Below are 112,751 nucleotides of genomic sequence, written 5' to 3'. Positions count from 1 at the left end.
CGACCACCTTCGTGCCGATCGCCATGGGCGCGCCGAGCTTCTCCTTCAGATAGGCGGCCGCCATCATGTGATCGGCGTGCGGATGCGTGTCGAGGATCCACTCGACGGTCAGCCCCTGCTGTTCGACATGGGCGAGGATCTCGTCGGCACTTTCCGTCGAGACACGCGCCTCGGCCGGATTGAAGTTCAGGACGATGTCGATCAGGGCAGCCTTGCGGGTTGCGGGATCGGCGCAGACATACTGGATGGAACCGGTATCTTCCTCGTAGAAGCCCCAGATATCAGGCGATCCCCTTCCGCGGGACGGGCTGTGGCGGGTCAACATGAGCAACTCTCCTCTGTCTCGGCATGGGCAAACACTGGGGTATGCCGGCGCTGCCGGTCTCCGCGCGCATCGGCGCTCGCACTATTGCGGCAGCCCTTGGCCTGACCACCGTTCCGGCCTATATATGTGCCATGGCTAAATTAGACAAGTCTAATATTACGAATGCAGCCCTTCCGTTGTCCGATGCGCGGGCGTTGGAAGCGCGGGCGGGAGAAGTGGCGGACATCCTGGCCCTGATGGCCAATCCCTATCGGCTGCGCATTCTCTGCCGACTGGCTGAAGGAGAGGCGTCGGTAGGCATGCTGGTCGAGGAGGTGGGCCTCAGCCAGTCGGCGCTGTCGCAGCATCTGGCGCGGTTGCGGGCCGGTGGCCTCGTCACGACGCGGCGGGCGGCCCAGACGATCCACTATTCGCTCGCTGGCGCGGAGACCCAGGCGATCATGACTGCGCTCTACGAGGTGTTCTGCGGACCCAAGCGGGCGGCGGCGTCCCTTGATCGGACGGAGCAGGCGAGCGAGTGATCGCCCGATCGTGTCGAGACGTGCGCGATCGTCGCTGGGTGCTGCGTCTGGCGACGTGGTAGGAACCGCTATACTCGTCGGCGAAGAGGAAGCCTGATTGACGTCATCCCCGATATGGAAATTCATCTTCCTGGCAGCTGTCTCGGGCTTCGCTGCGACAGCGGCCCACGCACAGCAACCGGTCGTCAGCATCGAGGCGCAGGTGATGCGCTGCTGGACGTCGCCATCGGCCGACCCGGCCGCGTCGGTCAGACCGATCACCTTCACGCTGCATCTGGACCCGGACGGAAATCTTCTGGAGGCCAGAACGGACTACGTGCCGGCGAACGCCGTGGAGCGGACGCTTCGTGATGCGGCGGTGAGGGCAATGCGGCGCTGCCGCCCGCTCCGCCCGCCTGCAGCGCCCTACGAAGAGTGGAGAGAGACCACCGTGACCTTCGACATGGTCAGGGCTACCCGGTCGCCGGATTTCCTCATGCCGGACTGAGCGCTCGACAGCTGCCGGCCTCCAGGGGCGAAGCCCTCCCGCGGGCCTCCGCCGCAGGGCTTCGGCGGACTGCCCGGTCGCAGATGGGCGTCAGTGCGCAGTCGGCCTTCGGCAGGTGCTGGCACCGAAGAGCGCATAGGCGGGGCAGAAGCGGACGACCGCGGTCAGCAGCAGGATCAGCGCCACGGCGTACGCGACATAGGACCATGGCGCCGCCAGATAGGCATAGGCCGCGATCGCGGCGATGGCCGCGAGGACGATGCGTACGACGCGATCCTCGGTGCCGACATTTGCGGTGCGGAAGAGGGCCATGTGAGACTCCCGTAAGTTGCCCATTCCCCGAGGATTGTTCGCTCGGGAATGGTTGCACCGGAAGCATGGCCCAGGCCCGGCAAGCCGCATTGATCTCGATCAACGGCGTGCCGGCCGGCACGGCGCCGAAAGCTGCCGCTAGGCTTGCTACCAGGCCAGAGCCGCGCTGTCGGCGCGGGGGTCGCCAGCTGCCTGCACTCCGCCATCGGCGCTGCGTACGATCGCCCCGGCGTGGCCTGCGAGGTCGCTGTATGGGTCGATCATCTCGATCTCATGGCCGGCGGCGCGGAGGGCCTCGACCAGGGCCGGATCGAAACGCGACTCCAGCTTGAGGCTGGTGGTGGCGTCTCCCCAGGTCTTGCCGAGCAGCCAGCGTGGCGCGGTGATCGCCGCCTGCAGATCCTGTCCGAAGCAGACATGGCGGGTGTACACCGCCGCCTGGGTCTGCGGCTGGCCTTCGCCGCCCATGTTGCCGTAGGCCATCACGCGGCCGTCTTTGAGGACAGCCAGCGCCGGGTTCAGCGTGTGGAATGGCCGGCGGCCGGGCGCCAGCTGGTTTGGCCCCGGCTGCAGCGAGAAGCCGGAGCCGCGGTTCTGCAGCATCACGCCGGTGCCGGGGTCGGTGAGGCCCGAGCCGAATTCGAAGTAGACGCTCTGGATGAACGAGACCACGGTGCCGTCGGCGTCGCAGGCGCCCATCCAGACCGTGTCGCCGGGCTTGGCGACATGCGGCCAGGGCAGGGCCTTCTCGCGGTCGATGCGGGCTGCGAGATCGTCGAGCAGCGACGCCTCGAGCATGTCCTGCGCCGGCCGAACCATAGTGTCCGGATCGCCGAGCTCGCCGTTGCGCAGGATGAACGCCTGCTTGGTCGCCTCGACGAGGCCGTGGATGTGGTCGAAGCCTTCGCCGGTCTTCACGCCGAGCCGGTCGAAGAGCGCGAGGATCATCAGCGAAAAGGCACCCTGGGTCGGCGCCATCATGTTGTAGAGCGCCCCGTGGCTCGTCTGCACATGCAGCGGCACTTCGCGTATCGCCTGGTAGCTTGCCAGGTCGCTCGTCCGCAGCGGGCTGCCGTTCGCCTCGGCGAAGGCGGCGATGGAGCGGGCCGGCGCGCCCTCGTAATAGCTGCGCAGGCCGTTGTCCCGCAGGTGCCGGAACGTCCCCGCGAGCGCCTTCTGCTCCAGCCGCGCGCCGGGCGCCGGCACCTTGCCGCCGTCGAGATAATGCTCGGCAAAGCCCGGCACGTGCTCGAGCTCGGCGAGTTTGGCGGCGGTAAGGCGCGACTGGCCGGTGCTGACGGCGATGCCGTTCTCGGCGAAGTCGATGGCGGATTCGAGCAATGCGGCGAGCGGCAGGCGGCGTTCCGCCGACACCTCCTCGAGCGCCAGGCGCCAGCTGTCGATTGCGCCGGGTACGGTGAGCGCAGCAAGGCCGCCGCGGCTCGGGATCGCGTCCGGATGGCCGTTCTCTGCGTAGAAGGCGGGCGTCGCCAGCGCCGCTGCGCGGCCGGCACCGGAGATCGCAACCGGTGCCTGGCCGGGTTTAGCGATCAGCCAGAAGGCGTCGCCGCCAATGCCGTTCATGTGCGGATAGACGGCGGCGATCGTGGCGGCCGCCGCGACCATGGCCTCGATGGCGGTGCCGCCCGCCTTCATCACGTCGCGCCCCGCCAGGGCGGCGAGGCGATGGGGCGCGGTGAAGGCCGCATTCAGTCCGTAGGCAGTGTGTTGCATGAGATTACCAGCCGATTGCGTCGGGCAGCCAAAGAGCCAGCTGCGGGAAGAGATAGACGAGGAACACCGCGAAAAGCTGAATCGCGATGAACGGGACGACGCCCCGGTATATCTCGATCGTACGCAATCGTGGTGGTGCGACGCCTTTCAGAAAGAACAGCGCCCAGCCGAAGGGCGGCGTCAGGAAGGAGGTCTGCAGGTTGATGGCGACGAGGATCGCGATCCAGGCCATGTCCGCGCCCGCCGCGTGGAAGATCGGCAGGAACAGCGGCAGGGCGATGTAGGAAATCTCGATCCATTCGAGGAAGAAGCCGAGGATGAAGATCAGCGCCAGCAGGAACAGGATCTGCCCGTCGAGGCCGCCCGGCACCATCGCGAAGGCGTCCTGAACCAGCCGCTCCCCGCCCAGGCCGCGGAAGGCGAGGCCGAAGGGTTGGGCGAAAATCAGGATCAGGAACACCATGGCGCTGGTGACGAAGGCCGAGCGCGTGACGTCGCGTAGCATCGTCAGGTTGAGGCGGCCGGTGCCGAGGGCGAGCAGGATCGAGCCGAGCGCGCCCATGGAGGCGGCTTCCGTCGGGGCCGCGACGCCGCCGATGATCGAGCCCAGCACCAGGAAGATCAGCGCGAGCGGCGGCAGCACCACCTTCACGACCTGGCCGGCGAGCTGCCGGCCGGTTAGCGCCTCGCGTTCGGCAAGGGCGATCGGCGGCATCGACTCGGGCCGCAGCACGCCGAGCACCAGGATGTAGACGATGAACATTCCCGACAGGATCAGGCTGGGGATCAATGCCGCGGCAAAGAGGGTGCCGACGCTTTCGCCCATGATGTCGGCGAGGAGGATGAGCACCAGGCTCGGCGGGATGATCTGGCCGAGCGTTCCCGAGGCGCAGATGACGCCAGCGGCGACGCCGTGGTCGTAACCGCGATTGAGGATCGGGCCGAGCGCGATCAGGCCGAGCGTGACGACCGTCGCGCCGACGACGCCGGAGGCAGCGCCCATCAGGATGCCGACGAGGATGATCGCCAGCGCCATGCCGCCGCGCAGGCCGCCCATGGCAAGGCCGATCACTTCCAGCAATCGCTCGGCGATACGGCTCTTCTCCAGCATGATGCCCATGAAGATGAAGAGCGGCAGCGCCAGCAGCGTGTAGTTGGTCACTGTGCCGTAGATGCGCGCCGGCAGGAGGTTGAACAGCATCGGGCCGAAGCCGATCCAGCCGAAGAACAGACCTGTCGCGCCGAGGCAGACGGCGACCGGCACGCCGAGCAGCAGCAGGGCGAAGAAGGCGCCGATCATGCCGAGCGCCAGGATTTCGGTAAAGGGCATGGTTTATTCCGGGCGCAGGTCGGCGGGAGCGACCAGACGGGCGATGTTGACGAGCGTCATGCCGGCGGCCTGGATCGCAAGGAGGAGGAAGGCAATCGGAAGCAGGCCCTTCAGCAGATAGCGCCGGGTCAGGCCGCCGGGGTCGGGCGATCCCTCGTTCATGGCGTAGCTCTGCATGACGTAGCGTGTCGCGAACCAGGCGAGCGCCAGGCTGACGATCAGCAGGCCGATCGTGCCGAGCAGATCGACCAGGAGCCGCGTGCGCGGCCCGAAGCGCTCGTAAAGCACGTCGACCCGCACCTCGGCGCCCTGGTTGATGCCGTAGGCCATCCCGAACAAGGCGCCGAAGGCCATCACATGCCATTCGAGTTCCTGCGCCGCCACGCTGCTGAGGCCGAGGAGGTAGCGGCCGAGGACGTTACCGGCGACCAGCAGCACGAGCAGGACGGCCGACCACGCCGCGACATGGCCGATGACGCGGACCAGGCGTTCGGCCTGGCCCGCGATCTTGATCAGGCTTTCCGCCATTTCGTCAGGACTTCAGACCGAAGAGCGGCTCCTCGGAGCGGCCACCCCAGGCGTCGTGCTCGGTCTTGAAGGCCATGTAGGCGTCGTGAACCTTCTTGAGCGCCGGGTCGCTGGCCCCGGCGTCGGCAAGCGCCGTGTCGGTCGCCTCGCGAAGTGCCTCGATGATGCCGGCCGGCAGCACCTGCGCGGTGACGCCCTCGTTGTCGACGAGGTCCTTCAGGGCTTCGGCGTTGACCGCCTCGCACCAGGTATAGCTCTCGACCGTGCAGGCCTTGGCCGCGACCTCGACGATCGCCTTCAGATCATCGGGCAGGCTGTCCCAGGCCGCCTTGTTGACCAGAAGCTCCGTCACGTTGTTCGGCTCGTGCCAGCCGGTGGTGTAGTAGTACTTGGCCGCGTTCTGCAGGCCGAGCCGCCGGTCCTGGTAAGGGCCGACGAACTCGGCGGCATCGATGACGCCGCGCTCCAGCGCCGGGAAGATCTCCCCGCCCGGCAGGAGGCGGACGTCGACGCCGAGCGTCGCGTAGACCTTTCCGGCCAGACCCGGCACGCGCATCTTCAGGCCGTTGAGGTCCTCGACGGTCTCCAGCGGCTCGCGGAACCAGCCGGTCATCTGCACGCCGGTATTTCCCATCGGCATCGCCTTCAGGCCGATCGGCTCGTAGAGCTCGTCCCAGAGCGCCTGGCCGCCGCCGTGGTAGATCCATGCCGTCTGGCCGGCGAAGTTCATGCCGAACGGGACGGTGGTGAAATACTGCGCGGCCGGAATCCTGCCCGCCCAGAAATAGGCGTTGGCGGCGTTCATCTCGACCGTGCCGCTCTGCACCGCGTCGAAGCCTTCCAGCGCGGGGATCAGTTCACCGGCCGCGAAGTGCTGGATGTTCAGGCGTCCGCCGCTCATCGCCGCGACCTTCGCGCAGAAATCGGTCGGGCTGCCGGGACCGTCCACGTAGAAGGGCGAGCCGGGCCCGTAGGCGTTGGTCATCTTCCAGTTGAAGCTTTCCTGCGCCCGCACGATCGAGGGTGCGGCGAGCGGCAACGTTGCCGCGGCGACGGCGGTCCCGGTGATGAATTGGCGACGCTTCATGCAAGGCTCCTTTGCTTCATGTCGAGATCCGGTCTCGACAAGGAAGCGAGCAAGCAGCGTGCCAAGCGGTTGATCAGCGGAGCGCGGGGAAGCGCGTGCAGGACCCGAAGAAAGCCGTATACAATCGCGGCAGTCTGACCAGGAAGATGACCGCGAAGGGTGCATTTCGTTTCAAACGTCACCGACCGCGAGACGCCGAAATCGGCTCGCGCCTTCCCTCAACGTCATCCGCGCCGTCCGCGGGCAGTCCGTTCGCGCGAGACCTGCGCGCTCAGAGCAACGGGCTGAGGAGTCGGGCGAGGTTTTCGGCAAAACGCCTTGGCCGGGAACGGCGTTTCCAGTCTTCCAGCAGCAGCTGCCGGCTGCCGTCGATCGCCCGATCCTGGGTCGCGTCGAGCATCATCGTCGTCGTCTCGTCAGGGATCAGCAGGCTGACTTCCTCGTTCAGCTGGAACGAGCGCAGGTCGACATTGCTCGAGCCGATGATCGACAGGCGCCCGTCGATGCTAACATTCTTGGCGTGCAGCAGAAAATTCTCGAAGAGGTAGATCGAGACCCCGGCCGCCAGGAGATCCTCGTAATAGGATTCCTGCGCAAGCCGCACGAGCCGCTGGTCGGTGACGGCCGAGACGATGATGCTGACCCGGACGCCGCGCAGCACCGCGGTGCGCATCGCGCCCATCAGCTCTTCCTCGGGGATGAGGTAGGGCGTCGTCACCACGACCGAGTGTTGCGCCGTGTGGATCAGCCAGACGAGCAGGGTGGCGAAGCCCTCCAGCGGGTAGTTGGCGCCGCTCGGCAGGATCTGCGCGACGACGGCTCCGGCCGGCGGCGGGACGTCGACGGCATCGCAGAGCATGGTCTCGGTCTCGAGGAACCAGTCGGCAACGAACACTGCCGTCATCGCCGCGACGACCGGCCCGACGACGCGCACGACAAGCTCGCGGTTGGTGACGCCCGGCCGGAAGTCCTTGTCGACGATGTTCTGCGAGCCGGCATAGCCGATCTCGCCGTCGATCACGAAGAGCTTGCGGTGGTTGCGCATGTCGCCGCGGGTGCGACGATGCAGTAGCCGGTAGGGCAAGGCCTCGCGGACCTCGACACCGGCCGAGCGCAGGCGCGAGACGGTGCCGCGGCGCCAGCGATGCGAGCCGACGGGATCGAGCAGGACATGGCATTTCACGCCCCGGGCGACCGCACGCGCGAGCGCGTCGATGACCCTCGTCCCCGTCGCATCGTCGGCGAAGATGTAGACCAGCAGCCGCACGTGATGCCGCGCGGCGTCGATATCGGCAACCAGCCGGTCGATGGTCTCGTCATATCCGTCCATCAGCTCGATGGCGTTGCCGCCGATCGGCGGGAACCCGCCGACGCTGTCGGCAAGCTCCACCGCCTTGCGATTCTGGTCGTCGGGCATCGCCGTCCGCATTCCGCCCATGCTTGCATTGGTCTCGGCGAAGAACGGGTCGAGCCGCCGGAAGCGCTCGGCGCGCCATCGGGCAAAGGCCGGACGGCCGATCGCGGCATAAATGATGATGCCCGGTATCGGCAGGAAGAAGATGAAGAGCAGCCAGCTCCGCGCCGACGGCGAGTTGCGCCGGCGCGGCACCACTGCCAGCATCGCCAGCCGGATGATCCATTCGCAGATCAGATAGATGAGACCCAGATGGGCATAGAGGGCAGCGATCATGCCCGCACCATAACCGCGCCGCGGGGGCCGAGACAGTGCCGTCCGATAATGGCTGCACCATCGCTGACGGTCAGCCGCCAGTCCACCAGAGCGTCGCGGCGGCGACGCCGGCATAGCGCAGCACCTTGCCGACGGTGACAAGTGCGAGGAATGGCACGAGCGGCGTCCGCAGGGCTCCCGCGACGACCGTCAGCGGGTCGCCGATGATCGGCACCCATGCGAACAGCAGCGTCCAGAGACCGTAGCGCTCGAACCAGGACGCTGCCTGCCCGTAGGCTTTCTCCGACACCGGAAACCAGCGCCTTCCCATGAAACGGGCGAGGAAGCGCCCGCAAAGCCAGTTGGCGAGCGAGCCGGTGACGTTGCCGAAGGAGGCGGCGGCGACGAGCAGGGTGGGCTCGCCGTAGCCCTGTGCCAGCAGCCCGGAGAGCAGCGCTTCCGACGATCCCGGCAGCAGCGTCGCTGCCAGGAACGAGGCGAGCACCAGCCCGCCATAGAGCCCCGGATCACCCATGGTGGCAGGCAATCCTTTGGCTGGGCGCCGCTATTCCGCCGCTTCCTGATAGTCTTCCATCGGCGGGCAGGAGCAGACGAGGTTGCGGTCGCCATACACGTTGTCGACGCGGTTGACCGGCGCCCAGTACTTGTCGACGCGGAAGGCGCCGGGCGGGAAGCAGGCCTGCTCGCGGCTGTAGCTGCGGTTCCACTCGCCGACGAGGTCTTCCACCGTGTGCGGCGCGTTCTTCAGCGGGTTGTCGAGCGGGTCTGAGCGGCCCTCCTCGATGGCGCGCGCCTCCTCGCGGATCGCCAGCATGGCGTCGCAGAAGCGGTCGAGTTCCGCCTTGGTCTCGCTCTCGGTCGGCTCGATCATCAGCGTGCCCGGCACCGGAAAGCTCATGGTCGGCGCGTGGAAGCCGCAATCGATCAGGCGCTTGGCGATGTCGTCGACGCTGACCCCGGCCTTCTCCTGCAGGATGCGTGTGTCGAGGATGCACTCATGCGCGACCCGGCCGTTTTCCGCCGCGTAGAGCACCGGGTATGCGTCGCGCAGGCGGCGGGCGATGTAGTTGGCGTTGAGGATCGCGACCTTGGTCGCCTGGGTGAGGCCAGCGCCGCCCATCATCAGGCAGTAGCTCCAGGAGATCGGCAGGATCGACGGCGAGCCGTAGGGCGCCGCCGACACCGGCCCGGCCTCGCCGCCGGTCGCCGGGTGGCCGGGCAGATGCGGCGCCAGATGCGCCTTCACGGCGATCGGCCCCATGCCCGGGCCGCCGCCGCCATGCGGGATGCAGAAGGTCTTGTGCAGGTTGAGATGGCAGACGTCGGCGCCGAAGTCGCCCGGCCGCGCCAGCCCGACCAGGGCGTTCATGTTGGCGCCGTCGAGATAGACCTGGCCGCCATGCTCGTGGACGATGTCGCAGAGCTCGGCGACCCGTCTCTCGAACACGCCGTGGGTCGAGGGATAGGTGATCATGCAGGCGGCGAGCCGCTCGCCGTACTGCTCGGCCTTGGCGCGGAAATCGTCGACGTCGATGTCGCCGTTTTCGGCCGTGCGGACCGGCACGACCTTCATGCCGGCCATCTGCGCCGAGGCGGGGTTGGTGCCATGGGCGGAGGTGGGGATCAGGCAGACGTCGCGCTCGGCGCCGCCATTCTCGCGGTGATAGGCCCGGATGGTGAGGAGCCCGGCATATTCGCCCTGAGCACCCGAATTGGGCTGCATCGAGACCGCGTCGAAGCCGGTGATCTGGCAGAGCTTGGCGCAGAGATCGTCGATCAGCGCCTTGTAGCCGAGCGCCTGGTCGGCCGGCACGAACGGGTGCAGCTCGGCGAATTCCGGCCAGGTGATCGGCAGCATCTCGGCCGTGGCGTTCAGCTTCATCGTGCAGGAGCCGAGCGGGATCATCGAGCGGTCGAGGGCGAGGTCGCGGTCGGAGAGCCGGCGCATGTAGCGCGTCATCTCGCTTTCGGCCCGGTTCATGTGGAAGACCGGGTGGGTCATGTAGGCGCTGCTCCGCAGCAGCTTCTCCGGCAGCCGGTAAGTCAGCGGGAAGTCTGCGACCTTCATGTCGCCGCCGAAGGCCCGCCAGACCGTCTCGATATTGCCGGGCCGGGTGCGCTCGTCGACGCTGATGCCGATCCGGTCGGTGCCGATCTTGCGCAAATTCACCCCGCCGGCGACGGCGGCGTCGAGGATCACGCGCTGCAGCCGGCCGACCTCGACCGTCACCGTGTCGAAGAAGGCGTCGGGCTCGACCGTATAGCCGAGCTTCTCGAGGCCGGCGGCCAGCAGCACGGCGCGCTGGTGGACGCGCTGGGCGATCGCCTTGATGCCGAACGGGCCATGGAACACGCCGTACATCGCCGCCATGACCGCTAGCAGCACCTGCGCGGTGCAGATGTTGGACGTCGCCTTCTCGCGGCGAATGTGCTGCTCGCGGGTCTGCAGCGCCAGCCGGTAGGCGCGGTTGCCGCGCGAATCCACAGAGACGCCGACGAGGCGGCCGGGCATCGAGCGCTTATGCGCATCCTTGACCGCCATGAAGGCGGCGTGCGGTCCGCCGTAGCCCATCGGGACGCCGAAGCGCTGGGCCGAGCCGATGGCGATGTCGGCGCCCATCTCGCCGGGCGTGCGCAGCAGCGCCAGCGCCAGCGGGTCGGCCGCCATGATGGCGATCGCCTGCTCGCCATGCAGCGCGGCGATGATGTCGCCGAAATCGCGTACGTGGCCGTATGTACCGGGATACTGGACGATGGCACCGAAGACGGCGGTTGCGTCGAGATCGGCGAAGGGGTCGCCGACGACGACCGACCAGCCGAGCGGCTCGGCGCGGGTGCGGATCACCGCGATGGTCTGCGGATGGCAATTCTCGTCGACGAAGAACACGTCCCGCTTGGCCTTGGCGACGCGGTGCGCCATGGCCATCGCCTCGGCGGCGGCAGTCGCTTCGTCGAGCAGCGAGGCGCTGGCGACGTCGAGGCCGGTGAGATCGGCGATCATCGTCTGGAAGTTGAGCAGGGCCTCGAGCCGGCCCTGGCTGATCTCCGGCTGGTAGGGCGTGTAGGCCGTGTACCAGGCGGGGTTCTCGAGGATGTTGCGCTGGATGACCGGCGGGGTGATCGTGCCGTGGTAGCCCTGGCCGATCAGCGACACGAGATTGCGGTTCATGTCGGCCGTCTCGCGCAGCGCGTCGAGCGCCTGGCGCTCCGTCATCGCCGGGCCCCATTCGAGCGGCGCCTTCTGGCGGATCGAGGCCGGCACGGTGGCATCGATGAAGGCGTCGAGGCTCTCGGCGCCGACGACCTTCAGCATCGCCTCCATCTCGGCGGGCGAGGGGCCGATATGCCGGCGGTTGGCGAAGTCGTAGGGCTCGTAGTCGGTATATTCGAAGCTCATCGGATCAGGCCTGCCCGACCATCGCGTTGTAGGCGTCCTCGTCCATCAGCTCGGCCGCGGCACTGGCATCGGCGAGCTTCATCTTGAAGAACCAGCCGGCTTCGCCCGGATCGCTGTTGACGATCGACGGGTCGTCGACGATCGCCTGGTTGACCTCGAGGATCTCGCCGTCGAGCGGCGCGTAGATTTCCGAGGCGGCTTTCACCGACTCGACCACGGCCGCGTCGTCGCCCTTGGCAAAGTTCGTGCCGACGGCCGGCAGCTCGACGAAGACCAGGTCGCCGAGCTGCACCGAGGCGTGCGGGGTGATGCCCACCGTCGCCATGTCGCCTTCGATCCGCAGCCACTCGTGGTCCTTGGTGTATTTCAGCATCGGAAAATTCCTTCAGTGTCTACCGGCGCTTGTAGCCGGGCGTGACGAAGGGCAGGGAGGTGACGACGACGGGAAGCCGCTTGCCGCGCACCTCCGCAAAGAGACGGGTGCCCACTCCCGCCTGTTTCGTCGGAACGTAGCCCATGGCGACGGGCGTCTCCAGAGAGGGCGCGAAGCCGCCGGAGGTGACGCCGCCGATCGGCTCGCCACCTTCCTCCTCGGCAAAAAGCGGCGTGCCGGCACGGATCGGTGCCTTGGTCTCGGGCTGCAGCCCGACACGGCGGCGCGCAGCGCCCGCGCACAGCTGCTTCAGGATCAAGTCGGCGCCGGGAAAGCCGCCTGCGCGTTCGCCGCCGGCGCGCCGGATCTTCTGGATGGCCCATTCGAGCGAGGCTTCCACGGGGGTCGTGGTGGTGTCGATGTCGCTGCCATGCAGGCAAAGGCCCGCCTCCAGCCGAAGCGAGTCGCGGGCCCCGAGACCGACGGGCGCCACGCCGTCGATGGCGAGCAACGCTTGCGCAAGCCGCGCCGCATCGGCTGCCGGCACGGAGATCTCGTAGCCATCCTCGCCGGTGTAGCCGGACCGCGAGACGATACAGCCGGCGCCGACAAGCTCGACCGTCCGAACGTCCATAAAGCGCATGCCGGCAACGTCCGGGGCAAGCGTTGCGAGCGCTGCCTCCGCCGCCGGCCCCTGCAGTGCCAGCAGCGCCCGATGCGGCAGGTTCTCAACGACGCAGGTGGCGGCGAGGCCGGCCTCCAGATGCGCCAGGTCCTGCTCCTTGCAGGCGGCGTTGACGACGAGGAACAGATGGTCGCCGCGGTTGGCGATCATCAGATCGTCGAGTATGCCGCCCGACCCATCGGTGAAGAGGCCGTAGCGCTGACGGCCCTCGGGAAGGCCCGCGACGTCGACCGGAACCAGCGTCTCCAGCGCCAGCGCCGCGTCGCGCAGGTTGCCGGATCGCGGGCGGATCGCGATCTGCCCCATGTGCGAGACGTCGAACAGCCCGGCAGCGCTGCGGGTGTGAAGGTGTTCCTTCATGATGCCGGCCGGGTACTGGACCGGCATCTCGTAGCCCGCGAACGGCACCAGCCGCGCACCCAGCGAGACGTGGAGGTCGTAAAGCGGGGTCCGCTTGAGGGTCGTCATGCGCGCCAGCTCCTTGTGAAAGTCGCGATTCGTCCGGGCGGACGATAGGCAGGATGTTGGGTAGTCGCAGTCTGTCGGCGCGTCTACCCCGGTGAAGCTGATGCCAGGGCCGCCGATACCGCATGCCGGCAGGCGAGTACCGCTTCGTGTTCCTCCGCCGGTGGCTGGCCCTGCTCGTTCGTCGCGCGCAGCAGGGCGGCCACCGCTGCGGCGACCGCCGTCAGGCTGTCCGGGGCAATGCCGATGCGGGCGGCGAGCTGGCTGCCGAAGCGCAGCCCGTGCCTTCCCGGCTCGCCCGGAACCGGGCAACGGCCGACGAGCAGATGGCCCCGCTCCAGCGCCGCCATCGCCGCCTTGGTCGCGTCGAGACCGCCGATCGGCACGACCACCTGATGGCTCTGGGCCGGTGCGGCAGGAAGGAGGACTGGCAGGTCCGCTGCCGCGAGCGCCGTCTTGAGCGTCGTGGCGAGGTCGATCGTCCGGCGGGCGTAGGTGCCGCCGCCACGGAACTCGGCGAGGGCGCCCGCCAAGGCCGGCAAGCGGGCGGCATCCTGATTGGCCAAAAGCGTCGAGTCGGCGAAGTCGGCGAAACGCGCGCCGATTTCGGGATCGGTGCCGGCGACGATCGCGCCGGTCGGTCCGGCCAACGTCTTGTAGGTCGACATCGTGAGGAGATCGACGCCGTCGCGCAGCGGGTTCGGGAAGACGCCGCCCGCCGCCAGTCCGGCGACGTGGGAAAGATCGTAGACCGTGATCGCGCCCACACCGCGGGCGGCGGTGACCACCGGTTCCAGGGCGTCGGGACCCAGCATGACGCTGCGGCCCAGCATGACCAGGCGGGGCCGGTGGGCGCGCACCAGCGCGGCGGCAGCGAGCGAGTCGAGGCGCTGCCGCGCGGCATCGAAGGGCAGTTCGACGATGTCGAGGCCGAACAGGGACGGCGTACCGCCGCGCCGCTGGCTGAGATGGCCGCCATCGGTCGCTGCCGGGGCGAGGATCGTATCGCCCGGCGAGGTGAAGCACGCGAAGACGGCGAGATTGGCGATGGTGCAGCTGGGCAGCCGGCAGTCGGCCCAGGCGGCGTCGAAGACCTCGCAGGCCAGCCGGCTGGTCAGCACCTCCAGCGAGGCGGCGAAGTCGCTGCCCGGCTGCTCCTTGTCGCGCGGCGGGCCCATGAACGGCATCAGGCTGAGCGTCGGATCGAAGCCGGCGGCAAGCGCCGGCGTCAGGATGTTGGCGCCGGCGTAGAGGTTCAGCCGCTCGTGCCTGAGACGATGCGCCTCGCCGCGCACCCGCTCGGCGAGCTCGGCCTGCAACGCGTCTGCCGACACGCCGGCAAGGTCGTCGAAGCGGTCGGTACGGGTCACGCGCCCTGCGCCATCAGCGGCCGGCCGCGCTCTCGCGGACCGCGCCGGAGGCCAGGAAGGCGTCGACGGCGTCGTCATCCCAACCGTATTCCGCCAGCACCTCGCGGCTGTGCTGGCCGAGCAGCGGCGCCGGCCGGATCACGCCGCCGGGGGTCTCCGAAAACTTGATGGGCAGGCCGATCGCCTTCACCGGTCCAGCGGTCGGGTGCGTGGTCTCGACCACCATCTCGCGATGGAGCGTCTGAGGGTCGCGGTGCATCTCGCCGACGTCCAGCACCGGCCCAGCGGGCACGCCCGCGGCTTCAAGCCGTTCCAGCCATTCGGCCGACGTGCGGGTCGAGAAATGATCGTCGAGAATCGCGGCGAGGGCGGGCAGGTTCTGCATGCGGTCGTGATTATTGGCGAAGCGCGGGTCGGATGCCAGTTCCTCGGCGCCGATCACCGCCAGCATGCGCTCCCAGTTCTTCTGGTTGGCGGCGCCGAGATTGATCCATCCGTCTTCGGTGCGGAAGGCCTGGTAGGGGGCGTTCAGCGGGTGGGCGGAGCCGAGCGGGCCCGGCGCCACGCCGGTGGCGAAGGCAATGGCCGACTGCCAGTAGGTGTGGGTGATGCCTGCCTCGAAGAGCGAGGTGTCGACCTTCTGGCCTTCGCCGGTCTGCAGCTTGCGTGCATAGGCGGCGGCGCAGCCAAGCGCGCCGAGGATGCCGGCGGTGATGTCGGTGACCGGCGCGCCGGACTTCACCGGCGGGCGCCCGGCGCCCTCGCCGGTGATCGACATCAGCCCGCTCATCCCCTGCGCAATCAGGTCGAAGCCGCCGCGGCCGGCATAGGGACCGGTGCGGCCGAAGCCGGAGATCTCGCAGTAGATCAGCCCGGGATTGGCCTCGCGCAGCTTCTCGTAGCCGAGGCCGAGCTTCTCCATCGTGCCCATGCGGTAGTTCTCGATGACGACGTCGGCGGTCTCCAGCATGCGCCGCAGCACCGCCTTGCCGTCTTCGCTCTTCAGGTCGAGCACGATGCCGCGCTTGTTGCGGTTCATCATCATGTAGGCGGCGGATTCGCCGTTGATGTCCGGCGGCAGGAAGCGGCGGGTGTCGTCGCCCTCCGGCTTCTCGACCTTGATGACGTCGGCGCCCATGTCGGCGAGCATCATGCCGCAGACCGGCCCGGCCATGATATGCGCCAGCTCGACGACCTTCATGCCCTCGAGCGGGCCCTTGGCGGCAGCCATCAGCGGCCCTTCCATTCGGGTTTGCGCTTGCCGAGGAAGGCTTCGATGCCCTCCTTGAAGTCGACGCTCATATAGGCCTTGACGACGAGGTCGCGGTCGTCGGCGCCGGCGCCCTCGACGCGCAGGCGGCGCAACGCCTCCTTGGTGGTGGCCAGCGTGATCGGCGCGTGCCCGGCGAGCAGCGAGGCCAGTTCCTCGGCGCGGGCGATCAGGGCCGCGTGGTCGGCGATGATCTCGGACACCAGGCCGCAGGAGAGTGCTTCCTCGGCGCCGAGGAGGCGCGCGGTGAAGATGATCTCCTTGGTGCGGCCGGGCCCCATCAGGCTGGAAAGGCGCGAAAGGTTGGTGATCGACAGGCAGTTGCCGAGGGTCCGCGCGATCGGGAAGCCGAAGCGAAGATCCGTCGTGGCGATGCGGATGTCGCAAGCTGCAGCGATGGCGGCGCCGCCGCCGGTGCAGGCCCCCGAGATCGCCGCGATGATCGGCAGCTTGCAGGCCTCCACCGCTCCGAGCACGACATCCATCTTGTGCTCATAGTCGAGCGCGTCCTGGTCGGCAGAGAAGCCGCGAAACTGCGCCATGTCGGTGCCGGCGGCAAACGCCTTCTCGCCGGCGCCGGTGACGACGAGGCATTTCACCGAGCCGTCGGTCGGCACGGTCCGGCATATCTCCGCCAGGCCTTCGTACATGGCGAAAGTCAGCGCGTTGCGGGCCTGCGGCCGGTTCAGCGTGATCCAGCCCGTCCTACCGCGGACCTCGTAGAGGAGTTCGTCTTGGCTCATCGGGCTACCTGTAGAAATACTCGACCAGGAACATCGGGACTGCCGGCACATACGTGCAAAGCAGCAGGACGAACAGCAGGACCCCGATAAAGGGCAGGTTTGCCTTCGACACGTCCCAGATATTCGCCTTGGCGATCGAGCATGCGACGATCAGCACCGAGGCCACCGGCGGTGTCTGCTGGCCGATGGCAAGGTTCAGCGTCACCACCAGGCCAAAATGCACCGGGTCGATGCCGGCCTGCTGGATCAGCGGCACGATCACCGGCACGACCAGGATGATCGCCGCGGCCGAATGCAGGAAGAACCCGATGATCAGGAAGAAGACATTGAGGATCAGCAGGATCAGGTACTGGTTGGTGGTGATGTCGAGAATGCCGGCGGCCAGCTCCTGCGGCACGCGCGCCTGCGTCAGATAGCTGCCCATCAGGATCGAGGCGGCAACGAGGAGCATGACGACGGCGGTCTGGATGCCGCCTTCCAGCATCGCCTGCTTGAGCTGCCGCCAGTCGACCTCGCGGTACCAGACGCCGACCAGGATAGAAGCGACGACGGCGACGCCGGCACCTTCGGTCGCGGTCACGTAGCCGCCGAAGATGCCGCCGAGGATGATCACCGGCAGGGCGAAGGTCGGCAGCGCGTCGATGAAGGTCGTGCGCAGATGGCGCAGGTTGAAGGCTTCCTCGATCGGCAGATTGTATTTCACCGCGTAGTAGTAGGCGACGCCCATCAGGCCGGCTGCGCCGATCAGTCCCGGCACGACGCCCGCGACGAAGAGCTGCTCGATGCTGGTGCCCGAGGCGACGGCATAGAGGATCATCGGGATCGAGGGCGGGATGATGATCGCGAGCGACGCCGACGAGGAGGTGATGGCCGCGGCGAAGGGCGCCGAATAGCCGCGCTTCTTCATCTCCGGAATGATGATCGATCCCATGGCGGCCACGTCGGCGACGGCCGAGCCGGAGATCTCTGCGAAGAACAGCGACACGCCGACATTGACCATCGCCAGGCCGCCGCGCACGAAGCCGATCAGCGCCGAGACGAAGGCGATCAACCGCCTGGTGATGCCCGTGGCGTTCATGATGGCGCCGGCCAGCACGAACATCGGGATGGCGATCAGCGAGAACGAGCGGGCGCCGTTGTACATGTCGAGGGCGATGGTCACGAGGGCGCCGGCGCCGTCGGTCAGGAAGATCGCCAGCACGGCGGAGAGCGCCAAGGCTACTGCGATCGGCACGTTGATGCAGACCATCGCGACCAGCGCGACGAACATCGCCAGGATCATCATGGCCGGGTTCCCTCATCGACGGTCTCGTGCGCCAGCGGCGGGTGGACCAGCGAGCGGCCGGCCATCACGTCGCGCCAGTAGTCGGGAAAGCTCAGCAGTTCGGCGACGATGAACAGGATGGCGCCGATCGGGATGATCGACTGGGTGAGCGCGACCGGCACCCAGGTGAGGCTGACGAGCGACTCGCCCTGGAGGATGCTGAGCACCTCGAGCCCCGACCAAGCGAGCAGCACGAAGAACAGGATCACCAACGCCTCGGCAAAGAGGACGGCGATCTTTCGCGCCTGCAGCGGCAGCGAGAGGAGCACGTCGTCGAAGCCGATATGGCTGCGCTTCAGCGCGGCCAGCGCGGCGCCGTAATAGGTGATCCAGGCGAGCAGCACACCGGCGATCTCGTCGTACCAGGAGAGCGAAGCGCCCATCTTACGGTAGATGACGGCCGAGACCACGACGACGGTCAGACCGATCATCAAGGCGATGACCACCCAGGTCAGGAATTCGCCGAGGATTCTTGCCAGCTGGCGCAATTTCGCCTCCCGCGTCCGTCGGACGCCGATTTATCGTCGATGCAAGGGAAGAGGGTGCCAGCCGAGCGATCGGCCGGCACCCGGAGAAGGAACACGGACGCCCGGCCCCTCAGGAGCCGGCGGCGAGCGCCTGAATGTCCTCGACCAGCTTCTGGCCGCCTTCGACCTGCGAGCCGAATTCCTCGTATATCGGCGCCGACGCTTCGATGAAGGCGTCCTTGTCGGCTTCGTTGACCGCGACGCCCGCCTCCTCGATCTTGCCGACGAGTTCGTCGTCCATCTGCTGCGAGCGCTCATAGGCGAAGTCGCTGGACTTGGTGGCGCAATCCTGGATGACGGTCTTCAGCTCGTCGTCCCAGCCATCCCAGTTGCGCGAGGAGGTCGTGAGGAACGCGGGCGAATAGACGTGCCCGGTCATCGACATGAACTTCTGCACTTCCTGGAAGCGGCCGGAATAGATCTGCGCGAGCGGGTTTTCCTGGCCGTCGATGACGCCGGTCTGCAGCGCCGTGAAGACCTCGGAGAAAGCCATCGGCGTCGGGTTGGCGCCGTAGCTCTGGAACATCTTTACCCGCCATTCGCCCTTCGGCACGCGCAGCTTGATGCCCTGAAGGTCGGCCGGGACGTTGACCGGCTTGACGTTGCTGGTCACGTGGCGAAAGCCGTTTTCCCAGAAGCCGAGGATCTGGTAGCCGCGGCCGGCAGCAGCCTCGACGAAGGTGTCGCGCTTCTCGTCGCGCACCTTCTTCATGTGGTCGCGACTCTTGATCAGATAGGGCATCTCGAAGACGCCGAAGACCGGCGACACGGAGCTCATCACGGAAGAGGGGATGGAAAAGTCGATCTGTCCGAGCTTCAGCTTCTGCAGCATTTCCTCGTCGCTGCCGAGCTGCGAGGAGCCGTACACCTGCACGGTAGCCTTGCCGCTGGCGGCGACGCATTCGGCGAAATTCTCCGCCGTCGCCTCGTAGAGCGAGCCGGGGTCGCCGACATGGCCGAGGTCGAGGGTTTCCTGCGCCCCGGCGCCCGCGGTCGGAGCGAGCAGCGCCGCCGCGGCGACGCCGAGCATCAATCTGCGTATCGTCATTGGTCTTCCTCCCGTTATTGTCGTTGGCGGACGGCTCCTCAACCGCCCGGTCGTCTTCTCCGCCTATTCCGCCGCCTGTCGCGCCTCCGCCGGCGCTGCCGCGGCGAGTATCGCCATCGCGGCGTCGACACCGCCGGAACGGTGCTTCACCCCGGCCAGCTTCAGCCCCATCTCGACGCCTCCCAGCGTCCCGACGAGGGTGAGATCGTTGTAGTCTCCCAGATGGCCGATCCGGAAGATCCTGTCGGCAAGCTTCGACAGGCCGGCGCCGAGCGACATGTCGAAATTCTCCAGGATCGTCTTGCGAAGCGCGTCCGCGCCCTTGCCGTCCGGCATCAGCACGGCGGTCAGGGCGCCCGAGTGCTGCGCCGGGTCGGCGCACAGCACTTCCAGGCCCCACGCTTCGACCGCGGCGCGCGTGGCCGCCGCATGGCGCTGGTGGCGGGCAAAGACGTTCTCGAGGCCTTCCTCGTCGAGCATCTCCAGTGCTGCGTCGAGCCCGTAGAGCAGGTTGGTGGCCGGGGTCGAGGGGAAGAACCCGTTCGGGTTCATCGCCAGCATCTCGTCCCACGCCCAATAGGACCGCGGCATCTTTGCGCCGGCCTGGGCGGCGATCGCCTTGTCGGAAAGGGCGTTGAAGGAAAGCCCCGGCGGCAGCATCAGGCCCTTCTGCGAGCCGGCGACGGTGACGTCGACGCCCCATTCGTCGTGGCGGTAGTCGATCGAGGCGAGCGAGGAGATCGTGTCGACGAGGAACAGGGCGGGATGACCCGCCGCGTCGATCGCCTTGCGGATGTCGCTGATCGGCGAGACGCAGCCGGTCGAGGTCTCGTTGTGGACGACGCAGACGGCCTTGATCTCGTGTGCGGCATCGGCCTTGAGCCGCTCGCCGATCGCCGCGGCATCGGCCCCGTGGCGCCAGTCGCCGGCGATGAACTCGGTCCGCAGCCCCAGCCGCTCGGCCAGCTTCTTCCACAGCGAGGCGAAGTGGCCGCTCTCGTACATCAGCACGAGATCGCCCGGCGACAGCGTGTTGACGAGTGCCGCTTCCCACGCGCCGGTGCCCGACCCCGGGTAGATCACCACCGGATTGGTCGTCTTGAAGACCCTGCGGATCCCGGTCAGGACGCGCTTTGCCATGGCCTGGAAGTCCGGCCCGCGATGGTCGATCGTCGGCATGTCCATCGCCCGCAGCACGCGGTCGGGGACGTTGGTGGGCCCGGGTATCTGCAGAAAATGCCGGCCGGCTCGATAGGTCACGATGGCGTCTCCCCAGGATCGGCGCTTACGCGCAAGTGATCCGCTTGGTCTCCAGCGCTCTTGCCGGGCTGGCGAATTTTTGCAATCCAATTGGATTATGAATTCATTATGCGTGTCAAGCGGGCGGCGCGATAATCGCTGCAAAGGGAGCTGGTCGAAATGGGGGAGATGATCCGCCCGGGGCTGGCACGCCGGCTGTCGCGAGAGATTGCCGGGGAGGTGCATCTCGACCGCTTCACCCGCGGCCGCTACGCCACGGATGCCTCGATCTACCAGATCATGCCGGCGGGCGTGGTCGTGGCCAGAACGAGCGAGGACGTGGCGGCGGCGCTCGATGCGGCGCGCGAGGAGGGGCTGGCCCTCACCATGCGGGGCGGCGGTACCTCGCAATGCGGTCAGACGGTTAATTCCGGGCTCATCGTCGATACCTCGAAATACCTGAACCGCCTGCTGGAGCTCGACGTCGCGGGACGCCGCGCGCTGGTCGAGCCCGGCATCGTCCTCGACGACCTCAACCGACTGCTGAAGCCGCACGGGCTGTGGTTTCCCGTCGATGTCTCGACCGCCTCGCGGGCGACGATCGGCGGCATGGTCGGCAACAATTCATGCGGTGCGCGATCGCTGCGCTACGGTACGACGCGCGACAACGTCATCGCGATCGACGCGATCCTCGCCGACGGCACGACGGGCCATTTCAGCGAGCTCGGCGAGAACGCCGCGGGCGAGCCGCCGCGCGACCTCGTCGCCGCCATGCTGGCGCTGGGCCGGCGCGAGGCGGACGAGATCGCCCGGCGCTTCCCGACGGTGCAGCGGCGGGTCGGCGGCTACAATATCGACGCGCTGACGCCGGCCTTCGAGCCGGTGAACCTTGCGCATCTGCTGGTGGGTTCGGAAGGAACGCTTGCCATCTCGACCGCCATCGAGATCGCCCTGTCGCCGCTGCCGAAGCCGACCAGGGTGCTCGGCGCCTGCCATTTCCCGACCTTCCGCGCCGCGATGGAGGCGGCCCAGCATCTCGTCGCGTTGAAGCCGACCTCGGTCGAACTCGTCGACGCGACGATGATCGGGCTCGCCCGCCGCATCGACATGTTCGTGCCGACGCTGGAGGCCTTCGTCGAAGGCGATCCGGCGGCGCTGCTCCTGGTCGAGTTCGCCGACGAGCCGGATGAGAACGCCGCCAGCATGGCGGCGCTCGAGGAGGTGATGGCGGGCCTTGGTTACGGCTTCGGGCGCGGCGGGCGGCATGAGGGCGGCGTCGTCGCGGTGTCCGACCTGAAGCTGCAGACCGCCATCGCCGAACTGCGCGCCGCCGGCCTCAACATCATGATGTCGATGAAGGAGGAGGGTAAGCCGGTCTCCTTCGTCGAGGATTGCGCCGTGCCGCTGGAGCACCTCGCCGACTACACCGACCGGCTGACGGCGATCTTCGAGAAGCACGGCACCCGCGGCACCTGGTATGCGCATGCCTCGGAAGGCTGCCTGCACGTGCGGCCGGTCCTCAACATCAAGCTCGACAAGGACGTCAAGGCGATGCGCGCAATCGCCGAGGAAGCCTTTGCGATGGTCCGCGAGTACAAGGGCTCGCATTCCGGCGAGCATGGCGACGGCATCGTACGCTCGGAATTCCACGCGCAGATGTTCGGGAGCCGGATCGTCGCCGGCTTCGAGGAGGTCAAGGCGGCCTTCGATCCCGGGAACAGGCTCAATCCCGGCAAGATCGTTTCGGCGCCGAAGATGGATGACCGCAGCCTGATGCGCTACCCGCCCGGCTATGCGGTAGCGGACCTGCCCACCGGCTTCGACTGGTCGGCCTGGCCTGGATCGGCGGGCGGGCTGCAGGGCGCCGTCGAGATGTGCAACAACAACGGCGCCTGCCGCAAATCCGCCGGCGCCGTGATGTGCCCGAGCTATCGCGTCACCCGCAACGAGCGCGACGTGACGCGCGGCCGCGCCAACACGCTGCGCCTGGCGCTGTCCGGCCAGCTCGGGAAGGACGCGCTATTCTCCGACGAGATGGCCGCGACGCTGCAGCTGTGCGTCTCCTGCAAGGCCTGCCGGCGCGAATGCCCCACCGGCGTCGACATGGCGAAAATGAAGAGCGAGGTGCTCTACCAGCGCGGCAAGGCAAAGGGGTACTCGCTGAAGGACCGGCTGATCGCCGGCCTGCCGCGCTACGCCCCGGTGGCGGCCCGGCTCTCCGGCGTGGTTGGCCTGCGCGACCGCATTCCCGCGCTCGCGCGGTTGTGGGAGCGGCTGTTCGGCCTGTCCCGCCGCCGCTCGCTGCCGGGCTTCCGGCGTGACTGGTTCCGCGACAGCGAAGGCACGGTGGCGGGCCTTCAGCCAGAGACGAAGGGCGTCGTGTTGTTTGCCGACACGTTCGGGCGCTGGTTCGACCCCGAGACGCTGCGGGCCGCCGTGCGCGTGCTGGAGGCGGCCGGCTATGCCGTGAAGACCGCCGCGGTGCCGGAAGGCGGGCGGGCGCTCTGCTGCGGGCGGACCTATCTCGCGGCCGGCATGCTCGACCGGGCAAAGCTCGAGGCCGAGCGCACGATAGCCGCGCTGCTTCCGGAGATCGATCGGGGCTGGAGTGTCGTCGGGCTGGAGCCTTCGTGCATCTTCACGCTGCGGGACGAGTTCCTGGCGCTGGTGCCGGGCGAGGCGGCGCAGCGCGTCGCCGAGCATTCGCTGCTCTTCGAGGAATTCCTGATGCGCGAGAAGAAGGCCGGGCGCCTTGTGCTGCCGCTGGGGCCACTTGGCCGGCCGGCGCTGCTGCACGGCCACTGCCACCAGAAGGCGTTCGGCGCCATGTCGGCAGTGGAGGGAGCGCTGCGGCTGATTCCGGAACTCGATCTGTCGGTCGTGGAGTCGTCTTGTTGCGGCATGGCGGGTGCGTTCGGCTACGACGCGGCGACGATCGACGTCTCGATGGCCATGGGCGAGCTGTCGCTTCTGCCGGCGGTGCGGGCGGCACCCGCCGATGCGATCATCGTCGCCGACGGCACGTCGTGCCGCCACCAGATCGACGACGGCGCCCAGCGCCAGGCGGTGCACGTCGCACAGGTCCTGGCTGCGGCGCTCGATCATGGCCGGCCGTCCCTGTCGCAACCTGGTGAGATGGGAGTCAGCCGATGAGCCTCGCCGACCCTCGCCTCGACGGTCCGCTTGCCCGGCCGGCGCTCGCGGTTGAGCTGACCGACAGGCTGCGCCGGATGATCATGGAGGGCGAGCTGACGCCGGGCGAGAAGGTGCCGGAAAAGCTTCTGACGGAGCGGTTCGGCGTCTCGCGCACGCCGATCCGCGAGGCGATCAAGGTGCTCGCCCATGAGGGCTTCGTCACGCTCCTTCCCAACCGCGGCGCGGTGGTCGCAGCGCAGAGCCTGGCAGAGCTCGCCGAGCTGTTCCCGCTGGTTGCGGTGCTGGAGGGGCTGGCCGGGGAACTGGCCGCGACCCGCGCCACCGACGCGGAGATCGCGGCCATCGCGGGTGATACGCTCCGCCTGCGAGCGGCCTATGAAGATCGGGACCGTCCCGCTTATTTCGCAATCAACCAGGCGATCCACACGGCCATCCTGGCAGCGGCGCGCAGCCCGACGCTCGTCCAGCATCATTCCATCCTGGCGCGCCGCGTCTACCGGGCGCGCTACCAGGCCAACCTCACCCCGGAGCGCTGGCTGGCTGCCACGATTGAGCACGAGGGTATCGCGGCGGCGCTCGAAGAACGCGAAGGCGAGCGTCTCGGTCGGCTGCTGCGCGAGCATCTGACGCACAAGCTGCAGGCATTGGCGGCGAGCCACCTCGAATAACCTGCGGGAGGCCGATCCGAACGTTACCCGGCCGGCAGGGATCATTCAGCGCGCGATGCGCTTCGCTCTTCCTTGGCCAGCTTTGCAGCCTTGGCAGAACCGCCGCGGCCGGCCGGCTGCTTTTCCGCGCGCCGGGCGAAAGCGCGCAGGATCGCCTGCAGTTCGGGCTCCTCGACCAGTTCGCTCGCCTCCGCCGCCGTATGCCAGCAGCGGCGCCGCTCCGCACTCTCCGGCCATTCGTCGAGAAGGTGCGAAACCGGCAGAGGAAACACCGCGACCCGGCAGGCGATGCCGCCGGTCTCGGTCCGCTTCTCGTAGTCGAAGGTGCCGAGCGAGGTCTTGTCCGCCTTGCCGACGACGCCCGCCTCCTCATAGGCCTCGATGGCCGCGGCGCGGTGCGGCCGGCGGTTCTTCATCGGCCAGCCCTTGGGTATTACCCACCGACCGGTATCCCGCGACGTGACCAGCAATACCTCGACGCCGTCCGCACCGGCCCGGAAGGGCAGAGCGGCGAATTGTTTGCGGCGCTTCGTCTTGGGCATGGCGGCATCCGGCTCCGTCGGCAGACTGTCCGAATCGGGAGCGTCACCCAACTTTACAGGGCGATGCAGCAATCGGGAACGATAAGAAGTCAGAAAGACTTAGGTAGTGTCTGCCTGATCCACAACTCTCTGGGGTTGCGTAGCGTCAGAATCCTGCCGGCGTGGCCGGGAGGATCGAAAATCAGCGCCACAGGCTTGTGCACGACGATAGCGCCATCCATCTACCATCCACATGGATGTAGATCATGCGGCATGGCGACGGAAATCATGGCGGCGAAAAGCGCTGCCGACAGCGAGAAGATCACGATCAATCTCGGCTTCGTCGATCTCGGGCAGATCGAGCTGCTCGTGAAGGAGGGGTTTTATTCGAACCGCACCGACTTCATCCGCACTGCCATCCGCAACCAGCTGGAACGCCACGAGCATGCGGTCCGCCAGTCCGCGGCCCGGCGCTCGCTGGACCTCGGACTGCGGCGGGTGACGCGGCAGGATCTGGAGGGCTTCCGGGAGCGGGGGGAAACTCTCGCCCTCAACGTCCTCGGTCTTGCGATCATCGATCCGGACGTCTCCGTCGAACTCGCGCTCGACACCATCGCCTCGCTGCACGTGCTCGGCTCGCTGCAGGCGAGCCCCGCCCTCAAGACCGCGCTTCGCGGCCGTATCGGCTGACCCGGTTCGGCCGGGATCAAGTTCACCCCAGGAAGGGGATTAGCATGAAGCCATTTTCCGGATTCGACATGATCAAGGTCATGCGGCTCACCAGCAAAGGCCGTCTGCACGACGCCATGGCCGTTCTCGGCGGCACAAGCGGCGGCCATGGGCACCCGGCGGAGACAGCCGGCAAGGGCGCTGCCGCGCCCCGTGCCCGAGCCGCCCCATCGGCGTTTCCGGCAGGGCTCACCGAACGGTGGCGCCGCATGGCCGATGCCGGCGCCGTCAGGCGGACCGGTGCCGAGCCGGCGGCGAAGAACGCGGTGCCGGTACCGGACGGGGCACAATTCCTGACGCGGCTGTTTGCCAATACCGCCGGCACGCGCGACTACAAGCTCTATGTCCCGAGCAGGCTCGCCGAGCGGGAGCTGGCGCTGATCGTCATGCTGCATGGCTGCACCCAGTCGCCGGATGATTTCGCCGCCGGCACGCGGATGAACGAACTGGCCGAGGAAACCGGCTTTCTCGTCGTCTATCCGGCGCAGTCGAAGGCTGCCAACAGTTCCAAGTGCTGGAACTGGTTTTCCGCCGCCGACCAGGAGCGGGAGCGTGGCGAGCCGTCGCTGATCGCCGGCATCACCCGCGAGATCGTCGCCGAGTTCGGCGTCGACCCGAAGCGGGTCTATGTTGCCGGCCTATCCGCCGGCGGCGCCCAGGCGGCGATCATGGGCGCGACCTATCCCGATCTCTTCGCGGCCGTTGGCGTTCATTCTGGTCTCGCCTGCGGCGCGGCGCGCGACGTCGCTTCGGCCTTCAAGGCGATGAGCAAGGGCGGCGCCCCTTCGGGGTCACGGGGGGCCGGCGTGCCGACGATCGCCTTCCACGGCGACGGCGACGCGACGGTCAACAAGGTCAATGGCGACCATGTCATCGCGCAGGCCAAGGCGGGCGATGATTTCACCGCCGAGCGCGACAAGGGCCAGTCGCCGGGTGGCGTCGCCTATACCCGCACGCGCTATCGCGACGAGCGGGGCAGGGCACTGCACGAGCACTGGCTGCTCCACGGCGCCGGCCACGCCTGGGCGGGCGGCAGCAGCGCGGGCACCTACACCGACCCGCGCGGTCCGGACGCGAGCCGCGAGATGCTGCGCTTTTTCCTCGATCAGGAGGGGCCCTCGAGCTGACCCCCGGCTTGTCGTCGCGCGGCGCTGGCGTGATGATGCCAGGCGCGGAGCGAGCCGGCGTCATGGCAGGAGGGGGTCCGATGGGTGGCGAGGGCCAGGACGAGACGATCGACTTTCTCCGCCACGCGGCGTTCGAGGGGGTCGACCCGGGGGCGGTCGAAACCGTCACGACGCATATCTCGGCCGTCCTCATCGGCGGCGACCGGGCGGTCAAGCTGAAACGGGCGGTCAGGCTGGGATATGTCGACTTCTCGACACCGGAACGCCGGCTGGCCGCCTGCGAACGCGAACTCGAACTCAACCGGCGCACCGCGCCGGCGCTTTATCGGCGGGCTCGCCGGATCGTACGAGGGCCGACGGGGGCGCTGGCGCTGGACAGCGAAGGGCCCCTCGTCGATGCGGTCGTCGAGATGGCGCGCTTCGAAGGCGAGGGGCTGTTCGACCAGATGGCGATCGATGGCACGCTGACCGCTTCGCTGATGACACGGCTTGCCCGCCATATCGCCGCCTTCCACGTCCGTCTGCCGGCTGATCATGGGGCAAAGGGCGCGGCTGTGATGGCAGCGGTCCTCGACATCAACGAGGGCGCCCTCTCAACCACCACGGTCTTTCCGGCCGACGAAGTCGCGGCGTTCAACCGGCGCTTCCGCGCCGCGCTGGCGGCTCATGGGCCTCTCCTCGATCGGCGCGGCGAAGCCGGCAAGGTCCGCCGCTGCCATGGGGATTTGCATCTCCGCAACATCTGCCTGGTGGACGGCGAGCCGACGCTGTTCGACTGTCTCGAATTCGACGAGGCGATGGCGACCACCGACATCCTCTACGACCTCGCCTTCCTGCTGATGGATCTCTGGCACCGGGGCCTCGAGGAAGCGGCCAACCTGGTGCTCAACCGCTATCTCGACGAGATCGACGAAAGCGACGGGCTGCCGCTACTGCCCTTCCTGATGGCGGTAAGAGCCGCGGTCCGGGCGCATGTCAGCGCCACGCGAGCGGCTGAAGGAGGCGCCGGCGCGGCGGGCGCGATCGGCGAGGCGCGCGCCTATTTCGATCTCGCCCTCGACCTCCTCGAGCCGCGTGCGCCGCGACTGGTCGCGGTCGGCGGCCTCTCCGGCTCCGGCAAGTCGACCGTCGCGGCGGCGATCTCGCCCGAGATAGGCCCGCCGCCGGGGGCCCGCATCGTCTCCAGCGATCGGCTCCGCAAGCGGCTCTTCGCCGTCCCGGTGGAAACGCGGTTGCCGGTCGAATGCTACACGGCCGACGTCTCGCAGCGGGTCTACGACGAGATGATCGGTTCGGCAGAACGGATCGCCCGGCTGGGGCACGGTGTCGTGGCAGACGGAGTTTTCGACCGCGCGTCCGAGCGTAGGCGCATCGCTGCCGCTGCCGCGGTGGCCGGAGTGCCCTTCACCGGACTATGGCTCACGGCGCCGACCGAGCGCCTGCTGGAGCGGGTCGCCCGGCGGACCGGGGACGCATCCGATGCCACGACCGATGTCGTTCGTGAGCAGGTGGCGCGTGCGCGCGAACCGGTGGAATGGCGGGTGCTGCCGAGCGAGGCCTCGATCGAGATTGTCGCCGAGCGGGCCCGCCGGCTGATCGACGGGCTGTGACAACCTCCCGATGTCAGCTCCGGGTTTCTGCAGCCGTCTCGACGAGAGCTTCTTCGGCGGAACGCGGCAGGGGCCGACCGTCGTAGGCTTCGTAGCCGAGTGACAGCGCCATGCAGGCCAGTTCGACGCTCTTCGGGATTTCGACCTTCTTTCCGTCCCGGTCGCCCTTCTCGTAGTACTGGATGACGCGCTTCTTCAGCCCGAGCTTTTCGGCCGCATCCTTCTGCTTGAGGCCGAGGGATTTTCGCCAGGTCTTGAAGGTCTCGGGGGTCATTCACTCTCCATCTGCCCGCATATGGCCAGGATTCAGTTTCGAGAAAGCTTTCGTCCTGCACAATCGCTTGCATCGTCGCGTCTGCAGCGCGACGGCGTTCTAAGCCGGCTTCGTCGTGTCGGCAAACGAAAATATGCACCGCGTGCGCTAAATCGCCATTGACTTAGCGCACCGAGTGCGCATCTTTAGTTCAATGCCAAAGGGCGGACGTCCTGAAGCTGTCAAGAGGAGCCAGCGGGTTCCCTTGGGGCGGCAGGCCCGGGTCTTTGGTTCCTGATAAAAAGAGGAGCGGTAGAATGCTTGCTGATATCATCGTCGGTCGCTCTTCCTATGGCGGCGACCGAGACCGCGACGACCTGCATCGCCACGCGACCTTCAATTGCGGCGTGCGGGCCTGGTTCAAGCGCCTGATGGCCCGGATGGGCTGGGCGTAAACCGCCAGCGGACATGACCTGAAACGACAACGGCGCCGGAGATCATCCGGCGCCGTTGTCGTTTTCGCAGGAGAGAGGCCTCCGCCGTCAGGCGGCGGCAGCCTCTGCCCGGTGGGCGTCGATCATCCTGAAAAAGCGCTGGAAGAGGTAGTGCGAGTCCTGCGGGCCGGGCGAAGCCTCCGGATGGTGCTGTACCGAGAAGACCGGCCGGTCGGACAGGCGCAGGCCACAATTGGTACCGTCGAACAGCGAACGATGGGTTTCCTCCACGCCCTGCGGCAGCGAGCCGGCGGACACTGCGAAACCGTGATTCATCGAGACGATCTCGACCTTGCCGGTGGTGAAGTCCTTCACCGGATGGTTGGCGCCGTGATGGCCCTGGTGCATCTTCTCGGTCTTGCCGCCGAGCGCCAGCGCCATCAGCTGGTGGCCGAGGCAGATGCCGAAGACCGGCACGTCCTTCTCGATCAGCGCCTGGATCGTCGGCACGGCATATTCGCCGGTCGCGGCGGGGTCGCCCGGGCCATTCGACAGAAACACGCCGTCCGGCTGATGCGCCATGATCTCGTCGGCGGTCGCCGTCGGCGGGACGAGCACGACGCGCGCGCCTTCGCCGGCCATCAGCCGCAGGATGTTGCGCTTCGTGCCGTAGTCGACGGCGACGATCGTGTAGCGCGGCTCGCCGCCCTTGGCGTAGCCGCTGCCCCAGACCCACGGCCGCTCGTCCCAGACCAGCGTCTCGGTGGTGGCGACGTCCCTGGCGAGGTCGAGCCCGACGAGCCCGCTCCAGGCGGCCGCGCGGCGCTGCAGGGCAGGAATGTCGAAATTGCCCTCCGGATCATGGGCGATCACCGCATTGGGCATGCCCTTCTCGCGGATCAAAGCGGTCAGTGCCCTGGTGTCGATGCCCGACAGAGCGACGACGCCGCGCGCCTTCAGCCAGGCGTCGAGATGGCCGGAGGAGCGGTAGTTCGACGGTTCGGAGACTTCGGCACGGAAGATCGCGCCGACGGCGCCGGCGCCGTTCAGCGGCACCATGTCCTCCTGGTCCTCGTCATTGGCGCCGACATTGCCAATATGGGGGAAGGTGAAGGTGACGATCTGGCGCGCATAGGAAGGATCGGTCAGGATCTCCTGATAGCCGGTAAGCGCGGTGTTGAAGCAGACCTCGCCCTCGATCGCCCCGGGGGCGCCAAGGCCGAATCCCTCGATCACCGTCCCGTCGGCGAGAACCAGCAATCCGGTCGCCTTCCGCTTCGTCCAACCTTCGGTCATGATGTCTCCAAGCTCGTTCGTCCGCAGGGGTCCGCCCGTCGCGCGTCGCTCTTCCGCAGCCCCGATATCGGCGCAGGGCAGCTATGAGACAAGGGACTTGTGGACCGGTGGGGAAATCTCTACATCCGCCTTCGGTTGCACCGCAAGAGGCTGACGCGACCCGAGGACGTCCCGCGGCCGATCGGCCCGAGCGGCAACGCCCGATGCATTCGAGAGACACGATAGAGTCACATTGAGCCGAAGCTGCGGCATTGCGCCCAATTCGGCTTTACCTTCTTCTGCAACAAGTATGCATTACGCTGACGCGGCCCCGTTCACCGGGACGCGGGCGTCGATGCGAACAAAAAACGAAAGCCTGACCATGCGCGAGCAACTCGCGGAAGCCCTGACCGCCGCTACCAAGAACCAGGAGCGCCGCCGCGTCTGTACGCTGCGGCTCATCAACGCCGCGATCAAGGATCGCGACGTGGCCCAGCGTTCGGCGGGAAGGGACCCGGTGGGCGACGAGGACATCCAGCTGATTCTCGCCAAGATGATCAAGCAGCGGATCGAATCGGCAAAGGCCTACGACGACAGCGGGCAGCCCGAACTCGCCGCGCAGGAGCGCGAGGAGATCGGCGTCATCAAGGAATTCCTGCCGCCGCAGCTTGGTACCGGGGAGATCGAGCAGGCCTGCAAGAAAGTCGTCGAGGATACGGACGCCAGGGGTCTGCGCGACGTCGGCCGCTGCATGAACGCGCTGAAAGAGCGCTATCCGGGCCAGATGGACTTCAACCAGGCCTCGACCCTGGTCAAGGGCATGCTGCGCTAGCATTCGCCCAGCGTCCCGGTGAGGCCATGCCCCGGGACGATCAGAAGAACAGCACCCAGACCAGTGGCAGGAGCAGCGCCGTCGCCAGCGCGTTCAGCCCCATGGCGAGGCCCGAGAAGGCGCCCGCCACCTCGCTCTCCTGCAGGGCCCGCGCCGTGCCGATGCCGTGCGAGGCGGTGCCCATGGCGAATCCCCGCGCCGCCTCGTCGCGGATGCCGAGCAAGTTGAGCACCACCGGGCCCAGGGCCGCACCGAGAATTCCCGTCAGGATCACGAAGACCGCCGTCAGCGAGGGCAGGCCGCCGAGCTTCTCGGCGATGCCCATCGCCACCGGCGCGGTCGCCGATTTCGGCGCCAGCGAGGCGAGGCTGACCGCGTCGAGCTGCGTCAGCGCGCCGACGGCGAGGGCCGAGGCAATGGCGGTGAGCGAACCGGTCAGGAGGCTCGCCGCGATGGCCAGCGCGCTGCGCCGGACCCGGTCGAACTGCCGGTAGAGCGGGATCGCCAGCGCCACGGTCGCCGGGCCGAGCAGAAAATGGATGAACTGCGCCCCCTCGAAATAGGTCTGGTAGCTCGTGCCCGTCGCCGTCAGCACCGCGACGACCAGCGCCACCGTGACCAGCACCGGGTTGAGCAGCGCCGTCGAGCCGGCCTTGTGGTACAGCCACACCGCCCCCTGATAGGCGATCAGCGTCATGGTCAGCGCCAGAAGCGGGCTCGCCGCCAGGTAGACCCAGACATCGACCAGCGTCTCACCCATCGGAACGCTCCCTGCGACCGGGGCCGAGCCGGTTCATCACCAGCGCCGTCACCGCGATGGTCGCCAGGGTCGAGACCACCAGCGTCAGGCCGATCGACAGTGCCTCGCCCTCGAGCCGGCCCGCATGCATCATGATGCCGGCGCCCGCCGGCACGAAAAGCAGCGAGAGATTGGCGAGCAGCCCGTCGCCGACCTTGCCGAGGCTGGCCGGCACGCTTTTGCGCAGCAGCAGGAACGAGAACAGAAGCGCCATGCCGATCACCGGGCCGGGCAGCGGCAGGCCGAGCGCGACGGTGATCGCCTCGCCGGCGAGCTGGCACGCGAAGATGGCAGTCAGAGCCTGGAGCATCGGGCACCCGTGTCGAAAAACGTCGCAAGAGAGTTAGCCGAGCGGAGGCCGCGGCGGAATGGGCGAACCATCTTGTAGCGTGGGGCCTGCCACAATGCGGCTATGGTGGCGACATCGGTTTGCCGCGGTTGATCTCGCACTTGCGAAGTGGCATGAACGCCTGATGCAAGGACCCATTGAATTGGGTGGCTACGCCGGGCGCCCATCCCTCGGCTAACTTCAGACCGATCTGTCGCCAGCCGGCCGACGCCTCGCTCTCCCCGCGCAAGTCAAAGAACCCAATGTTTTCCCTGGAAACACTCCGCCGCGAGTGGTTCGGCAATGTCCGCGGCGACCTGCTCGCCGGGCTCGTCGTCGCACTCGCGCTGATTCCCGAAGCCATCGCCTTTTCCATCATCGCCGGCGTCGACCCGCGGGTCGGACTCTACGCGTCCTTTTCCATAGCGGTGCTGATCGCCTTTACCGGCGGGCGCCCGGGGATGATCTCCGCCGCGACGGCCGCGACCGCGGTCCTGATGGTCACGCTGGTGCGCGACCACGGGCTGGAATATCTGCTCGCCACCACGGTGCTGGCGGGCCTCCTGCAGATCGCGGCGGGATTCCTCAGGCTGGGCAACGCCATGCGCTTCGTCTCGAAGTCGGTGATGACGGGCTTCGTCAACGCGCTGGCGATCCTGATCTTCATGGCGCAGATTCCCGAGCTGATCGACGTTCCCAGCCTGACCTACGTGATGGTCGCCGCAGGCCTTGCGATCATCTATCTGTTTCCCCGCCTGACCACGGCGATCCCGTCGCCGCTGGTGACGATCGTCGTCCTGACCGCCGTGTCGCTGTTCTTCGGCCTCGACCTGCGCGTCGTCGGCGACATGGGGGAGCTGCCCTCGACGATACCGTTCTTTCTGCTTCCCGACGTGCCGCTGACGCTCGAAACGCTGATGATCATCCTGCCCTATGCGGCGGCGGTGGCGGTCGTCGGCCTGCTCGAATCGCTGATGACGGCGCAGATCGTCGACGAGCTGACCGACACAGGCTCCGACAAGAACCGCGAATGCGTCGGGCAGGGCATCGCCAACACGGTGACCGGCTTCTTCGGCGGCATGGCCGGCTGCGCGATGATCGGCCAGTCGGTCATCAACGTGAAGTCCGGCGGTCGTGGCCGGCTCTCCTGCTTTGCGGCCGGCGTGTTCCTGCTGTTTCTGATCGTCGTCCTCGGCGACTGGGTGGCGGTGATCCCGATGGCCGCGCTGGTGGCGATCATGATCATGGTGTCGATCGGCACGTTCTCCTGGGAATCGCTGAAGAACCTGCGCGAGCACCCGCGGCGCTCCTCGGTGGTCATGCTGGCGACCGTCGTCACCGTCGTGTGGACCCACAATCTGGCCATCGGAGTGCTCGTCGGCGTCATGCTGTCCGGCGTGTTCTTCGCCTGGAAGGTGGCGCAGATCTTCCGCGTCACGTCTGATCTGTCGGAGGATGGCCGCACCCGGACCTACCGCGTCGAGGGACAGGTGTTCTTCGCCTCGACCGACCAGTTCGCCGCCGCCTTCGACTTCAGGGAATCACTCGAGAAGGTCGTCATCGACGTCGGCGCGGCACATATCTGGGACCTTTCGGGCGTTGCAGCGCTCGACCGTGTGGTGCTGAAGTTCCGGCGGGAAGGCGCCGAGGTGGAAATCCTCGGCCTCAACGAAGCGAGCGCGACGATCGTCGACAAGCTCGCCATCCATGACAGGCCCGGGGCGATGGACAGAATCACGGCGCACTAGGGAGGATTGCCATGAACAAGATCATCGCCTGCATCGACGGGTCGAACTACGCGACGAGCGTCTGCGACCATGCAGCCTGGGCCGCACGGCGGCTCGACGTGCCGGTGGAGATCGTCCATGCGCTCGGCCGTCGCGAAACGTCGAGCCGGCCGTTCGACCTCAGCGGCAGCCTCGAGCTTGGCGGCCGCGAGGCGCTCCTTGCCGAACTCGCCGAGTTCGATGCGCAGAAGGCCAAGCTCGCCAACCGGCGCGGCCGGCTGATCCTGGAGCAAGCAGCGGCGCGCGTGAAGGCCGACGGCGTCTTGCAGGTGACGGAGCGCCTGCGTAACGGCGAGGTCACCGAGGCGATCAAGGAGATCGAGCCGGAGGCCCGGCTTGTGGTCATCGGCAAGCGCGGCGAGGCCGCCGACATGGCCAAGGGCCATCTCGGCTCCAATCTCGAGCGCGTGGTTCGTTCGATGACCAAGCCGCTGCTGGTCGCCTCGCGGGCCTTCCAGCCCATCGAGCGCTTCCTGGTGGCCTTCGACGGCGGCCGCAGCTCGCCGATGATCGTCGAGCGGCTGCTGGCCAGCCCGCTGCTCAAGGACGTCGCGTGCCATCTGTTCATGGTCGGCGACGGCAGCGGCGAGCCCGGCCAGCGGCTGCACGCGGCCCGCGAGCAGCTCGCCGCGGCGGGCTACAAGGTCACCGTCGGCGTCGAGAGCGGCGATCCGGAGACGGTGATCGCCGAGAAGGTGAGGCGCGACGGCATCGGGCTTCTCGTCATGGGCGCCTACGGCCATTCGCGGATCCGCAACCTCATCGTCGGCTCGACGACGACGGCGCTGATTCAGGCCTGCACCGTGCCGGTGCTGGTCATCCGCTAATCCTGCCCGAGACAAGGTGGGGGTTGCGCCGCTGCCGGTGCGATCCCCATCCCATTCCTGGCCCGAACGCGCTATCACCGCGCCATGCGCTTTCCGCCCGCCTTTCTCGACGACATCCGTGCTCGCGTCCCGATCTCGGACGTGATCGGCCGGCGCGTTGCGTGGGACCGGCGCAAGTCGCAGCCGGGGCGAGGGGACTACTGGGCCTGCTGCCCGTTCCACGGCGAAAAGACCCCGTCCTTTCACTGCGAGGATTCCAAGGGCCGCTACCATTGCTTCGGCTGCGGAGTCTCGGGCGACCATTTCCGCTTCCTGACCGAACTCGAGGGCCTGTCCTTTCCCGAAGCGGTCGAGCGGCTGGCCGGGGAGGCGGGGCTCGCCATGCCGGCGCGCGACCCGGAGGCCGAGCGGCGCGAGGAGACCCGCGCCACGCTGGTCGACGCGCTGGAGCACGCGGCGCGCTACTTCCAGGCGATGCTGCAGGAAGCGGATGGCGCCAAGGCGCGGGCCTATCTGCGCGACCGCGGCCTCCACCCGCAGACCCAGAAGGCCTTCGGGCTTGGCTACGCCCCCGATTCGCGCAACCGCCTGAAGGAGTATCTGGCGCAGAAGAATGTCGGCAAGTCGGAGATCGAGGCGGCCGGCCTCGTCGTCCACGGCGAGGGCATTGCCGTCTCCTACGACCGATTCCGCGACCGGATCATGTTCCCGATCCTCGACCTGCGCGAGCGGCCGATCGCCTTCGGCGGCCGGGCGCTGTCCTCGGACGTCTCGGCGAAATACCTCAACTCGCCGGAATCGGAGGTCTTCCACAAGGGCCAGGTGCTGTTCAACCTCGCGCGCGCCCGGCGCGCCGCCAAGGCTGCCGGCACGCTGGTGGTGGTCGAGGGGTACATGGACGCGATCATGCTCGCCCAGGCCGGGATCGAGCATGCCGTGGCGCCGCTCGGCACGGCGCTCACCGACCGCCAGCTCGACCTTCTCTGGCGCGTCACCAGCGAGCCGATCCTCTGCTTCGACGGCGACCAGGCCGGCGTCAAGGCGGCGCACCGGGCGGCGGAGACAGCGCTGCCGGCGCTGAAGCCCGGCCGCTCGCTGCGCTTCGCGCTGCTGCCAGAAGGCAAGGATCCCGACGATCTCATCCGCGAGGGCGGTGCCGAGGCGATGCAGGGAGTCCTGTCGGCGGCGCGGCCGCTCGCCGACATGCTCTGGTCGCGCGAAACCGCCGGCGGCGACTACGACACGCCGGAGCGGCGGGCGGACCTCGAGCACCGGCTCAAGGCGACGCTGCGCCAGATCGGCGACGAGAGCGTGCGCCGGCATTATCTTGCGGACGCCGACGAGCGGCTGCGCAGCTTCTTCGGCGCGGCGCGTGAGGCCCGAGGGGGCGGCAGCGGACGGCGGCAGGGCGGCGATCGTGACCGGGGCGGGCGAACCGGGGCGCGGGGTGGCGGGGCGGGAGCTCAGGGCGCGAGGCGTTCGGCGATATCGGAGCGTCTTGCCCGTTCCAGCCTCACCAGACCGGGCAAGGCGCCCGAGGCGGCCTTGCGCGAGGTCGCGATCGTGCTCGGTTTCGTCAACCACCCGGTGCTGATCAACGAGGCCTTCGACTATTTCGCCGACCTCGCGCTGCCGGACGGCGAGCTCGCCAGGCTGCGTACGGCGGTGCTCGATGCGTATGCGGAAGAGCAGACGACGTCGCGCGATACACTGTTGATGGCAATCGACGCGCGCGGCCTGCGTCCGGTCTACGATCGGCTGCTGCAGCGGCTGCGCGATCTGCGGCTCTGGCCGTTCCTGTCGGACGCGGCGCCCGAGGACGCGATGGAGGCGGTGCGCCAGGCGCTTTATCTCTCCCATCGCTCGCTGGCGCTGCGGCAGGAACTGCGCGACGCCGAGGCGGCGCTCGGCCGCGACCCGACCGAAGCTGCCTTCGCCCATCTGATGGAGGTCAAGCGCGAAGTCGACCAGGTCGACGGCACGGAAGCGCTGATTGAAGGCTTCGGCCTCTTGTCTGGGCGCCCTGCCACCTCGATATAGGGAAAACGGAACCCTGTGCGGGCCTGACCGGCGGGGCGTCCATTGCCTTCAAGCCGTTGACACATCATATGTGGCCGGTCGACAGGGTGGTTCGATCCAACCTGACCTTGATTTATTGCCCACTCGCCCCTTCTTGAGGGCGCTGCCGCATTCGGGACCGGTCCCGGAAGGCGAGCGCATCATGGTTAGGCGAGTGTTAACGGCTGCCGCCGTAGACTCTCCCGCACGGTGCGCCGCTGGATGAGCGGTCCGGGACGGCGGAACGTTCACGGCGCGCGAACTGGAGAATAGAATACATGGCAACAAAGGCCAAAGAGAGCGAGGCCCCGATCGAGGAGCGCGCCGACGCGACACCTGACGGTCCGCTGCTCGACCTGTCCGATGATGCCGTCAAAAAGATGATCAAGGCCGCGAAGAAACGCGGCTTCGTGACGATGGACAAGCTGAACTCGATGCTCTCGGCGGACGACGTCACGTCCGAGCAGATCGAGGACATGATGGCAATGCTCAACGACATGGGCATCAACGTCGTCGAGGACGACGAGGAAGCCGAAGGCGAGGAGACCGCCGAGGCGGCGGAGACCACCGAGGTCGCCGAGACCGGCCCGACGCAGGTCGCCACCACCCCCAAGAAGGAAGCCGGCGACCGCACCGACGACCCGGTGCGCATGTATCTGCGCGAGATGGGCTCGGTGGAACTGCTCAGCCGCGAGGGCGAGATCGCCATCGCCAAGCGCATCGAGGCCGGCCGCGAGACGATGATCGCGGGGCTCTGCGAGAGCCCGTTGACCTTCCAGGCGATCATCATCTGGCGTGACGAGCTCAACGAGGGCAACATCATGCTCCGCGAGATCGTCGATCTCGAGGCGACCTATGCCGGGCCCGAGGCCAAGCAGCCGACCGCGCCGACGCCGGGCGAGGCTGCCCCCGTCGCCGAGGCACCGGCTGCCGCTGCCGCGCCGGGCAGCGACGACGACGACGACGAAGACGACATGGAGAATTCGCTGTCGCTGGCGGCGATGGAAGCCGAGATTCGGCCGCAGGTCATGGAGACCTTCGACCAGATCGCCGACGGCTACCGCCGGCTGCGCAAGCTGCAGGACCAGCAGGTCGAGAACCGCCTAGCGGCCCAGGGCACGCTTTCGCCGAGCCAGGAGCGCTCCTACCGCAAGCTGAAGGAAGACCTGATCGCGGCGGTGAAGAGCCTGTCGCTGAACCAGAACCGCATCGACGCGCTGGTCACCCAGCTCTACGACATCAACAAGCGCCTCGTCGGAAACGAAGGCCGGCTGCTGCGGCTCGCCGAATCGCACAGCGTCAAGCGCGACGAGTTCCTGCACGAGTACCAGGGCTCCGAGCTCGATCCGAACTGGACGCGCCACATCGCCAATCTCTCCGGCAAGGGCTGGCTGAAATTCGTCCAGGCCGAGAAGGAGAACATCAAGGCGCTGCGCCAGGAGATCCAGAATCTCGCCACCGAGACGGGCCTGGAGATCACCGAGTTCCGCCGCATCGTCCACATGGTGCAGAAGGGCGAGCGCGAGGCCCGGCAGGCGAAGAAGGAAATGGTCGAGGCGAACCTGCGCCTGGTCATCTCCATCGCCAAGAAGTACACGAACCGCGGCCTGCAATTCCTTGATCTCATTCAGGAAGGCAATATCGGCTTGATGAAGGCCGTGGACAAGTTCGAGTACCGCCGCGGCTACAAGTTCTCGACCTACGCCACGTGGTGGATCCGGCAGGCGATCACCCGCTCGATCGCCGACCAGGCCCGCACGATCCGCATTCCGGTGCACATGATCGAGACGATCAACAAGATCGTCCGCACCTCGCGCCAGATGCTGCACGAGATCGGCCGCGAGCCGACCCCGGAGGAACTGGCCGAGAAGCTGGCGATGCCGCTGGAGAAGGTCCGCAAGGTCCTGAAGATCGCCAAGGAGCCGATCTCCCTCGAGACCCCGGTGGGTGACGAGGAGGATTCGCATCTCGGCGACTTCATTGAGGACAAGAACGCCATCCTGCCGATCGACGCGGCGATCCAGGGCAATCTGCGCGAGACGACGACGCGGGTGCTGGCATCGCTCACGCCGCGCGAGGAACGTGTCCTGCGGATGCGCTTCGGCATCGGCATGAACACCGACCACACGCTGGAAGAGGTCGGCCAGCAGTTCTCGGTGACGAGAGAGCGCATCCGGCAGATCGAGGCGAAGGCGCTGCGCAAGCTCAAGCACCCGTCGCGGTCGCGCAAGCTGCGCTCGTTCCTCGACAGCTGATGTCGTTCCTCAAGAAGCTCTTCGGCGGTGGCGGCGGCTCACGCGAGCCCGCCGCCCCGCGCATCGCGGCGACCGAGACCTACGAGGGTTTCGCGCTGGCCGCGACGCCGATGCCGGAAGGCGGCCAGTTCCGGCTGGCGGCCACCATCACCAAGACGGTCGCCGGCGAGGAAAAGGTCCACCGGCTGATCCGCGCCGACATGTTTGCCTCCCAGGACGAAGCCGCGCAGGCGGGCCTGCGCAAGGCGCGGCAGGTCGTCGACGAACAGGGCGAGGCGATGTTCGGCTGACGCCGGCATCAGGGCCCCGGCGCTTTCCCCCGCGGCCCGCCTCGGCTAGGTCTCTCCCGACGAATTGGGGAGAAACATCGTGACACTCAAAGACAAGACCATCTTCATGTCGGGCGGATCGCGCGGCATCGGCCTTGCCATCGCGCTCCGGGCCGCGCGCGACGGTGCCAATGTCGTCGTCGCCGCCAAGACCGACAGCCCGAACCCGAAGCTGCCCGGCACGATCCATTCCGCCGTCGAGGAGATCGAAGCGGCGGGGGGCAAGGGCCTCGGCGTCGTCTGCGACATCCGGGACGAGGCGCAGGTGGAAGCCGCCGTGGCGGCCGCGGTGGAACGCTTCGGCGGCATCGACATCTGCATCAACAACGCGTCCGCCATCGCGCTGACCGGCACGCTCCAGACAGAGATGAAGCGCTACGACTTGATGAACGGGGTCAATGCGCGCGGCACCTTCCTCGTCTCCAAGACCTGCATCCCGCATCTGAAGCAGGCAGCAAACCCGCATATCCTCAACCTCTCGCCGCCGCTCGACATGAGCGCCAAGTGGTTCCGCAACCATGTCGCCTACACGATGGCGAAGTTCGGCATGTCGATGTGCACGCTCGGCATGGCCGAGGAGTTCCGCAAGGACGGCATCGCGGTGAACTCGCTGTGGCCGCTGACGGCGATCGACACGGCGGCGGTGCGCAACGTGCTGGGCGGCGACGCCATGGCCAGGATGAGCCGCTCGCCGGAAATCGTCGCCGATGCGGCCCACGCGATCCTGACCCGGCCGTCGCGCGAGGCGACGGGAAATTTCTACATCGACGAGCTGGTGCTGATGGAAGAGGGGGTGAGCGACTTCTCCGTCTACGGGCCGCAGGGCGGCGGCGAGCCGGTCGCCGACTTCTTCGTGCCGGACTGGGTGTTCGACAAGGTGTCAAGCAAGGTCAGCCACATGCTCGGCTGACCGAGGCGGACGCGGGACGGTGTTCGGGTCGGGATGGCTGAATGCTGCATGAATGGCGGCTTCGGCGCCGGTTCAGCGCCACGCCGCTAGGGTCGTTCCTGTCGATCCCGCCGCGACATGCGGCGCCCCGCCAGGAGATGCACCGATGTTCTCGACCCTTGCCCGCTCGCTTGCCGTCGCCGCCACGCTGGCGATCGGCGCCATGGCCACCGCAGCGCCGGCCGCCGCCGACAATTTCCGTTTCGGCGTCACGATCGGCAATGCGCCAGTCCACCAGGTCCGCGACCACCGCCCGCACCGGCCGGCGCTCTGCGCGCCCGGCCAGGCACTGCGCAAGGCCGAGCGGATGGGCGTGCGCCGCGCCCATGTCCGCAACGTCAACCGCCGCGCCGTGGTGGTCGCCGGCCGCTCGCGTGGCGATCGTACTGTGATCCATTTCGCTCGCGCGCCGGGGTGCCCGGTGATCAGCGTCCGCGGCTGAACCGATCGTTCTATGAGAAAGGGGACGCAGGCCAATGGCCCGCGTCCCCTTTTGTTTGCGCAGGTCGAACGGCCGGTCAGTCGGCGATGGCGAAGACCATTCTGACGCTGGCGTTGTAGCTGTTCTCGCCCGCCTCGACGGGCACGCTCTTGGCGTCGGCGGTGCGCATCTCCATGGCGGCGAACGGCATCGGCGGCGGCGCCATGCCGACATTCTCGCGGATCTCGCGCACCGCGCCGAGCGTCACACCGGCCGCCTCGGCGATCAGCCGGGCCGTCGCCATGGCGTCGGCGACCGCGTCCTTCAGCGCCGCCTCCTCTACGGCGCCCGGCTCGGCCAGCTCGAAGCGAATCTCGCCGCCCTGGTTGACGCCCAGCGTCACCGCCTGGTCGAGGATCTCGCCCAGGCGGGCCAGATCGCGGACCCGCACGGTCAGCGTGTTGCGGACCTCGTAGCCGACGATCGTCGGCGGCTGCTGGCTGCCCTCGGTATTGTCGTAGCGATATTGCGGATTGATCGAGAAGCCGGAGGTCTGCAGGTCGCGGTCCTCGGCGCCGAGATTGCGCATGCCGTCGCTGACTTCGCGCATCGCCTTGTTGGCATCGTCGAGGGCGGCGCGGGCCGTCTCCGCCGTCCGCAGCACGGTGAAGGTCGCCAGCGCCTGGTCGGGCCGGGCACTGGCCTCGCCGGTGCCGGTGACGGTGATCGTCGGCGGTGTCGGGGTGCCGGGCTGCTGCGCCATTGCCGGCAGCGGCGCGGCCAGCATGAGGACAAGGGCGAGGGCGGTGTGGGGTCGGCGCATGGAACGGTTCTCCGATTCGGGTCGAGGCGCCGTTTCTAGGCAGGCATTGCGGCGGCAAACCGTCCGTCCCAACCATTGCCGCCGTGGCCAGCGCTCCATTCGCCACCCGCGCTTGAGGCGCCGGCCCGATTAGGCTACGGCGTTGTGCGTGGGGCCTGTAGCTCAATTGGTTAGAGCCGGCGGCTCATAACCGCTTGGTTGCAGGTTCGAGTCCTGCCGGGCCCACCATATTTGCCTCAAGTGTAAGCGCCGGCAAAAAGTGTCTAATTCTGCATTAAACACCTGTCCATGGCGCTTCACGCGAACCTCTGGCCGCCCCGTTCGGTCGAACTGGCGCGAGCGGCAGGCATCTGACTGCCTTTGACCACCGCTTCGTTCCGAAACATCAAGGTCGATGCGATGACCCGAGCATCGGGCGGTGCCCGGCTCGGTCGAGCGACACACCGGCCTCAGGCGAGCGCAGATCTTTCCAGTCCGCTCCTGATCGACCAATCTGTCGTCAGCATCGACCGGACGGACTACATCGGCTGAAACTGACACTCGACGCGATCGGCCACCAGCTGCTCGAGGTGATCCATGAAGGCCGTTGCGGGCGATCGAACGATTTCGCGATGGGGAAGCACGGCATAAAGTCCGACACGTTCCTGCTCGCAATCTGGCAACACCCTCACCAGCTCGCCCGACTGGAGATGACGCCTGGCGTGAAATGCGTAGAGGTTGGCCACGCCGATCCCCTCGATACAGGCCAGGCGAAGCATGTCGCCGTTGTCGCAAGAGAGCGCCGCGTCAATCGGCACTGACTTTCGGACGCCTGCGTGGGAAAGCACCCAGGGGTCCGGTGCGCCTGCGATCAAGCTGACGAGGCAGACATGCCGCTGAAGATCGAGCGGATCCGAGGGCGCGCCGCGTGCCTCGAGATATCCGGGGGAGGCGCAGAGTATCCTGTCGAGACGCGCCACCAGCCTGTTGGCCATCTTCACCTCAGGCCATTCCCGGAGCACCAACGCGACGTCGATCCGGTCCTTGACGATGTCTGGCAGAGCGCTGGTAACGAAGAGGTCCACTTTCAGGTGGGGGTGCGCGTCCATGAAGGTCCCGAGGCCTGGACCAAGGATTTCGGAGGCGACCGAAGGCGCCGCGCTGACACGGAGGTGTCCTCTCATCCCGTCAGTGTCCGAGAAGGACGCGGCGTCGACTTCCTCGAGAATGGCCATGCACCGCGCGTAGAACGCTCGACCGGCTTCGGTCACGCTGACCTTCCGCGTGGTCCTGAAGAGGAGCGCGACGCCCAGTGCCCGCTCCAATGCCGAGACCGTCTTGCTGACCGATGATACTGACAGCTTCATCTGTCGCGCCGCCGCCGAATAGCCGTCCGCGTCGACAACCGCCTTGAAGATGCGAAGAGCTGAGATCGATGTCTCGTCAAGGGGAAAGCGGTCCCGGTCGGTCACGATTATTGCCCTCGGAGAAACGATCATTTCTCAATTGAGGATATTGTGCGGTGGGTCAACCCGCTCCTATGGTCCCTGCGACTGAAGTTTCGGGAGGAACCGGATGTCGCTTGCATCGACGCCCAAGGATCTGGAGCGAAAGGGGTTCGCTGGACGATTTGGCTTCGGCCAGAAGTCCGCGCTCGTCGTCGTCGACTTCACCAACGCCTTCACCGACCCTGGGCATCGGCTGGGTTCGGACTCGGCGGTCGAGATCGCCGCGACCAACGAACTCATCGCGATCTTTCGCGCCAAGGGCCTGCCGGTGCTCTTCACGGCGATCGAGTACGAGAGCGACGTCGCTGCCGCGTCCTCGCACTGGCGAACGAAGATAGATGCGATCTCCGACCTCTATCGGGGCAGTTCCGGTACCATCCAGGATGCGCGGCTTGATCGCGAGGAAGGCGACCCGATCGTCAACAAGGAGTTCGCCAGCGCGTTCTTCCGGACCACACTCGAGGCGCTCCTGCTGGAACGGTCTGTCGACACGGTCGTGGTCGCGGGTTGCAGCACCAGCGGCTGCGTGCGTGCTACCGCCGTCGACGCGTGCCAATTGGGTTTCCGGGTGATCGTCTGCCGCGACGCGGTGGCGGACCGGAACCGCAACGCGCACGACCAGGCGCTGGTCGACATCGACCTGAAATACGGGGACGTACTCGGCCGCAACGAGATCGCGGAGCGACTTCACACGAATTGAACGGGGCGAACTCGCCCGCATCTGGGAGGATGACAATGACGACAGCATTCAACAGAGCCCGCCGCTACGGCGTGGGCGCCGCGTTCTGGGCCCTTGGCCTCGCGGCGGCATCGTCCGCATCGGCGCAGGAAACTGTTCGCATCGGTCTCGCGACGCAGGCCTGGTGGCCGACGGTGGTCGCCGAGGCGGCGGTTCGCCAGGGATTGTTCGAGAAGGAGGGGCTGACCGCGGAGCTTACCGTCTATCAGAGCGGCGGCGAGACCTTCACCGCACTCGCTGCCGGTGCCGCGGACGTCATCTCGATCCAGCCGTCGATCGTCGCGACGGGCCGAACGAAGGGCGTCGAGGCCAAGATGGTCGCCCTCGGTGCCAACGCGAACTATGGCTGGAACCTGATCGTGCCGGCCGACAGCGAGGTGCAGGAAGTCTCGCAGCTCGAGGGCAAGAACGTCGGCATCACCGCTTCGGGCAGCCTCTCGGACTTCCTCGCTCTCTGGACGATCAAGGAGGAGGGCGTCACGTTCAACAGCGTGCCGCTCGGCGGCGCTGGCCTCGTGCCCAACCTCATCTCCGGCAATGTCGACGCCGCGGTCGTCTTCGCGCCGCTCAGCTTCCAGGTCATCCAGTCGGGTGACGGCCGCAGCATCCTCGACTACGGCGCTGCCATTCCCGAGCACCTCAATTCCGGGTGGGCTGCATCCGACGCGTTCATCGAGAGCGATGGCCCGGTTCTCCAGAAGACGCTGAACGCTCTCTACGGCGGCGTCGCCTGGATCCAGGCGAACGAGGAAGAGGCGATCGACCTTCTCGTCGAACTCAACCAGGTCGACAGGACCGTCGCCGAGCAGGACTATCGCGAGCAGTTCGCCAAGCTGTCGGCCGACGGGATCCTCGACGTGGCGGGGGCACAGGCTGCCGTGGATCTCGCCGTCATCGGCGGCATGACCGACCTTGCGCCGGGTGCCGACATCGTCGAGGACCGGTTCCGCCCGGTACCGACGCAGCCTTGAGCAAGGTTTCGACCCAGGCTTCGGCATCGGCGGACAGGTACGTCAGGGCGGCGATCGTCGTCGCCCTGTTCGTCGCCTGGGAGATCGCCTCCCGCACGGGGCTGGTGGATGCGAGGCTGCTGCCTCCGGCCAGCACGGTGCTGGCGACTGCCGGTGAGCTGGTCGCTACACCCGCCTTCCGGAACCATCTCTGGACGACGCTCGCCCAGACCCTTGCGGCATTTGTCATCGCCGTACCGCTGGGAGCGATCCTCGGGCTGCTCATCGCCGAGAACCGTTACGCCAGCGAGGTTCTCAAGCCGCTCGTGTTCTTTGTCTTCAGCATCCCCAAGTCGATCTTTCTTCCGATGTTCATCCTCGCGTTCGGCATAGGGTTCGGCCAGAAGGTGGCTTTCGGGGTCTTCTCGGCGATCTTCATCATGATGATGACTGCGTTCGCGGCGGTCGAATCGGTCAAGCGCGAACATTTGATGGTCGCGCGCGTCATGGGCGCCCGGTTCTCTCAGACTGTCCGGAACGTCTATGCGCCCAGCATGGCGCCCGTGCTCCTTGAGGCAGTGCGCCTCGCGATGATCTTCAACTTCACCGGAATCCTGCTCGCCGAGATGTACGCCTCGCGCACGGGCATCGGCAACCAGATCGGTCTTTGGGGACAGAGTTTCATGCTCGACCGGCTGCTCGCGGGCATCCTGATCGTCTCGGTCCTCGCGATCCTCTTCAACGAGGGCATTCGCGTTATCGAGACCCGCATCGGCCATTGGAGGACCTGACGATGGACACGCTTCACAGGGGCGAGGTCGAGGTCCGCAACCTCACCCGGACATTCGGAAGCGGTGGACAGGAGATCCGCGCGCTGGACGACGTGTCGTTCACGATCCCGGCGGGTAAGTTCGTATCCGTCGTCGGGCCGAGCGGATGCGGCAAGTCCTCGCTCCTGATGATGCTCGTCGGCCTCTCTGAAGCCACGTCCGGGACGCTCGAGGTGGCGGGCGCTCCGGTGACCGGTCCCGATCCAGACCGGATCGGCGTTGTGTTCCAGGAGGCCAATCTCTTTCCGTGGCTGACCGCCGGCAAGAACGTCGAGTTTCCTTTGATGCTCAAGGGGGTCGGCAAGGCGGAACGCGCGGACAAGGCCAATGCCGCCCTCGACCTCGTCGGCCTGCAAGGGTTCGCCGCACGCTACCCCCACGAGCTTTCCGGCGGCATGAAGCAGCGGGTCTCGATCGCGCGCGGGATCGTCCAGGACCCGGACGTCCTGATGATGGACGAACCCTTCGCGGCGCTCGACGAGCAGACGCGCATGGTCATGGGCGACGAACTTCTGAACATCTGGGAGCGGACGAAGAAGACCGTCATGTTCGTCACCCACAGCCTGACCGAGGCGATCTACCTTTCGGACCACGTGATCGTCATGTCGGCGCGGCCGGGCCGGATTGTCGACCGGATCGACGTCGATCTGCCACGCCCCCGGACATTCGAGATGACCTCGACGCCGGAGTTCACCCGGCTCCGTAACAGGATCTGGGAACAGATCCGGGTGGCCTGAGATGCGCGCGCCGACATCACGTGAGACGCGCTGGCTGATCGTCGCCGCGCTTGTCGTCCTGTGGGAGTTTCTGCCCCGCCTTGGCCTGATCCCGACGCTCTTCCTGCCGCCTCTGAGCATGACGGCCGTCGCGCTCTGGACGGCGGGTCCCGAATACCTGAGCCACCTCGGCGTGACCCTCCGCGAGGTCGGTGTGGCGCTCGTCTTTGCCTGTGGCGGGGGTATAGCTTGTGGCATCGCCCTCGGGTCTTCGGCCCGCTTCCGCAAGCTTTTGCTGCCGGTCGTGTCCTCGGCCTACGCGATCCCTCTCGTCGTTCTCTATCCGCTGTTCACCGCCTGGTTCGGGATCGGTGAGCCCTCGAAGGTCGTCTTCGCTGCCGTGTATGGGTTCCTTCCGACGCTCCTCGGCGCTGCGGCCGGGGTGCAGACGATCGACCGGGGGCTCATCGTCACCGCGAGAAGCATGGGGGCAACGCGTGTCCAGCAGATCGTCCACGTCCTGCTGCCTGCGACGATGCCGACAGTTCTCTCGTCGCTGCGCATCGGCGGCGCGCTCGTTATCGTCGGTGTGGTCGTCGCCGAGATGCTGATGTCGACCGCTGGCATCGGCTTCCTGATCTCCCGGTACCGCACGATGCTCGACAGCCCGAAGGTCTTTGCCGCGATCCTCCTCGTCCTCGCGCTGGCGGTCGTCTTCGATCTCCTCGTCCAGACGGCGGAGCGCCGCTTCCTCAAGAAGGGTCGAGGCGATGCGGCGGCCCAACCGCAAGGCTGACCAATGAAGAACATCACGCTCAGTTTCGACAACGGCCCGGACCCGGAGGTTACGCCCCAGGTGCTGGACATCCTGGCGACGCACGGGATCAAGGCGACATTCTTCGTCGTCGGGGACAAATTGCGCGACCCGGCGCGGTACGAGCTAAGCCGCCGCGCCAAAGTCGAGGGGCATTGGATCGGCAACCACACCTTCAACCATCTCGTGCCGCTGGGGCTGAGCCGGCACCGCGCTGCCTCGGCGTTCGAGATCGGTCGGACCCAGGAGCTTCTGGGCGATCTGGCGGGGGACAGGAAGCTGTTCCGACCATTCGGAGGCGGCGGTCACATCAACAACGCGTTGCTTGACGGAGAGGCGGTGGAGCAACTCCGCGAAGGGCGCTTCACCTGTGTCCTGTGGAACGTGGTGCCGCGGGACTGGGAGATTCCCGGGGAGTGGCCGGATGAGGCCATGCGTCTCTGTGCAAAGGAGGATTGGCCGCTCGTGGTTCTCCACGATTTGACGACAGGTGCCATGGATCAGCTCGAATCCTTCATCATCGAAGCGAAGGCGTCCAGCATGAATTTCATGCAAGAGTTTCCAGAGGATTGTCTGCCGATCATCGACGGAGAGGTCCGCGGATCTATCAGTCACATCGTGTCGGCCTCTGCCCCCAAACATGCGCGGGAGGAACCGCACGTATAGGCTGTCGATATACGTCGAGCGCGGGAACCTGGAAACGGGCGCCCCGCATCACTCGCAGCGTCTTCCTGCAATCGACCTAAAGATTCCATCGCGAGTCTGCTGGTCGGTGCGCTCACGTAGTCAGCAAGCGAAGGACGAGGGTTGATGACGGATCTCAGGAAGGGTGTCTGGCTGAACGAGCCTAGGCAGGCGCAGCTTGGCTCCGACAGCCTCCAGATGGTGACCGACGAGCGGACCGACTTCTGGCGCGAGACGCATTACGGCTTCACACGCGACAATGGCCACTTCCTTGGAATCGAGACAGGCGATGGCTTCACTGCACAGGTGCGCATCCGGGCGAAGTTCGAGCACCTCTACGATCAAGCCGGCATCATGGTCCGGATCGACGAGCGGCACTGGATCAAGGCGGGGCTCGAGTTCTCGGACGGGCATGCCCTTCTCGGCAGCGTCCTGACGCACGAGCGGTCCGACTGGGCAACGGGACGCTTTGACGGCGATCCGATGGACTTCTGGATGCGCGTCTCCTTGGCGGACGGTCTCCTGCGCGTGCAAGCCTCGACCGACGGCAGGCTATGGCCCCTCGTGCGGCTCTGTCCGTTCCCAGAAGGGGTCAGCTACCGGGTCGGTCCAATGTGCTGCACGCCGGAGCGAGCGGGTTTGGCTGTCCACTTCTCAGACTGGACGCTGACGACCCATCTTGGGAAGGACCTGCACGACCTTCGATAGCAGTGGTAGCTCGGACCAGCTCGGAAATTGGCTTTGGATTGCGTCAGTGAGCAAGCGAATAAGAACCTGCGGGCTGCGGCGGCCATGTTCTCGCAGAAGCGTCGAAAGCCACGCGTCTAAGCGATGTTGAAACACGAGGCGCCAGGTTCGAGTTCATCAACGCCTCCCTCGCCGTCCGGCCACGGCTATTGTCTGAGGCGGCATCTCTGATTGCTCCCAGCGGCCGTCGTCGCCGCGATCGGCATTGCGTTCGCAGCCCGCCGTGATGACACGCCGCAGCCGCTTCGGGGGTGACGAAACCCAGGATCCATTCGAACCGGTTTTTTTGGAACCCGTCGGTCAGTGTGGTGTCACGTTTGGCTCCAGTACGCCGAGAAGTCCAAGCCCGTAGACGAAAAGCTGAACTGCGACCGCCGTCAACAAAACTCCGAAGACGATTTCGGAAACAACGAGGGAAGTCGGATTAACTCGCTTCGCAACCTTGTCGATGTTGCTGAAGATCAGATAGTCGAGCGCGCCGACCAAAAGAACCAATCCAAGCACTAGCGCGGAGGCCGCCAGGGAGCCGGCTGCTTCAGAGGCAATGATCAATACCGTGATGCCGACCGGGTTAAAGAGATAAGGCACGGCGAGAGGATAGACGGCCAACTTAAGCGGATCGGTCGGTATGGTGACCTCGTGCTCAACCTCGTCGCCTTTCCCCAGAGCCATCCGTACAGCGAGAAGGGCCAGGATGATTCCTCCTGCTGCCGCCACAGCGCCGGGCGTGATGTGGAGCAGTTTCAAGAGGAGGGCTCCGGTCAGGAATACGATCACCGCAGCCGAGACAGCCGTAATCACCATGCGTCGGCCAATGGCGCGCTGTACCTCCGGCGGGAAGTTCTTGGATTTTTCCAGGAACGGCACCAGCGCAATTTTCGGGCCTAGGCCTATTAGCAATAGGAGCAACAGCGTCGTGACGGTGTCCAGAGTAATTACAGCCAGATCCATGAGCGCTTTCGCCATAAAGAACGGGAGTAAGCGGGCGACCTTCGTTTTCGTTCGACATCGCCCGACGAGCAACACGGCATCCCAGAAACTACGTGATTTGCAGCGTATGCATTAAGTATAAATCTAACAAGGGTCAAGGAAGGCATTAATTCTAAGAAAGTCATATGAATTTTGCGCTGCACTCTCCAGAGAGCAGCGATTTTGTATTAGATTGCAAGATACTCCTCTTTTTTCCGCTGTACAATGCCGCGCTATCTTGCGTTTAATGCTGCTGGTGCGAGAATGGAGGCGGCTTTCGTGGCGCGTGCGCCGAGTTTGGACGCACATGGGCGTTGGCCCGATCATCGAAGGCTCGAACGGCTACGCAACGTGGTGTTGATCGTCCGCATCTTCATTCTCAACGGCCGTTTCGGGAAGAGGGTCCAGACGCCGATCGTTCGTACAGATCGCGTCGCCGATCCTGGCCCGGCTGTCGTCCGTTAGGTTCGGAAGCGGGGTGAAGGGCAAGTCGAGCGCAATGACGACCGACGGAATGAACGCGGAGACGGTCAGAGAGTCGAACGATCGTCCGCAGCCTCGAAGCGGCAATCCCCTGCGGCCAATCGCCATCGGAGTCGTGCTTCTCGCGGCCGTCTTCGTGATTGTCGGGATCTTCATGGAGCGGCGAACACCCTCGTCCTCGCAGGCCACCGTTCAGGCTTATGTCGTCGGCATCGCACCGGAGGTGGGAGGCCGCGTGATCGAGGTCGGCGCGGTCGACAATTCGCGGGTCATGCCCGGCCAGATGCTGTTCCGCATCGACCCGCGGCAGTACGAGCTGGCAGTGGGCGAGGCGGAGGCTCGGCTTGCGCAGGTGGGGCAGGGCATCGGTGCGTCCACCGCCTCGGTCGACGTGGCGCAGGCCCGCGTCGTCGAGGCGCGCGCGGCGCGCGACAACGCCGAGGAGCAGGCCAGCCGGACGGCGGAACTGGTCAGGCGCGGTGTCTATTCTGCAGCGAGGCTCGACAACGCCCAGGCTGAGGTCGACCAGCTCGATGCCTCGGTCGTCGCCGCGGAGGCGTCGCTGAGCGAGGCCCGGGAAGCGCTGGGTCCGGCAGGCGACAACAACCCGCAGCTCAGGGAGGCGCTCGCGACGCTCGAACGCGCCCAGCTCGACCTGCTCCGCACGACCGTTCTGGCACCGGCGGATGGGGTCGTCACCAATCTCCAGCTCTCAGTGGGCGGGTTCGTCAGCGCAGGCGAGCGCGCCATGACGTTCATCGACGTGAACACCATCTGGATAACGGCTGCCTTCAAGGAGAACAGTCTCGAGAAGATCGCCGTCGGCAGCCCCGCCGAGGTGCTGTTCGACGTCCTGCCCGGCAAGCTGTTCAACGCCACGGTCGAGAGCGTCGGGCTCGGCGTCGCGCAGGGCAGCGTCGATCCGCAGACAGGGCTTCCAAAGGTCGCGACTGAGACCGGCTGGGTCCGCACACCCCAGAGCTTCCCGGTGCGGCTGACCCTCGACGACGGTCTCCCGAAGGGGGTCCGCTACGGGTCCCAGGCCAATGTCGTGGTCTATACGGGCGATCATCCGGTCACGAACGCCATCGGTCGCTACTGGATGCGGTTCGTCTCGTACCTGACCTATGCCAGCTAGGACCCAATCATTCGATGAGTCTGACTTCGCCCGGGCGAGGCGAAAGGGTCTGCGGATCGCCTTGGCGGTTTCGGTGGGGTTCACCTGGTCGGTAGCGTCCGGCGCGATCATCCCCTTCCTGGGGCCGCTCTTTGCTGCCCAGTTCCTGATCGCCAGTTCCCGCCCGCTTTCACTGGCTCAGACGGCCGCCACAATCGGCTTCGTCGTTGTCGCAGGGGTGGTTCTCCAGGGCGTCGCCGCCACGACGGCGGACGAGCCGATGGTCCTGCTTCCGCTTCTCGGCCTCTTCTACTTCGCCTGTTTCCACGCACAGGCCACGGGCCGAGGCGGCGCCGCGGTCTTCCTCCTGCTGGTGGTCGGGATAATGGTGCCGTTGCTGACCGTCCTGCACCGGGATCTCGGCACCTCGGCCTTGGCGGTTCTGACATACGGGATTGCCAGCGGGGTCGTCTTGACGTGGCTGGCCCATGCCGTCGTCCCCGACATCGGCTCGAATGACCCACCGCCAGCGCCTCTTCCCATACACTCCCGCCCGCTGCTGCGTGCCGCGGCGGACGCCGTGATCCTGCTCCTGATCGTCACGCTCTGCCTGACAAAGGACGAATGGGCGACGGCGATGGTGATCCCGATCACCGTGGCCTCGATCCAGACTCAACTGGATCTGTCCGCCGGGGCACGCGCGGCCGTCGGACTCGTGCTCATCAACCTCATCGGCGGCATTGCCGCCTCGGCGGCGTTCGTGCTTCTCGAGATACGGCCGTCGCTGCTGTCGATGTTCGTTCTCGTGCTGCTCGCGGGGCTGGTTTTCGGCGGCAGGGCCGCGTCGTTATCGGCGTCCGCAAAGGTCTACGCGGGCGCGCTCACGACCTTCCTCCTGGTCTTCGGCGCCGGTGTGTCGCCGCTCCCGGGGACGGCGGCGGAATCCTTTTCGACGCGTATCGGCTACATAGTGATCGCGGTTTCGTACGCGATGCTCATGGGCGCGCTACTGTGGCCGAAGCTGGGGGCCACTTTGCCATCGCTTCCGGTTTCGAAGGCCCGATGACACGGCTCCGCATCATCGGGTTCATCATTGCTCTCGTTCTTCTCGGCGGCTTTCCGCAGGTCGCTTCAGCCCGGGACGGGGCTGTTCCGCAGGCAAAGGTGCAAGGCGAGCAGTTCCTCATCATGCGCAAGGCCTTGATGATGAGCGCTCTGCTAGGTTTGCCAGGCGTCTGTTCGGGGTCGATCCGTAGCGCTTGGCACCCATCACGCACCCCATGACAACGGCCGTCACGGAAACCGTCGCCGGAGGGACGGGTTCGCGAGAAGGACGCGGGCGGGGGCGAGCTCGAAGAAACTCGGCTCGCTGTCCGACGAAATCACCTAATCATACTCAGGCAATTAGTCAGACCGGCAGACGCCTGCTTATGAACCCGAATTGGATCGGAAACGGTGAAACCCGTATCAGTAGCGATCGAGTCCATAATCGTTTCCAGCTCTCCGCTTCCATCCGCAGGCGGGGCGCAGTGCAACGGGTCGTTCAGCCGGGCTCGGGCGGCCGTCAACTCGACCGCAAGGAAGACATTGAGCTGCAAAGCGGAAAGGCGACCCCGGGACATCGGAAGAACGAGCATCGGCAGGCGTGCCTCCTGCATCGTGCGGCCATTTTGCCAGAGCACGTAGTTCCGCGCCCCGGCGCCTCGCAACATCCAACCGTCGAGGGTCATCGTTGTTGCGAGTGCCGCTACCGTCCTTATGGTCGATTTTGGAGGGTGCCATCTACATGTCGTGAGATATGCCAGCCATCGAATGCCATGCGGAATAGTCCGGTCCGTGCCGCGCAACCCCGCCCCTAGTGTCGGCTCGACCTTCGTGCACCATTCTGGCATTACACGACCCATCTTGTCGTGTAACTGGTAAAGCATCGTTCCCGCACTGACAACAAGCACCGTAGACGCTATTGAGCGGGATCATCCGCAGGACCCAAGCCTCGAACTGACTGCGAGACAAATGATTTCACAGAAGGCGAAATACGCGCTCCGGGCCCTGATCGCCCTTGCCCCGTCGCATGGCAGCAATGAGATCCAGATGATCTCGCAGATCGCCGAACAGCAGCGGATCCCGAAGAAGTTCCTGGAGCAGATCCTCCTGGATCTGAAGCACCATGGCATCGTCGTCAGCCGACGCGGCAAGGCCGGCGGCTACATGCTGCTGAAAAGCCCCGATACGATCACGTTCGGCGCGGTGATGCGGATCGTCGATGGTCCCATTGCCCCGCTGCCCTGTCTCAGCCGGATGGCCTACCGCCGCTGCGAGGACTGCCGCGAGGAAAAGAGCTGCGAAGTCCGGCGGGTCTTCGCCCGCGTCGCGTTGGCGACCCGCGACGTGCTCGACGGCACGACGATCGCCGACTGCATCGACGGGGCGGCGGATGCGGAAACGCGTCAACTGACCGCATAGGAGAATTGCGTTCCCGGGCGCTGCTTGTAATTGGAACGTTGCCGCATTCTAATACACCACTAAACCGATAGAGTTTTGCTCCTAACACGGGAGATAGCCATGTTGCTCAATCGACGGTCCCTGCTTCTCACCGCCGCTCTCGCGGCCTCACTGCCCCTGCTCAGCGCTGGCGCTTCCATCGCCCGGGAGACGCTCAACAACGTCTCCTACGACCCGACCCGCGAGCTTTATCGTGAATATGGCGAGCATTTCGCCAAGACGTGGAAGGAAAAGACCGGCCAGGACGTGACGGTCAGCAACAGCCATGGCGGCTCCGGGGCGCAGGTGCGCTCCGTGGTCGAAGGCCTGCCCGCCGACGTCGTCACCTTCCCGCTCGAAGGCGACATTCTCGGCATCGAAGAGGCCGGCCTGATCGAGCCGGGCTGGCAGAGCGAGTTTCCGGCGGCGTCTTCGCCGTACACGTCGACGATCGTGTTTCTGGTCCGCTCCGGCAATCCAACAGACATCAAGGACTGGGACGATCTGGCCAGGGAAGGGGTAGAGGTCATTACGCCCAATCCCAAGACGTCGGGCGGGGCGCGCTGGAACTATCTCGCCGCCTGGGCCTACGAACTCGACCGCTCGGGCGGGGATGCGCAGAAGGCGCAGGACTTCGTCGCCTCGATTTACCGGAACGTGCCGGTGCTCGACACCGGCGCGCGCGGTTCCACTAACACCTTCGTGCAGAACAAGGTCGGCGACGTCCTGATCGCCTGGGAAAACGAGGCGCTCCTGTCGCTGAAGGAGTTCGGCGCCGGCGAGTACGAGATCGTCGTCCCCTCGCTCTCGATCCTCGCCGAGGTGAAGGTCGCGATCGTCGACAAGAACGTCGACGGCAACGGCAAGCGTGAACTCGCCAAGGCTTTTCTCGACGAGCTCTATTCTCCGGAATCGCAGGCGATCTTCGCCCGCAATTTCTACCGGCCGCTCTATCCGGACCAGGTCGACGCCGCCGATCTGGAGGCTTTCCCCGAGGTGAAGCTGGTGAAGATCGACGACGTGTTCGGCGGTTGGGCCAAGGCCCAGCCGGAGCATTTCGGCGACGGCGGGATCTTCGACAAGATCTATTCGAACGACTGACCTTCGGCATCGCCACAGCGACGGGGTGTCGGGCTTCCCGGCATCCCGCCTTCATCATGCAAGCATCAGGACGGGCGAATGGCGAATATCAGATTTCGCGAGCCGAGCATCATCCCCGGCTTCCGGCTGACCTTCGGCTTCACGGTCTTCTACCTGATGCTGATCGTGATCATTCCGATCGTCGGGCTCTTCCTGAAAACGTTCGAGCTCGATTGGGAATCCTTCGTGCGGATCGTGACGGGACCCCGCTTCCTCGCTGCCTTGCAACTGAGTTTCGGCACGTCGCTGCTGGCTGCGCTGTTCAACGTCGTCATCGGCGTCCTCACCGCCTGGGTCCTGGTGCGCTATGACTTCACGGGTCGCCGCCTGCTCGATGCGATCATCGATCTTCCCTTCGCCTTGCCGACCGCGGTGGCGGGTATCGCGCTGACGGCGCTTTATGTCCCGCAGGGCTGGATTGGCAGCCTCTTCACGCCTTACGGCATCACTATCGCCTACACGCCGGTCGGCATCTGGATCGCGCTGGTCTTCATCGGCCTGCCTTTCGTGGTGCGGACCGTCCAGCCGGTGCTCGAGGACGTCAATCGCGAGGTGGAGGAGGCTGCGGCGACGCTCGGCGCACCGCGGCGCACGACGATCCTGCGCGTCATCCTGCCGCCGCTGATCCCGGCGATCCTCACCGGCTTCGCCCTGGCCTTCGCCCGGGCGGTGGGGGAGTACGGCTCGGTGATCTTCATCGCCGGCAACATCCCGCGCCAGACGGAGATCCTGCCGCTGCTCATCGTGTTCCGCCTGGAGGAGCGCGAATATGCCGCCGCGGCCGCCATCGCGGCCGTCATGCTGACCATATCCTTCGCCATCCTGCTGCTCGTCAATTTCCTCCAGGCCTGGAGCTATCGGAGGTTCGGCAATGGTTGACGCGGCCATGGAGAGCCTGCCCGAGGCACGGGAAGCGACACGCCCGATGCGCTCGCCGGTCACCGAGGCGCGCTGGGTGCGCAATCTCCTGATTGCGTCGGTGGTGGTCCTCTTGGCGATCTTCGTGCTGATGCCGCTCATCGCAGTGTTCGTTCAGGCCCTTAGCCTCGGCCTCGGCGCGGCCCTGGCGACGTTCAACGACCCCGACGCCATAGCGGCCATCGGTCTGACGCTGCTGGTCGCCGCCATTGCCGTCCCGCTCAACGTCTTGTTCGGCATCGCCGCCGCCTGGGCGATCGCCAAGCATCGCTTCCGCGGCCGCTCGCTGTTGATCTCGCTGATCGACCTGCCGTTTTCGGTATCGCCGGTGGTCGCCGGACTGGTCTACGTCCTGCTGCTCGGACCATTCACCCCGATCGGCGCCTGGCTGCTCGAGGACTACGGCATCCGCGTCATCTTCGCCGTCCCGGGCGTTGTCCTGGCCACCGTCTTCGTGACCTTCCCGTTCGTTGCCCGCGAGCTCATTCCGCTGATGCAGGACCAGGGGACCGGCGACGAGGAGGCGGCCTTGTCGCTGGGCGCGTCCGGCTGGCAAACCTTCTGGCGGGTGACGCTGCCCAACGTCAAATGGGCGCTGCTTTATGGCGTGCTGCTCTGCAATGCCCGGGCCATGGGCGAGTTCGGCGCGGTCGCGGTGATCTCGGGCAAGCTGCGCGGCGAGACCGTCACCATGCCGCTGCAGATCGAGCTCTACTACCAGGAGTTTCGGGCCCTGGCGCAGGTCTCGGCCTTCAGCCTCGCCGCCGTGCTGGCGGGGCTCGCGCTGGTGACCCTTGCCGTCAAGTCCTGGCTCGAATGGCGCTATGCCGACCAGCTCGCCGGTAGCCGGGGCCACTAGCCGTCGGCATGACAAGACGAATGGCTGTCCGGACGGGCAGCCGGAATGATCAGCGCGAGGCGGCCTGCCCCCTCTGCGACGAGTGTTGGAAGGAACGGCAAGATGGAAGTCAGCGTCCGGAACGTGCGCAAGGAATTCGACAAGTTCCCGGCGCTTCACGACGTCTCGCTCGACATCCGCTCCGGCGAGCTGATCGCCCTCTTGGGACCGTCCGGCTCCGGCAAGACGACGCTGCTGCGGCTGATCGCGGGTCTCGATTTCCCGACGGCCGGTGCAATCCTGTTCGGCGACGAGGATGCCTCGCGCAAGTCGGTGCAGGAGCGCAATGTCGGGTTCGTTTTTCAGCACTACGCGCTGTTCCGGCACATGAGCGTCGCCGACAATATCGGCTTCGGCCTGCAGGTGCGGCCGGGCGCTTCGCGGCCGTCCAAGGCCGATATCCGCCGCCGCGCCTCCGAACTGCTCGATCTCGTCCAGCTATCGGGCCTGGAGAACCGGTTCCCGAGCCAGCTCTCTGGCGGGCAGCGCCAGCGCGTCGCGTTGGCTCGTGCGCTGGCCATCGAGCCGCGGGTGCTGTTGCTGGACGAGCCGTTCGGCGCCCTGGACGCGCAGGTGCGCCGCGAGCTTCGGCGTTGGCTGCGCGAGATCCACGACCAGACCGGCCATACCACCGTCTTTGTCACCCACGACCAGGAAGAGGCCTTGGAACTCGCCGACCGCGTGGTGGTGATGAGCCAGGGGCGCATCGAGCAGGTCGGCTCGGCCGACGACGTCTATGACAGTCCGAACTCGCCGTTCGTCTATGGCTTCATCGGCGATTCCAGCACGCTGCCGGTGCGGGTCGAGAATGGCCAGCTCTGGCTTCAGGACCGTTCGATCGGGATCGAGGCCAAGGGCCTGCCGGAGGGGCGGGCGACCCTCTATTTCCGGCCGCACGACATCGAGCTGCGCGATGGCTGCGGCGGCTGCATTGCCGGGACGGTGGCCGCGAGCCGGCGGGTGGCCGGCACGCGCCGGGTCGAACTCGACGTCGGCGGGGCCCGGGACCGCATCGAGATCGAGCTGCCGGTGGAACACCCGGCGGGCACGAACGGTCGGATCGCATTCCGCCCCGGGAAATGGAAGGTCTTTCCAGACACCAGAGCGCTGGTCCCCGAACCCGCGCCGTTCGAGGACACCAGCGACGACAAGGATCAGGAAATCGAACGGATGCTGGCAACCACCTTCTGACAGCCTTGAGCCCCTGGTGCCCGCCGATCACTTCGCGCGCCCGGTGCTGACCCTACGATCCTGTTCGCAGCCGTGGTAGGTCTCGACCGTGCGCTCGCCTTTTCCCGGCGGGTGTTTGGCGTGACCGGAAACGGCAGGGACGATGAATTTCGAGCAGGCCGCGATCCTCGTACTGCTGGTCGGCATGCTCATCGTCTTCGCCCTCGATCGCATCCGCATGGAGGTCGTCGCGCTGGGTGGCCTCGGCCTGGGCGTCGCGCTTGGCTTGGTCCCGCCGGTGCAGGCTTTCGCCGGATTCTCCCATCCTGCCTTCATCACGGTGGTGGAGATTCTTCTCATCGTGCAGGTCCTGGGCCACTCTGCGATCTTGGATGCCGTTACCCGCCGGATTCCTGTGATTGCCCCCACCGAGATCCGGGTTCTCACCGTCCTCTGCCTGCTCACTGCGACCCTGTCGGTGTTCATGAACAATATTGGCGCGCTGGCACTGATGCTGCCTGTCGTGACGAGTGTCTGCCGAGTCACGGCACTGGACAGCCGGCGCATCCTGATGCCGGTAAGCTTTGCCGCTCTGTTGGGCGGGCTCTGCTCGGTCATCGGGACGCCGGCCAATTTGATTGTCAGCAGTCAGCTCGCTGACGCGACCGGAACGGGCTTTACGTTCTTCGACTTCGCCTGGGTTGGCGTTCCGGCGGCCCTCGCGGGCCTTCTCGTCATCGTCACATGGCCGCGCCGCATCCTGGGAAGCAAGTCGACCGGAGCCGGACGCTCGCCGCCGCAATCGTTTCGGACCGTCGTCAGCGAGGTTCAGATCGGACCGCGCTCACCCTTGGCAGGAACGCCCGCTGCCGACACTGGGCTGACCATCCATGCAATGCGCCGCGCCGGCGAGAACATCCTGTTCCAGCGACGTGGCACGAGGATAGAGGCAGGCGACACGCTGCTGATCGAGATCGGTCTCCAGGAGCTGGAGGAAGGTTTGGCATCCGGCGCAATGTTGCTACCGAAAGCACTGCACAGCTCCGCCAATACGCAGCGCGTTGAGGCCGTCATCATGCCCGAGAGCGTCCTCGTCGGGTCGCGGATCGGCGCTCTGGAGGGGCTTGCCTCGCGGGGCATCGGGATCATCGCGGTCGCGACGCACACGCCGCGCATCGAGGGCTCGCTCGCCGACCTTCAGCTATCGATCGGCGACGTGCTCTATCTGACAGGCGATCCGGAGGCGATCGGAGAGGCTGTCGAGGAGGCCGACATCTTGCCGTTGTGGCCGAAGCCACAGTCGGAGGCCGCGGAGAGCCATTGGGCGCCGATCCTGGCCTTTGCCGGCGGTGTCACCTTCGCCGCCTTTGGCCTCGCCCCGCCTGAGCTTGCCTTCGGCCTGGTTGTATTCTTCCTGGCCGCGACGGGCAGCCTCAACCTCCGCAAGGGTCTGGCTGCACTTGACTGGCCGATCCTGATCATGCTGGCGACGATGATCCCGCTGGGCCTTGCGGTAGGCTCCACCGGCGCCGCCTCGGTCCTCGCGGGCGGCCTGATGACGATAGTGCCCGGCCAGAGTGCGCTCGTCCTATCGGTGGCCCTATTGTTCGTCGCCGTCGTCATCACGCCGTTCGTGAACAACGCGTCGACGGCAATAATCCTCGGTCCTATCGCACTAGGTGCCGCCACCGCAGCGGGCATTGCGCCCGAGCCGTTGCTGCTCGCGGTGGCGCTGGGGGCCTCCATCGACTTCCTTACCCCGATCGGCCACCACAACAACACCATCGTGATGGGCCTGGCGGGCTATCGCTTCGTCGACTTCATCAAGGTCGGATGGCCCGTGACGATCGCTGTCATCGGCGCGGCCACGCTGGCGCTTCGGGCCTGGTGGGCATGAAGTGTCAAGGTGGTGGCAGGGCATGCTGGCAGACCTAGCGTTGCATACCCCATTTACGGACGGTCATGGCCTCGAGTGCGCGGAACACGACGCCTTCTACGAGAAGGCCGATGATGATGACCAGCGCGAGCCCGGCGAACACCTTGTCGGTGAAGAGCTCGTTACGGTTGCGGAAGATGTACCAGCCGAGTCCACCCTGGCCTGACGAGACCCCGAAGACGAGTTCGGCCGCGATGAGCGTGCGCCAGGCGAAGGCCCAGCCGATCTTGAGCCCATAGATGATCGAGGGGAGCGCCGCCGGAATGAGGATGCGGAAGACATAGGCCGGGCCTCTCAGGCCGTAGTTGCGCCCGACGAGTCGCTGGGTCTCCGGGACCGCATCGAAGCCGCCGAGGGTCGCCAGCGCGAACGGCCACAGGACCGCATGGACGAGCACGAAGAGAAGGCTTTTCTCGCCGAGCCCGAACCAGAGCATCGCCAGGGGCAGGATCGCTATGGCGGGAAGCGGGTTGAACATCGAGATCAGCGTGCGCAGCGTCTCGCGCGCGAAACCATTCGCCACCGCCAGCGAAACGAGTAGGAACGCGATCGCTACCGCCAGCGCATAACCCTTCAAGAGTACCGACAGGGAGGTCCATGACGAGGACACGAGGCCCTCGTTCAGAAGTCCCTCGGCGAGCGCGGCCATCGTCTGCGTGAAGCTTGGAAGCAGGATGGGCTTTGCCGTCCAGACGGCCGCCGCCTGCCAGGCCAGAGCAAGGACCGCGAGTATGGCGAGCTTGCGAAGCGAGGCGACGCCCCATTCGGGCAGCGCGATCGGCGCGGCGAGCGGCCCGGGACGATCTCCGGCGATCTCAGACATGCGCGAGTTCCTCCTCGTCATGTTCCTCGAACAGAAGGCCGTTCACCTCCTTGACTACCCCATCGAACCTGGCGCCGCCGCTGTTGCCGAGATCGAATTCGGCCGTGTCGAAAGTGGCGATCGTCCGCCCGGGATGCGCCGATAGGAGATGCAGACGAGTGCCGATCAGGATCGCTTCCTCGATCGAGTGCGTGACGAAGAGGAGCGTGAAGCCTTCGTCCTCGGCGAGCTTCAGCAGATCTGCCTGGAGGCGCCGGCGCGTCAACGCATCGAGCGCCGCAAACGGCTCGTCCATCAGGAGAACGTCGGCGTTCGTTACCAACGCCCGCGCGATGGCGGCGCGTTGCTTCATGCCGCCCGAGAGCGTGTGCGGATAGACGTCGATCGCTCGTTCCAGTCCGACCTTGCGAAGGGCTTCCTCGGCCCGTTCCCGAGCCTCGGCACGCGGCACGTCGGCGGCCACACGAAGCGGGAAGGCGACGTTCTCTCGGACCGTCTTCCAGGGCAGCAACTGGTCGAACTCCTGGAACACGACGATGCGGTCGGGTCCGGCACCGGTGACGCGGCGGCCCTTTACGTTGATCTCACCCGACGTCGGGGTGATGAACCCCGCCACCGCCTTCAGGATCGAGGACTTGCCGCAACCCGAGCGTCCCAGGAGCACCAGCCGCTCGCCCTCGTAGGCCGAGAAGCTGACGTCGTCGACGGCGCGCAGCGGGCCCTTGGCCGTGGTGTAATCAAGCGTCAGGCTACGCGCCTCGAATGCCGGAGGCGGTTCCGGGAAAGGCTCGGTGCGGGCCAACATCAGCTTCCCTCCTCGCCGTGGAGTTCCTCGAACGTGTAGTCCTTCCAGCTCGTCGCCTGCTTCTTGATGGCACCGGTCCTGTACAGGAAGTCGGCGAAGTCGAAGGAGCGCGCCGGCACCAGCGTGTAGAGTGAATCGGGCGACTCCAGCAGGGACTGGACGAAGGCTGGGTCGAGGCTCGAGTTCTCGACGCGGACATAGGTCTCGGCCGCCTCGGCCTTGTTCGCCTCGATCCAGGCGGACGCTTCCCGGAAAGCCAGGAGGAAGGCCTCGAACAGCTCCGGATGCTGTTCCCGGAAATCGACGGTGGCGTAGACGTAGGTGGGCGTCACGGGTCCGCCGAGGATGTCGTACGAGGAGAATATCCGATGGATGCTCGGATCCTCCAGCGCACGCTCCTGGAACGGCGAGTTCGAGAGGTGCGCCGCGATCTCGGTCGAGCCCGAAAGCAGGGCCGCCGTCGCGTCCGGATGCGGCAGGGAGACGGTGTTGTTGTCGAGCCGGGCATGCTGGCCTTCGCCGAAGGTCTTCTCGGCGGCCATCTGTAGGATGCGGGACTGGACCGAGACGCCGACCGCAGGGAGGGCAATCTTGTCCTCCGGCTTGAAATCCTCGAGGCTCTGGATATCCGGGCGTGACGTGATCAGGTAGTTCGGCTGGTGGGCCAGACCGCCGATGATCTTCACGGCGCCGTCGGTCCGGTCCCAGAGGGTCAGGAACGGGCCGATGCCCGCCGCGGCGACATCGACGTTGCCGGACAGGAGGGCATCGTTGATCGCCGCTCCCCCCGACAGTTTCGCCCACTCCACCTCGACATCCTCCAGGCCAAGCGCCGCGGCATGCTTCTCGAGGAGCTTCTGGTCGCGGATGACGTGAAGCGGCAGGTAGATCGTCCCGAACTGCTCGACGATGCGGATCGTTTCCGCCGACCAGGCGCGGTCCATCGACACCGGGGCCATAAGGAGTGCGGCGGATGCGACGAGGCTGCGTAGGAAAGCTTTCAAGGCGGTTCTCCTTGCCGTTGCCCCGATCCATCGGTGGCGATGAGGAGAAGCCTATGCCGCCGCCAGTCAGCACGACGAGCAATAATCTACTCAATCTATCGTATAAATAGACTGATCGTTCCTGTCCGGGGACCGGCCGCGCGGATACGTTTGTCATGCCCATTCGCCAGCGAGGACGACGATGACCGGTTCCGACGCAATTCCCGAGAAAATCAAGGTGCTCTGGTTCCTGCCAACCCATGGCGACGGACGCTACCTTGGCGCAGCCGAAGGTGGCCGCGTGGTCGACATCGGCTATCTGAAGCAGGTGGCGCAGGCGGCCGACCAACTCGGCTATTATGGCGTTCTCCTGCCGACGGGCCGCTCCTGCGAGGATTCGTGGGTGGTGGCATCGGCACTCGCGCCGCAGACGCAGCGGCTGCGCTTCCTGGTCGCTGTGCGCCCGGGGCTGCTCTCTCCCACACTGGCCGCCCGCATGACCGCGACACTGGACCGGATCTCGGGCGGGCGCCTGCTCATCAACGTCGTGACGGGCGGCGACCCCGTGGAGAACGCCGGCGACGGGATCTTCCTTGCTCATGACGAGCGCTACGAGGTGACGCGCGAGTTCCTCGACATCTACAAGGCAGAGCTCTCGGGCGAGACAGTCAACTACGCGGGCAAGCACCTCAGGATCGAGGATGGGCAACTCCTCTTCCGCTCGCATCAGCGCCCCTATCCGCCACTCTATTTCGGTGGCTCGTCCGACGCCGGGATTGAGGTCGCGGCCAGCACCATCGACAAATACCTGACCTGGGGCGAGCCGCCCCAGGCGGTTGCCGAGAAGGTCGCGAGGGTGCGCGAGGCGGCCGGAAGGGTCGGTCGGGACATGTCTTTCGGGATCCGACTCCATGTCATCGTCCGCGAGACGAACGCGGAAGCCTGGAAGGCAGCCGAGAACCTCATCTCCAAGCTCGACGACGAGACGATCGCGCGGGCGCAGAAGCAACTGGCCCGCCAGGATTCGGTCGGGCAGAGCCGCATGCGCGCCTTGCACGGCGGTGACCGCACCAAGCTGGAGATCAGCCCCAATCTCTGGGCCGGGGTCGGACTGGTGCGCGGGGGCGCCGGCACCGCGCTGGTCGGGGATGCCGAGACGGTTGCCGAATGGATCGACGAGTACCGCCGCGTCGGCATCGACACGTTCATCCTCTCCGGTTACCCGCATCTGGAAGAGGCCTACTCCTTCGGCGAGCGGGTGCTGCCGCGGCTTGCCCTGGACCATGACGATCCTCGCACGAGCGCGCCGGACGATCTCAAGGCGGTCGGCGAGGTCATCGCCAACACCGCCATTCCGGAGCGCCGCGTGGCGAGCGCGTCGTGAGACGGCACGGTGGAAAGCACCTCGATCGCATGAAACGGGCTCGGGATACCGTCCTGATCGTCGCCAGCGTCTCCCTGGTGGTCGCTGCCGTCATGGGCATCGGCCCGTTCGATCCTGCGCCTGCGTCTCTTGACAAGGTTCGGGAGGGCGGCCCGTTGATCATGGCTCAACGAACCGCCGCGGAACACCCGCGTTGATGGGGCTGCGGCGGAGCATCGGACGATCTGCCGAGACCGGCCCGCCGGTCGGGGCTGGCGTCGGGGATCATGGCGGCCTAATTGGGTTCGGGATCGTTCGATCCGATATGCCTTCCCGAGTGATGAGTGCTCCCCGCGATGCTGACGATGAAGGGCAAGTACGGCCTCAAGGCCATGCTACATCTGGCGGAACTGCCCGAGGGCCAACGCGCGCTGTCGGAAGAGATCGCATCGGCCCACAACATTTCCAAAAAGTTCCTGGACGCCATCCTCGGCGAACTGCGCACCGCGGGGATGGTGCATGCCCGGAAGGGGCGCGGGGGCGGGTACGCATTGTCGCGGCCCGCGGACGAGATCCGGGTCGGTCATGTCCTGCGCGTGTTGGAAGGGCCCTTAGCGCCGATCCCCTGCGCCAGCCGGACAGCGTATCGGCGCTGCGAGGATTGCGTGAACGAGCGTGTCTGCTCGGTACGCCGGATCATGCTGGAGGTCCGGAACGCGATCTCGGCCGTGCTCGACGAACGGACCCTTGCCGATGTCGCCAATGCAAGCGGTTCCATCGAGGTGGAATTCCGGGAACTGACAGCCAACCTTTAAGGCAAGATCCGGCCTCTCGGGTGGGACGATGACCCCTGAACGGATCCTCATCGTCGGTGGCGGCGCGAGCGGCGTTATCCTCGCGGCGCATCTATTGCGAGACAGTGACGCTCGTCTCGACGTCAGCATTGTCGAGAGACGTCCGACGATCGGGGCAGGTGTCGCTTATGGCACTGAGGAGCGGGACCACCTCCTCAATACCCGCGCCGGGGGGATGAGCGCCTTTCCGGACGATCCCGATCATTTCTGGCGGTGGCTGACGGAGAGCGGCCATGCCGCCCGACTGGGCTGCGCCGATCGCTTCTGCTTCGTTCCCCGCCCGGTCTACCGGGAGTATTTGACGAGCCTTGTCGCGCCGTGGATGGACGACGGGCGCCTGCGCGTCATTCAGGGAGACTGCGTCGACCTCGTCGCCTTCAAGGGCGGCGTTTCGGCGACCCTCGCCGACGGGCGAACCGAGATCGCAGGCCTTGTCGTGCTGGCGACCGGCCATGCGGTTCCGGAGTACGATGACACCACACCCTATTCCGGCCCCTGGTGCAGCCGGGAGGAGCTGGGCATCGGCCCGGACGACGCCGTGGTCATTGTCGGGACCGGCCTCTCGATGGTCGACAATGTCGCGCTTCTCAGGGCAGGAGGGCACCGCGGTCGGATCGTCGCCGTGTCGCGCCGCGGGCTCCTGCCGCAGGTCCACGCACCCTCCGAACCGCTCAAGCTCGACCCGGCCGACATCCCCTTCGGCACGAGCGTAACGTACCTTCTGCGGTGGCTACGCCGCACCGTGCGATGGGCCGAGGCGGAGGGCAGCGATTGGCGCGACGTCATCGACGCGCTTCGCCCGCACACGCAGGCGCTCTGGCAATCGCTATCCGTGGATTCGAAGCGTCGCTTCTTGCGTCATGCCCGGACCTTCTGGGAGGTGCACCGCCATCGCCTGGCCCCGCAGGCCGCGGCCTCTCTGCAAGTGGCACTTTCGGAAGACCATTTGCAGATCCTCGCGGGGCGCCTCGAAGAGGCTCGCCGTGACGCGGGTCGCATAGCGATCAGGATCCGGCGCCGGGGCGGTGATGCGGTGGCACTTGATTCAGACCGGTTGATCGACTGCACCGGGATCCTTCGCGATCCGACCGATGGCAGCGGACGACTGGTAGGGCGAATGATCGACCGCGGCGCGGCACGACTGGACCCGCTTCTGGTCGGGATCGATGTCGACAAGCATTGTGCGATCGTCGGGGCCGACGGGATTTCCTCGCCACGGCTCTATGCCGTTGGCCCCGTCACCCGCGCCCGGTTCTGGGAGATAACCGCGATACCGGACATCCGTGCGCAGTGTGCCGCGTTGGCGCGGACACTACGCGACCGCCGGGAGACACTTGCCCCCACATCGGGCTGAGGACCGCGGTCCATCATTCCTCATTAGTCTACCGAATTAGTATATAATGTTTTCCCGCCCCCCAGCCCGGGCGGTAATGTTTGCCATCGCAACGAGAGGAAGCGGTGCTCACATGATCGAGACCCTGATTGTTCCCGGGCTGAACGGTTCACCTCCCGGTCACTGGCAATTCCATTGGGCTGAAGGCGATGAGCGGGCCGAGATGATCGAGCAGGAGAACTGGTCGAAGCCGCTGTTCACGGACTGGCTTCATGCGCTCGAGGCGCGGATCGCGGGATCGGTGCCCGGGGTCATCCTGGTCGCCCACAGCCTCGGCTGCTCGCTCGTCGCCGCCTTGGCTAGCCGACCGTCCGCGTCGCATGTCGGCGGGGCTCTGCTTGTGGCCCCGGCCGACGCCCGGGCCCTTTCCGAGAGGTATCCGACGGTCGGCGCGTTCGCGACCGCGGCGAATGGCGCGCTCCCCTTCACCTCGCTCCTGGTCGCCAGCCGCAATGATCCCTTCATGAGCTTCGAACAGGCGGAAAGGCAGGCCGATGCTTGGGGTTCTACCCTCTATGATCTCGGCGAGGCAGGTCACATCAACATTGCCAGTGGCTTCGGCCCTTGGCCCGACGCCATGACGCTCGCCGACGGGCTGCGGGGGCGCGCGGCCCGATCCTCGACCGCGAACGCCCGGCCGCGAAGCTGGTGGAGCGAGGTCCGGCCGCATCTGGCGCGCGGACACGACACCGGGACCGGCGTCCGTTGAGCCGGCGTGAAAGGGCGATCCGGTGTCTCCTCTTCCCCGGTCTCCATTGATGCTCGTCGCTAATTCCCGGGCGGACGAGGTCGTGACACATCACGGCCTGCGGCGCGCGATGCGGGGGCTCGCCGGTGGCGTCAGTGTCGTAACGGCGGGTCCCGAGGGTGACCGAACGGGGGCGACGGTGACGTCGGCCCATTCGCTGTCGATGGAGCCCGAGACCATGGTGGTAAGCATCAATCTCGGCTCTTCGACATGGGAGGCCATTCGTCGGTACGGGTACTTCTGCATCAATATTCTCAGCGTTGACCAGCGCGAGGTGGCCGAACGTTTCGCGGGGTTCGGCGGACTGAAGGGCGAGAGTCGCTACAAGGGCGCGAACTGGTACCAGCTCGCAACGGGCGCCGCGGCGCTCGATGGCGCGCTCGCCTCGATCGACTGCGAAGTAGAGGAGATTATCGCGCGCCACAGCCACGCGATAATCCTCGGCGCGGTCCGGGCCGTCGCGGCAACCGGAGGGACGGGCCTCATCTATGCAGACGGTCGCTACGGCTCGATCACGGATCGTTCGGTCTGAATGGCTGGATGCCAGGTAAGCCAAGAGCGCCGATCTCTGCCTTCGGTGAGCCCCAGCCGGCTCAAAATACGCCGTGCAGATACTGCCAGGCCGCGCCTGCGACGGCTGCGCCAAGAAGCACCGGCACCGCCCCCAGCCGAAACCGGAACAGGGCGACGGTCGCGCCGCAGAAGAGAAGGAGCGCAACGGCGGTCAAAGGGTTCAACGACGCGCTCCGGCGCGAACTGCTCGCCTCCGATCGGAACGTGACTGTTCGCTGTCGGCCTAGTCGGTGCGGTTCCTGGTGAGCGGACTGATCCCCGATGAGGCTACCTAAACGCGCCGCCGTTTCTGATCAGCGGAGGTCAGGCGCGCTCCAACCGGTGGCCTCGTCAACCCAAACCTTCTTGCTTTGCTTGTCGTAGATGCACAGCATCTTGCCCTTGGCACCCTTGAGAGCCTTCTGAGGAAAGACGCCGGTGACCAGCGTCGCCACCTTGTTCAGCGTGTCGTCGAAGAGCACCAGCTCGGACACGTGAGCATGTTTCAGTCCGCTGGCCGCAGCGCATTTCTCGGCGACCGCCAGGTTGAGATCTGCCCAGGCATCGTCGGACGACGCGTGCGCGGCAGTCGCCGCCAGCAGGAGTGGAAGGGCGATTAGGAGTAGGCGCATCAATGAGTTCCCTGTCGGCGGTCGGCGCAGCCCCAGCGTCGGCCGCGAATTGTACAGGCGTCGTCTGGGCAAACAGCGTGTCAGTCGTATGGCATCCGGGTCTCGCCTCCTCAGTCGCTCGAGCATCGGCAATCGCGCGGGTTCCCATGAAGAGGACCAGGACGAGAACGATCTCGGTTCAGAACCAATGACCGAGCCCCACACCTGACATGCACATAAGGCCGAGGAATACCTATCCTCCCGCGCTGCTAATCCTATCCCCCGATCCAATCGTTTGACGATGCTCTCCGACTTACCGTCGCAAACGCCGCGCGTAGGGCGACGGTCTGAAGGAGATAGATATGAGCTCGAACAACACTTCACATTTCGACCGGCCGGAATCAGGCGAGTTGGTTCCGTCGCGGTACGCGGTGCAGGTCGGCGAGATCGACGTGCTGATCGTCAGCGACGGGGTGCTCCCCCTGCCGACCGAAATGCTGGGACACAACGCCGACCCGGCCGCACGGTCCGCATGGCTCGAGAACATGTTCCTGCCGCCGGACGCCTTCGACTGGTCGCTCAACGTCGTCGTCGTGAAGAGCGGCGATCAGACCATCCTCGTCGACGCAGGGCTGGGGCTGGACCCAAACCTCAACCTGCCGCGGGCCGGACAGTTGATCCAGCGGCTGGAAGCCGCCGGCATCGATCTGGCCTCGGTGACCGACGTGGTGCTCACCCACATGCACATGGACCACGTCGGCGGGTTGCTCGTCGACGGGGTGAAAGAACGCCTGCGTCCGGATCTGCGGATCCACGTGGCGGCCGCCGAGATCAAGTTCTGGGAATCGCCCGACTTCTCCCATGTTTTCATGCCGCCGGGGTTCCCGGACGCGCTACGGGCGACCGCCAAGCGCTTCGCGGAAGAGTACCGAGCCCATTTTCGGCCATTCGAGGAGGAGCATGAGGTGGCACCGGGCGTGGTCGTCCGTCGCACCGGCGGTCACACGCCGGGGCACAGTGTGGTGCGCCTTTCGTCCGGTGGGGAACGACTGACCTTCGCCGGTGACGCCGTGTTCACGGTGGGATTCGAGCAGCCCGACTGGCACAATGGCTTCGAGCATGACCCCGAAGAGGCCGCCCGTGTCCGGCTTCGTCTTTTGCAGGAACTGGCGGAAACAGGCGAACAGTTGGTGGCCACCCACTTGCCGTTCCCGTCCGTCGGCAGGGTAGCGGTCGCTGGCGACGCCTTTCGTTGGGTCCCGGCCTACTGGGACTACTGACCATCCAGCCCATCCGTCGAAGGCCGAACGGGGCGCGCACTCATGGATGAGTTCGCGCCCTTTTCTTGTCTTCGGAGACTGCCGCCGTGAACGACGTAAGACAAGGTCGGTACCGCCCTGGACGAGGAACACGCGCCTGTCGGCAGACGATTTCTGTTGAGCGGTGTCGACGCGGGAAGGGCCATCTAGCCCTCGACCTGGATTCGCCGCCGTCGCGTGCGACCTGATCGCTCGATCAGGCTTGATACGCGCCGCCTTCACCCCGCGAAGCGATGAACTGACGGGGAGGGTGCAGCCTCAGGTGTCAGCCACGCATGACTGACCTGATCTTCCGGACGAACGCAGATGGCGTGACCGAACGGTCCTGGAAGGATGTTGTCGCATCGGCGATGAGTTCGCCCCGCGGCAGGAGCCCGGCCAAGCTTTCTTCCAGCTCCGGATGAGCGGCCAAGAGCGTGTCGATGGACTGACGATCGAGCTCGTAGATTGTGACGCGACCCGCTGCACGCAACGTGGCCTCCTCGCCGCGTTTTCGTCGACGATAAGCAACATGTCCTGGGACCTTCGGCTTCCTAAGGCCGACCGGATCGATCGGCCTCAAGAGCATGCTCGGGATGGGCACGGCGCGATATCACGCCCGCTGGCAAGTCGGCTCCGCTCGAGGTGTCGCCCCGACTGGCCGTAGGGACAGGTGTATCTGTTGGAGGCGCGTCTCATGGTTTTCCATCGGATGCTTCGGCGTCGCCTGAAGCTTATGGTGCGACGAAGACCCTGATCCCCGATGATCCGCGATCAGCACCAGGGAGAGTGAGATGTCGTTCGCCATTACCGGTTTGGCGGGGGCAAGACGGTGATGACTTTGGAACGTCCCGGCAGACGGCTCACCGTCTCGCTTGTGGCCTCTGCCCTGGGACTGAGCCTGGCCACGATGACCATGTCGCCGCTAGGTTTGCTGGCTCCGATCGCCGCGCTCTTTTCATTGGTGCGCGGAAGGGCAGCCCGGTTGCTCTTCGCCATCCTGGCGGCGGCCGTCGGATGTGCTCTCCTCGTCGCCCTTGTCGATAATGACCTGCGGACACAGGCCTTATCGCTGACGGCATTCCTCGCCGCGGCCATTTCGATCGCCGCCATCGTCTCGGCAAGCTTGCCGTCGCCCATTCCCGACGCGTTATCCCCCGGGACCCGCGACGATGCTGCCAGCAGAGCGGCATCACCTCTCGCCCGCGTGCATCCCGAAGACCGTGAAGCGGCCGAGCAGGCGATCTCGCGGGCGTTTCGCAGTGGTATCCCACAGATCATCACCTGCCGGCAGCGGCAGACCGACGGCTCCTACCGCAACGCCGAGTTTCGCGCCGACGCGGGGTACAGCGTCAGCGTCCCTGTCAAGCCGATGGTTCAGACCCCGGATGAGCCCTGGACCACGGCAGAGGAGCTAGGAGAGACGGCGGACGCCGTGCGGGCCGCCAAGGTCGTCGAAGCGTTACACGGCGCCGCATTTGCCTTCGATCCGAGCGGGACGTTCACCTACGCATCCCCGGTCGCGCAGACCTCTATCGCGATGACGCTGGAAACCTTGAACCGGCGGCTGGGAGAGAAATCATTCATGGACGGCGGCGACCTGGGCTGGAAGCTTGGGGTGCACCCGGACGACTACGAGGCCGCCGCGGCGCGGCTGCGGACCTGCCTGCGGACCGGCGAACACTTCAACTTTGAGTATCGCGTCCTGCGAGCGACAGGCGACTATGTATGGCACCAGTTCGCGATCCGACCCACTCGCACCCAAGACGGACGCATCACGGGTTGGTACGGGCTCGGCTTCGATATCGACGTCTACAAGAAGACCGAAGCGGCTCTGCGCGAGCGCGAAAAGCGCTTGCAGCAGATCATCGACACCGTGCCCGCCCTTATCTGGTGCATTAACCCCGCGGGGATACCCAGCTATCTGAACAGGCGGGTCACGGAAGTCACCGGCATCACGCTGCAAGACATGATCGGGCCGGACGGATCGCGTTCGCTGGCGGTGATCCATCCCGACGACCGGGAAGCAATGGACGCGGCCCTCACGGACTCGATATCGACTGGCAAGCCGCTTATTGCACGCTACCGCCAGCGCCGCGCCGACGGCCAGTTTCGCTGGGTCGACAGCCGCGCCGAGCCATTGCGCGACGAGACCGGCGCGATCGTCGAGTGGTACGGCGTATCGGTCGACATCGAGGACCTGATCGCGACACAGGAAGCGCTGCGGGAGAGGGAGCGGTTCCTGTGGCAGCTCGTCGAGACGCTTCCGGCGATGATCGACTGCGCCGCGCCGGACGGCGAACCCGTCTACCGCAGCCAGCAGCTTCGGGAGTTCCTCGGCTTCGGCCTGGACGAACTCGACGAGGCGGGCAAACCGCGATTGGCGGGAACGCTCGATGCAGGCGTCCACCCGGACGACGTGACGAGCGTCAGGGAAATTTACGCCCACTCGCTGGCTACGGGCGAACCCTACGCCCGCAGGCATCGGCTACGTCGGTTCGACGGCGCATATCGGTGGGTCGAGACCCGCGCCGCGCCCATGCGAAATGGCGACGGTGACATCGTGCAATGGAACGTCATCTGCCTCGACATCGACGGGGAAGTGAGGGCGCAGGACGAGCTGCGTCTTGCCCGTGACCGCCTGGCGCGCGCCAGCCAAGCAGCGAGCCTTGCCGAGCTCTCGGCCTCGATCGCGCATGAAGTCAACCAGCCGTTGATGGCCGTGGTCGCCTATGCCAACGCCTGCCAGCGCTGGCTGACGGTCGATCCGCCGAATCTCGAGCGGGCGAGGGGCACTGTGGAGCGTGCCATCGACAGCGCCACCACGGCGGCGGACGTCGTCAGCCGGATCCGGTCTTTGTTCAAGCATGCCACGGACACACGAACCGCCACATCGCTGGAAACCGTCATCATGGCGGCGCGTGACCTGATGGCCGAGGAGGCGGCGCGGCTGAGCGTGCGCGTGGATCTGCGGATAGAAGCCGATCTCCCGATCGTCACAGCCGATCGGATCCAGATCCAGCAGGTGCTGATCAATCTGATGCGCAATGGCATGGAAGCGATGGAGACCATGCCGCGTGGTAGAGCGATGGACATGCGGGCCTTGCGGCAGGGGGTGGCGATCCGGGTCGAGATCGGCGACCGTGGGCCCGGCATCGAAAACCCTGAAAAGCTGTTCGAGCCATTCTTCACGACGAAGCAAGCGGGGATGGGGATGGGGCTCGCCATCTGCCGCTCCATCGTCGAGTCCCACGGGGGACGGCTATGGGTCGAGCAGAACGAGCCGTGCGGTGCGCGGTTCGTCTTCACGCTGCCGGCCGCGCCGTTGGTGGCGCCATGAGCACGGGCGAGCCTGTTGTCCTGATCGTCGACGACGATGCGGCCATCAGGGACTCGCTTCGCGAACTTCTGGAGGCGCACGGACTGCGATCGCTCGCCTTCGGCTCCGGCGGCGAGTACGTCGCGGCACAAAAGCCGGACGCCCCCACCTGCCTGATCCTCGACCTGGAGCTTCCCGATATCAATGGGCTCGAGTTGCAGGGTCAGTTTGCAGCAGGCGATCACCCGCCGATCGTCTTCCTTACCGGGCACGGCGACATCCCGTCCTCGGTGAAAGCGATCAAGCACGGGGCGGTGGACTTTCTGACCAAGCCGGCCCGTGGCGAGGATCTCATGGCGGCGATCGAGGCGGCGATCGCGCAGGATCGAGGGACCCGGTCCGGACGCGCCGAGCTCGAAGCGTTGAGGCAACGCCATCTCGCCCTGACGCCGCGCGAAAGGGAGGTGCTGCCGCTTGTGGTCGCTGGACTTCTCAACAAGCAGGTGGCCGCGGAGCTCGGCATCAGCGAGACGACCCTGGAAGTCCATCGACGGAACGTCATGCGCAAGATGATGGCGGCCTCGTTCGCCGATCTCGTGCGCATGGCCCAGAGACTGGGAATACCAATCACCCACTCCCGTCGGCCACGGGGAGAATACGATTGACCAACGCAAGACCGATCGTTGCGGTCGTCGACGACGATCCAACCGTCCTCGACGCGCTGGAGGAGCTTCTGGAGTCGAGCGGCTACGCGACGCTCTGCTTCTCGTCGTCCCTGGAGCTTCTCGCGAACGGTCTGCCCGACCTGGACGTGTTGATCACCGATATCGGCATGCCAGGCATGGACGGCTTTCACCTGCGAGACCTCGTGAGACAGGACCGTCCGGCCCTCCCGGTGTTCCTGATCACCGGGCGGCATGAACTGGCGGAGCAGGGGCGTGCACCGGGCATCGGGGGCCTCTTCCGCAAGCCTTTCGACGCGCAGATCCTGCTCGCCGCCATCGGCGACGCACTGAAACAACCTGGCAAAGGAGAGTGACATGCAAGCTGATCTTTCGCCCGCACGGGAGCGGGCGCGGCCAAAACGGTCGAGGCTCGAAGATGCAGAGCGGGCTGTCGTCGTCATCGTCGACGACGACGAGGCCGTTCGTGAATCTCTGTCGGAACTGATCCTGTCGGCAGGCTTCGAGGTGCTGGATTTCGCCTCGACCCGCGACCTTCTGGAAGCCGATGTGCTGGAGAGGCCCGGATGCCTGGTGCTGGATGTGCGCATGCCGGGCGCGAGCGGGCTGGATCTGCAACGCCAGCTTAAACAGCTTGGCAATCCCAAGCCGATCATCTTCCTGACGGGACACGGCGACATCCCGATGACGGTCGAGGCGATGAAGGCCGGGGCCATCGACTTCCTGACAAAGCCTGTCCGGGACCAGACCTTGCTGGACGCCGTGAGCGCCGGCATCGCGCTGGATGCCGACCGTCGGGCGAGGCATATGATCGTGACGCGGAACATGGAGCGCCTCGGGACGCTGACGCCGCGCGAGCGAGAAGTCCTCTCCGAGGTCGCCCGGGGACAGATGAACAAGCAGATCGCCTACGCGCTCGGCATCAGCGAGGTCACGGTCAAGCTGCACCGAGGCAACGCCATGCGGAAGATGGAGGCTAATTCGATCGGGGCGCTGATAAGGGCTTGGGAGACGTTGCCAGCATCGGTGCGTGAGGCGAAGCCTGGCAGGTCGCTGACCCTGACCGCCTCCTGATCGCTGTCGCTGAGGGTACGCGCTGACCGGTCGGCGGTCAGGCGGTTTCCATAGGTGCTGTGGGAGGGGCCGATCCCCGGAAACGGCCTGTCCGATCGCGTTCCGGCATGTGACTTACGTCAGGCCGAGGCCGCCGTCGATCGAGATGATCTGGCCGGTGACCCAGTCACAGTCCGGATCAGCGAGATGCAGGATCCATCTGGCGACGTCTTCCGGCTTGCCGCGTCGCCCGAGCGGAATTTGCGCGCGCTCCGTCGCCTCGACGGCCGCCGCCTGTTCCGCGGACAGGCCCATCATCCCGGTCAGTGCGCCGGACTCGGTCGGACCCGCAGCCACCGCATTCACACGAATCCCTTAGGGCGCGAGTTCGAGTGCCCAGCAGCGGGTCAGATGCTCCAGGGCGGCCTTGCTGGCTGCATAGTGCGACAGCCCGGCTCCGGCCTTGTGGCCGAACGTGCTCGAAACGTTGACGATGGTACCCCTTGTCGTGGCGAGGTGCGGAAGGGCTTCGCGGGCGAGGAGGCTCGGACCGACGACATTGACGGCGAGGATGCTCGCCATTGCTTCGGGGCTGACCGCGTTCAGCGGCAAGAGGGCGCCCGCGCCGGCGTTGTTGACGAGGATGTCAAGGCGGCCCCATCTGCCGAGAGCTTCTCCGATGGTCCGGCTGGCATCGACGGGGTCGGCGACATCGGCGATCAGAGCGTCGACGTTCGCGTGCTCCCTCATGGCCTCATCGAGCGTTTGCCGCCGGCGTCCGGTTATCAGCACCTTGGCTCCTTGCCTGGCGAGGCCAATGGCGGTCGCCCGGCCGATACCCGAGCTGCCGCCCGTAACCACAGCAACGCGTCCTTCGAATGTTTTCATGGTCGTTCCCCTGAACAGGGCTGGAGATGCCGGGCGGCGCCCCTTCCGCATTGCCGACGTTGTCGCAGAGCACGAAGGGCCCGATTTCGGGTGCTCACAACGCCGGCGCCGCGGCGTCAGAGCGAACGGACGGTCCGTGGTGTTCCCCCTCACTCGTCCGTCGGCGTCGTGAGCTCGGTTTCCGCTGTGTCGACCACGAACACGGCGAGTAGCCGTGCCGGCTCGGTGGCACTGGCGTTCTCGCTCACGCCGTGGCGGTCGCCTGGATATTCGGAAAAGCTCTCGCCGGCGCTGAAGGTCACCACCGGTCCGTCATTGACCTGGCTTCGGATCGCCCCTTCGAGCACGGTCGCGAAGATGAACGCCGACTCCGGATGGGTATGGGCCGGTGAGGTTCCGCCAGGCTCGTACTCGACAAGCACGGCGCGCATGCTCTTGCCCGGCACGTTGGGAAGCGGGTGGTCATAGACCAGGTTCACCGCTTCGCCCTTCGCATCGTGGGCCTCTGATCCGCTTGCGAGCAGGCCCGCGAGGGCGATCGCACAGAATATCGTTTTCGTCATCGTCCTGTCTCCGTTGGCACATTGATGGGAGGGGCGCCGGCCCCGGGGAGTGGCGGCCGGCGACCCAGGCTCGCGCGGGGAGGCGGCAGCGAGCCTATGACGTGATGAAAGCGAGCAGCTCGCGGTTCACTGTCTCCGCATGGGTGGTACACATGCCGTGCGGCAGGTCGTCATAGACTTTGAGGCTGGCATTCCTCAGAAGACCTGCGGAAAGCGGACCTGAATCTGCGAACGGCACGATCTGGTCGTCCTTGCTGTGCATGACCAGCGACGGTACGTCGATCGTCTTCAGGTCTTCGGTGAAGTCCGTTTCCGAAAACGCCTTGATGCCTTCGTAGTGCGCTTGGGCGCTGCCCATCATGCCCTGCCGCCACCAGTTCTGGACGATGGCCGGGATCGGGGACTTGCCCGGCCGATTGAAGCCGTAGAAAGGGCCGGAAGGGAAATCGACGTAGAACTGTGTCCGGTTCTCGGCGAGCGACTGGCGCAGGCCATCGAACACCTCGATCGGCAGGCCACCGGGGTTGGCCGGTGTCTTCACCATGAGGGGCGGCACCGCGGCGATGAGGACGAGTTTCGCCGCGCGGTCCTTGCCGTGGCGTGCGACATACCGGGCAGCTTCTCCGCCACCGGTGGAATGCCCGATGTGGATGGTGTCCCTCAGGTCGAGGTGATCGATGACCGCGGCCGCGTCCGCGGCATAATGGTCCATGTCGTGACCGTGGCTTACCTGATCGGAGCGGCCGTGCCCGCGCCGATCGTGCGCGATGACGCGAAAACCCTTCTCAAGGAAGAACAGCATCTGCCCATCCCAGTCGTCGGCACTCAGTGGCCAGCCGTGGTGAAAGACGATGGGGCGGCCCGTTCGGGGCCCCCAATCCTTGTAGAAGATCTCGGTACCGTCCTTGGTGGTGATCGTGGTCATGGTGCGGGGTCCCTTGCTGGAGCCAGGTGAGGGTTTCAGGGGCGTAGTGATCGGCGCGGGCGCTGCCGCGGCGATGCGGTTGGCGGCCGTCGTGGCCAGCGCGCCGATGAGAAGCGTGCGGCGGGTGAGGGGGATTGATGCCGTTTGCATGATTGCGATTCCTCGCGTCTGGCGATGGCTCCGCGACTTGGCGCCCGGGTTTCGCCTGTTGGGATCAGCGCGGCGGAAGCGGCGCGCGGCTCAACCAGTCCTGGAAGCGGATCTTGCCGAGGCGAGCGTCCTTCCCGGGAACGAGCGACTGGTCATCCAGCTCGGCCCCGAAATAGCGGGCGTGCGGGTCCGCGATCACGGTTCGGGTGTCGTTCGTCATCTCCAGGAACCGTTCGACCAGGTCACTCATGCGCACCTTGTCGGGGCCGCCGATCTCGATCATGCCGTCCGCCGGCGCGGATACTGCGACATCCGACATGACGTCAGCGACGTCGTCGGAAGCGATCGGCTGGAAATAGGCGGACGAGACGGTGACCTCGTTCCCCACAGTCCCTGACTGAGCAATACCGGGAAGGAACTCGAGAAACTGCGTCGACCGGACGATTGTGTAGGGAACACCTGACTCCCGGATCAGGCGCTCCTGGGCCATTTTGGCGCGCAGGTAGCCGCTCTCCGGCAACCGCTCGGATCCGACCACCGAGAGGGCGATATGATGCTGCACGCCGGCGGCCGCCTCAGCGGCCAGCAGGTTGCGGCCCGCCGTCTCGAAGAATGTCAGGACGGCCTGGTCCTCGAAGGACGGGGAATTGGCGAGGTCGAGCACCACCTGCGCGTCGGCGAGCGCTTCACTCAACCCTTCGCCGGTGATGGTGTTCACCCCGCTGTTGGGCGAGGCGGCGACGACCGCGTGACCCTTGCGACTTAGCCGCTCGACGGTCTTCGAGCCAATGAGCCCGGTTCCGCCGATGATGACGATCTTCATGACGTAGTTCCTTTCATAACCCACGGCGATGCCTTCGAGTGGCTTGTGGGCCCACCGGTCGGTTCGTGCTTGGTTTCGAGTGAAGGGCTGCCGTGTGGGCCTGCCCGAAGTCGATAATGCTTATCCCGGGATGGACCGATCAGAGTGCCTCGGCGGCCAATCCTGTTCCTGAGGTGCCGGGAGCCGTCTGGGACGGCATGACGACCGGGCGCAACGCATGCACTTGAAGATACGGCCAGGTGCACATGGCTCGAGAAGAAGCGATGGGGTGTCGGCGCTCGCTGGAAGGTTTCGCATTTTCGCCTCCGGGACCCGTGTGACCGATGGCAGGAAAATGCTCCACTCTCGTCCGCCCAGCTATTCTTCCAGAGTCTCGATTGGGCACTGCAAATGGCGAGGTCAGCCTATCCCTTCGGCCGCAGCGGCAGAGCTTGGACGGAGCTGAGCCGGGGAAAGCTCGAAGGCATTCGTAGAAGGTTTTGGATGTCCCGGTCTGTTGATCGCGCGCTACCAATCCCACTCGACACGGCTGCGGTCCGGAGTGCTCGAGGATGGCGAGATGCCGCCGCTTTGGGAACGGCCGTCGGCTCAGTCCGCACGAAATTCGATGACCTCCGCGGTTCCGCCGCCGAACAGGGTGGCGATTGTGGGCCAGCCCGGCAGCTCCGGGGAGGGCGAATGGGCCGTCGGCGGGCGCCGGCCTCGCCCGTGCGTTGGCGACCCCGGACGCGGATGCGGCGGCCGGACGACCCGCCCCGTCTACCCGTATCAGTGCGTTGCAAAGGGCGAGTGGCTCGGGCGATCCGACGAGGCCGCCAGCCTATCGACCACCTCAGCGGCCTGTGCTCTCCTCCCGTGATGGGCAACCTCTACTCAATCACCAAGGGCCAGACGGCCATCCTCCAATTCACGCGCGCGATGCGGGACCGGACCGGTAACTTGCCGCCGCTGCCGGGTGTCTTCCCCGACACGACGGCGCCGATCGTTCGGAACGGCGAAGACGGCGTGCGTGTGCTGACGATGGCGCGCTGAGGTATGCCGTCGCCGAAGTTCGCGCTCGAGGGCAGGAAGAGCGATCCCGGCGTGACGAACATCCGGCGGACCAACAGCCCGGCGGATGGCAAGGCTCTTGTAATCCAAGGTGTTGGTGACTGTCGGGTACAGATATTGCTGACTCTTTTTGGTCAGCGGGCGTTGCTCGGATCGGTAGACGCAGGAGAGCCGCTCGCCGCCATGAGTTAACTCCTGCCGCTTCAGGACTTCGGTGGCGCCTATGGGAGGCGATGGCAGCGTTCCCAACGTCCCGATGTCCTCCAACACGACCGCCGGATATCTCAGATGAGGCGCTCATTCATTGACTCCAGCGACTTTGATCAGCTTGTCCGCTGAGGCACCCCTTCTTCGCGCTCAAGGGCCCGGCGCAGCCGCCGGATCAGAACGTTGCGGGTCGCTTCGTCCGGACGGGCTCGCAGAGCGTCGTTGATATCAAGCATCAGACGCGACACGTCGTTGTGCCAATCCATTCGCGCGACTTTCTCGGGCGGTATCCTCGGAGGCGCCGTCCTGTCGAGCCTCCGGCTCCCCATTGGCGTCAGCTCAAAGCTTTCGTCCAGTTCGGGTCGCAGCACATGGGCGGGCTCGACGATATCTTTGAAACGGACGGCAAGACCTTCCATGGCGGCCTCCTCGCCATGCACCAGAAAGACATCATGGCGGATCGGCAGCCGGGCCTTGACCCATTCCTGCAACTCGGTGCCGTCGGCGTGTCCGGAATAGAGATCCAGCGACCTGATCCGAGCGCGTACAGGAAAATCCTCGCCCTGTATCCTGACGGATTTGGCGCCGTCCCGCAGGATGCGGCCGAGTGTGCCCACGGCCTGGAAGCCGGTGAAAAGCACCGTGGCCTCTTCGCGGCTCAGCCAGTTTTTCAGGCGATGGCGGATTCTTCCTGCCTCGCACATACCGGAAGCGGCGATGATGACATGGAACCCCCGCAGCCGGTCGAGAGCCATGCTCTCTTCCTGGGACTCGGTGAAGTGCAAATGCGGCGAATTCAGCCCCTTCATCAGAACCGCCCCTTCCTCGAGATCCCGGTGGTGCTCGGCGAATACGCGGGTCGCCTTCGTCGCAAGCGGACTGTCGACGTAGATCGGAATTGTCGGTAGTGCGCCTTCTGCCATCAGCCGGCCGAGATCGCTGATCAGTTCCTGTGCCCGCTCGACCGCGAAGGAGGGGATCAGCAGCGCGCCGTCGGGGTGCATCGCCGCGCGCACCTCGTCGCACAAGAGCGTGCGGCGGTGGTCGGCGGTGGCATCGATCCGGTCGCGATCGCCATAGGTGGACTCGCATATCAGGTAATCAACGCCGCTCGGACCTTCGGGGTCGGGGTGCATCAACTTGTAGTCGGGACCGATGTCAGCCGAGAACAGAATGCGCATCCGGGTCGAAACTGCCTGGTCCACTTCGATTTCGATGGAGGCGGAACCCAGAAGATGCCCGGCGTTCCAGAACCGCGCCCGCAGGCCCGGCAGCACCAGAAACCACGTATCGTAGGGCTGCGGGCGAAAGAGCGCGAGGCAGGCTTCTGCGTCGCGGCTGGTATAGATGGGGGAGACCTTGCCCCGATTGCGTCGGGCGGCCCGGCGGTTGAACTGTTCCACCTCGATTTCCTGGATATGCGCGCTGTCGGGCAGCATCACTCCGGCCAGGTCGGCAGTGGCCGGCGTGGCATGGATCGGGCCGGAAAATCCTTGGTGAACCAGTTTTGGCAGCAGGCCCGAGTGGTCGATATGGGCATGGCTGAGGATGACGGCGGCGATGCTTTCCGGCTCGAAGGGAAAGGGCCGGTGGTTCAGCTCCTTCTCGGTTTTCGATCCCTGAAAGAGGCCGCAATCGATCAGGATCTGGCCGTGATCGGTTTCAAGTCGAAAGCAGGACCCGGTGACCGCCTTGGCGGCTCCGTGAAACGTCAGGCGGGGGTGACCCATGGGTCGGTCCTTTCGCAGGTAATCTCGGGCGGAAGCGAAGTCGTCACGGCTGGAAGACATAGGTGCCGGGGGCGGCGACCAGCGAGCCAAACCGTGACCTCCTGCATGGCAAGGACCGGACTTTCGGACATGGCTTCAGCTCTACCGCTTGAGACGCCGCCCGCCTTGACCTGCCTCAATCCGGTATGGGCGCCGCTGGCCGCGGCGGAGCCAGGGTCGCGAGCACCCGGCTGTTCCACACCGTCTTCGGGGGCGGGATGCCAGCGGTCGACGTCGCCGAGAAGGATGACGAGTGCGAGATCACGGCGGAGCCGGGGCTCGACGAGAAGGATGTCGAGGTCAAGCTCTCCAACGGGATGCCGACCAGCACCGGCGAGAAGAAGGAAGAGAAGGAAGGGCGCCACAAGGATTACTATCAGTCCGAGCGTCGTTACGGCTCCTTCGGCCGGTCCTTCCCGCCACCGCAGGGTGTCGATCGCGACGCGATCGATGCGAACTTCGCGAAGGGGGTCCTTGCCGTCCGGCTGCCGAAGACCGCCGACTCCAGGGCCGAGGAAAAGAAGATCAAGGTCAAGCCCGGTGGATCCGGTCACGCATCGGCAGGTGACGTCTGATGGCGGCGCCTGCCGGCAGCTGCCGCCGGGGCGGCGAATCCCCGCGGAACTGAGGCGCCTGCGTCCCTGGCTGCTCCTACACGGCGACGTAGGCGATGGCTCCGGCGCAGACGCCGAGCACGCTCGCCGCCAGCACCGGGAATCCGATCGGTTTTCCACCGAGCCAAGCCGCCAGCGCGGCCTTGACGCCAGTGTTGACGAAGACTGCGAGGGTGATGGCCTTCGCCGCTGCGTCGCGCGCCGCCGGCTCGCGGGCGAGCTCTGCCATGGAGACCGTGATCGCGTCGACATCCGCGAGTCCCGAGATCGCTGCCAGTGACAAGAGCCCCGCATCGCCGAACAGCTGCCGCAGGATCACGCTGGCCGCCAGGATCACCGCGATGAGGGCAGCCATCTTGATTGCAGCCGCAAGCTGCAGCGGGTTCCTCAGCGTGAGCGCCGGCTTGGCAGCCGTGCCGTTCCGGAAGAACAGGATGGCGCTGCAGGATGCCAGGACGAGCCCCAACGCTGCAAGGACGGGCATCAGCTCAAGAGCGAACGGAGGGTTGAGGGCGGCGGCAACGAGCCCGACGCGCAGCACCATGACCCCTCCCGCCGCGAGGATCCCCGCCGACAGGAGGAGAGCCGCCTCGGATTGCTGGCGCCCGAGTTTGGCGAGGGTGACGGTGGTCGCAGTCGAGGAGGCCATGCCGCCGGCGATGGCGGCGACGAGGACCCCCATCCGGTCTCCAAGGGCGCGCACCGCCACATAGCCGCCGAAGGAGAGGGCAGCGATGAAGATCGCCATCACCCATATCCGCGATGGGTTTATCGCGTTCCACGGGTCGATCGGGTGGTTCGGCAGGACGGGCAGCAGCAGGAAGGTCATTGCCAGCAGGGTCAGGATCGCCCGGATCTCAGCCCAGCTCAGCATTCCAACCCATCGATGCAGCGGCTCACGGAGTGCGAGCAGAACCGTCATCGCGACGGCCGCCGCGATTGCTGCCGGGATCGAGCCCTCGATGACGAAGGCGCCGAGGAGGAACGTCAGGAGGCCCGAAACGACGGTGGTGGCGGAGAAATTGCCGGTCGTCCTGGCCCCGAGCCAGTGAAAGGCACTGAACGCCGCCGCGTAGCCGATGAACACGAAACCAATCAGCAACGGTGTCGCAAGGGCCGCCGCGATGGTGCCGCTGACCCCGCCGAGCAGCCCGGAGAGCGCGAAGGTGCGCAGACCGGCCGCCCGCCTGTGGCGGGTCTCGTCGCGCGTCTGCCAGCCCCGCTCGAGGCCGACCAGCAGGCCGATCGACAGCGCAACGCCCAACCGGATGAGGAGATCAGTGTCGTCCATATTGCGGAGCGCGAGCCTTCGGCTCAGCCTGGCATCGTCTCCAGCGACGAAAACCCGGACGGCGGACGCGCCCCCGCGTCACCGCCGCGTCCGGCGAGGAGGCAGGCGGCCAGCGGCAACACGTGAAGACGTCAGCGGCATGGGGCACCACGGCCGGACCTATCGTCCGAGAAACAGCGAAAGCGGCGGAGATTCGGTCACGGAGCGCGTGACGCCGCCGAATATCCATTCGCGTAAGCGGGAGTGGCCGTAGGCGCCCATCATGATCATGTCCGCGTCGATATCCGTGGCGTGCTGGCGCAGCACGTCCGCCACCGCATTGCCGCCGCTGGGCAGCCGGTCCACCGTGACCTTGGCGCCGTGGCGGGCCAGGTAGGCGGCGATGTCTGCTCCTGGCTCAGGGCCGTCTCCCCATTCGCTGGCGCGCGGGTCGACCATCGTGACATGCACCATCTCGGCGGCGGCGAGAATCTCGATTCCCTCCCGCACGGCCCGCGCCGCCTCCGGGTGGGACGACCAGGCCACGAGGACGCGCCGTGGCTGCAGCGTCGCGTTGCCATTCTGCGGCGCCATGAGAAGTGGTCGCTGGGCTTCGAAGAGGGCGCCTTTCAGCGTCGCGGCCTTCAGGCGCTCGCCCGATTGCGCGAGTTCGGGGCCGACGAAGACGAGATCGGAATAGAGGGCGTGGCGTCCGACCTCCGAGGCGACGGCGGCCTGTTCGGCGAGGCGGCAGTCGAGGTCGGCGGAAATATCGCTTTTCGCAAGAACCGCTCTGACGGCGTCCGCGCCCTTGGCGAGCGCCTTCGCCGCCTCCTGCCGCTCCAGCACCCAGGATTCCGCGACCGCGGCATATTCCGCCACAGGCGGCGAAGGCTCGATGCCGATGAGAAGGACCGAAAGGTGCGAGCCGTTCTGTTCGCACAAGCGAAGCGCGGCCTCGAGGTCGCGGTCCGGGCTGTCCGAACCGATGACGCAAAGCATCGTCCTGAAACGCATCTTCCATCTCCCGCGCATCGCATGGACCATCTGGCCCGTCTGTCATCAACTAGGAAGATCCTCGAGCGAGGGCATTGCGTCAGATCAAAGCTGCGCGCCAGTTCGAGATGCGCCCCTTGGAGCGGTAGAGGACCGCGGGCGAACACGCGGCGGCGATGCCGACACAAGCCCTGTTGGTTGATCTGGCTCAATGTGTCCGCCTCGTCCGTAGCTGACGTTGTTCCCTTCTCTTCTCCAACCGCGGATCCAGCTCCATGAGCCACACAACGATCAGCACCTTCACCCAGAGCGCTCAGCAGGCCCAGCATTGGGTCAACGAACTCTCGGAGGACCTCGGCTGGACGAGTGAAAGGAACACCTATCGGCTTCTGCGCGCCGTTCTGCATGCTTTGCGGGACTGGCTTACCCTCGAGGAAGTGGCGGATCTTTCCGCGCAGCTGCCTATGCTGATCCGCGGCATGCTGTTCGAGAACTGGCGGCCTTCCCTCATCTGGCAGGTCACCGATCGATCGAAGGACGACTTCACGATGCGCGTCGAGAAGGAATTCGGCAACGAGGCATTGGGGGATCCGGACAAGGCCGTCGCCGCCGTCTTTCGCCTGATCGACAAGCACATCTCGCCAGGGGAGGCGCGCCAGGTGCGCGGCGAATTGCGCAAGTCGCTGCAAGGCTTGTGGCCTTCCCATTGAGGCACTGCCAACAGTCGCGCTGCCCGGAGATGCTGCCGTCGACCGTCGCCGGTCAGCCTCGGCGGGCCATCTGAGGATTCAGCCGATGACCCTCTTCGCCGCGATCCCGCCGGCGCTCAGTCGCGTGTTTCAGCGTCTCGATTCCGCCCCGGTAGCCTCTGGGCCCACCATAAACCTGTGTGCACCGGCAGCGATCACCGATCGTTACCCGAGGCGGTCGCTCGTGCGCCGCTCATAGAGAATGACGTCGCGCTCCGCCGGGCGCCACGTTGACGGTGGGCTATCGCCGGCCAGCGGCATGCCGCGACTGATGAACGGTCCGGCAGGAAATCGGCGGGCAACCCCTGTAAACATGAGCCATCTTGATGTTCGGCGATGTCGGGCGGAGGGCGTCACCGGCTTCACGCTGCCGCAGCGCCGGAGTGGTGGCATCGAATCACCTGCCGCCCGCAATCGGGTCTATGTTGCCTGGGGGACGATTATCGCACCGAGGGGAGGGTTCCGGGATGGCTGACAGCAGGGGAGCGCAGTCGTCCGGTGCAAGGGCGAGGGACCTCGGGCTTGCGATGCCGGGCGAGCCCGGGCCGCTCAATGCGATCACCGACGTGAGGGGCGTTTCGGTGGGGATGACGACAATCCTCGGCGAGGAACCGTGCGTGCGCACCGGGGTGACCGCCATCCTGCCGCGCCTCCCGGCGGACCTGCTCCATCCGGTCTGGGCCGGTTTCATGGCGATGAACGGCAACGGCGAAATGACCGGCACGCACTGGATCAGGGAGGCCGGCTGGTTCACCGGGCCGATCTGCCTCACCAACACCCTGTCGCTCGGCATCGCCCACCACGCGACGGCGCGGTACATGGTGTCGGCGTTTCCGAGCCGGATCCGCAGGGGGCTCTGGGTCCTCCCGGTCGTCGCCGAGACCTATGACGGCTATCTCAACGACATCGAGGGTTTCCACGTCGGCGAGGACCATGTGCGCCAGGCGATCGAGCAGGCGTCCACGGGCGCCGTCGCAGAGGGTTCGGTCGGCGGCGGCACGGGGATGATCGCCTACGAGTTCAAGGCGGGCACCGGCACGGCGTCGCGCCGCGTCGACGTCGACGGCGAGGCGTTCACGGTGGGAGCGCTGGTCCAGGCCAATCACGGCTTGCGCCCCTGGCTGACGGTCTGCGGCCATCCCGTCGGCCTCGAGATGCCGGAGCATCGCCTGTTTGCGGCCGAGCGGGGCTCGATAATCGTCGTGCTGGCGACCGACGCGCCGCTGCTCTCCATCCAGCTCGAGCGACTGGCACGCAGGGCGGCCATCGGCATCGGGCGCGGCGGGACGCCGTCGGGAAACAATTCCGGCGACCTCTTCCTCGCCTTCTCGACCGCCAACGATCCCGGCTGCCTGCCGGAGCCGGCGCGCTTCCGCCTGGACGCACTGGCCCACGACGGCCTCGATCCGCTGTTCATGGCGGCGGTCGAGGCGGTCGAGGAGGCGGTTCTCAACGCCCTGGTCGCCGCCGGCCCGATGATTGGAAAGGACGCCCGGTTCGTTGCCGCTCTTGATCATGACCAGCTGCGGCATGCGTTACGTCGGTAGCATGGCGGTTGATCCGGCCGGGGACTTCTCGCAGGGTGCGCCGACGAGCGATGCGGAAGATCCCGATGCGGCCGAACCCATGCGATTGAAGAAGAGCGCGCGCCAGAGTCGCATCCTGGCGGAGCTGGAGGAGGGCCCCAGCCTGCGGGTCGCCGATCTCGCCGCGCTGCTTTCCGTCTCGACCGAGACGATCCGGCGCGACCTCGACGAGCTGACGGCGATCGGCCGGCTTAGCCGGACCTATGGTGGTGCCGTCCGACGGCTGAGCTCGGAGCCGAACGTCACCGAGCGTCATCATCTCTTCGTCCCCGAACGCGAGCGCATCGCGCGTGCTGCCTCCCGCCTGGTGAAGTCCGGCCAGGTACTGATGATCGGCTCCGGGGCGACGACCGTCCATACCGCCCGCCGCATCGCCGCCGACCATCGCGATCTCGTCGTCTTCACCCATTCATTCGGCGTCGCCACGGTGATGGCCGGTAATCCGACGATCACGATACAGATGGCGCCGGGCACCTATCTCGGGGCGGAAGGCGCCACGGTGGGCGTCCACACGCAGTCGTTCCTCGCCGATTTCTCCGCCGACGTCGCGATCCTGGGGGCCAGCGGCCTGACGACGGAGGGCGCCAACGACGCGCTGATCGAGGCAGCGGCCATCTATGCCGCGATGATCGCGCGCGCCGCCGCCACGATCGTCGTCGCCGACCATTCCAAGTTCGAGCGGATCTTTCCGGCCCGTTTCGGCGCATGGAAGGACATCGGCCACCTCGTTACCGACCGTCCGGCCGACGGCACGTTGAAGGCCGCCCTGCTTCGTGCCGGCACCGAAGTCGTTGTCGCTCCCTGACCCACCGCAAGCCTGCGCGCCGCCGCCCACTGTCGATCCACACGCCCCGCACGACTGAAATGTTGGACATCCAACAATTCAGCCTGCTATTCTGATGCCACCTGCATTGGCGCTCGGGCGGCGATGGCGCTTCTGCGTCCCCTGTGCGAGCCTTGCGAGACGGTCGGTGAGATGACGACGCTGTACGACGAGGAATTCCTGACCGCGATCGAAGGCGGGCTGCGCGGCGAACTTCCCCACTGGGGATTGCCGGCAGCCTCGAAGCTGCGCCTGCTGACGATTTCGGAGAACGCCACCTTCACCGCCGAGAACCCCGCTGACGGGTCGGTGACCGTGCTCCGCGTCCAGCGCCCGGGCTACCACACCACGCCCGAGATCCTCGCCGAACTCGCCTGGATCGAGGCGCTGCGCGCCGACGGGGTGGTGGAGACGCCGCGGCCGATCCCGCGCCGGGATGGTACGTTGCTCGGTGCCTTCCAGTCCGGCGGGCAGACGCGCCATGTCGTCGCCTTCACCTTCATGGCCGGCCGGGAGCCCGATGCCGCCGGCGATCTCGTGCCCTGGTTCCGCCGGCTCGGCGTCGTCAATGCCAGCCTGCATGCCCACAGTCGCAACTGGATCCGGCCGGATGGTTTCACCCGCAAGACCTGGGATTTCGAGACGACCGTCGGCGCGTCGCCGCATTGGGGGGACTGGCGCGACGGGCTGGGATTGACCGCGGATGGGCGGCTTCTTCTGTCGCGGACCGTCGATGATCTCGAGGCCCGTCTCGCCGCCTATGGCAAGGGGCCGGAGCGTTTCGGGCTCGTCCATGCGGATCTGAGGCTCGCCAATCTCCTCGCCGAGGGCGAGCGGCTCGGCGTCATCGATTTCGACGACTGTGGCCTGTCCTGGTTCATGTACGATTTCGCCGCCGCGGTGAGCTTCCTCGAGGACGCGCCGGACCTGTCGCGCTGGCAGACTGCGTGGATCGAGGGCTACCGGACAGCGGCGCCGGTCACGGCCGAGGACGAAGCCATGCTGCCGGTCTTCGTCATGCTGCGCCGGATCCTCCTGACCGCCTGGATCGCCTCCCATTCCGAGACGCCGACGGCGATGAGCTGCGGGACCGCCTATACGCAGGGCACGCTCGATCTGGCGCGCGCCTATCTCGCACGCCGCGGCTGAAGGCATTCAAGATGACTCTGGAAATTCTCGCGATGAACCGCTTCGATCCGGCGCGGGCCGCCGCGGTCGACGCCGAGACCAAAGCCCTGCTCGACCGCCGGGCACGGACCTTCGGGCCAGCTTCGGTGCTGTTCTACGAACGGCCGGTCCACATGGTCTCCGCCGAAGGCGTGTTCATGCAGGCCGCCGACGGGACACGCTATCTCGACGTTTACAACAACGTTCCGTCCGTCGGCCACTGCCACCCCAAGGTGGTGGAGGCGATGGCGCGGCAGGCCGCAGTCCTCAACATCCACACCCGCTATCTCTACGACAACGTCCACACCTATGCCGAGCGACTGCTGGCAAAGCTTCCCGAGAGCCTTGCCCATCTCATGCTCACCTGTACGGGCACGGAGAGCAACGACCTCGCTCTGCGGCTGGCGACCAACTGGACGGGCGGCGAGGGTTTCGTCGTCACCGAGACGGCCTATCACGGCAACTCCGCCGCGGTGACGGCGATCTCTCCGTCGTCGATGCCGGGCAGGACGCTGCCGGCTCATGTTCGCGCCATCCCCGCGCCGGACGCCTATCGCCGACCGACCAATGATCTCAGCGCAGATTTTGCCGCCGACCTCGACCGCGCGATCCACGAGCTGAAAACGAGCGGCGCCGGCTTTGCCGGTTTCGTCGCGGACTCGATCTTCTCGAGCGACGGCATCTACGCCGATCCTCCCGGCTTCATGCAGGATGCGATCGAGGTCGTGCATCGCCACGGCGGCCTCTTCATCGCCGATGAAGTGCAGCCGGGCTTCGGCCGCACGGGGGACGGCTTCTGGGGCTTCGAGCGGCATGGCGTCGTTCCCGACATCGTTACCATGGGCAAGCCGATGGGCAACGGCTACCCGATGGGCGGCGTCGCGGTGCGGGCCGATGTCCTGCAATCCTTCTGCGACGCGGTCGGCTATTTCAACACGTTCGGCGGCAGCCCGGTTGCCGCCGCTGCCGGGCTCGCCGTCCTTGACGCGATCGAGGACGAGGGGCTCATGGAGAACGCGAAGGAGGTCGGGACCTATCTCATGGGCCGGCTGCGCGATCTCGCCCGGCTGCGGCCGTCGATCGGCGACGTGCGCGGGGCGGGCCTTTTCGTCGGCCTCGAATTCGTGTCCGAGCCCGAGGCGAGAACGCCGGATGCAGCCCTGGCGCGCCGGGCCATCAACGGCCTGCGCGATCGCGGCATCCTGATTGGCGCTGCCGGTCCGTTCGGCAATACGCTTAAGATCCGCCCGCCGCTGCCGTTCTCTCGCGAGAATGCCGACTTCTTCGTCGATGCGCTGGACGATTTCCTGGCGAGCGAGCCGGCCTGATCCGGCTCGGCGTCGGCCCCTCCTGTCTCAGGCGTCCATGGCCTCCAGCGCCCCGAGCGATTCCGGCAGGATCTGCCCCCCGTCGACGACGAGCATCTGGCCCGTGATGTAGGCAGCCTCGTCGGAGGCGAGGAACAGCGCGGCATTCGCAATGTCGGCGACCGAGCCCAATCGCTTCATCGGGATCGAAGCGGCCATCTTGGCGATATAGTCGGCGCCGAGTTCGTCGAGGCCTTCGGTACGGATGTTGCCGGGGCCGACCGCGTTCACGGTGATGCCGAAGGGCGCAAGTTCGATCGCGGCCGTCCGCATGAAGCCTAGCTGGCCGGCCTTGCTGGCCCCGTAATGGGACCAGCCGGGATAGCCGGTGATCGGCCCGGTGATCGACGAGGTGAGGACGATCCGTCCCTTGCGCGCCGCCTTCATCGCCGGCAGGCAGGCCTTCACAGACAGGAAGGTGCCGCGCAGATTAACGCCGATGACATGGTCGAAGTCGGCGGCGGTCATCTCGTCGAGCTTGGCGGCGGGGAAGATGCCGGCATTGGCGCAGAGGATGTCGATGCGGCCGGTCCGTTCGAGGCAGGCGGTCGCCATCGCCTCCGCAGCGCCTGCGTCGGAGACATCGGCGGCGAAGCCGAAGGCCTTCGGACCGATACCGGCTGCGGCGGTTTCGGCCTCCGACAGGTTGCGGGAGACGACCATGACGTCCAGCCCCGCCTCGCCGAAACGTCTGGCCAGGCCGAGACCGATCCCCTTGCTGCCCCCCGTCACGATGACCGTGCGGCCTTCCAGCGATGCCAGCATGCAGTGGTTCCCTCCTGCTCAGGGTGATGAGACCGCGACAAGATCCGGCCCGAAAACGTGGCAAGGATGCATGACCAAAAAAATGTTGTAAACCCAACATTCTTGTTGTTAGCTGCCGCAACATGAGCGGCTCCGATGCCGCGTGTCGCCTCCGTCACGACGTCGAGGCAACGCGCAGCGGCGCCGGCCAGGGTTCGGATCACCACGCGAGAGGGAGTTCCCCATATGGCCACGATGTCGAGACGAGACGTATTGCAGCTCATGGGCACCGGCGCGATGGCGTTCGGCCTTCCCGCCGCGATGACACGGACCGCGCACGCGGCGCGCGAAACCGAACTGAACATCCTCTGCTGGGAAGGCTACAACTCGGCGCAGGTCCTCGACCCGTTCCGCACGTCGCAGGGCGCGACCGTCCGGGCCGAAAGCCTGACCAACGACCCGACGATGATCAATCGCCTGCGGGCGGGGGAGACGTCGGTCTGGGATCTCATCAACGTCAACAATCCCTGGGCCCGCAAGGTGATGTATCCGGAGGGGCTGATCAAGCCGCTGCCCCGGGACGAGTTCGAGCCCCTCTTCGACGCGATGCTGCCGCAGTTCAAGGCCCCGTATCGCTGGGCGATGAGCGAGGACGGCGCCGAACTTCTCGGCATCGTCCAGCGCTTCGGGCCCTACAGCTTCGTCGTCAACACCGACAAGATCTCCAAGGCGACGGCCGAGGAGCAGGGCTGGGAGATCTTCAATGATCCGGCCCTCGCAGGGCGCTACGGCATCCAGGAATCGGACGACTGGAACGTCTTCAACCTCTTCCTGATCGCCGGCATCGATCCCTTCAAGGTCCATGACGAAGCGGAGATGCAGAAATTCGCCGAGACCGCCCAGCGCGTGTTCGGCGGTGCCAAGATGGTCGGCGACATCGCCACGATGAACCAGGCCCTCGTGTCCGGCGAGATCGACCTGCAGATGACCGGCGGCACCTATTCGGTCTCCCCGGCGCGCGCCGACGGCTATCTCGAGCTGGAGGCGATCAGCCCGCTGTCGGGCCCGATGGACGGCAAGGGCGGCATCTCGTGGATCGAGGTCACCTCGACGGTGAACAACCCGAACCTTTCCCCGCTCGCGACGGAATTCCTGAAATACGTCCAGACGCCCGAGATGGCCCACACGGTCGCCTTTGCGGAAGGCACGTTCAATCCGGTGAGCCAGATGGGCAATCCGAAGTGCTTCGAGCTGTTCACCCCGGACCAGCTCGCCGCCATCCAGTACGACACGCTGGAGGAGGACATGAGCCGCTCCGTCGAATACGACATCGTCCCGGATTACGCCGCGGCCCTCGACATCATGACCGCCGCCAAGCGGTCGAAATAGACACGTCCGCTCTGGCCGGCTCCCGGAGCCGGACGGGGCGGACCCTCCGTCCGGACCCATGGTCCGGTCCGAACAACGGGATCGCTCCCTGGATGTCGCGATGAACATGGTTCCTGTCGACATGAAGCCCGCCGCCGGGACACCGGCTGAGACCGCCGAGGCGGGGAGCGGTTCCTCGGGCTTGCCGGTGCTGCAGCTGGTCGGCGTGCGCAAGATGTTCAAGGATTTCGCCGCCGTCGAGCGGATCGACCTCGACATCCGCGAAGGCGAGTTCCTGACCATCGTCGGACCCTCCGGTTCGGGCAAGACGACACTGCTGCGCATGCTGGCCGGGATGGAAAGCCCGAGCGAGGGCAACATCACGCTGCGCGGCCACAAGATCAACGACACGCCGCCGAACAAGCGGCCGACCTGCCTCGTCTTCCAGTCTCTGGCGCTCTTCCCGCACATGACTGTCGGGCGCAACATCGAATTCGCCCTCAAGGTCCGCGGCATGGCGCCGGCCGAGCGCCGGCGGCGGGCGCTGGAGCTCATGAAGATGGTCCGCCTGCCAGAGGGACATTACGGCCGGAACGTGATGCAGTGTTCGGGCGGCGAGAAGCAGCGCGTCGCGCTCGCCCGAGCCTTTGCCTACGACCCGGATATCCTCTTCTTCGACGAGCCGCTCTCGGCGCTGGACTACAAGCTGAAGAAGGCGCTCGAGAAGGAGCTGAAGGACCTTCACAAGGAAAGTGGCAAGACCTTCGTCTACATCACCCACAGCCTGGAGGAGGCGCTGGTGATGTCGGACCGCATCGGCGTCATGCGCGCCGGCCGCCTCGTTCAGGTCGGAACGCCGGAGGAAATCTACACGCGCCCCGCCAACCGTTTCGTCTCGGAGTTCGTCGGCGAGGTCAACGTGCTGACGGCGCGGCGATCGGCGACGGGTGGCGGCTGGACGGCGCCGGAATGCACGGCGCCGCTGAAGCTCGCCCTGCCGGAGCGTTTGGCCGATGCCACCGAGGTCGCGGTCGTCGTGCGGCCGGAGTTCCTGCGCTTCGTGCAAGGGCCGGGGGAGGCCGACAACTGCCTCTCGGGCGTTCTCTACAACGAGTATTCGCTGGGCTCCCGGGTGCAGTACCAGATCCGCGTCGGTAGCAGCGTCATGCTGGCGGAAGTTTCGCGCGGCCTCGGACGAACCGCCGTTGTCGACCAGCCAGTCTTGGTGGGCTGGGACGCCCGGGACGCCATCGTGGTCGAGGTCTGAGTTGAGCGGGATCGGGCTGGGAGCCGCATCGGGCGCAGGACGGACAGAGCGGACAGCGCAGGCAAGCGCGGCAGCGGGGCCCTCCATTTCAACCGTCCCGACGCCCCGCGCCGAACTCTCCCTCGCGGGCTGGCTGCCTCTATCCGCCGGCCTGCGGGCCTCTGTACCGCTGCTGCTGGTGCTGCTCTTCGGCTTCGTCGCGCCGCTGCTGACGGTCCTTGCCTATTCCTTCGCGACGCCGCGCAGCTACGACGTCTTCAGCTCCTTTACCCTCGACAATTACGCCGCGATCGTCGCGCCGGGCAACACTGTCTGGACCTCGTTCGCATGGTCGATCCTGCTTGCGGTGCTGACCGTTGTGGTTCTGGCGATCGTCGCCTATCCGATCGCGGTCGGCCTCGTGCGCGTCTTCGGCCGCTGGTCCGGCTTCATCAGCATCCTCTTCGTCTTCCCGCTCTTCGTCTCCGAGAACGTCCGGCTCTATGGCTGGGTGCTGTTCTTCATTCGCAACGGCGTTCTCGACGGCGGGCTGAAGGCCCTCGGCTTCTCCGGCGGGCCCGAGGTTCTCTACACGCCCGGCGTCATCCTCTTCGGCATGGCCTATGTCTACCTGCCGTTCATGCTGTTTCCGCTGGTGCTGGGCCTGTCGATGGTGCCCCGCGACCTCGTCGACGCGGCGCGCGATCTCGGCGCCGGCCGATGGATGATCTGGCGCGAGATCGAGCTGCCGCTGGCGATGCCCGGCATCCTGATCGGCATGCTGCTGAGCTTCGTGCTCGGCGCCGGCGCGCTGGCCGAATCGAAGATCCTCGGCGGACAGGCGATCATCACCGTGACCCACGACATCGAGACCGCCTTCACCTATGCCCAGAACTGGCCGCTCGGCTCGGCCCTCGCGGTGCTGCTGATGGTCGTCGTGAGCGGACTGTCGCTCGTCGTGATGGCCCGGCTCGACCTCGATCGCATCCTCGGGCGAAAGTGAGACCGGTGAGCCAGCGTTCCGAACGCCGTATCGATGCCTTCATCTGGACCTGGACCGGGCTCGTCCTCGTCGTGGTCTACCTGCCGATCCTGTGCGGTGCGCTCGCGGGCCTGTCGAAGGGCCGCTACTTCATGTTCCCGGTCCGGGCCTTCTCGCTGGAATGGTGGTCGCGGACCGTCGCGTCGATCGAGATCGCGACGCTGGTCAAGACCTCGCTCGCGATCGCCGCCATCGTGACGGTCGTCTCGGTCGTCGTCGCCTTCTTCGGCGCACTGGCTTTTGCCCGCTACGACTGGAAAGGCCGGCGGCTCTATCAGAAGCTCGTCCTCCTGCCGATCTTCTTCCCGCAGCCCGTCCTCGGCCTGGCGCTGCTCCTGTGGTTCAACGCCCTCGGCATCCAGCCGAGCTGGCACACGGCGGCGGTGGCCCACCTCATCTGGATCATCCCGGTCGTCACGCTGGTGATCGCGATCAAGGTCTACAGCTTCGACAAGAGCGTCGAGGAGGCGGCGGCCGATCTCGGCGCCAGCCGGCTGTTCATCCTGCGCGAAGTCACGCTGCCGATCCTGTGGCCCGGCATCTGGTCCGGGGCGATCTTCGCCTTCCTGCTGTCGTGGGGCAACTTCCCGCTGTCGCTCTACACGGCGGGAGCCGATTCCACGGTGCCGAAATGGCTCTACGCGAAGATGGTCGCCGGCTACACGCCGATGGTCCCGGCGCTTGGAACCATGAGCACACTGACCGCCGCCGCCTTGCTCCTCCTCGCCGGCGTCGTGCTGAGGGCAATCCGGCGCAGGGCAGAGGCCTGAGCGACCGGTCGCCGGGCGTCACCGGGAAACGCGCCGACCATCGCGTCGATAGCATGGACGTTAGTGGTCGCCGGGGCACCGGCGGCCGTTGATCGCGCGTCGGAACCGGGCGTCGATCGAACGCTCGCGCATGCCGGCGCTGCATTCAGCCCGGCGGCAGGTTTGGTACTGGACGGCCGATGCGGTCCGATCGGGCACCTTGCAGGAAGCGGACACGCTCCGTTCATGCGGCGGGAGAGATTCGCTCTCTGCAGTCGGGCCGAGGCCGTCATGAGACGGGGCAGCCACGTACGCCGGTCGGTGGCTGGCTCCAGGCGGCCTGGCAGGCGCGATGCGGGGAATCGAAATGGCGTGGCCTGAAGCCACGCCATTTCCGGATGTCGGGTGGGCGAAATCAACCCGGACGACGGTGTCTAGACCCGAACCTCAGTTCTTGACGGTGTCTTCCAGGAAGAAGCGGCCGAGCGGGTTCTGGTAGAAATTCTCGATGTTCTTGCGAGAGACGTTGATGAAGGGGCTGTAGTAGAGGTCGATCCAGTTCACGTCCTCCTTGGCCTGCTTCTGCAGCTCGACATACATCTCTTCGCGCTTGCCGACGTCCATCTCGATCCGGGCATCGGCGACCATCTGCGCGACCTCGGGGGCGTCGTAGCGGGTCATGTAGTTCATGTTCGTATCGTTCCCGAGCACGAAGGTGGTCTTCTGGTCGGGATCAAGGATGTCGTTGGTCCAGTAGCCCACGGCGAGGTCGAACTGGCCGTCGACGAGCATGTCCCATTGCTGGCTGGCGTCGACCTTCTGGATGTTGACCTCGACGCCGGCTTCGGAGAGCTGGCGCTGCAGCAGGACGGCAATCTGCTCGTCCACCTCGTCGCCGGCCTTCACCAGATAGTCGAGCGACAGGTCGCTGACGCCGGCCTCCTCCAGAAGCGCCTTGGCCTTCTCGGGATCGTGCGGCCGGAGCAGATTGTCGGGATAGTAGTACAGCGCCCCCTTCGGGACGTAGGAATTGGCGACCTCGCCGATCCCGAATGTGACGGCGTCGATGACCTCCTGCTTGTTGATCGCGAAATCGAGCGCCTGGCGCACCTCCTTGTTTCCAAGCGGTTCGTTTGCGTGGTTGATCAGGAGAGCGTCCTCGCGGGTCGAGGGCTCAAGATGGACGGTCAGCTCCGGATCCTGCTGGAGCTGCTCGACGCGCGAGAACGGCACGAAGATCGCGGCGTCGATCTGCCCCGCCTGGACGTTCAGCATGCGGGTATTGTCATCCGGGATCGAAATCCACTCGACGCCGTCCAGCCGGACCCGGTCGGCCTGCCAGAAATTCGGGTTCTTCTCCAGGATCACGCGGTCGCCGCGGATCCAGTCGGCGACGGTGAAGGCGCCGGAGGCGACCGGATCGGCCGCATAGGCCTCTTCGCCCATCTCCTCCATGCCGGCCTTGGAAATGATCGAGGCACCGGGCATCGCCAGCGTCGACAGGAAAGGCGCCGAGGGCGACGACAGGGTGATGACGACCGTCCGGTCGTCCGGACCGTCCATCGACTCGATGATCTTGTAGCCATCGCTCCAAAGCGACAATTCATCGTCGCGCAGCCGCGTCAGCGAATAGATGACGTCCTCGGCCGTGATCGGCGAACCGTCCGAGAATTTCGCGTCGCGAAGGCTCATCGTGTAGGTGAGGCCGTCGTCGGATATGGTCCAGTTTTCCGCCAGGCCCGGTTCGAGCTTGGTGCCGGTCTTGTCGACCCGGACCAGAACGTCGAAGACGTTCATGAACACCCAGAAATCGATGTTCTGCGCCGTGGCGATCGGGTCGAAGGTGGTCGAATCCTCGCGCCGGCCGATGCTGAGGATGCCGGCGGCTTCGGCAATGCTGGTGCCGAGCGTCAGCGCGGCCAGCGCCGTGGCGGTGGCAAGCTGCAATGTCGTCTTTCTGCTCATGGATGCTCTCCTGTCGCGTTTGGAAGGCGGGTAGCGGGTGGGGGCAGATGGCTCGGGTCGAGGATGCAGGCCCAGCCGTGGTTGTCACGGCGCCGCAGCGTCGGCGGCGGGTCGGTCCGGCACTGCGGTTCGGCATAGGGGCAGCGCGGATGGAAGGGGCAGCCGGCCGGCAGGTCGAGCGGGCTCGGCGGCTCGCCCTGCATCGGCGCGGCGGGCAGCGGGATGTCCGGGTCGATCTCCGGGATCGAGGCGATCAGCGCGGCGGTATAGGGGTGGCGCGGCGCGGCGAAGACCGCCTCCGTCGGACCTTCCTCGACGATCCTGCCGAGATACATCACGGCCACCCGGTCGCAGAGCCGGCGCACGATCGACAGATCGTGGGCGATGAAGACCAGGGTGAGGTCCATCCGTTCCTTAAGGTCGATGAACAGGTTGATGATCTGGCCCTGGATCGAGACGTCGAGCGCGGCGACGCATTCGTCGGCGACGATCAGCTTCGGCTCGACCGCCAGCGCCCGTGCGATGCCGACGCGCTGGCACTGGCCACCGCTCAACGCCTGCGGCCGGCGCGAGGCCAGCGCCGGATCGAGTCCGACGAGGCCCAGGAGCTCGGCGACGCGCTGGCCGATGCGCTTCGTCGGCACCTTCTTGTGGACCCGCAGCACTTCCGCGATGGCCTCGCCGACGCGAAGCCGCGGGTTGAGGGCGTTCATCGGATCCTGGAACACCATCGCCGTCTCGTGTCGTAGCCTGACGAGGTCCTGACGCCTGCCCGACGTGACGTCGATGCCGTCGAACGTCACATGGCCGCTCGTCACCTCCTCAAGGCCGAGGAGGGCCCGGCCAAGGGTCGACTTGCCCGACCCGGATTCACCGACGATGCCGATCGTCTCGCCGGGACGCACCGTCAACGAGACCCCGTTCAGCGCCTTCACCGTGCGGCGGGACAGGCCGAGCGGGCCGCCGCCCGAGACGGGGAAGTGCAGCACGACATCATCGGTCTCGACGAGTGGCGCCGCCCGCATCAGGCACTCTCCCTGACACGAGGCAGGCTGCTGCCGACCGGATTGTAGCAGGCCGCGACATGGGCTGACGCGAAGGCTTCCAGCGGCGGCTGGATCCGCGAACAGATCGCGGTCTCGTTCGCGCAACGCGGGTGGAAGCGGCAGCCGGCCGGCATTTGGTCGACGGTCGGCGGCTGGCCGGCGATCGTCTGCAGCCGGCCCCGGCCGGTGCCGAGCGCCGGCTGGCAGCCCAGCAGCCCGGCCGTGTACGGGTGCCGCGGAAGGGCAAGGATCTCGCGCTTCGGCCCCAGCTCGCAGACGCGGCCGCCATAGAGCACGCAGATCGTGTCGCATAGCTGCGCGACGACGCCGAGATCATGCGTGATGAAGATGATCGAGAGACCGCTGCGGTCGCGCAGGTCTTTCAGGAGCCGCAGGATTTGCGCCTGGACGGTAACGTCGAGTGCCGTGGTCGGCTCGTCGGCGATCAGCACGTCCGGGTCGGAGGCGAGCGCCAGGGCGATCATCGCCCGCTGGCGCATGCCGCCTGAGAATTCGTGGGGATAGGCATGTGCGCGCTCGGAAGGATCGGGAATGCCGACCTGGCTCAGGAGCGCCACGGCTTTCGCATGAGCGTTTCGCCGGCTGCCGCCCTCATGAAACCGGACCGTCTCGGCAATCTGGTCGCCGATCCTCATCACCGGGTCGAGGTGACTTGCGGGGTTCTGGAAGATCATCGCGATCCGCTTGCCGCGAATGGCGGCGAATGCCTGATCGGAGAGGTCCGTGAGTTCCTGCCCGTCGAACCGGACACTGCCGCCGCAGATCGACAGGTCGCGGCTCGGCAGGAGTCGCAGAAGCGCCCGGCAGGCCATGGTCTTGCCCGAGCCGCTTTCGCCGACGAGACCGAGGATCTCGCCTTGCCGCAACTCGAAAGAGACGCCGTCGACGATGCGATGGCGCCCCGTCTCCGTCGCGGCCTCGACGTTCAGCCCCTGCACCGTGAAGAGGGGCGCGTTCATCGGTGCACCCCGAGCTTCTCGCCGAGGCCGTCGGCGAGCAGGCTGAACCCGAAGGCGAGAAGCACGATGGCAAGGCCCGGGAACGTGGCGATCCACCAGGCGGTCGAGATGAAAGCCTGGCCTTCGGCGACCATGATGCCCCACTCGGCCGTCGGCGGCTGGACGCCGAGGCCGAGATAGCTGATGGCGGCGCCGTTCAGGAGGACGAGGACCGCGTCCGACATGGCGAAGACGATCGAGCCGATCATCGCGTTCGGCAGGAGATGCCGGAACATGATCCGCCCGTGGGAAAAGCCGAGGCTCCTCGCGGCAAGGGCGAAGTCGCTCTGCCGCAGCACCAGGATCTGGGCGCGGACCAGTCGCGCGTAGGAGACCCAGCCGACCAGCGCCATGGCGATGTAGAAGCTGGCGAGGCCCGGCCCGAGGATGGCGATGATCGCCAGCATCAGGACGAGAAACGGAAAGGCGAGGATGATGTCGACGAGGCGCATGAACAGCGTGTCGGTCACGCCGCCGAAATAGCCCGCGAGGGTTCCCGCGATCGTGCCGATGATGAATGGGAACACCACGCCGATGACGGCGATCTGCAGGTCGATCCGCGTGCCCCAGATGACGCGTGACAGGATATCGCGACCGAAATTGTCGGTGCCGAACGGGTGCGCCAGGCTGGGCCCCGCCAGCCGGGCGGAGATGTCCTGGTAGATCGGGTCATAAGGTGCGATCACCGGCGCCCCGACGGCGAGCACCACGAAGAAGGCGAGCAGCCCTCCGCCGACGAGCAGCGGCTGGGGAACGCGGCGGGTTAAACGCCGGCGGCCTGTAGCCTGCATCGGGGGAGGGAGCGCGATCTCGCTCACAGCCGCACGCGCGGATCGAGCGTGACGGTCAGGACGTCGGCGAGGAAATTGACGAGAACGGAGGCGAGGGCGAACACCATGGCCACGCCCTGGACCACCATGTAGTCGCGGGTGAAGATTGCCCGGATGAGCAGCTGCCCCATGCCGGGAATGGCGAAGACGCTTTCCACGACGACCGTCCCGCCGATCAGCCAGCCGATATTGACGGCCAGAAGGTTCAGCGTCGGGATCAGCGAGTTCGGCAGGACATGGCGCCGGAAGACAAGGCTTTCCGGCAGGCCGCGCGCCCGCGCAGCGGTGGAAGCATCCGACTGCATCTCCGCGATGAGGCTGGCGCGCAGGCTGCGCGTCAGCACAGCCGACAGCGACAGCGCGATGGTCAGGCAGGGCAGCACCATGTGGTGCAGCTTGTCGAGCGGCGTGGTGCCGTAGCCGGAGACGGGGAAGAGGTCGAGTTGCACGCTGAACACGATGATCAGCATGAGGCCCAGCCAGAAGGCAGGCATGCCGAGCCCTGCAGTGGACAAGAGCCGCACGCCCTGGTCGACGATCCCGCCGCGATTGCGGGCCGCGAACGTCGCCAGCGGGATGGCGAAGGCCAGAGAGAGAAGGACGCTGCCGGAGACGAGAACGAGGGTCGGCTCGAGGCGACCGAGGATCAGGCCGAGGACGTCGACCTTGTAGAGGATCGAGCGGCCCATCTCGCCGTCGGCGAGATTTTTCAGGAAGTAGAAATACTGGATCCAGAGCGGGTCATCGAGCCCGTACTGGTCGCGGATACGGGCGAGAGCCGACGGCGTGGCGCGGGTGCCGAGCAGGATCCGCGCCGGGTCGCCCGGAATCGAGCGAACCAGGACGAAGGTGATGATGCTGATGCCCAAGAGCACCGGCAGGAGCTGGAGGGGCCTGTACAGAACGAAGCGATAGCGGTGCATCGCCGTCAGCCTTCCGCGTCTGTGGAATGCATGGCCGCCACTGCTGCGCTCATCCGCCGCCGCGACGCTTCAGGAAATCGACGAGGACCGGATAGAAGGCTTCCGGCTCCTCGAAGAAGGGCATGTGGCTGGAATTGGGGAAGACCTTGAGCTCGGCATCGGGCAGAGCGTGCTTCATCTTTGCGGCACAGGCCGGTGTCAGCTCGTCATGCTGGCCGACGGTGATCAGCACCGGGACGGTGATCCGGTGCATGTCGGGAATGCGGTTCCAGTCCTTCAGATTGCCGGTGTAGAGAAACTCGTTCGGCCCCTGGATCGTCTCGTAGGGCCCCATGTTCCAGTCGCCGAGCGAACGCTGCACCGGCGCGGGCCACTCGGACAGCCGGCACACATGGCGATAGTTCAGGACGGTGATCGCGGCCTGGTATTCCGGATGGTCGAGCGTGCCTTCGGCCTCGTGCCGCTGCATCATCGCCACGGTCTCTGCGCCGAGCGCCTCACGCAACCGTTCCAGTTCGCGCACCAGATGCGGAATGTCGGCTGCCGTGTTCTCGAGCGTCAGCGTGCGCAGCGCGTCGGGATAGGTGAGGGCGTATTCGATCGACAGCCAGCCGCCCCAGGACTGGCCGACGAGATGGACCTTGCCCAGGCCGAGGGCCTGGCGCACGGTCTCCACCTCCTCGACATAGCGGGTTATGGTCCATAGCGCCGGGTCTGTCGGCCGGTCCGACGCGCCGGTGCCCAACTGGTCGAAGGCCACCACGCGGTAGCCGTGGTCGATCAGGCAGGAGTGGGAATCGCGCAGATAGTCGCAGGGCAGGCCCGGGCCGCCATTCAGGCAGAACACCACGTCGTCGCCGGAACCGTAGCTGTAGGTGACGACCTTGTAGCCCTCGACCTCGACTTCCTGCCGTTCGTCCGGCTCGATCTCGCGCCACATGCTGCCATCTCCCCTGCAATCGCTGTCATTCAACAGCGAACCCAGGGATCGTAACGGCTGCGCCGCGGCAGCCGCCAGCTATCAGAAATGATAGGTCGCTCACGCAATTCTTGCGCCGCACCGCTTAGAATGTAAACATGACGCAGAATTAGCCAAAGCGGGCGATATCATTGAAATTGAATGATATTTCGGAAATGGATGCTTATTTCTCGTTAGGCCGTAGCCTGGACGAGCGGATGCTCCTCGCCCAGGACGCGCTCCCCCGTTTCGAGCTCACCTCGCTGATCTACGACTTCACCCCGGTGAAGTTCTCGCATGATGGCGCGGTGGTGACGCCCTCCTTCCTCTCGATGCGCAATCTGCCGGCAGATATGGCCAAGGTCTGGTGCGAGGATGGTTTCTACCAGATCGACCCGGTGCAGCAGCTTGCGTTCCGGTCGCATCTGCCGTTCGCCTGGTCCTATCGCAGCGACGGCAAGACGCCGCTGAACCGGATCCTCGCGCCGGCGCACAAACCGGTGGTGGACTATGTCCACGACATGCGGATCACTTGCGGTGTCACGGTCCCGGTCCACATGCCGGACGGCGAGTGCGCCGTCGTGACGGGGGTCCGGCAGGATGCCGACGACGACTTCGAGGCGACCATCGGCGGCAATGTCGCGACCTTCGCGCTATTTGCCCATGTGCTGCACGAAAAGATCTATCCCCTGTTCGACGAGGAGGCGCTGCGGGCTCGACCCATCAGCCTCACGCCGCGCGAGCGCGAATGCGTCGCCTATGCGGCCCAGGGCCTGTCCGCGAAGGAGATATCGAAGCGTCTCGAACGCGCGGTGCCGACGGTGGTGATGCATCTGAATGCGGCAGCCCGAAAGCTTTCGGCGACCAATCGAGCGCAGCTCATCGCCCGGGCCGCACATTACCGACTGATTGGCACTTCGTGACGCGGAGCTCGAATGCACGGACTCCGTGATGGACAAGGCCTCAGCCGTGAGGGATGCCGCTGCACCGTGATGCCGCATTCCGCCTTCCTCGAGGAGGGGCGGCGCAACGAGATGGCGGCGGTACTGATCGCCGATCCGACCCCGTGCTGGCGGCTTTCAGTCGTGGTGTCGCAGCGCACGATGAACCTGGCGGTAGCGACGCCATCGCAGAAAGTTGCAGGCTTGCCAGCGTGGTCGTCCGGGCTTCGGCCGTTTGCGGAACGGCACGGGCGACGCCTTCGTGTATGCGGGCAAGTCGCCAGAGCCGCGCCTGCCCCGGGATGCCTGCGAACAGCCGATACGAGACGCCGCGGCTCCCGTCGCGGCAGGAGCGGACTGTTGTCTACTGAAACAGCCTTGCGAGGAAGAGCATGACGAAGACCAGAGTGGCCGTGGATGTCGGGGGCACCTTCACCGACATCTGCATCATGGACGAAGAGACAGGCGCGATCCGGATCGAGAAGACCGCGTCGACGCCGCAAGATCCCATGCAGGCGATCATGAACGGCGTCGAGCAGGGCAGGATCGATCTCGCCGAGGTCACGATGTTCTCCCACGGCACGACGGTTGCCACCAACGCGCTGATCACGCGGCGCCTGCCGCGCGCAGCCATGGTCTGCACCGAGGGGTTCCGCGACGTGGTGGAGATCCGCCGCGCCAACAAGGAGGACCTCTGGGACACCTACAAGGATGTCGCCAAGCCCTACATTCCGCGCCGCGATCGACTGACGGTGCGCGAGCGCGTGGACGCCAACGGCGCGATACTCGAGGCGCTCGACGAGGAGGACGCACGGCGCGTCGCCGAAGTCCTGAAGAAGCGCGAGGTGAAGTCGATCGCCGTCTGCTTCATGAACTCCTACGTCAACGGCGCCAACGAGCGGCGCATGCGCGAGATCCTGGCGGAGGTCATGCCCGACGTGCCGGTATCTGTGTCGTCCGAAGTGATGCCGGAAATCTTCGAGCACGAGCGGTTTTCGACGACGATGGCCAACGCGGTCTGCGCGCCGGTCGTGGTCGACTACGTTTCCCGGCTGGGGGAAAAACTGGCGGAGGCCGGTTACGGGCGTGACCTCCTGCTGCTGCACTCGGGCGGCGGCGTGATGACGCCCGCCAGCGTCAGGGATTTCTCGGCCCGCCTTGCCGGTTCGGGGATCGCGGCGGGCGCGATCGCGAGCCGCTTCATCGGCAATTTGTGCGGCTTTCCCAATTCCATCGGCTTCGACATGGGTGGCACCTCGACCGACGTTTCGCTCGCCTGGGCAGGCGAGCCGCGCATCACCAAGGACTGGTACATCGAATATGGCTACCCGATCCGCTTCCCGTCGATCGAGGTGCTGACGATCGGCGCCGGCGGCGGCTCGCTCGCCTGGCAGGACGAGGGCGGCAGCTTGCGCAACGGCCCGCAGTCGGCCGGCGCGCATCCGGGGCCGGCCTGCTACAAGAACGGCAACGGGACCGCGACCAACACCGACGCAAATGTCGTGCTGGGGCGCCTCGGCACGAGCCTTGCCGGCGGCAAGATCACACTGGATCCTTCGCTGGCGAAGCAAGCCGTGCAGGAGACCGTTGCCGACCCGTTCCAGATGGAACTGCACGAGGCAGCCGAAGCCATCATCGCGGTGGCCAATGCCAACATGGCCAACGCCGTGCGTCTCCTCTCGATCAGCCGCGGCTACGATCCCCGCGACTTCGCACTGGTCGCCTTCGGCGGCGCCGGCGCGCTGCACGGTGCGGCGGTGGCGAAGGAACTGGCGATCCCGACCGTGATCGTGCCGCCGAACCCCGGCGTGACCTCGGCGCTCGGGTGCCTGCTGGTCGATGTCCAGCACGACTTCTCCGACAGCTTCATGGCGGATGCGTCGAGCGTCGCGCCGGCCGACATGGAGTCCGCGTTCGGCCGCATGGAGGCGCAGGCCATCGAACGCCTGACGCACGAGGGTGTCGAGCCGGCCGACATGGCGCTGCAGCGCAGCGTCGAGATGATGTACCAGGGCCAGTGGCGCGCCCTATCGGTTTCTGCGCCGGCCAGGATCGAGAGTGTTTCGGCGTTGGTCGACGCTTTCCATTCCGAGCACGAGCGCGAGTTCAACTTCCGCCGCGAGGATGCGCCGGTGACCATCTTCCGCGTCGCGGTCAAGGCCGTCGGCATCGTGCCCAAGGCCGATCTGCCGAAGCACGAGGTGAGGGCGCACGTGGCGGAGCCTGTCGGTCGCCGCGAGGTCTGGTTCGATGGCATGGCGCACGATGCGGCGCTTTATCAGCGCGACGACCTGAAAGCGGGCGCTGCCTTCGATGGCCCGGCCATCGTCGAGCAGTTCGATTCCACCACCGTGGTGCCGCCCGGGACGACCGCATCGGTCGACGCCTTCATGAACATCCTCATTACCATGACGAAAGGCTGAGCCCATGGACATGGACACGAAGCCGGAGAACAGGCTCGATCCCGTGACCTTCGAGGTGCTGAAGAACTCCTTCATCACCACCGTCGACCAGATGGCCGAGCAGATGCTGCGCACCTGCTATTCCTTCGTCATCTACAACCGCGACTTCTCCAACGCGCTGCACGACGCCGAAGGCAACTCGGTCGCGCAGGGCAACTACGACATCGCCGTCCACGTCGGCACGCTCCACAACACCTGCAAGGAGGTCATCCGCCACTTCGAGGGCGACATGGCGCCGGGCGACGTCTACGCCATCAACGACCCTTATGCCGGCGGCACGCACTTCTCCGGCGTGCGCCTCGTCCGGCCGATCTTCGACGAGGACACGCTGATCGGCTTCTCGCAGTCGAACGGTCACTGGTCGGATCTCGGCGGCTCGGTGCCCGGTTCCTTCGACGTGACGGCGCGCGACATGTTCCGCGAAGGCATGCGCATCACGCCGGTGCGGCTCTTCCACAAGGGTCGCTTCTGCTCCGACGTCGCCAACCTGATTGCCGCGCAGACACGCGACCCGGCCTCGATCATCGGCGACATCCACAGCCAGGCGCAGGCGACACAGGTGGCCGAGCGCGAGATCCTGAGGCTCGTGCGCAAATACGGTCGCGACCAGGTCACGCGCGGCATGGAGGAAGTGCAGGACTATGTCGAGCGCGCGGTGCGCAAGCGCATCGCCGACCTGCCCGACGGCACCTGGGAGACGGTGGACTATATCGACCGCGACCCGGCCGGCGGCGAGGGCATGATCCCGATCCGCATCAAGATGACGATCAAGGGCGACGAGATCACCTACGATTTCACCGGCAGCCATCCGACGATCGGTTCGATGTACAATTCGGCCCACGGCGCCACCTTCTCGGCGGTCGTCGCAGGTACCAAGACGTTCTTCCCCGACCTGCCGCTGAACAGCGGCTTCTACCGGATGATCAAGGTGACGGCGCCCAAGGACAGCATCGTCAGCGCCGAATGGCCGGTGGCCGTCACCGGCTTCCTGATGCCGTTCGAGAAGATCATGAACGCGATCTTCGAGATGTGGTCGAAGATCATGCCGGAACGTGCCATCGCCTGCGCCTTCAACCTCGAATATCTGCTGGCCGGCGGACGCGACGCCCGCAAGCCGGAAAAGCCGATCTTCATGTTCTACGAGTGGCTGCCGGGCGGCTGGGGCGGGCGCAACGGCAAGGACGGCGCCGATGTCACCACCGCCTGCTTCGGCACCGGCCTGATGTCCCAGCCCAACGAGGGCAACGAGCGGGTCAACCCGACCCGCACCACCGAGTTCCAGATCAAGCAGGATTCGGCCGGGCCCGGCAAATGGCGTGGCGGCGTCGGGGTCCAGAAGACGTCACTCCTTCTGGAAGCCGAGGGTGCGGTCATGTCCTATATCTGCGACCGCGAGCGGGCCGTGGTCTGGGGCGTCGAGGGCGGCCTGCCGTCGATGCCGCACGGCCTGACGCTGACCCGCGCCGGGTCGAAGGAGCCGACCTGGCTTGGCTCGGTGTTCTCCGACCATCCGGTCTTCACCGGCGACGAGTTCGCACGACCGACAGCGGGCGGCGGCGGCTTCGGCGATCCTCTGGAGCGAGACCCGAAACGGGTCATGGAGGACGTGATCGACGACTATGTCTCGATCGACCGTGCGGCGAAGGATTACGGGGTCGTCATTCGCGAGATCGACCGGGACCTCTGCGCGTTCGAGGTCGATGAGGCGGCGACACAGGCGAAGCGAGCGGAAATTCGGGCTGCGCGAACGGAATGGGCTCGCAGCGATCCGGAGGAAGTGGCGCGCAAATACAAGACGGGCGAGATCGACGCTCTGGACGCCATCCGCCGCTATGCCACGATCCTCGACTGGGAGACGGGCGAAGTGCTGCCGAAGACCACCGAGCAGTTCCGCGAGAGCTTCGAGAAGCGAACGGTGGCGCACTGGACGTGACCGACTGCCGGTGCCGCGGCTGATACTGTCGCGGCGCCGGCCCGGCTATCACTTTTCTCGATATGATAATCGCGGAACTACTATTTCACAGACGGCTCGTCCTGGGCAAAGATGATGCTGCGGTGCCGCAAAGGTATGGCAGTTCAGAGGGTTTGATCGATGTCGCAGGGCACGGAACGGCAGTTTGCCGTCGCCGACTGCATAGACATGGCTTTGGCAGCACGTCGCCAGGGTGCGACCGTGCTGGCGGGCGGCACATGGGTCATGCGCGATCCGCTGCGGGGGCAGGGCCTGCCCGCATCCGTCGTTGTTCTCTCCGCCATCCCGGCGATGACGGAGATCGCGATCGAGGCCGACCGGATCACGATCGGCGTCTCCGCCACCCACGCCATGCTGGCGGATGCGCTGCGGAATCTTGCGGGCCTCGAGGGGCTCGTGGCCGCAGCCGAGGGCGCGGCCAATCCTGCTATCCGCCGCGTCGCCACCGTTGGCGGCAATCTCTGTACGGTGGATTTTCCGGCCGCCGATCTGGTGCCGGCTTTCCTTGCCTACGGTGCGATGGTCGAGCTTGCGACGCCGGAAGGCACGCTGCTCCTCAAGATGCCCGAGTTTCTCAAGGAGCGGCGGGACCTGCTGGGAAAGGCGTTGCTGACGCGCCTGCACCTGCGCCGCGACGTGGTGGCGAGCGCCCATGCGCGGCTGCCGCTGCGCAAGGCCGGCGATTATCCGGCGGCGATCGTCTCCATCGCAGTCGATCGCGAGGGGGCGATCCGCGTCGCGGTCGGCGCGGTCGAGACGCAAGCGCGACGCTGGACCTCGCTGGAAGCTGCGCTGATGGGGGAGCCCGAAGCGCTCGGCCTTCCTGACCACGCGGCGGACCTCGCCCGCGAGCACAAGGAATTCACCGGCCGCGACGGTGTCGAGGCGGAGGGCTGGTATCGCTGCCAGGTTCTGCCCGCACTCGTGCACCGCGCGACGGCCGCCCTGCCGAGGCTGGAGACCCGGGCATGAGTGTCACCTTCAGGCTGAACGGCCAGACCTGCCGCTTCCACGACGACCCGATGACGCCGCTGATCGACGTCCTTCGGCAGGAGTACTTCCTGACCGGCACCAAGGCGGTCTGCCGCGAAGGCTTCTGCGGCGCCTGCACCGTGCATGTCGACGGCGAACCGCAGATGGCCTGCCTGAAGCCGGTCGGCCTCATCGCCGGGTGCGACGTCACGACCATCGAAGGTCTCGGCAGCGGGCGTGAGCCGCTGCACCCGTTGCAGGCCGCCTTTGCCGACGCCGATGTCGTCCAGTGCGGCATGTGCTTTCCCGGCATGGTGATGAGCCTGTCTGCCTTCGTGCGCGACAATCCGGACGCCGACCGCCCGGCGATCAAGGCGGCCATGACCGGCAATATCTGCCGCTGTACCGGCTATGAGCGGATCATCGACGCGGTGGTCGATCTTCTGAAGGACCGGGCGGCACCGGCAGCGGAGCGCGCCCATGTCTGAGCTGCTGACGCCGGAAGCTGCGACCGTCATGAACCTGCCGCGTCGCGACGCGCAGGACAAATTGCGCGGGCGCACGAAATACACGATCGACCGGGCGCGGCCGGACATGCTCCATGCCGTGCTGCTGCGCTCGACCGTGCCCGCAGGAAGGATCGTCAAACTCGACGTCTCCGCCGTCTGGGACTGTCCCGGCGTGCGCGGCGTGGTCACGGGGCAGGATGCGCCCGGCCTCTACGGCATCGGCATTGCCGACCATCCGCTGCTCGCCATCGACACGATCCGCTACCATGGCGAGCCGATCGTCGCGGTCGCCGCCGAGACCGTGGAACTGGCTCGCGAGGCGCTGAAGGCGGTCGTCATCGAGATCGAGCCGGTCGCGGCCCTCACGACCATGGAAGAGGCGCTGGCACAGGGCGCTCGGCTAATCCACGAGGACTGGCGCAGTTATGACGTCCTGGCCGAGGGCGGGTCGGGCTCGGGCAACATCGCCTGGGAGGCGAAGTCGAGCCGCGGCGACGTGGAAGCCGCCTTCGCGCGTCCCGACGTGACCATCATCGAAAGCAGCATCGGTGTCGGACGCCAGAGCCATGTGCCGTTCGAACCGCGCGTGGCGATCGGTTCGTGGGAGGACGGACGCGCCCATATCCAGACCTCGACGCAGGTGCCCTGGACGGTGCGCAACGTCACCGGCCGCGTCATGCAGCTGCCGCCCGGCCATGTCCGGGTCACCGTTCCGCCGGTCGGCGGCGGCTTCGGGCTGAAGTTCGATGCCTCGATCGAGCCGATCACGGCCGTGCTCGCCAGGATGACCGGTCGCGGCGTGATCCTCGAGAACACCCGCCAGGAAGAAATGGCGACGTGCCTGTGCCGCGAGAACGCGGAGATCCGGATCCGCTCGGCGGTGACGGCCGAAGGCGAGATCGTCGGGCGCGAGGCAGTCGTGCTGATGGACTGCGGCGCCTATGGCGGCGAGCAGGTCTTCCTGACGACGATGACGTCTCACACGCTGGGCGGCAACTACCGCGTCGGCGCGATCGCGATCACCAGCCGTGCGGTCTATACGAACACGCCGCCGAATGGCGCGTTTCGGGCGTGCAATGGCGTCTACAACACGTTCGCGCTGGAGCGGCATACGGACGAGATCTGCGCGGCGATGGGCTTCGACCCGATCGCGTTCCGCAAGGAGAACGTGCTCGGCGACGCCGACCTCGGGCCGACGGGACAGGTCTTCGAGGGCGATGTTCTGGAGCCTATGCTCCACCGCATGGACGCGCTCCGCGAAAGGACCGGCACGCTCGAGCATCTCGCCGACGGCCGGCTTTACGGCCGCGCAACGACGGTCGGCACCTGGTTCGTCTTCGTCGGCCCCTCGACCGCGACGGTCAACCTCAATGCCGATGGCAGCGCGACGCTGGTGACGTCGGGTGTCGAGATCGGTTCGGGAACGATGGTGCAGGCGCTGCCGCAGATCGTTGCCGGCCAGCTCGGCCTCGACCCCGATCAGGTCATCGTGCGCGAGGCGGATACCGATGCCGCCGGCCTCGACGCCGGGGTCGGCGGCGGGCGCACGACGGTTTCCATCGGCGCGGCGAGCGTTGCCGCCTGCGACGACGTGCGCCAGAAGCTCCTGCGCACGGCCGGCGAGATGCTGCAGGCGAAGCCGGAAGACCTTGTCCTGTCCAAGGGACGCGTCGAGATCGCCGGGCGTCCGGGATCGGGCACGACGATCCCCGCCGTCGTCGCGCATGCGCAGGCGACGACCGGGCCGATCAGCGGCAGCGGTGCCTTCACGGCGAAGAACACCCCCGCCATGGCCGGCTGCGCCATGGGCCATTTCATCGACGCGCTCGATATCCCGGTCTTCGTCGTCCACGAGGCGGAAGTCGCGGTCGACCCGGACACGGGCATCATCGAGGTCCTGGCCTATCGCGTGGTGCAGGATGTCGGGCGGGCGCTCAACCCGCGCGCCATCTACAGCCAGATCCAGGGCGGCGTCGTGCAGGGCCTCGGCTATGCGCTGCACGAGGAGGTCACCATCACCGCCGATGGCCGAATCGCGCAGGACGGCTTCGAGACCTATCGCGTCCCGCTGGCCGGCGACGTCGTGCCGGTGGCGATCGATCTCTACGAAGGCGCGCCGTCGATCGGGCCGCTCGGCACCAAAGGGGCGGGCGAGGTGCCGATCCTGGCGGTGGGGGCAGCCATCGGCTGCGCCGTTTCCAACGCCATCGGCAAACCGGTCGACAGGCTGCCGCTCACCCCGCCGCGCGTGCTGCGGCTCCTGCACGACCGGGAGCCACGACCCGCTTTTCCGCACATCGCACCAGGCTGGACTCAGAACACGCCCAGCTGACGCCAGCGAAACCGAGCCACGAAGCGAAGACGATGGTCACACTGAACTGCGACATGGGCGAGAGCTATGGAAACTGGCGCTTCGGGGACGATGCCGGCATCATGCCGCATATCGACTGCGCCAACGTCGCCTGCGGCTTCCATGCCTCCGATCCCTGGACGATGCTGAAGACGGTGCGGCTGGCCAAGTCCCACGGCAAGGCCGTCGGCGCGCATCCCGGCCTGCCCGATCGAGAAGGGTTCGGCCGGCGCGAGATGAGACTGCAGCCTGAGGAACTGACGGCTGCCTTCCTCTACCAGATCGGCGCGCTTTGCGGCATCCTCGGCGCCGAGGGCGTCGCGCTTTCCCATGTGAAGCCGCACGGCATCATCTACGGCATGGCCGCGCGCGACATGGATACGGCCCGCGCCATCGCCGCGGCCGTCAAACCCTTCGGCGTGCCGGTCTTCGGCCTGGCGGGCACCTGCCATGAGACGGCTGCGAGCGAGCTTGGCGTGCCGTTCCTGGGCGAATTCTTCCCCGATCTCACCTATGCGCCGGATGGCAGCCTGATCATCCCGCGTCAGCAATCGGCGATCGATCTCGATGCGATCGAGCAACGCATGACCCGCGCGCTGACGGAGGGCGAACTGGTCGCGACCGACGGCAGCGTGCGCAAGGTCGAGTTCCAGACCGTCTGCATCCACTCCGATCCGCCGAACGCCCGCGACGTCGCCGAGCGGGTGCGCCGGGTCATCGATACGGCGCCGGGCGCCGGGACTGCCCGGCCATGATCATGCTCACCCACGGCATCGAGGAAAGCCTCGAAGTCCACCATTCGCTCCAGCATCTGAAGGCTGCCATGGACACGCTCTCGAACTCGCTCGCGGCGGCAGACATTGCCCACACGCTGCACCCCAACACCAACCTGCGTCTGCACGAGAAGAACGGCCCGCTGGTGATTGCGCGGGGCGATGGCATCCACGTCTATGACGACCGCGGCAAGGAATATATCGAGGGTCTGGCTGGGCTGTGGTCGGTCGGCGTCGGCTTCTCCGAGAAGCGGCTGGCGGACGTTGCCTACAAGCAGATGCTGAAGCTGCCTTATTACCACACCTTCTCGTCCAAGGGTCATGAGCCGTCGATCCGGCTGGCCGAGAAACTGGCGGAAATGACACCCGAGCCGCTGACACGCGCCTTCTTCACGTCGTCGGGCTCGGAAGCCAACGACACGATCGTGAAGATGGTCTGGTACATGAACAACGCGCTCGGCCGGCCGAAGAAGAAGAAGTTCCTGTCACGCATCAAGGGCTATCACGGCATCACGATCGCAGCCGGCAGCCTCACCGGACTACCGGTGAACCACAAGGATTTCGACCTGCCGGCGATCCCGGTGCACCACCTGACCTGCCCGCATTTCTATCGGTTCGGTACCGAAGGCGAGAGCGAGGCGGACTTCACGGCTCGCCTGCTGGCAGAGCTGGAAGCGGTGATCCTGTCCGAAGGGGCCGATACGATCGCTGCCCTCATCGGCGAGCCGCTGATCGCAGCCGGCGGTGTCCTGCCACCGCCGGTCGGCTACTGGGAAGGCGTAGAGCGGATCTGCCGCGCCAACGACATCCTGCTCGTCGCCGACGAGGTCATCTGCGGCTTCGGGCGCCTCGGCACGCCGTTCGGCTGCCAGAAATACGGCTTCACGCCCGATATCATGACGCTGTCGAAGCAGATCACCTCGTCCTACATGCCGCTGGCGGCCATCATGCTGTCCGAACCGATCTACCAGGTGATCGCCGACAATTCCGAGAAGCTCGGCATCTTCGGCCATGGCTTCACGGCCAGCGGGCACCCGGTGGCGACGGCGGTGGCGCTGGAAAACCTCGCGATCATGGAAGAGCGCGACCTGTTCGGCAATGCGGCGCGCCTGGAAGGCGTCTTCCAGGCCGGCCTGCGCTCCTTCGCGGATCATCCGCTGGTCGGCGAAGCGCGCGGCACCGGCCTGATCGGCGCGGTCGAGCTCGTCGCCGACAAGCCCACCCGGCGTCCCTTCGCCAAGGTCGGCCGCGCCGGCCAGATCGCGTCCGCCATCGGCCACGAGGAAGGCCTGATCTTCCGCGCCATCGGCGACCAGCTGGCGCTCTGCCCACCGATGATCATCACCGAGGACGAGGTCGGCGAGCTCATGGCGCGTATGGACCGCACGCTGGAGCGGCTGACGGGAGCGGTTGCTGCCGAAGGTCTGGAATGAGCCGGGCAACCGCAGAACCCGTCGTCCATATCGATGACGACCGGTTCAAGGTGACCGAATGGCGCTTCGCGCCAGGCGCCGAAACCGGCTGGCACATTCACGGCCACGACTATGTCATCGTGCCGCTGACCGACGGTACGCTGGGCCTGGAAGGGCCGGGCGGCGCGTCGCAGCAGGCGAGGCTCACCCAGGGCGTGCCCTATTCGCGGCGCACCGGCGTGGCCCACAACGTCATCAATGACGGCGAGACGCCGCTGGCCTTCCTCGAGGTCGAGGTGGTCGACAGCGATCTTTCGGCACGA

103 protein-coding genes, 1 tRNA gene, 3 pseudogenes and 1 other annotated feature (2 of these 108 cut by a window edge) are annotated in these 112,751 nt (G+C 66.4%); of the genes and pseudogenes, 62 read left to right on the top strand and 45 right to left on the bottom strand.

The annotated features are described in order from the left end of the window. Positions 1-325, bottom strand: partial view of an MBL fold metallo-hydrolase gene (locus GGR03_RS06295; protein WP_183206692.1) — the 5' end (the start) only. It extends 569 nt beyond the left edge of the window; only the first 325 of its 894 coding nucleotides appear in the window; it begins with the start codon at positions 323-325; its stop codon lies off the left edge, out of view. A 215-nt stretch (positions 326-540) separates the two neighbouring features. Here GGR03_RS06295 and GGR03_RS06290 point away from each other — a divergent pair, with 215 nt between their 5' ends. Both GGR03_RS06290 and GGR03_RS06285 read left to right on the top strand, forming a co-directional pair. After that, a complete protein-coding gene (locus tag GGR03_RS06290; RefSeq protein ID WP_343058656.1) occupies positions 541-846 on the top strand; it encodes an ArsR/SmtB family transcription factor in 306 nt (101 codons plus the stop codon). 97 nt (positions 847-943) lie between these two features. Further along, on the top strand, positions 944-1,333 hold the full coding sequence (locus GGR03_RS06285) for a cell envelope integrity protein TolA (RefSeq protein WP_183206691.1): 390 nt from the start codon (positions 944-946) through the stop codon (positions 1,331-1,333). Between the two features lie 90 nt (positions 1,334-1,423). On the opposite strand, the gene GGR03_RS06280 is transcribed toward GGR03_RS06285, so the two are convergent. From GGR03_RS06280 to GGR03_RS06200, 17 genes are all read right to left on the bottom strand, one after another. Further along, entirely contained in the window at positions 1,424-1,645 is a 222-nt protein-coding gene (locus tag GGR03_RS06280; RefSeq protein WP_183206690.1) for a YgaP family membrane protein, read from the bottom strand. Positions 1,646-1,792: 147 nt separating this feature from the next. After that, positions 1,793-3,379 (bottom strand): gamma-glutamyltransferase family protein, encoded by a 1,587-nt coding sequence (locus tag GGR03_RS06275; protein WP_183206689.1) that lies wholly within the window; start codon positions 3,377-3,379, stop codon positions 1,793-1,795. A gap of 4 nt (positions 3,380-3,383) precedes the next feature. After that, entirely contained in the window at positions 3,384-4,709 is a 1,326-nt protein-coding gene (locus GGR03_RS06270; protein ID WP_183206688.1) for a TRAP transporter large permease, read from the bottom strand. A 3-nt stretch (positions 4,710-4,712) separates the two neighbouring features. Then, positions 4,713-5,237, bottom strand: coding sequence for a TRAP transporter small permease subunit (locus tag GGR03_RS06265; RefSeq protein WP_183206687.1), 525 nt, complete (start codon positions 5,235-5,237; stop codon positions 4,713-4,715). A 4-nt stretch (positions 5,238-5,241) separates the two neighbouring features. Continuing rightward, positions 5,242-6,324 (bottom strand): TRAP transporter substrate-binding protein, encoded by a 1,083-nt coding sequence (locus GGR03_RS06260; protein WP_183206686.1) that lies wholly within the window; start codon positions 6,322-6,324, stop codon positions 5,242-5,244. Between the two features lie 271 nt (positions 6,325-6,595). Continuing rightward, positions 6,596-8,014 carry a cardiolipin synthase gene (gene cls / locus GGR03_RS06255; protein WP_183206685.1) on the bottom strand — a complete coding sequence of 473 codons (1,419 nt, stop codon included), beginning with the start codon at positions 8,012-8,014 and terminating at the stop codon, positions 6,596-6,598. A gap of 70 nt (positions 8,015-8,084) precedes the next feature. Then, a complete protein-coding gene (locus GGR03_RS06250; protein WP_183206684.1) occupies positions 8,085-8,528 on the bottom strand; it encodes a YqaA family protein in 444 nt (147 codons plus the stop codon). Positions 8,529-8,558: 30 nt separating this feature from the next. Then, on the bottom strand, positions 8,559-11,411 hold the full coding sequence (gcvP, locus tag GGR03_RS06245) for an aminomethyl-transferring glycine dehydrogenase (protein WP_183206683.1): 2,853 nt from the start codon (positions 11,409-11,411) through the stop codon (positions 8,559-8,561). A 4-nt stretch (positions 11,412-11,415) separates the two neighbouring features. Then, positions 11,416-11,784, bottom strand: a complete 369-nt coding sequence (gene gcvH, locus GGR03_RS06240) for a glycine cleavage system protein GcvH (RefSeq protein WP_183206682.1) — start codon at positions 11,782-11,784, stop codon at positions 11,416-11,418. A gap of 19 nt (positions 11,785-11,803) precedes the next feature. Beyond that, positions 11,804-12,937 (bottom strand): glycine cleavage system aminomethyltransferase GcvT, encoded by a 1,134-nt coding sequence (gene gcvT, locus GGR03_RS06235; RefSeq protein WP_183206681.1) that lies wholly within the window; start codon positions 12,935-12,937, stop codon positions 11,804-11,806. Positions 12,938-13,020: 83 nt separating this feature from the next. Continuing rightward, a complete protein-coding gene (locus GGR03_RS06230) occupies positions 13,021-14,304 on the bottom strand; it encodes a glycine hydroxymethyltransferase (RefSeq protein ID WP_183206680.1) in 1,284 nt (427 codons plus the stop codon). Between the two features lie 13 nt (positions 14,305-14,317). Then, on the bottom strand, positions 14,318-15,535 hold the full coding sequence (locus tag GGR03_RS06225) for a CaiB/BaiF CoA transferase family protein (protein ID WP_183206679.1): 1,218 nt from the start codon (positions 15,533-15,535) through the stop codon (positions 14,318-14,320). Further along, positions 15,535-16,317, bottom strand: a complete 783-nt coding sequence (locus GGR03_RS06220) for an enoyl-CoA hydratase/isomerase family protein (RefSeq protein ID WP_183206678.1) — start codon at positions 16,315-16,317, stop codon at positions 15,535-15,537. The genes GGR03_RS06225 and GGR03_RS06220 overlap by 1 nt, the downstream gene beginning before the upstream one ends. A 4-nt stretch (positions 16,318-16,321) precedes the next feature. After that, entirely contained in the window at positions 16,322-17,602 is a 1,281-nt protein-coding gene (locus tag GGR03_RS06215) for a TRAP transporter large permease (protein WP_183206677.1), read from the bottom strand. Beyond that, positions 17,599-18,129 carry a TRAP transporter small permease gene (locus GGR03_RS06210; protein ID WP_183206676.1) on the bottom strand — a complete coding sequence of 177 codons (531 nt, stop codon included), beginning with the start codon at positions 18,127-18,129 and terminating at the stop codon, positions 17,599-17,601. Before GGR03_RS06210 ends, GGR03_RS06215 begins: the two co-directional genes overlap by 4 nt. A gap of 109 nt (positions 18,130-18,238) precedes the next feature. Further along, complete coding sequence (locus tag GGR03_RS06205; RefSeq protein ID WP_183206675.1) at positions 18,239-19,216, bottom strand: TRAP transporter substrate-binding protein; 978 nt, start codon at positions 19,214-19,216, stop codon at positions 18,239-18,241. Positions 19,217-19,279: 63 nt separating this feature from the next. Beyond that, complete coding sequence (locus GGR03_RS06200) at positions 19,280-20,476, bottom strand: aminotransferase class V-fold PLP-dependent enzyme (RefSeq protein ID WP_252920086.1); 1,197 nt, start codon at positions 20,474-20,476, stop codon at positions 19,280-19,282. A 159-nt stretch (positions 20,477-20,635) separates the two neighbouring features. Between GGR03_RS06200 and GGR03_RS06195 the strand changes: the two genes are divergently transcribed. Further along, complete coding sequence (locus tag GGR03_RS06195) at positions 20,636-23,608, top strand: FAD-binding and (Fe-S)-binding domain-containing protein (protein WP_183206674.1); 2,973 nt, start codon at positions 20,636-20,638, stop codon at positions 23,606-23,608. Further along, positions 23,605-24,279 (top strand): GntR family transcriptional regulator, encoded by a 675-nt coding sequence (locus GGR03_RS06190; RefSeq protein ID WP_183206673.1) that lies wholly within the window; start codon positions 23,605-23,607, stop codon positions 24,277-24,279. The genes GGR03_RS06195 and GGR03_RS06190 overlap by 4 nt, the downstream gene beginning before the upstream one ends. A gap of 41 nt (positions 24,280-24,320) precedes the next feature. Here GGR03_RS06190 and GGR03_RS06185 read toward each other — a convergent pair whose 3' ends face one another. Then, the gene (locus GGR03_RS06185) at positions 24,321-24,821 is read right to left on the bottom strand and encodes an NUDIX hydrolase (protein WP_183206672.1); all 501 of its coding nucleotides are present in this window, start codon (positions 24,819-24,821) and stop codon (positions 24,321-24,323) included. Between the two features lie 252 nt (positions 24,822-25,073). Between GGR03_RS06185 and GGR03_RS06180 the strand changes: the two genes are divergently transcribed. The 3 genes from GGR03_RS06180 to GGR03_RS06170 all read left to right on the top strand — a co-directional run bounded on the left by GGR03_RS06180 (position 25,074) and on the right by GGR03_RS06170 (position 28,266). Continuing rightward, the gene (locus GGR03_RS06180) at positions 25,074-25,490 is read left to right on the top strand and encodes a CopG family transcriptional regulator (protein WP_183206671.1); all 417 of its coding nucleotides are present in this window, start codon (positions 25,074-25,076) and stop codon (positions 25,488-25,490) included. A 44-nt stretch (positions 25,491-25,534) separates the two neighbouring features. After that, positions 25,535-26,656 (top strand): extracellular catalytic domain type 1 short-chain-length polyhydroxyalkanoate depolymerase, encoded by a 1,122-nt coding sequence (locus GGR03_RS06175; protein ID WP_183206670.1) that lies wholly within the window; start codon positions 25,535-25,537, stop codon positions 26,654-26,656. A gap of 80 nt (positions 26,657-26,736) precedes the next feature. Beyond that, a complete protein-coding gene (locus GGR03_RS06170; RefSeq protein WP_183206669.1) occupies positions 26,737-28,266 on the top strand; it encodes a bifunctional aminoglycoside phosphotransferase/ATP-binding protein in 1,530 nt (509 codons plus the stop codon). Positions 28,267-28,279: 13 nt separating this feature from the next. Here GGR03_RS06170 and GGR03_RS06165 read toward each other — a convergent pair whose 3' ends face one another. Continuing rightward, positions 28,280-28,540 (bottom strand): helix-turn-helix domain-containing protein, encoded by a 261-nt coding sequence (locus GGR03_RS06165; RefSeq protein WP_183206668.1) that lies wholly within the window; start codon positions 28,538-28,540, stop codon positions 28,280-28,282. Positions 28,541-28,836: 296 nt separating this feature from the next. On the opposite strand from GGR03_RS06165, the gene GGR03_RS06160 reads away from it, so the two are divergent. After that, positions 28,837-28,974, top strand: coding sequence for a hypothetical protein (locus GGR03_RS06160; protein WP_183206667.1), 138 nt, complete (start codon positions 28,837-28,839; stop codon positions 28,972-28,974). A gap of 87 nt (positions 28,975-29,061) precedes the next feature. Here the strand turns inward: GGR03_RS06160 and carA are convergent, their stop codons facing one another. Next, positions 29,062-30,249 carry a glutamine-hydrolyzing carbamoyl-phosphate synthase small subunit gene (gene carA, locus GGR03_RS06155; protein WP_183206666.1) on the bottom strand — a complete coding sequence of 396 codons (1,188 nt, stop codon included), beginning with the start codon at positions 30,247-30,249 and terminating at the stop codon, positions 29,062-29,064. Positions 30,250-30,610: 361 nt separating this feature from the next. Between carA and GGR03_RS06150 the strand changes: the two genes are divergently transcribed. Next, positions 30,611-31,060: a GatB/YqeY domain-containing protein gene (locus GGR03_RS06150; protein WP_183206665.1), complete on the top strand. Its 450-nt coding sequence runs from the start codon at positions 30,611-30,613 to the stop codon at positions 31,058-31,060. 40 nt (positions 31,061-31,100) lie between these two features. Here the strand turns inward: GGR03_RS06150 and GGR03_RS06145 are convergent, their stop codons facing one another. Then, on the bottom strand, positions 31,101-31,820 hold the full coding sequence (locus GGR03_RS06145) for an LrgB family protein (RefSeq protein WP_183206664.1): 720 nt from the start codon (positions 31,818-31,820) through the stop codon (positions 31,101-31,103). Beyond that, positions 31,813-32,169 (bottom strand): CidA/LrgA family protein, encoded by a 357-nt coding sequence (locus GGR03_RS06140; RefSeq protein WP_183206663.1) that lies wholly within the window; start codon positions 32,167-32,169, stop codon positions 31,813-31,815. The genes GGR03_RS06145 and GGR03_RS06140 overlap by 8 nt, the downstream gene beginning before the upstream one ends. Before the next feature lie 166 nt (positions 32,170-32,335). After that, positions 32,336-32,388, top strand: a sequence feature (sul1 is cis-regulatory element that is thought to sense ions involved in sulfur or methionine metabolism; They are found in Alphaproteobacteria). A 62-nt stretch (positions 32,389-32,450) separates the two neighbouring features. Here GGR03_RS06140 and GGR03_RS06135 point away from each other — a divergent pair. From GGR03_RS06135 to GGR03_RS06105, 7 genes are all read left to right on the top strand, one after another. After that, on the top strand, positions 32,451-33,935 hold the full coding sequence (locus GGR03_RS06135; protein ID WP_183206662.1) for a SulP family inorganic anion transporter: 1,485 nt from the start codon (positions 32,451-32,453) through the stop codon (positions 33,933-33,935). Positions 33,936-33,946: 11 nt separating this feature from the next. Beyond that, a complete protein-coding gene (locus GGR03_RS06130) occupies positions 33,947-34,801 on the top strand; it encodes a universal stress protein (protein WP_183206661.1) in 855 nt (284 codons plus the stop codon). A gap of 84 nt (positions 34,802-34,885) precedes the next feature. Beyond that, a complete protein-coding gene (gene dnaG, locus GGR03_RS06125) occupies positions 34,886-36,841 on the top strand; it encodes a DNA primase (protein WP_183206660.1) in 1,956 nt (651 codons plus the stop codon). Between the two features lie 296 nt (positions 36,842-37,137). Next, the gene (gene rpoD, locus GGR03_RS06120) at positions 37,138-39,114 is read left to right on the top strand and encodes an RNA polymerase sigma factor RpoD (RefSeq protein WP_183206659.1); all 1,977 of its coding nucleotides are present in this window, start codon (positions 37,138-37,140) and stop codon (positions 39,112-39,114) included. Next, entirely contained in the window at positions 39,114-39,404 is a 291-nt protein-coding gene (locus GGR03_RS06115; RefSeq protein ID WP_183206658.1) for an HlyU family transcriptional regulator, read from the top strand. Before rpoD ends, GGR03_RS06115 begins: the two co-directional genes overlap by 1 nt. Positions 39,405-39,483: 79 nt before the next feature. Next, complete coding sequence (locus GGR03_RS06110) at positions 39,484-40,353, top strand: SDR family oxidoreductase (protein WP_183206657.1); 870 nt, start codon at positions 39,484-39,486, stop codon at positions 40,351-40,353. Between the two features lie 145 nt (positions 40,354-40,498). Beyond that, positions 40,499-40,834: a hypothetical protein gene (locus GGR03_RS06105; RefSeq protein ID WP_183206656.1), complete on the top strand. Its 336-nt coding sequence runs from the start codon at positions 40,499-40,501 to the stop codon at positions 40,832-40,834. A gap of 76 nt (positions 40,835-40,910) precedes the next feature. Here the strand turns inward: GGR03_RS06105 and GGR03_RS06100 are convergent, their stop codons facing one another. After that, the gene (locus tag GGR03_RS06100) at positions 40,911-41,636 is read right to left on the bottom strand and encodes an SIMPL domain-containing protein (RefSeq protein ID WP_183206655.1); all 726 of its coding nucleotides are present in this window, start codon (positions 41,634-41,636) and stop codon (positions 40,911-40,913) included. Positions 41,637-41,787: 151 nt separating this feature from the next. On the opposite strand from GGR03_RS06100, the gene GGR03_RS06095 reads away from it, so the two are divergent. Further along, positions 41,788-41,864 (top strand) — tRNA-Ile (locus tag GGR03_RS06095). 290 nt (positions 41,865-42,154) lie between these two features. Here GGR03_RS06095 and GGR03_RS06090 read toward each other — a convergent pair. Next, the gene (locus GGR03_RS06090; RefSeq protein ID WP_183206654.1) at positions 42,155-43,087 is read right to left on the bottom strand and encodes a LysR family transcriptional regulator; all 933 of its coding nucleotides are present in this window, start codon (positions 43,085-43,087) and stop codon (positions 42,155-42,157) included. A gap of 103 nt (positions 43,088-43,190) precedes the next feature. On the opposite strand from GGR03_RS06090, the gene GGR03_RS06085 reads away from it, so the two are divergent. From GGR03_RS06085 to GGR03_RS06055, 7 genes are all read left to right on the top strand, one after another. Beyond that, positions 43,191-43,823 carry an isochorismatase family protein gene (locus tag GGR03_RS06085; RefSeq protein WP_183206653.1) on the top strand — a complete coding sequence of 211 codons (633 nt, stop codon included), beginning with the start codon at positions 43,191-43,193 and terminating at the stop codon, positions 43,821-43,823. Positions 43,824-43,858: 35 nt separating this feature from the next. Further along, positions 43,859-44,833, top strand: a complete 975-nt coding sequence (locus GGR03_RS06080) for an ABC transporter substrate-binding protein (RefSeq protein ID WP_183206652.1) — start codon at positions 43,859-43,861, stop codon at positions 44,831-44,833. Continuing rightward, positions 44,830-45,603, top strand: a complete 774-nt coding sequence (locus tag GGR03_RS06075; RefSeq protein WP_183206651.1) for an ABC transporter permease — start codon at positions 44,830-44,832, stop codon at positions 45,601-45,603. The genes GGR03_RS06080 and GGR03_RS06075 overlap by 4 nt, the downstream gene beginning before the upstream one ends. Positions 45,604-45,605: 2 nt before the next feature. Continuing rightward, positions 45,606-46,379, top strand: a complete 774-nt coding sequence (locus GGR03_RS06070) for an ABC transporter ATP-binding protein (protein ID WP_183206650.1) — start codon at positions 45,606-45,608, stop codon at positions 46,377-46,379. Position 46,380: 1 nt separating this feature from the next. Beyond that, positions 46,381-47,154, top strand: coding sequence for an ABC transporter permease (locus GGR03_RS06065; protein ID WP_183206649.1), 774 nt, complete (start codon positions 46,381-46,383; stop codon positions 47,152-47,154). Between the two features lie 3 nt (positions 47,155-47,157). Beyond that, on the top strand, positions 47,158-47,838 hold the full coding sequence (locus GGR03_RS06060) for a polysaccharide deacetylase family protein (RefSeq protein WP_183206648.1): 681 nt from the start codon (positions 47,158-47,160) through the stop codon (positions 47,836-47,838). A 144-nt stretch (positions 47,839-47,982) separates the two neighbouring features. Next, entirely contained in the window at positions 47,983-48,564 is a 582-nt protein-coding gene (locus GGR03_RS06055) for a DUF1349 domain-containing protein (protein ID WP_183206647.1), read from the top strand. A gap of 339 nt (positions 48,565-48,903) precedes the next feature. Here GGR03_RS06055 and GGR03_RS06050 read toward each other — a convergent pair whose 3' ends face one another. Then, positions 48,904-49,554 carry a MarC family protein gene (locus tag GGR03_RS06050; protein ID WP_183206646.1) on the bottom strand — a complete coding sequence of 217 codons (651 nt, stop codon included), beginning with the start codon at positions 49,552-49,554 and terminating at the stop codon, positions 48,904-48,906. A gap of 532 nt (positions 49,555-50,086) precedes the next feature. Between GGR03_RS06050 and GGR03_RS06045 the strand changes: the two genes are divergently transcribed. From GGR03_RS06045 to GGR03_RS06010, 8 genes are all read left to right on the top strand, one after another. Continuing rightward, positions 50,087-51,193, top strand: coding sequence for an HlyD family secretion protein (locus GGR03_RS06045; protein WP_246367606.1), 1,107 nt, complete (start codon positions 50,087-50,089; stop codon positions 51,191-51,193). Further along, a complete protein-coding gene (locus GGR03_RS06040; protein WP_183206645.1) occupies positions 51,183-52,238 on the top strand; it encodes a DUF2955 domain-containing protein in 1,056 nt (351 codons plus the stop codon). The genes GGR03_RS06045 and GGR03_RS06040 overlap by 11 nt, the downstream gene beginning before the upstream one ends. Positions 52,239-53,185: 947 nt before the next feature. Then, positions 53,186-53,635, top strand: a complete 450-nt coding sequence (locus GGR03_RS06035; protein ID WP_183206644.1) for an RrF2 family transcriptional regulator — start codon at positions 53,186-53,188, stop codon at positions 53,633-53,635. A 99-nt stretch (positions 53,636-53,734) separates the two neighbouring features. Then, on the top strand, positions 53,735-54,754 hold the full coding sequence (locus GGR03_RS06030; RefSeq protein WP_183206643.1) for a sulfate ABC transporter substrate-binding protein: 1,020 nt from the start codon (positions 53,735-53,737) through the stop codon (positions 54,752-54,754). 78 nt (positions 54,755-54,832) lie between these two features. Further along, the gene (gene cysT / locus GGR03_RS06025; RefSeq protein WP_183206642.1) at positions 54,833-55,672 is read left to right on the top strand and encodes a sulfate ABC transporter permease subunit CysT; all 840 of its coding nucleotides are present in this window, start codon (positions 54,833-54,835) and stop codon (positions 55,670-55,672) included. Beyond that, a complete protein-coding gene (gene cysW / locus GGR03_RS06020; protein ID WP_183206641.1) occupies positions 55,665-56,570 on the top strand; it encodes a sulfate ABC transporter permease subunit CysW in 906 nt (301 codons plus the stop codon). Before cysT ends, cysW begins: the two co-directional genes overlap by 8 nt. Before the next feature lie 102 nt (positions 56,571-56,672). Continuing rightward, on the top strand, positions 56,673-57,800 hold the full coding sequence (locus tag GGR03_RS06015; RefSeq protein ID WP_183206640.1) for a sulfate/molybdate ABC transporter ATP-binding protein: 1,128 nt from the start codon (positions 56,673-56,675) through the stop codon (positions 57,798-57,800). Positions 57,801-57,942: 142 nt separating this feature from the next. Beyond that, positions 57,943-59,676: an SLC13 family permease gene (locus GGR03_RS06010; RefSeq protein WP_183206639.1), complete on the top strand. Its 1,734-nt coding sequence runs from the start codon at positions 57,943-57,945 to the stop codon at positions 59,674-59,676. A 34-nt stretch (positions 59,677-59,710) separates the two neighbouring features. On the opposite strand, the gene GGR03_RS06005 is transcribed toward GGR03_RS06010, so the two are convergent. The 3 genes from GGR03_RS06005 to GGR03_RS05995 are packed head-to-tail and all read right to left on the bottom strand — an operon-like array spanning position 59,711 to position 62,347. Continuing rightward, a complete protein-coding gene (locus GGR03_RS06005; RefSeq protein ID WP_246367605.1) occupies positions 59,711-60,538 on the bottom strand; it encodes an ABC transporter permease in 828 nt (275 codons plus the stop codon). Then, positions 60,531-61,343, bottom strand: coding sequence for an ABC transporter ATP-binding protein (locus GGR03_RS06000; RefSeq protein ID WP_183206637.1), 813 nt, complete (start codon positions 61,341-61,343; stop codon positions 60,531-60,533). The genes GGR03_RS06005 and GGR03_RS06000 overlap by 8 nt, the downstream gene beginning before the upstream one ends. Further along, positions 61,343-62,347, bottom strand: coding sequence for an ABC transporter substrate-binding protein (locus GGR03_RS05995; protein WP_246367603.1), 1,005 nt, complete (start codon positions 62,345-62,347; stop codon positions 61,343-61,345). The genes GGR03_RS06000 and GGR03_RS05995 overlap by 1 nt, the downstream gene beginning before the upstream one ends. Before the next feature lie 181 nt (positions 62,348-62,528). Here GGR03_RS05995 and ssuD point away from each other — a divergent pair, with 181 nt between their 5' ends. The 5 genes from ssuD to GGR03_RS05970 all read left to right on the top strand — a co-directional run bounded on the left by ssuD (position 62,529) and on the right by GGR03_RS05970 (position 67,216). Further along, positions 62,529-63,710: an FMNH2-dependent alkanesulfonate monooxygenase gene (gene ssuD, locus GGR03_RS05990; RefSeq protein WP_183206636.1), complete on the top strand. Its 1,182-nt coding sequence runs from the start codon at positions 62,529-62,531 to the stop codon at positions 63,708-63,710. A gap of 335 nt (positions 63,711-64,045) precedes the next feature. Next, a complete protein-coding gene (locus GGR03_RS05985) occupies positions 64,046-64,504 on the top strand; it encodes an RrF2 family transcriptional regulator (RefSeq protein WP_183206635.1) in 459 nt (152 codons plus the stop codon). A 28-nt stretch (positions 64,505-64,532) separates the two neighbouring features. After that, a complete protein-coding gene (locus tag GGR03_RS05980; protein ID WP_183206634.1) occupies positions 64,533-65,897 on the top strand; it encodes an FAD/NAD(P)-binding protein in 1,365 nt (454 codons plus the stop codon). A gap of 112 nt (positions 65,898-66,009) precedes the next feature. Next, positions 66,010-66,645 (top strand): RBBP9/YdeN family alpha/beta hydrolase, encoded by a 636-nt coding sequence (locus GGR03_RS05975; RefSeq protein WP_183206633.1) that lies wholly within the window; start codon positions 66,010-66,012, stop codon positions 66,643-66,645. A gap of 82 nt (positions 66,646-66,727) precedes the next feature. Then, on the top strand, positions 66,728-67,216 hold the full coding sequence (locus GGR03_RS05970) for a flavin reductase family protein (protein ID WP_335631429.1): 489 nt from the start codon (positions 66,728-66,730) through the stop codon (positions 67,214-67,216). A 61-nt stretch (positions 67,217-67,277) separates the two neighbouring features. Here the strand turns inward: GGR03_RS05970 and GGR03_RS05965 are convergent, their stop codons facing one another. Next, a complete protein-coding gene (locus GGR03_RS05965; protein WP_183206631.1) occupies positions 67,278-67,421 on the bottom strand; it encodes a hypothetical protein in 144 nt (47 codons plus the stop codon). 129 nt (positions 67,422-67,550) lie between these two features. Then, positions 67,551-67,868: a hypothetical protein gene (locus GGR03_RS05960; RefSeq protein ID WP_183206630.1), complete on the bottom strand. Its 318-nt coding sequence runs from the start codon at positions 67,866-67,868 to the stop codon at positions 67,551-67,553. Between the two features lie 341 nt (positions 67,869-68,209). On the opposite strand from GGR03_RS05960, the gene GGR03_RS05955 reads away from it, so the two are divergent. Then, positions 68,210-69,127: an MBL fold metallo-hydrolase gene (locus GGR03_RS05955; protein WP_183206629.1), complete on the top strand. Its 918-nt coding sequence runs from the start codon at positions 68,210-68,212 to the stop codon at positions 69,125-69,127. Between the two features lie 304 nt (positions 69,128-69,431). On the opposite strand, the gene GGR03_RS05950 is transcribed toward GGR03_RS05955, so the two are convergent. Continuing rightward, positions 69,432-69,728, bottom strand: coding sequence for a hypothetical protein (locus tag GGR03_RS05950; RefSeq protein ID WP_183206628.1), 297 nt, complete (start codon positions 69,726-69,728; stop codon positions 69,432-69,434). 252 nt (positions 69,729-69,980) lie between these two features. On the opposite strand from GGR03_RS05950, the gene GGR03_RS05945 reads away from it, so the two are divergent. The 4 genes from GGR03_RS05945 to GGR03_RS05930 are packed head-to-tail and all read left to right on the top strand — an operon-like array spanning position 69,981 to position 74,221. After that, positions 69,981-72,485, top strand: a complete 2,505-nt coding sequence (locus GGR03_RS05945) for a PAS domain-containing protein (protein ID WP_183206627.1) — start codon at positions 69,981-69,983, stop codon at positions 72,483-72,485. Continuing rightward, complete coding sequence (locus GGR03_RS05940; protein ID WP_183206626.1) at positions 72,482-73,129, top strand: response regulator transcription factor; 648 nt, start codon at positions 72,482-72,484, stop codon at positions 73,127-73,129. Before GGR03_RS05945 ends, GGR03_RS05940 begins: the two co-directional genes overlap by 4 nt. Further along, the gene (locus GGR03_RS05935) at positions 73,126-73,503 is read left to right on the top strand and encodes a response regulator (RefSeq protein WP_183206625.1); all 378 of its coding nucleotides are present in this window, start codon (positions 73,126-73,128) and stop codon (positions 73,501-73,503) included. Before GGR03_RS05940 ends, GGR03_RS05935 begins: the two co-directional genes overlap by 4 nt. A 1-nt stretch (position 73,504) precedes the next feature. Continuing rightward, positions 73,505-74,221 (top strand): response regulator transcription factor, encoded by a 717-nt coding sequence (locus GGR03_RS05930; protein ID WP_183206624.1) that lies wholly within the window; start codon positions 73,505-73,507, stop codon positions 74,219-74,221. A gap of 114 nt (positions 74,222-74,335) precedes the next feature. Here the strand turns inward: GGR03_RS05930 and GGR03_RS05925 are convergent. From GGR03_RS05925 to GGR03_RS05910, 4 genes and pseudogenes are all read right to left on the bottom strand, one after another. Then, positions 74,336-75,088, bottom strand: a pseudogene (locus GGR03_RS05925) (SDR family NAD(P)-dependent oxidoreductase). A gap of 149 nt (positions 75,089-75,237) precedes the next feature. Beyond that, positions 75,238-75,651 carry a cupin domain-containing protein gene (locus GGR03_RS05920; RefSeq protein WP_183206623.1) on the bottom strand — a complete coding sequence of 138 codons (414 nt, stop codon included), beginning with the start codon at positions 75,649-75,651 and terminating at the stop codon, positions 75,238-75,240. A gap of 94 nt (positions 75,652-75,745) precedes the next feature. Further along, complete coding sequence (locus GGR03_RS05915; protein WP_183207053.1) at positions 75,746-76,576, bottom strand: alpha/beta fold hydrolase; 831 nt, start codon at positions 76,574-76,576, stop codon at positions 75,746-75,748. Positions 76,577-76,790: 214 nt separating this feature from the next. Beyond that, positions 76,791-77,549, bottom strand: coding sequence for an SDR family oxidoreductase (locus tag GGR03_RS05910; RefSeq protein WP_183206622.1), 759 nt, complete (start codon positions 77,547-77,549; stop codon positions 76,791-76,793). Positions 77,550-78,407: 858 nt separating this feature from the next. Here GGR03_RS05910 and GGR03_RS24205 point away from each other — a divergent pair. Then, positions 78,408-78,662 (top strand): annotated as a pseudogene (locus tag GGR03_RS24205) (SOS response-associated peptidase family protein); the annotation flags it as partial. 260 nt (positions 78,663-78,922) lie between these two features. Here GGR03_RS24205 and GGR03_RS05900 read toward each other — a convergent pair. Further along, on the bottom strand, positions 78,923-80,536 hold the full coding sequence (locus GGR03_RS05900) for an MBL fold metallo-hydrolase RNA specificity domain-containing protein (protein WP_183206620.1): 1,614 nt from the start codon (positions 80,534-80,536) through the stop codon (positions 78,923-78,925). A gap of 257 nt (positions 80,537-80,793) precedes the next feature. On the opposite strand from GGR03_RS05900, the gene GGR03_RS05895 reads away from it, so the two are divergent. Further along, positions 80,794-81,150 (top strand): Hsp20/alpha crystallin family protein, encoded by a 357-nt coding sequence (locus tag GGR03_RS05895; RefSeq protein ID WP_335631434.1) that lies wholly within the window; start codon positions 80,794-80,796, stop codon positions 81,148-81,150. Positions 81,151-81,226: 76 nt separating this feature from the next. Here GGR03_RS05895 and GGR03_RS05890 read toward each other — a convergent pair whose 3' ends face one another. Both GGR03_RS05890 and GGR03_RS05885 read right to left on the bottom strand, forming a co-directional pair. Continuing rightward, positions 81,227-82,480, bottom strand: coding sequence for an MgtC/SapB family protein (locus GGR03_RS05890; RefSeq protein ID WP_183206618.1), 1,254 nt, complete (start codon positions 82,478-82,480; stop codon positions 81,227-81,229). A 159-nt stretch (positions 82,481-82,639) separates the two neighbouring features. Beyond that, on the bottom strand, positions 82,640-83,476 hold the full coding sequence (locus tag GGR03_RS05885; protein ID WP_183206617.1) for a universal stress protein: 837 nt from the start codon (positions 83,474-83,476) through the stop codon (positions 82,640-82,642). Positions 83,477-83,730: 254 nt separating this feature from the next. Here GGR03_RS05885 and GGR03_RS05880 point away from each other — a divergent pair, with 254 nt between their 5' ends. The 5 genes from GGR03_RS05880 (at position 83,731) to GGR03_RS05860 (ending at position 89,108) form a co-directional block, all read left to right on the top strand. Next, positions 83,731-84,165: a DUF2267 domain-containing protein gene (locus tag GGR03_RS05880; protein WP_183206616.1), complete on the top strand. Its 435-nt coding sequence runs from the start codon at positions 83,731-83,733 to the stop codon at positions 84,163-84,165. A gap of 506 nt (positions 84,166-84,671) precedes the next feature. Beyond that, on the top strand, positions 84,672-85,751 hold the full coding sequence (locus GGR03_RS05875) for a DmpA family aminopeptidase (RefSeq protein WP_183206615.1): 1,080 nt from the start codon (positions 84,672-84,674) through the stop codon (positions 85,749-85,751). Position 85,752: 1 nt separating this feature from the next. Further along, positions 85,753-86,595: a DeoR/GlpR family DNA-binding transcription regulator gene (locus GGR03_RS05870; RefSeq protein ID WP_246367601.1), complete on the top strand. Its 843-nt coding sequence runs from the start codon at positions 85,753-85,755 to the stop codon at positions 86,593-86,595. Positions 86,596-86,766: 171 nt separating this feature from the next. Then, the gene (locus GGR03_RS05865) at positions 86,767-87,762 is read left to right on the top strand and encodes a phosphotransferase enzyme family protein (protein WP_183206614.1); all 996 of its coding nucleotides are present in this window, start codon (positions 86,767-86,769) and stop codon (positions 87,760-87,762) included. A gap of 11 nt (positions 87,763-87,773) precedes the next feature. Further along, positions 87,774-89,108: an aspartate aminotransferase family protein gene (locus GGR03_RS05860; protein ID WP_183206613.1), complete on the top strand. Its 1,335-nt coding sequence runs from the start codon at positions 87,774-87,776 to the stop codon at positions 89,106-89,108. 27 nt (positions 89,109-89,135) lie between these two features. Here GGR03_RS05860 and fabG read toward each other — a convergent pair whose 3' ends face one another. Beyond that, positions 89,136-89,912 (bottom strand): 3-oxoacyl-ACP reductase FabG, encoded by a 777-nt coding sequence (gene fabG, locus GGR03_RS05855; RefSeq protein WP_183206612.1) that lies wholly within the window; start codon positions 89,910-89,912, stop codon positions 89,136-89,138. A gap of 225 nt (positions 89,913-90,137) precedes the next feature. On the opposite strand from fabG, the gene GGR03_RS05850 reads away from it, so the two are divergent. The 4 genes from GGR03_RS05850 (at position 90,138) to GGR03_RS05835 (ending at position 94,317) form a co-directional block, all read left to right on the top strand. Then, the gene (locus GGR03_RS05850; RefSeq protein WP_183206611.1) at positions 90,138-91,280 is read left to right on the top strand and encodes an ABC transporter substrate-binding protein; all 1,143 of its coding nucleotides are present in this window, start codon (positions 90,138-90,140) and stop codon (positions 91,278-91,280) included. Positions 91,281-91,380: 100 nt separating this feature from the next. Then, complete coding sequence (locus GGR03_RS05845) at positions 91,381-92,526, top strand: ABC transporter ATP-binding protein (protein ID WP_246367599.1); 1,146 nt, start codon at positions 91,381-91,383, stop codon at positions 92,524-92,526. Between the two features lies 1 nt (position 92,527). Beyond that, positions 92,528-93,508: an ABC transporter permease gene (locus GGR03_RS05840; RefSeq protein WP_246367598.1), complete on the top strand. Its 981-nt coding sequence runs from the start codon at positions 92,528-92,530 to the stop codon at positions 93,506-93,508. Positions 93,509-93,513: 5 nt separating this feature from the next. Further along, positions 93,514-94,317, top strand: a complete 804-nt coding sequence (locus GGR03_RS05835) for an ABC transporter permease subunit (protein ID WP_183206610.1) — start codon at positions 93,514-93,516, stop codon at positions 94,315-94,317. A 426-nt stretch (positions 94,318-94,743) separates the two neighbouring features. On the opposite strand, the gene GGR03_RS05830 is transcribed toward GGR03_RS05835, so the two are convergent. From GGR03_RS05830 to GGR03_RS05805, 5 genes and pseudogenes are all read right to left on the bottom strand, one after another. Beyond that, positions 94,744-96,261, bottom strand: coding sequence for an ABC transporter substrate-binding protein (locus GGR03_RS05830; RefSeq protein WP_183206609.1), 1,518 nt, complete (start codon positions 96,259-96,261; stop codon positions 94,744-94,746). Further along, positions 96,258-98,287 (bottom strand): annotated as a pseudogene (locus GGR03_RS24865) (ABC transporter ATP-binding protein). The gene GGR03_RS05830 and the pseudogene GGR03_RS24865 overlap by 4 nt, the downstream one beginning before the upstream one ends. Beyond that, complete coding sequence (locus GGR03_RS05815) at positions 98,284-99,117, bottom strand: ABC transporter permease (protein ID WP_183207049.1); 834 nt, start codon at positions 99,115-99,117, stop codon at positions 98,284-98,286. Before GGR03_RS05815 ends, GGR03_RS24865 begins: the two are co-directional and overlap by 4 nt. Before the next feature lie 23 nt (positions 99,118-99,140). Then, positions 99,141-100,079 carry an ABC transporter permease gene (locus tag GGR03_RS05810; protein WP_183206606.1) on the bottom strand — a complete coding sequence of 313 codons (939 nt, stop codon included), beginning with the start codon at positions 100,077-100,079 and terminating at the stop codon, positions 99,141-99,143. Between the two features lie 49 nt (positions 100,080-100,128). Continuing rightward, positions 100,129-101,019: a proline iminopeptidase-family hydrolase gene (locus GGR03_RS05805; RefSeq protein ID WP_183206605.1), complete on the bottom strand. Its 891-nt coding sequence runs from the start codon at positions 101,017-101,019 to the stop codon at positions 100,129-100,131. 236 nt (positions 101,020-101,255) lie between these two features. Between GGR03_RS05805 and GGR03_RS05800 the strand changes: the two genes are divergently transcribed. The 9 genes from GGR03_RS05800 to GGR03_RS24570 form a co-directional block, all read left to right on the top strand. Beyond that, positions 101,256-101,960: a LuxR family transcriptional regulator gene (locus GGR03_RS05800; RefSeq protein WP_183206604.1), complete on the top strand. Its 705-nt coding sequence runs from the start codon at positions 101,256-101,258 to the stop codon at positions 101,958-101,960. A 410-nt stretch (positions 101,961-102,370) separates the two neighbouring features. Then, positions 102,371-104,401: a hydantoinase/oxoprolinase family protein gene (locus GGR03_RS05795; protein WP_183206603.1), complete on the top strand. Its 2,031-nt coding sequence runs from the start codon at positions 102,371-102,373 to the stop codon at positions 104,399-104,401. A 4-nt stretch (positions 104,402-104,405) separates the two neighbouring features. Then, positions 104,406-106,373, top strand: coding sequence for a hydantoinase B/oxoprolinase family protein (locus GGR03_RS05790; protein WP_246367597.1), 1,968 nt, complete (start codon positions 104,406-104,408; stop codon positions 106,371-106,373). A gap of 159 nt (positions 106,374-106,532) precedes the next feature. Next, a complete protein-coding gene (locus GGR03_RS05785; protein ID WP_183206602.1) occupies positions 106,533-107,384 on the top strand; it encodes an FAD binding domain-containing protein in 852 nt (283 codons plus the stop codon). Beyond that, positions 107,381-107,872 (top strand): (2Fe-2S)-binding protein, encoded by a 492-nt coding sequence (locus tag GGR03_RS05780; protein WP_183206601.1) that lies wholly within the window; start codon positions 107,381-107,383, stop codon positions 107,870-107,872. The genes GGR03_RS05785 and GGR03_RS05780 overlap by 4 nt, the downstream gene beginning before the upstream one ends. Beyond that, positions 107,865-110,225, top strand: a complete 2,361-nt coding sequence (locus tag GGR03_RS05775) for a xanthine dehydrogenase family protein molybdopterin-binding subunit (RefSeq protein ID WP_183206600.1) — start codon at positions 107,865-107,867, stop codon at positions 110,223-110,225. The genes GGR03_RS05780 and GGR03_RS05775 overlap by 8 nt, the downstream gene beginning before the upstream one ends. A gap of 32 nt (positions 110,226-110,257) precedes the next feature. Then, complete coding sequence (locus GGR03_RS05770) at positions 110,258-110,998, top strand: LamB/YcsF family protein (protein WP_183206599.1); 741 nt, start codon at positions 110,258-110,260, stop codon at positions 110,996-110,998. 68 nt (positions 110,999-111,066) lie between these two features. Beyond that, positions 111,067-112,449, top strand: coding sequence for an aspartate aminotransferase family protein (locus GGR03_RS05765; RefSeq protein WP_183207047.1), 1,383 nt, complete (start codon positions 111,067-111,069; stop codon positions 112,447-112,449). Continuing rightward, positions 112,446-112,751, top strand: the 5' end (the start) of a protein-coding gene (locus GGR03_RS24570) for a nuclear transport factor 2 family protein (protein WP_183206598.1). 360 nt of this gene lie beyond the right edge of the window; 306 of the gene's 666 nt are visible here — the first part of the coding sequence; the start codon lies at positions 112,446-112,448; its stop codon lies off the right edge, out of view. The genes GGR03_RS05765 and GGR03_RS24570 overlap by 4 nt, the downstream gene beginning before the upstream one ends.

The sequence above is a fragment of the Aurantimonas endophytica genome (assembly GCF_014196845.1).
Classification (GTDB): Bacteria; Pseudomonadota; Alphaproteobacteria; order Rhizobiales; family Rhizobiaceae; genus Aurantimonas; species Aurantimonas endophytica.
Note: the sequence above shows the minus strand (reverse complement) of the source record. Positions and strands in the feature narration are given on the sequence as shown.

What these genes read in the sequence shown, in the direction of transcription:
- GGR03_RS05915 (WP_183207053.1), bottom strand. Translation starts at nt 76,576, where the DNA reads ATGACCACGATCACCACCAAGGACGGTACCGAGATCTTCTACAAGGAT.
- GGR03_RS06250 (WP_183206684.1), bottom strand. Translation starts at nt 8,528, where the DNA reads ATGGGTGATCCGGGGCTCTATGGCGGGCTGGTGCTCGCCTCGTTCCTG.
- GGR03_RS06175 (WP_183206670.1), top strand. Translation starts at nt 25,535, where the DNA reads ATGAAGCCATTTTCCGGATTCGACATGATCAAGGTCATGCGGCTCACC.
- GGR03_RS05790 (WP_246367597.1), top strand. Translation starts at nt 104,406, where the DNA reads ATGGACATGGACACGAAGCCGGAGAACAGGCTCGATCCCGTGACCTTC.
- gcvP (WP_183206683.1), bottom strand. Translation starts at nt 11,411, where the DNA reads ATGAGCTTCGAATATACCGACTACGAGCCCTACGACTTCGCCAACCGC.
- GGR03_RS06205 (WP_183206675.1), bottom strand. Translation starts at nt 19,216, where the DNA reads ATGACGATACGCAGATTGATGCTCGGCGTCGCCGCGGCGGCGCTGCTC.
- GGR03_RS06030 (WP_183206643.1), top strand. Translation starts at nt 53,735, where the DNA reads ATGTTGCTCAATCGACGGTCCCTGCTTCTCACCGCCGCTCTCGCGGCC.
- GGR03_RS05860 (WP_183206613.1), top strand. Translation starts at nt 87,774, where the DNA reads ATGACTCTGGAAATTCTCGCGATGAACCGCTTCGATCCGGCGCGGGCC.
- GGR03_RS05865 (WP_183206614.1), top strand. Translation starts at nt 86,767, where the DNA reads ATGACGACGCTGTACGACGAGGAATTCCTGACCGCGATCGAAGGCGGG.
- GGR03_RS06035 (WP_183206644.1), top strand. Translation starts at nt 53,186, where the DNA reads ATGATTTCACAGAAGGCGAAATACGCGCTCCGGGCCCTGATCGCCCTT.
- GGR03_RS06055 (WP_183206647.1), top strand. Translation starts at nt 47,983, where the DNA reads ATGACGGATCTCAGGAAGGGTGTCTGGCTGAACGAGCCTAGGCAGGCG.
- GGR03_RS05945 (WP_183206627.1), top strand. Translation starts at nt 69,981, where the DNA reads ATGACTTTGGAACGTCCCGGCAGACGGCTCACCGTCTCGCTTGTGGCC.
- GGR03_RS06065 (WP_183206649.1), top strand. Translation starts at nt 46,381, where the DNA reads ATGCGCGCGCCGACATCACGTGAGACGCGCTGGCTGATCGTCGCCGCG.
- GGR03_RS05895 (WP_335631434.1), top strand. Translation starts at nt 80,794, where the DNA reads ATGCCAGCGGTCGACGTCGCCGAGAAGGATGACGAGTGCGAGATCACG.
- GGR03_RS06145 (WP_183206664.1), bottom strand. Translation starts at nt 31,820, where the DNA reads ATGGGTGAGACGCTGGTCGATGTCTGGGTCTACCTGGCGGCGAGCCCG.
- GGR03_RS05880 (WP_183206616.1), top strand. Translation starts at nt 83,731, where the DNA reads ATGAGCCACACAACGATCAGCACCTTCACCCAGAGCGCTCAGCAGGCC.
- GGR03_RS06015 (WP_183206640.1), top strand. Translation starts at nt 56,673, where the DNA reads ATGGAAGTCAGCGTCCGGAACGTGCGCAAGGAATTCGACAAGTTCCCG.
- GGR03_RS06195 (WP_183206674.1), top strand. Translation starts at nt 20,636, where the DNA reads ATGGGGGAGATGATCCGCCCGGGGCTGGCACGCCGGCTGTCGCGAGAG.
- GGR03_RS06185 (WP_183206672.1), bottom strand. Translation starts at nt 24,821, where the DNA reads ATGCCCAAGACGAAGCGCCGCAAACAATTCGCCGCTCTGCCCTTCCGG.
- GGR03_RS05890 (WP_183206618.1), bottom strand. Translation starts at nt 82,480, where the DNA reads ATGGACGACACTGATCTCCTCATCCGGTTGGGCGTTGCGCTGTCGATC.
- GGR03_RS06170 (WP_183206669.1), top strand. Translation starts at nt 26,737, where the DNA reads ATGGGTGGCGAGGGCCAGGACGAGACGATCGACTTTCTCCGCCACGCG.
- cls (WP_183206685.1), bottom strand. Translation starts at nt 8,014, where the DNA reads ATGATCGCTGCCCTCTATGCCCATCTGGGTCTCATCTATCTGATCTGC.
- GGR03_RS05770 (WP_183206599.1), top strand. Translation starts at nt 110,258, where the DNA reads ATGGTCACACTGAACTGCGACATGGGCGAGAGCTATGGAAACTGGCGC.
- GGR03_RS05870 (WP_246367601.1), top strand. Translation starts at nt 85,753, where the DNA reads ATGGCGGTTGATCCGGCCGGGGACTTCTCGCAGGGTGCGCCGACGAGC.
- GGR03_RS05780 (WP_183206601.1), top strand. Translation starts at nt 107,381, where the DNA reads ATGAGTGTCACCTTCAGGCTGAACGGCCAGACCTGCCGCTTCCACGAC.
- cysT (WP_183206642.1), top strand. Translation starts at nt 54,833, where the DNA reads ATGGCGAATATCAGATTTCGCGAGCCGAGCATCATCCCCGGCTTCCGG.
- GGR03_RS05815 (WP_183207049.1), bottom strand. Translation starts at nt 99,117, where the DNA reads ATGCAGGCTACAGGCCGCCGGCGTTTAACCCGCCGCGTTCCCCAGCCG.
- GGR03_RS05800 (WP_183206604.1), top strand. Translation starts at nt 101,256, where the DNA reads ATGCTCCTCGCCCAGGACGCGCTCCCCCGTTTCGAGCTCACCTCGCTG.
- GGR03_RS06165 (WP_183206668.1), bottom strand. Translation starts at nt 28,540, where the DNA reads ATGACCCCCGAGACCTTCAAGACCTGGCGAAAATCCCTCGGCCTCAAG.
- GGR03_RS05795 (WP_183206603.1), top strand. Translation starts at nt 102,371, where the DNA reads ATGACGAAGACCAGAGTGGCCGTGGATGTCGGGGGCACCTTCACCGAC.
- dnaG (WP_183206660.1), top strand. Translation starts at nt 34,886, where the DNA reads ATGCGCTTTCCGCCCGCCTTTCTCGACGACATCCGTGCTCGCGTCCCG.
- GGR03_RS06225 (WP_183206679.1), bottom strand. Translation starts at nt 15,535, where the DNA reads ATGGCTGCCGCCAAGGGCCCGCTCGAGGGCATGAAGGTCGTCGAGCTG.
- GGR03_RS05955 (WP_183206629.1), top strand. Translation starts at nt 68,210, where the DNA reads ATGAGCTCGAACAACACTTCACATTTCGACCGGCCGGAATCAGGCGAG.
- GGR03_RS05805 (WP_183206605.1), bottom strand. Translation starts at nt 101,019, where the DNA reads ATGTGGCGCGAGATCGAGCCGGACGAACGGCAGGAAGTCGAGGTCGAG.
- GGR03_RS05960 (WP_183206630.1), bottom strand. Translation starts at nt 67,868, where the DNA reads ATGCGCCTACTCCTAATCGCCCTTCCACTCCTGCTGGCGGCGACTGCC.
- GGR03_RS06100 (WP_183206655.1), bottom strand. Translation starts at nt 41,636, where the DNA reads ATGCGCCGACCCCACACCGCCCTCGCCCTTGTCCTCATGCTGGCCGCG.
- GGR03_RS05830 (WP_183206609.1), bottom strand. Translation starts at nt 96,261, where the DNA reads ATGAGCAGAAAGACGACATTGCAGCTTGCCACCGCCACGGCGCTGGCC.
- GGR03_RS06070 (WP_183206650.1), top strand. Translation starts at nt 45,606, where the DNA reads ATGGACACGCTTCACAGGGGCGAGGTCGAGGTCCGCAACCTCACCCGG.
- GGR03_RS06050 (WP_183206646.1), bottom strand. Translation starts at nt 49,554, where the DNA reads ATGGATCTGGCTGTAATTACTCTGGACACCGTCACGACGCTGTTGCTC.
- GGR03_RS06060 (WP_183206648.1), top strand. Translation starts at nt 47,158, where the DNA reads ATGAAGAACATCACGCTCAGTTTCGACAACGGCCCGGACCCGGAGGTT.
- GGR03_RS05940 (WP_183206626.1), top strand. Translation starts at nt 72,482, where the DNA reads ATGAGCACGGGCGAGCCTGTTGTCCTGATCGTCGACGACGATGCGGCC.
- fabG (WP_183206612.1), bottom strand. Translation starts at nt 89,912, where the DNA reads ATGCTGGCATCGCTGGAAGGCCGCACGGTCATCGTGACGGGGGGCAGC.
- cysW (WP_183206641.1), top strand. Translation starts at nt 55,665, where the DNA reads ATGGTTGACGCGGCCATGGAGAGCCTGCCCGAGGCACGGGAAGCGACA.
- GGR03_RS06000 (WP_183206637.1), bottom strand. Translation starts at nt 61,343, where the DNA reads ATGTTGGCCCGCACCGAGCCTTTCCCGGAACCGCCTCCGGCATTCGAG.
- ssuD (WP_183206636.1), top strand. Translation starts at nt 62,529, where the DNA reads ATGACCGGTTCCGACGCAATTCCCGAGAAAATCAAGGTGCTCTGGTTC.
- GGR03_RS06270 (WP_183206688.1), bottom strand. Translation starts at nt 4,709, where the DNA reads ATGCCCTTTACCGAAATCCTGGCGCTCGGCATGATCGGCGCCTTCTTC.
- GGR03_RS05885 (WP_183206617.1), bottom strand. Translation starts at nt 83,476, where the DNA reads ATGCGTTTCAGGACGATGCTTTGCGTCATCGGTTCGGACAGCCCGGAC.
- GGR03_RS05810 (WP_183206606.1), bottom strand. Translation starts at nt 100,079, where the DNA reads ATGCACCGCTATCGCTTCGTTCTGTACAGGCCCCTCCAGCTCCTGCCG.
- GGR03_RS06130 (WP_183206661.1), top strand. Translation starts at nt 33,947, where the DNA reads ATGAACAAGATCATCGCCTGCATCGACGGGTCGAACTACGCGACGAGC.
- GGR03_RS06180 (WP_183206671.1), top strand. Translation starts at nt 25,074, where the DNA reads ATGGCGACGGAAATCATGGCGGCGAAAAGCGCTGCCGACAGCGAGAAG.
- GGR03_RS05900 (WP_183206620.1), bottom strand. Translation starts at nt 80,536, where the DNA reads ATGGGTCACCCCCGCCTGACGTTTCACGGAGCCGCCAAGGCGGTCACC.
- GGR03_RS06115 (WP_183206658.1), top strand. Translation starts at nt 39,114, where the DNA reads ATGTCGTTCCTCAAGAAGCTCTTCGGCGGTGGCGGCGGCTCACGCGAG.
- GGR03_RS06135 (WP_183206662.1), top strand. Translation starts at nt 32,451, where the DNA reads ATGTTTTCCCTGGAAACACTCCGCCGCGAGTGGTTCGGCAATGTCCGC.
- gcvT (WP_183206681.1), bottom strand. Translation starts at nt 12,937, where the DNA reads ATGACGACCCTCAAGCGGACCCCGCTTTACGACCTCCACGTCTCGCTG.
- GGR03_RS06045 (WP_246367606.1), top strand. Translation starts at nt 50,087, where the DNA reads ATGAACGCGGAGACGGTCAGAGAGTCGAACGATCGTCCGCAGCCTCGA.
- GGR03_RS05845 (WP_246367599.1), top strand. Translation starts at nt 91,381, where the DNA reads ATGAACATGGTTCCTGTCGACATGAAGCCCGCCGCCGGGACACCGGCT.
- GGR03_RS06140 (WP_183206663.1), bottom strand. Translation starts at nt 32,169, where the DNA reads ATGCTCCAGGCTCTGACTGCCATCTTCGCGTGCCAGCTCGCCGGCGAG.
- GGR03_RS05980 (WP_183206634.1), top strand. Translation starts at nt 64,533, where the DNA reads ATGACCCCTGAACGGATCCTCATCGTCGGTGGCGGCGCGAGCGGCGTT.
- GGR03_RS06280 (WP_183206690.1), bottom strand. Translation starts at nt 1,645, where the DNA reads ATGGCCCTCTTCCGCACCGCAAATGTCGGCACCGAGGATCGCGTCGTA.
- GGR03_RS05910 (WP_183206622.1), bottom strand. Translation starts at nt 77,549, where the DNA reads ATGAAGATCGTCATCATCGGCGGAACCGGGCTCATTGGCTCGAAGACC.
- GGR03_RS06040 (WP_183206645.1), top strand. Translation starts at nt 51,183, where the DNA reads ATGCCAGCTAGGACCCAATCATTCGATGAGTCTGACTTCGCCCGGGCG.
- GGR03_RS05785 (WP_183206602.1), top strand. Translation starts at nt 106,533, where the DNA reads ATGTCGCAGGGCACGGAACGGCAGTTTGCCGTCGCCGACTGCATAGAC.
- GGR03_RS06080 (WP_183206652.1), top strand. Translation starts at nt 43,859, where the DNA reads ATGACGACAGCATTCAACAGAGCCCGCCGCTACGGCGTGGGCGCCGCG.
- GGR03_RS06005 (WP_246367605.1), bottom strand. Translation starts at nt 60,538, where the DNA reads ATGTCTGAGATCGCCGGAGATCGTCCCGGGCCGCTCGCCGCGCCGATC.
- GGR03_RS05850 (WP_183206611.1), top strand. Translation starts at nt 90,138, where the DNA reads ATGGCCACGATGTCGAGACGAGACGTATTGCAGCTCATGGGCACCGGC.
- GGR03_RS06215 (WP_183206677.1), bottom strand. Translation starts at nt 17,602, where the DNA reads ATGATGATCCTGGCGATGTTCGTCGCGCTGGTCGCGATGGTCTGCATC.
- carA (WP_183206666.1), bottom strand. Translation starts at nt 30,249, where the DNA reads ATGACCGAAGGTTGGACGAAGCGGAAGGCGACCGGATTGCTGGTTCTC.
- gcvH (WP_183206682.1), bottom strand. Translation starts at nt 11,784, where the DNA reads ATGCTGAAATACACCAAGGACCACGAGTGGCTGCGGATCGAAGGCGAC.
- GGR03_RS06085 (WP_183206653.1), top strand. Translation starts at nt 43,191, where the DNA reads ATGTCGCTTGCATCGACGCCCAAGGATCTGGAGCGAAAGGGGTTCGCT.
- GGR03_RS06265 (WP_183206687.1), bottom strand. Translation starts at nt 5,237, where the DNA reads ATGGCGGAAAGCCTGATCAAGATCGCGGGCCAGGCCGAACGCCTGGTC.
- GGR03_RS06275 (WP_183206689.1), bottom strand. Translation starts at nt 3,379, where the DNA reads ATGCAACACACTGCCTACGGACTGAATGCGGCCTTCACCGCGCCCCAT.
- GGR03_RS05775 (WP_183206600.1), top strand. Translation starts at nt 107,865, where the DNA reads ATGTCTGAGCTGCTGACGCCGGAAGCTGCGACCGTCATGAACCTGCCG.
- GGR03_RS06260 (WP_183206686.1), bottom strand. Translation starts at nt 6,324, where the DNA reads ATGAAGCGTCGCCAATTCATCACCGGGACCGCCGTCGCCGCGGCAACG.
- GGR03_RS06150 (WP_183206665.1), top strand. Translation starts at nt 30,611, where the DNA reads ATGCGCGAGCAACTCGCGGAAGCCCTGACCGCCGCTACCAAGAACCAG.
- GGR03_RS05985 (WP_183206635.1), top strand. Translation starts at nt 64,046, where the DNA reads ATGCTGACGATGAAGGGCAAGTACGGCCTCAAGGCCATGCTACATCTG.
- GGR03_RS06160 (WP_183206667.1), top strand. Translation starts at nt 28,837, where the DNA reads ATGCTTGCTGATATCATCGTCGGTCGCTCTTCCTATGGCGGCGACCGA.
- GGR03_RS06220 (WP_183206678.1), bottom strand. Translation starts at nt 16,317, where the DNA reads ATGAGCCAAGACGAACTCCTCTACGAGGTCCGCGGTAGGACGGGCTGG.
- GGR03_RS05875 (WP_183206615.1), top strand. Translation starts at nt 84,672, where the DNA reads ATGGCTGACAGCAGGGGAGCGCAGTCGTCCGGTGCAAGGGCGAGGGAC.
- GGR03_RS06010 (WP_183206639.1), top strand. Translation starts at nt 57,943, where the DNA reads ATGAATTTCGAGCAGGCCGCGATCCTCGTACTGCTGGTCGGCATGCTC.
- GGR03_RS05930 (WP_183206624.1), top strand. Translation starts at nt 73,505, where the DNA reads ATGCAAGCTGATCTTTCGCCCGCACGGGAGCGGGCGCGGCCAAAACGG.
- GGR03_RS05920 (WP_183206623.1), bottom strand. Translation starts at nt 75,651, where the DNA reads ATGACGAAAACGATATTCTGTGCGATCGCCCTCGCGGGCCTGCTCGCA.
- GGR03_RS05975 (WP_183206633.1), top strand. Translation starts at nt 66,010, where the DNA reads ATGATCGAGACCCTGATTGTTCCCGGGCTGAACGGTTCACCTCCCGGT.
- GGR03_RS06105 (WP_183206656.1), top strand. Translation starts at nt 40,499, where the DNA reads ATGTTCTCGACCCTTGCCCGCTCGCTTGCCGTCGCCGCCACGCTGGCG.
- GGR03_RS05765 (WP_183207047.1), top strand. Translation starts at nt 111,067, where the DNA reads ATGGACACGCTCTCGAACTCGCTCGCGGCGGCAGACATTGCCCACACG.
- GGR03_RS06190 (WP_183206673.1), top strand. Translation starts at nt 23,605, where the DNA reads ATGAGCCTCGCCGACCCTCGCCTCGACGGTCCGCTTGCCCGGCCGGCG.
- rpoD (WP_183206659.1), top strand. Translation starts at nt 37,138, where the DNA reads ATGGCAACAAAGGCCAAAGAGAGCGAGGCCCCGATCGAGGAGCGCGCC.